The sequence below is a fragment of the Parafannyhessea umbonata genome, assembly GCF_012844235.1.
Classification (GTDB): domain Bacteria; phylum Actinomycetota; class Coriobacteriia; order Coriobacteriales; family Atopobiaceae; genus Parafannyhessea.
On sequence record NZ_JABAGR010000006.1, the window covers coordinates 112,995 to 202,832 of the forward strand.

Below are 89,838 nucleotides of genomic sequence, written 5' to 3' on the forward strand. Positions count from 1 at the left end.
CGAAATTGTGAACCTAGGGCAACTGTGCGTTCTGCGGGCGAATGGGAGGATGAGTTCCTCTCTGCGCAGCTTCGCTTTCCCCGGGGCGTCTTTTCCGATGGCACGGCGCTTTATCTCCACGGACACACCGACTGAACGCCATTCCACTTGACGATGACCTTTTCGCGCTCATATCGTGCCACCGTTGCCCGTGGGGTTGGCATCGAAGTTAGGACATGTTCGAGCGACGTGCTCGGATTGGGACTAGCCAGACTACGGACCCCCTATGGGAACGAGGTTGAGTGCTATGACCTCGAACGAACCCTTTGCGACATGCTGAGGGGCCATCGAGTGGTCGACGTCTAGGTGGTAAGCCCAGCCATCAGGTGGTATGTGCGGAGCGGAGAGCGTGATTTGCGCAAGTTGCTTGAATATGCTCGGTTGCTTGGGGTGGAGGCGAAAATCCGCAACTATTTGGAGGTGCTGCTGTGAGAACTACTGCTGTGAGAACTAAGAATGCAATGTAGTTGAAAGCACTAATCCGAAACGGGGCGAAAGAGGGGGGTACCACCGCAACTCGTAATGCAGAACTATCTGCTCGAGCGTCTGCTAGAGCGCATCTCGCTCTGTTCATGGTGGGAGAACGTTGTTGTGAAAGGCGGCACGCTTATCAGTTCGCTCGTTGGGGTCGACAAGCGAGGGACGAAGGATTTGGCGGTCGTTGCGATTATGGAGGCCATGGGCTGGCATACCGTGGCGGAACAATAAGAGCTGGATAGATGGGGGCGCCAGGCTCCTACGCCACGAGCTCGTAGGCCAGACGCGGGGAGTGGTCACGCACGTAGATGATGCCGCGGTATTGGAATCCCGCGCGAAGGATGGCGGCCTGCATCACCTTGTTGTCCGCGTGCGTGTCCACCCTCAGGTGTCCGCGGCTGCACAGGGAGAATCTTACGGCCCGTTGGAACACGCCGCGTATGTTCCCGTCGCTCGCGACCTGATGCAGCGTGCCGTACGGAGAGTCCGATTCCCAGCTGCCGCCCTCGATGCGCGCATACGTTGGGTCTGGTCCCAGGACGAGCGCGAACGCGGCGTGTATGGCGCCTTCCTGCGCCAGGACGTACAGCTCGCCACGGCGGATTCGCCCGTCTATCAGCTCTCTTGGCGGAAAGTCGTCGCCCCACTGGGTGGGGTTGCCCGTCTCCTTCATGAACCTGCGCGCGGAGGCGTACACCTCCATCACGGGGTCGAGGTCTGCCCGCACGGCCTTCCTGATTACGACGTCCTGCATGCTGCCTCCGACGCTCGCCTAAACGTTCCCGAGCCATTGTTACACGAAGCGCCCAACGGCGCATTCGCAAGGCGAGAAGGGCCCGCGCTCTTGGCCCGGGCCCTTCCGTGCGTTCCGTCTTCCGACGCTCCCGCGTTGCGGCCGTACATGTCACCAGCGTCGTTGCGGGGAGCCTCCTGTGCCCGTCCATGGGCTCGCATCCGTTGGTCCCAAAGTTGCGGTCGCTCGTCCGTTTCGTCCGCGTGACCATTCGAACGCGCCCGATGTGCCCTCCGTATAATGCAACCCAATGTCGGACGCACGGTGGGAGGCGGACCATGGGCTACACGGAGCGCGCCCACCGCGGCGGAGCGAGGCATGGTCACGTACGTGTTCGACTTCTGCGGCGGGGGCAACTACAGCCAAAGCGACTGGCAGGACAACATGTCGTTCTTCACGGAGCAGCACGACCTCGAGTCCGCGGCGTGGGAGCTCTCTCGCGAGCCCTTCGTGGACGAGCGCAACCTCTTCCTGTGCGGGGCGAGCCTCGGCGCGACGGTGACCCTGACGGTGGCCCGCGCCAACGCGCAGATTGTCAAGGGCTGCGCCCTTCTGTACCCCGCGTTCAACCCGCACGATGCCGTGCGCGCCGCATGTCCCAACCGCGACGACATCCCGGATTCCTTCCCGGTCATGGGGATGAACGTGAGCGGTGACTTCCTGCGTTCTTGCTACGACTACGACTTCTACGAGCACATCCCGGCGTTCCCGCGCGACGTCGCTACCGCCTGAAGAGCCTGCTCATGAGGTCGGCGTTCTGCGCAAGGCGGCGGTTCTTCTCGTCCTCGTTCAGGACCCACGACCCCGGCTCGCCGTCCAGAACGTCTCCCTCGCGGACACCTGGGGGCAGCTCTGCCAGCGGAGCGTCCACGTAACGGTCTCCGTCTACCTCGAGCACGGCGACGTCGCCCTCGAGCCTGTCCACTATTGCACGCATTTTCGGGGCTCCCTTCCGTATCAGACAGCTGCAAGCGCCACGCAGCCGCAAGTGCCGTCCGCGCGCTATCCTCCGCAGACCTTGCAGGCAGTGTAGCCCTGGGCCTCGGCCTGCGAGCGCGGCATGGCCGTGACCACCTTGCTGCGCGAGAGCGTGCGACAGCCCTTGGAGTGGCACTTCGTTCCCGAGGGTGCCACGTAGACCACTTCCTCCTGCGCGCCGGGGGAGGAGGGCTGTGGTTGTGACGCCTCCGTCTGGGCCGGTGCCGCCTGACCTCCGCCTGCGCCGGCCTCGTCGAGGGACGACGAGGCCGCCCCCGCGTCCGTGCTTTGAGCCTGGACCGTGCCCTGGCTCTCGGTCGACGCGCTCAGGTCATGCCCGTCGGACGTGACCGTCACCGTTCCCTGCGCGCCCGTGCCGTATACGGTGGTTCCCGTGGCGGCCAGCGCGTCCAGGACGGTCTGGGCGGGGTGTCCGTACGAGTTGCCCAGACCATAGCTCAGCACGGCGGCCTTTGGCGTGAGCCTCTGGGCGAGGGCGGCGTCGGTGCCGGACGCGGATCCGTGGTGGGACGCCTTCAGCACGTCAACGTGACCCGCGACGCACTGCTCAAGAGCCTCGACCGGCGCATCCCCCGTGAACAGGAACGTGTTCTGCCCATACGTCACGAGTATCACGACGCTGTAGTCGTTCGAGTCATCGTAGGAGGCGCCCTGCCTTGGCCACAGCACGTCGATTGCGTAGCCGTCCCCAGATGCGATCCGCCGTCCGGCGTACGCCTCGTCTATCCGCAGGTTCTTGGCGGCAACTGCCTCGAGGAAGCGCGTGTAGGCGTGCGTGGAGTGATTGCACCGCGGAGCCCACACGGTTCCTACGTCGTTTGCGCGGATCACGTCGGGAAGGCCGCCGATGTGGTCCGCGTCGGGATGCGTCTCGACCAGCCAGTCGATGCGCGCCCGTCCGTCCCCGGCGAGCGCGGAGGTCACCGTCTGCCCGCCCTCGCGGCCCGCGTCGATGACCATGGTCCTGCCATCGGGAAACTCGACCACGGTGGCGTCGCCTTGGCCCACGTCCAGGTAGCGAACGACGAGCCGTCGCCCGGAGTCGTCGTCGCCCTTCTCGCCCGCGGACCCGCCCGACTCCGTGCCCGCGGCCTCGGCCGTCCGCCTGCCGGGCTTGCTCTTCTGCCCGCTGTCCTCGCGTCGCGCGGCGTGTCGCTTGCCCGGCCTCGCGTCCGCCTTCGAGGAGGCCTTGCCTGCCGCGGTGGCCTTTGCGCTCGCGCCCACCCTTGCCGAGGTGGCTGTGGGCGTGCCGAGGACGCTTGCGCTGGCAAGAAGGACGGCCAGGATGCCATAGGCCAGCGCCGCCATGGCCCTTCTCGCTCCCGGCGAGATGCGAAGGAGACCCTGCACCGCCGGTGCGTCCTGGTGGGCGCCTGCTACGCGTCGCCATGCCCAGCGCGTGAGGAACCACATCCCCGCGCAGAGCGCGACCATGCCGACGACGGGCACGACCGATATGAGGACCGATATGGCGGCAACGGCGAGAAATGCCGTGAGGCATCCCTTGAGGCAACCCCTCGACCCACGCCCTGACATGTGCATCGCCTTTCGGTCTGACTCCTCGAGCCCCGTCCCTAGAGAAGGCAGGAGAGCAGCGCGAGGATTGCGAGGCCTCCCTGCATCAGGATGATCTTCGGGTTGCTGGTGACGCTGCCGTATGCGGCGACTGCCAAGATGTAGAGCATCAGGGCCACGACGGCGGCCTTGCTCGCGAAGCCAAAGACGGCGACGAGGATGAGCACGGCGATGAGCCCGTTGTAGACGCCCTGGTTCTTGAAGAGCGTGCTGACGGAGGGCCGGCTGAGCTCTGCCGTGGTCATGCCGAAGACCTTTGCTGTACGGTCCGACGTCGTGGCGATGGTCTCGAGGTAGCAGATGAAGAAGAACTCCGCCGCGACAAGGGTTGCGAGTATGGTTGTGACGATGCTCATGAGGTTCCTTCCTCTTGTCTGGATTGTCGTGAAAGAGTGTAACCGAACGGTAGTCAGGCGCATCCCGAAAGGCTCGCGTCAGATATGCCGGCCGAGCGACCGGTTTACCGGCTATGCGGCGATGCGGATACAAGAGGCCCCCGCGCATGGTGCGCGAGGGCCAGGCGGAAGATGGCTGCAAGCTGGTGGCCGCGCGCAGCGGTCTTGGCTACAGCGAGCGGAGGGCGTCCACCAGCGCCGTCTTGCCTGCGGTTTTCTCGTCCTTCATCTTGATCACGCGGGCGGGGCAACCGGCGACGACCGCGCCGGCGGGCACGTCCTCGGTCACGACGGCGCCGGCTGCGACGACTGCGCCCCTGCCCACGCGGCAGCCCTCGATCACGACGGCGTTCGCGCCGAGCATCACGTCGTCCTCGATCACGACGGGCGTGGCACTTGCGGGCTCGACGACGCCGGCGAGCACCGTGCCGGCACCCACGTGGCAGTGCTTGCCGACGATGGCGCGTCCTCCGAGGACCGCGCCCATGTCGATCATGGTGCCCTCGCCTACGACGGCGCCGATGTTGATGATAGCGCCCATCATGATGACGGAATTGTCACCGATGGAGACCTTCTCGCGGATGATGGCACCCGGCTCGATGCGCGCGTTCACCCCGCGTACGTCGAGCATAGGAACTCCGGAGTTGCGCCGGTCGCACTCCACGACTACGTCCTCGATGTCGTCCGCGTTATCGCTGAGGGCGGGACCCACCTGCGACCAGTCGCCAAAGACGACCTTGCTCCCCGTTCCGAAGACGTGGGAGTCTGAACCGTAGTCTATCTGCGCGCCTTCGCGCTCGCGGACGAAGACGCGTACGGGTGTCTTCTTGGGGGCGTTGGCGATGTAGTCGATGATTTCCTGGGCGTCCACTGGACCTCCTTGGTAGTTTTGGGGCGCGAGCCCGAAGGGAATCGAGGCGTCAGTCCTCGAACATGAGCTGGTCAAACGTATAGAATCCGGGGTCCTTCGTCACGAGGCGCCTTGCGGCGGCAACGGCGCCGTTCACGAAGATCTGGCGGCTCGTCGCCCTGTGGGTAAGGCAGAGCTCCTCGTCCGTGCCGAAGAAGTGCACCTCGTGCGTTCCCGCGACGGTGCCGCCGCGCAGGCTGTGCATGCCGATCTGTCCGTGTGGGCGTGCGCCGACCATGCCCTCGCGCCCGTAGGCGACGTCGGCCTCGTGCGCGGGGTCGACGGCATCGAGCAGCATGTTCGCGGTGCCCGACGGGGCATCCGCCTTCTGGTTGTGGTGCGTCTCGACTATCTCGACGTCCCATCCGGCGAGGGCGCGTGCCGCCTCCTGCGTCACGCGCCTGAGGACGGCGACGCCCAGGGAATAGTTCGCGGAGTGAATGACCGCGCTCTTCTCACCGAGCGAGCGAATCTGGGCAAGCTCCGCCTCGTCGTAGCCGGTGGTCCCGCTGAGAAGCGCGCATCCACAGCGACGCACGTATGCAAGGGTATGGGGGAGGGCGGCGCGGTTGCTGAAGTCGATGGCGAGGTCAGTCGCCGGCGCCTGGACATCCAGCTGGTCGGCGCTGTCGACGTCGTACGTGCCGACGACCTCGAAGCCGCCGTCGGCCTCCAGCGACCGCGCGATGAGCGTGCCCATGCGACCGGCGCCGATGAGTGTGACGGTGTACGTGCGGTTCGGCGTGCTGCTAGTCAATCAGATCGACCTCCCTCATGGCCGCGTAGAGGCGCTCGCGACCGGCGTCGGAGATGGTGTACAGGGGGCTGCGGTAGGTCTCGCCGATCATGCCCATCTTTGCGAGCGCGGCCTTCACGGGAATGGGATTGACCTCGCAGAACAGCGAGTGGATGAGCTCGAGGTTCTCCAGCTGGGTCGCGAGGGCGGCCTGGGTGTTGCCCGCGAACCAGTTCGCGCACATGTCGTGAACCACCTGCGGGCGGATGTCAGCCCAGACGCTGATGACGCCGGATCCGCCGAGCGAGAGGATGGGCACGACCATGTCGTCGTTGCCGGAGAGCATGCGGAAGTCGTCGCTCAAGTAGCGTGCCACCGTCGTGGCATACGAGATGTTGCCGGACGCCTCCTTGATGCCCCACGCGTTGGGGTGCTTGCTCAGACGCGCGACGTTGCGCTCGGAGATGGAGCAGCCGGTGCGGCCGGGGATGTTGTAGGGGATGCACGGGACGTCCACCGCGTCGAGCACCGTGGTGAAGTGGTGGTAGATGCCCTCCTCGTTCGACTTGTTGTAGTACGGGGTGATGAGCAGAAGTCCGTCGATTCCCAGCTTCTGCAGGCCAAGGCTCTTGTTGAGGCTCTCCGCCGTCGCGTTCGACCCTGAGCCGCCGATGACGGGGACGCGGCCGGCGACGCGGTCGATGACGCACTTCGCGACCGCGAAGTCCTCCTCGTCCGTCATGGTGGAGGACTCGCCCGTGGTGCCCAGGACGAGGATGCCGTCCGTCCCGTTGGCGAGGTGGAAGTCGACGAGGCGCTCGAGCGCGTCGAAGTCAACGCTCTGGTCCTCCTTGAAGGGGGTGACGAGTGCGACGATGGAACCGCGAAGGTTGGACATGTCCATTGTTAGCTCCTTTGCGATGCCGACGGCCGTCATGGCCGTCGCCTCTGGTGTTAGAGAAGATCTTGGGCCAGCCAGTCGCAGGTGCGACCGCGTCGGCTCGGCGCCCCTTAAGGACGCGCGGGCTTGGCCCTGCCCGCCGACTCCGCGGCGGGCGCTCCCCATCCCTCCAGCACGTCGAGGGTCGCGAAGTAGTCATCCGGGGTCTCCGCGCGGCGAATCATCTCCACCGTGCCGTCCTCGTGCAGCAGGAGCTCCGCGTGGCGGAGCCTGCCGTTGTAGTTGTAGCCCATGCAGTGCCCGTGCGCACCCGTGTCGTGAATGAAGAGCAGGTCACCGGGATGGCACTCGGGAAGGGGCCTTGCGTTCGCGAGCCTGTCGGAGTTCTCGCACAGCGCGCCCGTGACGTCGTACACGTGGTCCGCCGGCTCGCCCTCGCGGCCAACGACCGTGATGTGGTGATAGGCGCCGTAGAGCATAGGGCGCATGAGGTCGGAGGCACAGGCGTCCACTCCCAGGTAGTCGTGGTAGATGTGCTTCTCGTGGATGACGCGCGTGACGAGCGCGCCGTGCGGCCCCGTGATGAACCGACCCATCTCCGTGTACACGGAGACGTCGCCCATTCCCGCGGGTGCAAGGACGTCCTCGTATGCCCGGCGTACGCCCTCCGCGATGGCGAATATGTCGTTCGGGCGCTCCTCCGGGCGATAGTCGATGCCGACGCCGCCCGAGAGGTTGACGAACGCCACGTGGGCACCCAGCTCCTGGTGGAGCCTGGCGGCGACATCGAAAAGCGTGCGTGCGAGGGTGGGGTAGTACTCGTCCGTCACCGTGTTCGAGGCGAGGAGCGCGTGGATGCCGAAGTCGCGCACGCCCAACCCCATGAGACGACGCACGGCATCGAACAGCTGCTCTTCCGTCATGCCGAACTTTGCCTCCGCCGGCTTGCCGAAGATGCCGTTCGCGAAGGGGAACTCGCCCGGGTTAAGCCTGAGGCTCACGGTCCGGGGGACCTCCTCGACCGCATTCAGGAGGGTGTCGATGTGAGTGACGTCGTCCAGGTTGATGGTGGCCCCTAGGCGCGCGGCGTGGGCGAACTCCTGGGAGGGGGTGTCGTTCGAGGAGAACATGATCTTCTCGCCCCGGACACCGAGCCGTTCCGCCATCTGGAGCTCGCACTCCGACGAGACGTCGAGGCCAAAGCCCATGTCGAGGAGCATCTGGAGAATCCTGGGGTTGGGGCACGCCTTCACGGCATAGAACTCGCGGTAGCCGGGGTTCCAGCCGAACGCGTCCAGCACCGACTGTGCGGTAGAGCGTATGCCCGCCTCGTCGTAAAGGTAGAACGGCGTGGGGTACGCGGAGGCGATGTCCTCCAGCTGGCGTGCCGTTGCAAAGGGACTCTTGCGGCCCATGTATCCTCCTACGCGGCCATCCTTTGCGACGGCCCCTTGGCCGCGGTCGCGTGGGGATAGCGCACCTGACTTCTTGCCAGACAGTCCCCGGGGTGTTTCCCCGGGTCCCACCCCGCGTCCGTGCCCGTTCGCGGGGTTCGGCGGATTTGGCCTCCCCTGGGGATCGATGCCTGCCGGCTAGCCCCAAGCTCTTCGTGTCCGCGCCTCTATCGTTGGGGGAAAGTGTAGCGGGTGCCCCGCGAAAGTGCGCTTATGGCCATGGCTTTGCCACACGCCGTTAACATTTGCGCGTCGCGTGTGCTGGGAGGGCCGGCGCTGCCTGCTTCCGGTTCGTTACCCTTGCGGTGCGGCGCGACCTTCGTGCGATAGAATGCGCGTTGCCACTGAAGTTGGGCTCTGACGCTCGGACGGGAGGAAGAATGGCTGGCATCGAGACGCTTAGGAAGTGGCGCAGGGACCTGCACGAGATTCCGGAGTGCGACTTCGACCTGCCCCAGACGATAGCCTACGTCAGGGAGCAGCTCGAGCCCATGGCTGCGCGCTGCGACTGCATGTCGGTCTTCTCTCCCGCTCGCTCCACGGTGTGCGCCTACTTCGATTGCGGGAGCTCTGCCGCCACGGCGCTGCGAAGCGACATGGACGCCCTTCCCGTTCGCGAGGAGACGGGGGCACCCTATGCGTCTCGTCACGACGGACGCATGCACGCGTGCGGACACGACGGTCATATGGCCATGGCCTTGGGAGCATGCGACTGGATGGCAAGCAATCCAGACCGGCTTGCTCGCAGCGTCCTGGTGGTGTTCCAGCCGGCGGAGGAGACCACCGGGGGCGCCCGGCAGGTCTGCGAGAGCGGCGTGTTCGGGCGTCTGGGCATCGATCGCATCTTTGGGTTCCATCTTTGGCCGGACCTCCCGTCTGCTTGTGTGGCCACCCGCTCTGGTGCGCTGCTTGCGGCCAGCAACGAGACGACTGTGGAGTTTAAGGGGCGCGCGTCTCACATTGCCAAGTCTCGGCAGGGAAGGGATGCGCTCCTCGCGGCGTGCATGTTCGTGCCCGAGGCATACCGCTTCATGGAAGAGCGGTCCCAGGAGGAGCCGTGCCTGCTGAAGTTCGGGCACATGGAAGCCGGTGAGGTTCGCAACCAGATAGCTGCGTCCGCCCGTGTTGAGGGAAGCCTTCGGACGTTCTCGACCGAGATGGGCAGGCGCTGCCGAGACGAGCTTCCCCACATTGCGCAGGGGGTCGCGGCGAAGGTGGGCTGCACGGCGAAGACGACCTTCAGCGAGGGGTATCCTCCCGTCGTGAACGACGAGGGCGTGACCTCATGGGCGCGTGGGGTTCTTTCCGCAGCGTACATCGACGTGCGTGACGTGCCGGAGCCCCTGCTGATTGCGGAGGACTTCTCGTGGTACCAGCAGTGGCTGCCCGGTACCTTCTTCCTGCTTGGGACGGGCACGGGTACGCCGCTGCACGCGAGCACGTTCGACTTCGACGAGTCGATACTGATGCGTGGCGTCGAAGTCTATCGTCGGCTCGTGACGGCTCCCCTCTAGCGGCGAAGGTCTGCGACGAACCCCTCCAACCGGGAGAGCCCCTCCGTAAGCGTCCTGTCGTCGGTGGCGTAGCTCAGGCGAACGTGGCCGGGGCAGCCGAAGACCGACCCCGGGACGAGTGCCACCCCAGCCTCGCGGATGGCCCGCTCACAGAACTCCTCGTCGCTTTCGCAGAGAACAGCGACGCTTGGGAATGCGTAGAACGCGCCCTCCGGAACGACGCAGGAGAGGCCCATCCTTTCGAGGGCGTCGAGCGTGACTTTGCGGCGGGCACGGTATCGCTCGCGCATGGGCGTCGTATCGGTCTGCAACGCCTGCACCGCCGCGTCCTGGGTAAACGAGACGACGCAGGAGACGGCGTACTGATGGACCTTCGCGACCTGTGACGCGACCTCGGGGGCAGCGGTGAGCCAGCCCAGTCGCCAACCGGTCATGGCCCAGGGCTTCGAGAGACTGTTCACCACGATGGTCCTGTCGGCAAGTTCCGGGTGGAGCCTTGCGAACCCATGCCCACGTAGGTCTTCCTCGTATATCAGCTCCTCGTACACATCGTCACAGACCACGTAGAAGTCGCTCTTGGAGGCGAGGTCCGCCACCGCATCGAGGCTCTTCTCATCCAGAATGCAGCCTGTCGGGTTGTTTGGCGATGTGAGCACTATGGCCTTCGTCTTGGGGGTCACTGCCGAAGCCAGCTTCTTGGCATCGATCTGGAAGCCGTCCTCAGAGGTGTCGAGCGGCACGACGTGCGCGCGGGCGAGAAGGGCGATGGACTCGTAGAGCACGAACGCCGGCATTGGGACGATGACCTCGTCTTCGGGGTTGAGGAGTGCGGTCAGGGTGCTAAAGAGCGCCTCGGTTGCCCCGTTGGTCACGATGACCTGTTCGGGGTTCACCGGAAGACCCGTGCGGGAGCACCTGTCGGCGATTGCCTGACGCAGGACTGCCGTGCCGTTGTTTGGCGGGTAGTGCGTCTTGCCCGCGGTAAGGCTCTGACCGACACGCTCGCGTATGGCGGCGGGCGTTACCTCGCCAGGCTCCCCGAGCGTGAGCGATATGCACCCCGGCGTCGCTGCTGCAAGCGCCGAGAAACGCCTGATGGCCGAGGGGCGAAGTCCCTCCAGCGCGTGGTTGAGATCGAGTGACATGCTCCCACCTTCCATCGTCGGCGTAGTCTGGAACCATCGTGAGGCGGCACCCGTGCCAGCGGGGCTGGACGCTCCTTTCCTCATCTAGAACAGATGTTCTGTACAGAGCATTATGCCACGCGGAAACGGGTTGTCCAGTGACATTTTCGAAGGATGCCAACTTTCTTGAAATCGCAGGTCGGAGCTGTTGTCTGTTGCAGATATCCGCAAGGTAAGCGAAAGACATCTGCAAGCGTTCGGACCTGGGCGCATCGTTTGCGACGTTTGTGCTAAGCCCACTGCACGGGCGCGGCGCCGTGGGACGCGAGGAAGTCGTTCGCCTGCGAGAAGGGCCTCGAGCCCATGAACGGAACGAGCCCCCCGCCCGCGCGGTTGGCGGAGAGCGGGGAGGGGTGCGTGGACGAGAGCACGCACTTCTCGCCCGCGAGCGTGCCCGCGGAGCGAGCCTCCTCGACCGCAGACGTCACGAGGGTGGCGGCATGGCGTCCCCACGCAAGGTAGCAGATGGGCTGCGGAAGCTCTGTCGTGCGCCTGACCAGGTAGTTTGTGAGGCTTTGCCACCCAAGCCGCACGTGGGAGTTCGCGGCGTGCTCGCGCACGGTGAGCGTCGTGTTGAGCAGCAGGACCCCCTGGCGCGCCCACGGGGTGAGGTCACCCGTCGCGGGCGGCTCGCAGCCAAGGTCCCGCGAGAGCTCCTTGTAGACGTTGCGCAGGCTGGGCGGGAGCCGCTGGCCCGCGGGCACCGAGAACGAGAGTCCCATCGCCTGTCCCGGCTCGTGGTACGGGTCCTGCCCCAGTATCACCACGCGCACGTCGCTTGGCGCCGTGAGCTCGAGCGCGCGCAGGATCTGGTCCTGCGCGGGGTAGATGACCTGGCTCTGGCGCAGGCGCCTGACCTCGTCCAGCAGGCGCTCTGTGTCGCTGCGCACCCGCTCCGGCGCGCCGTCAAGCCAGAGTCCCACGTTGTCCTTGGTCGCGTCCATCGCACTCCCTCCCTCGTGTGTTTGTCGCAGGCGACGGTAGCATCAATGGGGCTTTGGGTAAAGACAAGTGGTAGCAACTAGCCAGGAAGAGACGCCCGCGGCCTTGGCCGGTCCGTGGCGCAGGGGAGGACGCATGACGAGATACCAGCTGGAGCACGAGGGCGCCCGCCTGCCGGAGGGCGTGGTGGACCTTGAGGCGGAGCGCGAGCGCAGGGAGGACCACATCGTGCGCGGCACGGCGGCCGACGGCATGGTGCGCGCGTTTGCGATCACGGCGCGCGCGACGGTAGAGGAGGCACGCGCCCGGCATGACACGACGCCGGTGGCGACGGCGGCCCTGGGCAGGCTGATCATGGGCGCGCAGATGATGGGCGCCATGTCCAAGAACGACGACGAGCTCGTCACCATCACGGTCATGGGCGACGGCGACCTTGGCAGGATAACCGTGACGGCCGACAACCGCGGCCACGCGAAGGGATTCGTGCAGAACCCGCGGGTGTGGCTGCCGCTCAACGGCCGCGGCCACCTAGACGTGGGGCAGGCCGTCGGGGCGGGCACGCTGTCCGTCGTGCACGACGTCGCGGGAATGGACCCGTACTCGAGCGAGGTCGAGCTCGTCTCGGGGGAGATAGGGGATGACCTCACCTACTACTTCGCGGCGAGCGACCAGATTCCCACCTCGCTTGGGGTGGGCGTGCTCGTGGACCGCGACATGAGTGTGCGCCGCGCCGGCGGCTTCGTGATCCAGCTGTTGCCCGGCTGCGACGAGGACGTCGTGGCGGCGCTGGAGGCGAATCTCGCGCCCGTGCATTCCGTCACGGACCTGCTGGAGGCGGGCATGACCCCCACGGAGATGCTGCAGCATCTGCTGCAAGGGCTGGACTACCAGGAGCTCGACCGCATGCCTGCAAGCTTCCGCTGCGGCTGCGACCGCTCGCGCGCCATGCGCGCCGTGCTGGCCCTGGGCCGCGCGGAGCTTGGCGACATGGTCGAGAAGGGCGAGCCCGCCCAGGTGCACTGCCACTTCTGCGGCGCCGACTACCGCTTCGAGCCCACGGAGCTTGCGAAGATGCTTTGCGACGCGGGTGCGCCCGCGCCAGAGGCCGATATCTAGCGCGCTCGCGCGGGCGACACTGGACCTTGATACAGAAAGCGCCTATCGTGGAACTGAGCGCTGTTTGCGAGCGCGGTCGTATCGGTCACACAGCTTGATTGGAGCCGCGATGTGCACAGGTGTTAGGTTTACCGATGGCAAGGGCAACATGTACTTTGGCCGAAACCTCGACTGGAGCTGCTCGTACGGCGAGCGCGTGGTCATCACCCCGCGCGGCTACAAGCCAAAGTCTCCGTTTGGCGCCGTTCCCCAGGTGGGCATGGCCATCATAGGCATGGGCATCGTGGAGGACGACACGCCCCTCTACTTTGACTGCGGAAACGAGAAGGGCCTCGCCGTGGCCGGGCTCAACTTCCCGGGCTACGCGGTGTACGCGGACGCTCCGCGCGAGGGCGCCACGAACGTCGCCGCCTTCGAGTTCCCGCTCTGGGTGGTCGCGAACCACGCCACGGTGGACGAGGTCGAGGCGGCGCTCGCGAACGTGACGATCGTGGACGAGCCCGTCAGCCCCAGGTTCCCGTCTTCGATGCTGCACTGGATCATCGGCGACTCCACCCGCTCGATCGTGGTCGAGCAGACCGAGGCTGGCCTACAGGTGTTCCACGACGACGTGGACGTCCTCACGAACCAGCCCGGCTTCGCGTGGCACACGGAGAACCTGCGCAACTACATCAACCTCACGAGCGACGTGCCCGGACCGCTGTCCTGGCGCACGCAGGAGCTCTCCGCGTTTGGCTCCGGCGCCGGCATGCGCGGCCTCCCCGGCGACTACTACTCGCCGTCGCGCTTCGTGCGCGAGGCCTACCTCAACGCGAACTACCCCACCCAGGAGGGCGAGAAGGCAAACGTCAGCAAGATCTTCCACATCCTGGGCGGCGTGAGCATGATCGACGGCGCCGCGAAGATGACGAACGGCGAGTTCGAGACCACGATCTTCACGGGCGCGTTCTCCTCCGCGACCTGCACGTACTACTGGTCCACCTACGACGACCCGGCCATCCACTCCGTCGCGCTGTTCGACCACAACGTGGATTCCGACGTCCTCATACAGGAGTAGACTCTCTGCACAACCTATAGAGCGGCGGCTGCGGGCCTTGGGTCCGCGGCCGCTCTCACACTACCCCCAGATGGGAGCAGCGCATGAGCAGGAAGTTCGGTTTTGGCAAGCCCTCGCCGGGGGACGACGAGGCGACGGACGCCAAGGGCGAGAAGAACGAGGCCTCGCGGGACGCAGACGCGACGCAGGCGGTGACGCCGCCCCTGCCCGCAAACCCGCTCCGGAACGCGTCGGACGGCGCGCCGGCAGACCCGACGAAGGGTCCCGCCGCCATCGACGCGGCGGACGAGGACGAAAGCGGCATGCTCGCGTACCAGAACCTCGAGCGCCATCGCAAGGAGAAGAGGCGCCGCCGCAACGTGAAGATCGCGGTGGGGGCGTGCGCCGCCGTCGTGATAGCCGCGGCCATCATCGTGCCCCGGGTGCTCACGCCCGCGGACGCCGGCAAGCAGATGCCCGCAACGGCGGAGGTCACGCGCGGCGACCTCACCTCCAGCGTGAGCGTCACGGGCGCGGCCCAGCCCGCGTCGAGCGTCTACGTCACGCCCGAGGTGAGCGGCATCGTCCAGGACCTGCGCGTGTCCGAGGGCGACACCGTGGGCAAGGGCGACGTGCTCTTCTCGCTCAAGAACGACTCGCTCGACCGCGCGGTCGCGGACGCCCAGCGGCAGGTGTCTGACGCGCAGGCGCAGGTCAACACCGCCCAGCGCGGCGTCGACAGCGCAAACGCCGCCTACAAGAAGGCGCTGGACGCCTGGAACTCCGCGCCGGACGCAGAGACGCAGGCGGGCCTCGCGGACCCCGACAGCCTCTATGGCGACGTGCAGACGGCAAACGACGGCCTGAACAGCGCAAGGTCCGCGCTCGACTCTGCAAGCCAGGCGCTTGCGGACGCGAAGGCCCAGGCGGCGAAGCGCACGGTCACGGCTCCCGCCTCGGGAAGCGTCGTCGCGGTGAACGCGCGGAACGGCGCCGCGTACGGCGACGCCACGGGCGGCTCCACCACAAGCGACGGCACGGGCCAGGGCGGCCAGGGCACGGGCGCCGGCTGGGCCGTGCAGATCGCGGACCTCTCGAGGATGAGGGTTGCCACGCAGGTGAACGAGGTGGACATCTCGGGTGTGGCCGTGGGGCAGGCCGCGAGCGTGACCTTCTCGGCGATTCCCGGCCTCGAGTGCGACGCGAAGGTCGAGAAGATCGCGACGGTCGCGAGCAGCGACGGCTCCATGGGCGGCGACGGCGTCGTGACGTACGAGGTCGACCTCGTGATCGACCAGCCGGACGAGCGCATCAAGCCGGGCATGACCGCGAACGCGACCATCCAGACGCAGAGCGTGTCCGACGTGCTCATGGTGCCGATAGCGGCGCTGAACGACTACGACGAGTCCGCCGGAACCGCCAGCGTGACCGTCGTCACGCTCGATGGGGAGGGCAACGTCAAGACCTCCCGCGACGTCGACGTGAAGGTGGGCGAGAAGAACGGGTCCGACGCCGCCGTGACGGGCGTGAAGGAGGGCGAGACCGTCAAGCTCGCGGACGAGGGCGACTCCGCGGACGGCGGCGCGGCCGGGGGCGACGCCTCCGCCGCCACGGCAGACGGGCGCTAGCCATGCTGCCCGTGATAGACGTGCGGGACGTGCATCGCATCTACGACTCCGGCGGCGTGCCGACGCATGCGCTACGGGGCGTGTCGCTCACGGTGCGGAAGGGCGAGTTCCTGTGCATCATGGGGCCGTCAGGCTCCGGCAAGTCCACGCTCATGAACATACTGGGATGCCTGGACACACCCACGTCCGGCTCGTACCTGCTCGAGGGGGTCGACGTAGCGAAGCTCGGCGACGATGAGCTCGCGCAGGTGCGCGCGACGCGGATCGGCTTCGTGTTCCAGTCGTTCAACCTGCTGCCGCGCTCGACGGTCATCAGGAACGTCATGCTGCCGCTCTTGTACACGGACGTTGCCCCGCGCGACCGCGAGCGGCGCGCGTGCGAGGCGCTCGCCTCGGTAGGGCTGCCGGCGGAGTACTTCGACCACAGGTCGAACGAGCTCTCCGGCGGCCAGATGCAGCGCGTCGCCATCGCGCGCGCCCTGGTGAACGATCCGGCCCTGGTGCTGGCGGACGAGCCGACGGGAAACCTGGACTCCGCGACGAGCGAGGTCGTGCTGAACACCTTCGTCAGGATGCGGGACGCCGGCAAGACCGTCGTCCTCATCACGCACGACCCAGAGGTGGCGACGTGGGCGGACCGCTGCGTGCACATCCGCGACGGCAGGCTCCTCACCGACGAGCAGGAGCGCGCGCACGTTATGAGGTCCGAGTCCCGCGGAAGGGGGAGCACATGAGGCTGAGGGACCTTTGGGCCGAGACCTGGGAGGCCCTCGACGCAAACCGCGGCAGGTCGCTCCTCACGGTGCTGGGCATCGTGATCGGCATCAGCGCGGTCATCGCGATGACCGCGCTCATCGGCGGCGTGCGGCAGGGCCTCATGGGCGAGCTCGGCCTCGACCGCGCCCGCGTCATAACCATGGGCGTCTACAACGGCTCGCAGGTGCGCACCGAGGACATCGCGAAGATTGAGGAGGGGCTGCCGGAGTACGAGTACATAACGGGCAGCTCCTACGGTGGCGGCAAGGTCGCGAGCGACGCCAAGAGCGTTGACGGGCAGGTGCTGGGCATTGCGCCCCACTACTTCGACGTGACGGGCCAGAAGCTCGTGGAAGGCCGCACGTTCACGAGCGGCGAGAACGACTCTGCCTCGACGGTGGCGATACTGGACAAGACGAGCGCGCACAACCTGTTTGGCGACGAGGACGCCCTTGGCCAGAAGGTGCGCATCAAGGGGATCGAGTACCGCGTGGTCGGCTTGCTTGAGAACAGCCAGCAGACCGACCCGAAGGGCGTGACGGCCTACGTTCCGCTCAAGGCGTGCGTCCAGAGGGTCACGGGCTACGACAACGTGGACATGCTTTCCGGCATGGCGCGGGAGGGCGAGGACATCGACTCCCTCGTTACGAAGACGAAGGACTTCCTGGCGACGTACTACCACCTGAGCGACGAGGACGTCGAGAACGGCCTGTACGTATCGTCCATGAAGTCCATGATTGACAGCTTCAACTCCGTCATGTTCACGTTCCAGCTGCTCATGACGTCCGTCGCGTCCATCTCGCTCGTGGTTGGCGGCATCGGCATCATGAACATGATGCTCACGAACGTGACGGAGCGCATCCGCGAGATCGGGCTTCGCAAGGCCCTGGGGGCCCGCAGATCAGACATCACGCGGCAGTTCCTGCTGGAGTCCGTGTGCCTGACGCTGGCGGGAGGGGCGATCGGCATCGTGCTTGGCTACCTGGGGGCGTTCGCCCTCGGCGGCGTCGCGACGGGCCTTCTGGCCTCTGGCGACAGCGGCATGTCCCTTACCGTGACGCCCGTGATAGAGCCCATGGCCGTGCTTGGCGCGACGGGAATCTGCGTGCTCATAGGCGTGGTGTTTGGCTACTACCCGGCACGGCGCGCCGCGAAGCTCGACCCGGTGGAGTCCCTTCACTACCAGTGAAAGCAGGATGCCCGGGACCACCTTGGCAAGGCGGCGCCCCTCACCTTGTGGCCGTGCGTCGGCTACGATAGACCATACGCAGACAAGGACGTCTGCCTGCGACCGTCTGGCCACAGGCCCCGGGGGAGAAGAGCGCGCATGACGGGCAAGACGCACATAGCCATAGGCGTGGCATCCGCGCTGGCCGTGGCCCCGCTGGCCGGGGCACGGCTTGGCGTGCCGACCGGCGTGGCGCCGCAGGCGATTGCGCTCGCGCTTGGCGGGATGGTGGGCGGCATGCTGCCCGATACCGACACGCCGTCCAGCATGGGCGCGCGCGGGACGCGCCGCGTGTGGGCGGCGCTTGCCGTCATGGTGGCGTCGCTTCTGGCGGTTGACCACGCGCGGGGGAGCGACCTCGCCCTTGGCCTGGCGTCGGGCTTCTCGTACGAGCGGTTGGCGGGGCTGGCGATCGTGGTCGCCACCTGCGCGGTGGGCAGGGCGTCCGGGCACAGGGGCTTCTCGCACTCGCTCGTGGCGCTTGCGCTGGTGGGGTATGGCTCATGGATGCTCTGCCATCCGATTGCGGCTGCCGTCGCCGTGGGCTATGCGTCGCACCTGGCGCTCGACCTCACCAACAAGAGGGGCGTCAGGCTCCTGTGGCCATGGGGCAGGACGCTCTGCCTTGGCCTCTTCGAGTCCGGTCGCCTTGCGGACTGGACGCTCTTCGTGCTGGGTATTGCCGCCGCGGCCCTCATGGTGGCGACGCGCCTGCAGCTGATGGGCCCCATGCCGGCGGCCTTGCCGCCCGTTGGGATGTAGACGGCCGTCGCGGCCATGCCGTGGTGAGGCACATCGTGCGCGGTCGCTATCTGCGGAAGCGCCTGAGCGGGTGCCGCGCACGGTCCGCCATCTGGCGCTGGCGCTCCTCCTGGGCGTCGCGCCAGGACCGCGTCGCCTCCGGGTGCTCCGAGGTCGCCTTCGCGCACAGCGCATAGAGTGCAATCCCCAGCCCAAAGCTCAGGACGGACGCAAGCATTTCTCCGACAGGCTCCCTTGCGCCGATCGTGCTTCCCGGGACCATCATCAGCACTACGTCCACAAAGGAGAAGAGCGTGGGGACCGCGGCCCAGCCACGCACGACCTGCGGGAGCTGCGTCGTGTCGATGGCCGCACGGATGGTGAACGCCGCGGCGACGACCATCGCCGCCAGGCGGAGCACGGCCATGAGGATGTCGGTCTGGTAGAGGCCAAGCATGTCGATGGCGCCGGTGCACGCCTCGAAGTAGATTACGGCCCAGACTGCGACGGCAGCGGCGCATGCGATGAGGGCGTTCTGTGCGGCGGACCTTGGCAGCCTTGCAAGGTCAGCAAGCCTGCCTCTTCCCTCCCGAAGCGATGTGTGGCCCGACGCGCGCATGTCCTGGGAGAGCTCCCTCGCAACGCGTCCGGCCGCGGTCGATGCGTCCGCGGCCTTCTCGCCCGCGGGCCTCTGCGCCACGCGCTCGCGCTCGTAGGCCAGGTGCTGGCGGCGACGTGCTTTCTGGTTGGACCTCTTGGACATGCTTGAACCCCTGTTTGACTGGTAGTTACAAAGACCTTTGCGCCGCGCACCTCGTGCCGCCGGCGCCCGCCCTGGGAGGCGCTAGATGCGGGCGACGGAATCTCGTATCACGAAATCGGATGATATGTGGGTGACGCAGGTGTATCCGCGCGGGTTCCGCACCTGTCCCAGGAGCTTCTGCACGGCCATGCTGCCGATGTCGTGCTTGTGGATGTGGATGGTCGTGAGGGAGGGGAGCGTGAGCCTCGCAAGTGGAAGGTCGTCGAAGCCGATGAACGAGACCTCCTCCGGCACGCGTATCCCCCGCTCGATGAATGCGCGCATCGCGCCGCTCGCGAGGATGTCGTTGTCGGCGAAGAAGGCGGTGGGGAGCTCGGGGTCGTGGCTGAGCCATTCCTTGGCGCCCGAGTATGCGGTCGAGAGCTTCGTGCCCACGTGCATGACGTACTTCTCGTCGAGCGTCAGGCCGGCCTCGCGCAGCGCGTGCTCGCAGCCACGTCTTCTGAGCGGGAAGTTCTGGATGATGTCTCCCGCGGGGATGTACCCGATCCTGGTGTGGCCCATGGATATGAGGTAGTGGACCGCCATGTACGAGGAGCTCTCGTTCGAGATGACTATCGACTCTATGGGCTTGTGGAAGCAGTAGCCGTCCACGATGACCAGGGGGGCGGCACAGTCGTAGAACGGCTTGTAGTCCTCCTCTTTCAGCTCCGTGCCCAGAAGGATCAGGCCGCTCGTCTTGTCGTTACAGAGCTCCTCGATCTGGTCGCGTGCCATGTATGACTTCAGGTCGACCGTGACGTAGCGCGTCGGCATGCCCTCGCGCCTGGCCTCGCGCTCTATTCCGTCCATCACGGCTGGGTGGAACTCGCCCTCGTCGAGGATCGAGCCCGTCTTCCGGGCGACAACGAAGTTGATGCGCTCGATGCGGTTCTGGGGCTTGTAGCCCATCTCTCCCGCGACGCGGATGATCTGCGCGGCAGTCTTCTGCGAGACTCCCGGCTTGTGGTTGAGGGCATTCGATACCGTTGCGGGAGAGTACCCCGTGACCTTGCTTATGGTGCGGATGCTTACCTTCATGGTGAATTCGCCTGCGGCTCTTTATGACGATGTCTCGAACTCAGATGAAAGAGTGTCTTCTGGGCGTGGATTCGCACGTTTCGTTCAGCCCTAAACAGATTGCCTTTCTTTCAGAAGTATAGCTAAACAAAATAGAAGATGTTAGGTAACTACCGAGCACTTGTTCATTTATGACGTTAGATGCAAATCCGGAAACGTTTTCAAATGTCACTATTGCTTGCAAATTCAAACTTAGATACATCTTAAAATTATATATAAACATTAAAGAAGTAAATAAGAGAATAATATACGTATAATATACAAATATAAGATGAAATAACGGAAAATCGCAAATCTTTAATGATAAGGGTCTTTCAAGCAAATCTCAATAAGAAGTTAAGAAACTTCGCTCAGGTATAAAAGTGCTACCGTCCGCGCTTCTTTTCTTCTGTTTAGTAAACTTCATCAGTACAGTGGTCTACAGAGGCTTATATAAGGCATATTTGGCCGTGTGTATGTCAGAACTAAACAAATAACAAAACACAATTTCCAATCGGAGCAGAGCGGTGCCCCAAATTGTGGCCTCGAGTTGTCTGACGAGGAAGGACTTGAAATGGGAGACGGTTACAAGCAGATAAAGCTCGGCGTAGCCCCTACGAGGCGCAGCATCTTCAGCGCGCCCGACGCGGTCAAGTACGCAAACCTCACGCGCGCCAAGCTCGACGAGCTGGGCGTCAACTACGTCGACATCACGGACATCAACGAGGAGGGCCTCCTCTACGACGACGAGGACCGCAAGAAGATAGCCGCTAAGTTCAAGGCCGAGAAGATCGATGGACTCTTCCTTCCGCACGGAAACTTCGGAACGGAGTACGAGTGCGCCCGCCTCGCAAAGGAGCTCGACGTTCCCGTGCTGCTCTGGGGCCCGCGCGACGAGGCGCCCCTCGAGAACGGCATCCGCCTGCGCGACACCCAGTGCGGGCTCTTCGCAACCGGCAAGGTCCTGCGCCGATTCGACGTCCCGTTCACGTACATGACGAACTGCCGCCTCGACGACCCCGAGTTCAAGCGCGGCCTCTTCGACTTCCTCGCCGTCTGCAACGTGGTGAAGAAGTTCCGTAACATGCGAATCCTCCAGATCGGGCCCCGTCCCTTCGACTTCTGGTCGACCATGTGCAACGAGGGCGAACTTCTCGAGAAGTTCAACATCCAGCTCGCGCCCATCCCGCTTCCCGAGCTGACCGACGCGATGAAGGACGCCGAGAAGAACGAGCCCGACGTGGTCGACGGCGTAGTCGCGTACTGCCACGAGAACATGACGTGCGACATCTCCGAGGATCTGCTGCGCAACGTCGCGTCGCTGAAGGTCGCCATGCGCAACCTGGCGACGAAGTACGGGGCGTCCGCAATCGTCATCCAGTGCTGGAACGCCCTGCAGGGCCAGATCGGCATCATGCCCTGTGCGGCGAATTCGCTCCTCAACGAGGAGGGACTGCCCGTAGTCTGCGAGACCGACGTCCACGGCGCCATCTCCCAGGTCCTTGCCGAGGCGGCGACGCTCGGGGACACCCGCGCGATGTTCGCCGACTGGACGGTTCGCCACCCGACCAACGACAACGGCGAGCTGCTTCAGCACTGCGGTCCGTGGCCGATCTCGGTGGCGAGGGAGAAGCCCACGATCTGCGTGCCGGTGGCCTTCGACCACAACGGCGCCGTCTCGGCGGAGGCGAAGCCGGGCAAGCTCACGATCATGCGCGTCGACGGCGACCACGGCGAGTACTCCATGCTGCTCGGACATGCCAAGGGATGCGACGGCCCGTTCACCAAGGGCACCTACCTCTGGATCGAGGTCAACAACCTCAAGCGCCTGGAGGCAAAGGTGGTCGAGGGCCCCTACATCCACCACTGCGTCGCCATCCACGCGGACATCGTTCCCATCCTGTACGAGGCCTGCAAGTACATAGGCATCAAGCCCGATCTCTACGACCCGATCGAGGACAAGGTCAAGGCCTACCTCCATGGAGAGGACGTCACGTTCGACGAGGTCTAGGCACGAGTTTCGGCCGTCAGAAAAACCCGAAGGGAGCTGTGGCAATGAACTACAAGTCTCTTGCATACGATCTGCGCAAGGACACGCTCGACATCATCATGTCCGGTGGCGGCGGACACATCGGCGGGGACATGAGCGAGATGGAGGTGCTCGTCGCCCTCTATCTTGCGGGAGGCATGAACGTCTCCCCGCAGAACATGGACGATCCCAACCGCGACCGTTTCGTGCTCTCGAAGGGCCATTCCGTCGAGGCGTACTATGCGGTCCTCGCCAAGGCGGGCTTCCTCGACATCGACGAGGTGAAGGAGAAGTTCTCGAAGTTCGGCTCGCCGTACATCGGGCATCCCAACAACCACCTCCCCGGCATCGAGATGAACTCCGGCTCGCTCGGGCATGGCCTTCCCGTCAGCGTGGGCATGGCGCTCGCCGGCAAGATGGACGGCCGCGGCTACCGCGTGTACACCCTGCTTGGAGACGGTGAGTTTGCCGAGGGCTCCAACTGGGAGGCGCTCGAGTCCGGGGCGATGTACGGCCTTGACAACCTCTGCGCAATCATCGACCGCAACCACCTGCAGATCTCGGGCAACACCGAGGACGTCATGGCGCACGAGAAGCTCGCCGCGAAGGTCGCCGCGTTCAACTGGAACGTCATCGACGTGAAGGACGCGAACGACCTCGACCAGGTCATGGCGGCGCTCGAGGAGGCGAGGCGCTGCAAGGGCAAGCCCTCGTTCATCATCGCCAACACCGTCAAGGGCTGCGGGTCGCCCGTCATGGAGAACAAGGCGTCGTGGCACCACCACGTACCCACCCCCGAGGAGTACGACCAGATCGTGAAGGACCTCGAGTCCAGGAAGGAGGCGCTCCAGGATGCCTAACAAGATCGCCAACAGGAAGGTCATCTGCGACGTGCTGATGGAGCACGCAAAGACCGACAAGGACGTCGTCGTCCTCTGCAGCGACTCTCGCGGGTCCGCGTCCCTCACTCCGTTCTTCAACGAGTATCCGGAGCAGTCCGTCGAGGTGGGCATCGCCGAGCAGGACCTCGTGGGAATCGCGGCGGGACTCGCGGCCTGCGGAAAGAAGCCGTTTGCGGCCTCGCCGGCGTCGTTCCTCTCCACCCGCTCCTACGAGCAGTGCAAGATCGACTGCGCCTATTCGGACACCAACGTGAAGCTCATCGGCATCTCCGGCGGAATCTCGTACGGCGCCCTCGGCATGAGCCACCACAGCGCGCAGGACATAGCGGCGATGAGCGCCATCCCCAACATGAGGGTGTACCTGCCGAGCGATCGCTTCCAGACGAGGAAGCTGTTCGAGGCGCTGCTCCAGGACCAGAAGTGCGCCTACATCCGCGTCGGCCGCAATCCCGTGGAGGACGTCTACACGGAAGATGACTGCCCGTTCCAGATGGACAAGGCGACGCTCGTCCGCGATGGCGAGGACGTGCTGCTCGTCGCGTGCGGAGAGATGGTCAGGCCCGCCGTCGATGCGGCTGAGATCCTCGAGAAGAGCGGCATCTCCGCCTCCGTGCTCGACATGTACTGCGTCAAGCCTCTGGACCGCGAGGCCATCGTCCGTCAGGCGAGCAAGGCAAGGGCGGTCGTCTCCGTCGAGGAGCACTCGCCGTTCGGCGGACTCGGCTCGATGGTCGCGCAGGTCGTGGGCCAGGAGTGCCCGAAGACGTGCGTCACGATGGCCCTCCCGGACTCGCCGGTCATCACCGGCACCTCCAAGGAGGTCTTCGACTACTACGGCCTCAACGGAGAGGGAATCGCGAAGCGCGCCATCGAGGCGCTCGGGAAGTAGGGCAGTTGACGGGCACGGCCCGCTGCAATAGGAAGAAAGCTTCGGGGAAAGGGAAAAGACTATGGCAATCTCTAGGCGTTCGTTCGTGGAAATGTCCGCTCTCGCTGGCACGACCATCGCTCTGACCGCTTGTGGTGGAAGCAAGGGCTCCGACAAGACGTCGAGTGCGGATAAGAGCAAGTCTGGCTCCAAGAAGGAGGCCAAGGTCCTCAAGGGCGGCGGCTCCAACATCATCTACGTCATCACCCCCTCCGTCTCCAACCCCGCGTTCAAGGCCGAGGCCGACGGCGCCACTGACGAGGCCAAGAAGATGGGCTACGAGGTCAAGGCCAACTCCCACGACGACGACGCGAACAAGCAGTCCGAGCTGTTCGACTCCGCCATTGCCGACAAGGCCGCGGCAATCATCTGCGACAACGCCGGCGCGGACGCAACCGTTGAGGCCGTGAAGAAGGCCGCGAAGGCAGGCATCCCGACGTTCCTGATCGACCGCGAGATCACCACCACCGGTGACGCGATCGCGCAGATCATCGCGGACAACAACCAGGGCGCGTCCGACGTCGCGCAGACGTTCGTCGACGCCATGGGCGAGAAGGGCAACTACGTCGAGCTCCTCGGAAAGGAGTCCGACACCAACGCCAAGGTCCGCTCCGACGCCTTCCGCTCGGTCATCGACCAGTACAAGGACATGAAGATGCTCGAGCAGCAGACCGCGAACTGGGAGCAGACCCAGGCGTACGACAAGATGGAGACCCTGATCCAGACCTACGGCGACAAGATTCAGGGCGTCGTCTCCGGCAACGACACCATGCTCCAGGGCGCCTGCGCAGCCCTCGAGGCACACAACATGAACGTCCCCGTCATCGGCGTCGACGGCTCTGACGAGGCGCGCGACCTCATCAAGCAGGGCAAGGCGACCGCGACCGCGCTCCAGCAGTTCGACGTCATCGCCCGCACCGCAGTCCAGGAGGCCGACAAGTACCTGAAGGACGGCTCCACCGGCGAGGACGAGAAGCAGCTCATCCCGTGCATCGTCATCACCAAGGACAACGCGGACAAGCTGAACGGCTTCGTCTACACCGAGTAGTCGCAAATCGATCTCATCATCGCGGGGGCATGGGTGCCACCCATGCCCCCGCGATGCATTGGATGTTACGTGGCAGTACGCGTGGTCGGGCGCGTTGCCAGATTGGAGGAGAAAGATGAGGAAGGGGTTTCTCCCGGTAGTGGCAAGCGCACTTGTGGCGGGGGCCGTCGCGCTCTCTGGCTGCACCGTCGTGCCCATCGGTCAGGAGGCCAAGTACACGGGTGAGGTCACGTTCGACGCAAAGTCCCAGTCCAAGGACCTCTGGAAGAAGGTCAAGGACGAGATTCCCTCTAAGGCGGCGGACCTCGGCGAGCTGCTGGCGGCCGGCGACGCCGGAAGCCTCACGAAGGACGATGTCATCCAGAAGTTCGACGGCAAGAGCCTCAGCACCTCCAAGGTCGCAGCGGGCAGTGGCGTCGTCTATGCCGTCAAGGGGACGGGAACCGTCACCGAGGTCAACGCGAAGGCCGTTGACAAGAGCGCCTCGTCCAAGGGCACGATGACCGTCGCCGTCGACGGCTACGCGGGGAGCAAGAAGGTCGTCATCAACGTCGGGCCCGTCATCTCCGACACGTCGCTGCGCGACTACCTCACGAGCATCAACCTGAACGACTACAAGGACACCACGCAGTGGAGCCAGGTCTCCCAGGCAATCAACGACACCGCCCAGAAGGACGTGATCGACAAGGCCGACATCGGGAGCCTGAAGGGCAAGAAGATCAGCTTTACCGGCGCGTTCACCGCCAAGACCGGAATGACCATGGTCAGCATCACCCCGGTCGAGCTGAGCGCCGAGTAGGACGTCCTCGACATTAGGAAGGAGATGCATGCACATGGCAGGATACAGCTGCCCCGATAACGTCTTCCTGCATGCCGAGAAGATCTCGAAGATCTACCCGGGCACCAAGGCCCTGGACGAGGTTTCCTTCGATCTTCTGAAGGGCAAGGTCAACGTCCTCATCGGCGAGAACGGTGCGGGCAAGTCAACGCTCATGAAGATGATCGCCGGCATAGAGCAGCCGTCCTCCGGAACGATGTACATCGGCGACCAGGAGGTCCACTTCAAGGACACCACGGAGGCGAGGAAGCACGGGATCGGCATCATCCACCAGGAGCTGAGCCTGTTCCCGAACCTCAACATCTACCAGAACATCTTCATGAACAAGGAGCTGAAGAAGGGCGCGTCGCTCGACAACGCAAGGCACGTCGAGCGGGCGAACAAGGTTCTCGCAAAACTCGAGCACCCGATGGACCCCAACACCATCGTCGGCACGCTTCGAGTCGGCCAGCAGCAGATGGTCGAGATCGCGCGCAATCTCGTCGACGACGACCTCAAGGTCCTCATCATGGACGAGCCCACCTCGTCGCTCTCCCAGCAGGAGGTCCAGGTCCTCTTCAAGATCATGCGCGAGCTCACGAGCGAGGGTCTCTCGATCGTCTACATCTCGCACCGCCTCGAGGAGATCATGGAGATCGGCGACCACGTCACCATCCTGCGAGACGGCAAGTACGTGGACGACGCGGACGTCAAGGACATCAGCGTGTCCTGGATTGTCTCCAAGATGACGGGCGGCGAGAAGAACTACCCCAAGCGCGACCGTACCGTCGACTGGTCCAAGCAGCCCAAGGTGCTCGAGGTCAAGGACCTGTGCCTGCCGAAGCCTGGCGGAGGCTACCTCGTCGACCACGTGAGCTTCGACCTCAAGAGGGGTGAGGTCCTCGGCATCTACGGTCTTCTCGGCGCCGGACGCTCCGAGGTCTTCGAGTGCATTATGGGCTTGCATCCCGAGCACACGGGCGAGGTCGACATCGAGGGGAAGCCGGTGCAGATCAAGAGCGTCTCCCAGATGATCGACATGGGAGTCTCGCTCATTCCCGAGGACCGTCAGGGCAGCGGTCTCGTCCAGACGCTCGACATCGAGAAGAACGCCTCCCTTGCCGCACTGAAGCGCTATAAGCGAGGTCCGTTCATCGACTCGGCGCTCGAGGACAAGAAGGTGGACGAGGAGATCGAGGACATCCACATCAAGGTCGCGGACAAGCACCTGCCGATTCTCTCGCTCTCCGGCGGAAACCAGCAGAAGGTCGTCATCGCGAAGGGTCTGCTCACCGAGCCGAAGATCTTCCTGATGGACGAGCCGAGCAGGGGTATCGACGTCGGCGCGAAGACGGAGGTCTTCGAGATCATCAACAAGTACGCCCAGCAAGGCCTGTCCATCATCGTCATCTCCTCGGAGCTCGAGGAGATCATGGCGATCTCCGACCGGATCATCGTCCTGTCCAACGGCAAGAAGACGGGCGAGTTCGTCGGGGACGACATCACAAAGGACGCGCTCGTGATGGCCTCGTACAAGGGTCACCACACGGAAACGAAACAGCAGGAGGGTAAGTAACCATGGCAGCGGATACTAAGAAGGGCTCGGGCGGCAACAACCAGCTGTTGATGACGCTGCTCAAGGGTCGTACGCTCATCGTTCTCGCAATTCTCTTCGTGTTCTTCAGCTTTGCGGCGCCGAACTTCTTCAACGTGGACTCGCTCCTCTCCGTCGCGAAGCACGTGGCCCTGTATGGCATCCTCGCCATCGGCATGACCTACGTCATCATCACGGGAGGCATCGACCTCTCCGTCGGCGCCGTCGTGGGATTCTGCGGCATGCTCGCGGGCGGGTTCTTGCAGGAGGGCCTGACGCTGCCCATGTTCGGCGTCACGATCTACATGTCAGTTCCCGTCGTCGCCCTCGTCACGCTGGTCATCGGCGTGCTCCTGGGAGTCGTGAACGGCCTCATCATCACGAAGCTCGGGGTGACGCCCTTCATCGCGACCCTGGGCACCATGTACGTGTGGCGCGGCTTCGCGAACATCCGCTCGAACGGCGCGACCTTCAACGACATCGCGGGCAAGGCCGGCCTGGGCAACATGGGCTTCTCGTTCTTCAGCTCCAGCGTCTTCGGAATCATCCCCATGGGCGTCGTCATCCTCGTGATCTTCGCGGTGATCGCCGGCCTCGTCCTGAACAAGACGGCGTTCGGCTGGCACGTGCTCGCCATCGGCGGCAACACCAACGCGGCAAGGCTCTCCGGCATCAAGGTCGACAAGAGCCTCATCATCGTCTATGCGATCTCTGGCCTGTGCTCGGCCATGGTCGGCATCATCACCACCTCGCAGCTGATGGCCGCGCACCCCGCTACGGGCAACTCCTGGGAGATGAACGCCATTGCGGCATCCGTCCTGGGCGGCACCTCGATGGCAGGCGGCGTCGGCACCATCATCGGCACCATAGAGGGCGCGTTCGTCATCGGCGTCATCAACGACGGCATGACCATGATGGGCGTCACGGAGTTCTGGCAGCAGGTCATCCGCGGCCTCGTGATCATCATCGCCGTCGTGATCGACCAGGTGCAGCGCAACATCCAGGCACGCATGGCGCTCCAGGCGAGAAACGAGTCCAAGAACGAGGAGAAGGCCGCGGCTACGGCCTAGCGGCCCGCCCCGAGAGGGCGCTTGACAAACGTTTTGCAGTGAGTGGGGGCGCCGCCATCCGCCGCATGGCGGGGCGACGCCCCCAGGTCGAAGGGATACGCCATGAAGAAGAGCGGCATCATCAACGCGCAGCTTGCCGGCCTCCTTGCGGGGCTGGGACACAAGGACACCTACATGATCGCGGACGCGGGCATGCCCATACCGAAGGGCGTGGAGGTCGTGGACTTGGCCGTTGTGGGCGGGGTCCCGACGTTTAGGCAGGTCATGGACGCAATTGCGGACGAGTGCGTCTTCGAGCACTACACGCTTGCCGAGGAGATCAAGGAGGCGAACCCAGAGCTGCACGCGTACGTGCAGGAGAGGCTCGGGGGAGTCGAGCACGACTACGTGCCGCACGTCGAGCTGAAGCGCATGGAGGCGGACTGCAAGTTCGTGATAAGGACGGGCGAGTTCTCGCCGTATCCCAACGTGCTGCTCACGGCGGCGTGCGCGTTTTAGGGGCGGACATGGCGAAGTACGTATTGGGCATCGATCAGAGCACGCAGGGGACCAAGGCCATCCTCTTCGACGGAGAGGGGGCCCTTCTCGCCCGCGCGGACCGTCCTCACAGGCAGATCGTGAACGACCGCGGATGGGTCGAGCACGACCCGGAGGAGATATATCGCAACGTGGTCGCGACCGTGGCGGACGTGGTCGCGAAGGCGGGCGTGGACAGGGGCGACATCGCATGCGTGGGCATCTCGAACCAGCGCGAGACGTCGCTCGTGTGGGATGCCGACGGCACGCCGTGCCACAACGCCATCGTATGGCAGGACGCGCGCGCGACGGACGTGTGCGAGCGCGTCGCGGCCGCGGGCATGGAAGACGCGGTGAGGGAGCGGACGGGGATCAGGCTGTCGCCGTACTTTCCCGCGGCTAAGCTCGCGTGGATCTGCGAGAACGTGGACGGCGTGGCAGAGGGCCTGCGTCGGGGGAGGCTGCGCCTGGGGACGGTCGACGCGTACCTGGTGTACAGGCTGACGCATGGGGAGTCGTACAAGACGGACTACTCGAACGCGTCGAGGACGGAGCTCTTCGACATCCGAGGGCTCGCGTGGGACGAGGGGCTGTGTGACGCGTTCGGCATCCCCGTGGCGGCGCTTCCCGAGGTGTGCGACTCCGACGCGCCGTTTGGCATGACCGACTTCGAGGGCTACCTGGACGCGCCCATCCCCATACACGCCGTGATGGGCGACTCCCACGGTGCGCTGTTTGGGCAGGGCTGCCTGCGGCCCGGCATGGTGAAGGCGACGTACGGCACCGGATCCTCCGTCATGATGAACGTGGGGGAGAGGCCCGTGACGTCGGAAAGCGGCCTGGTGTCGTCGCTCGCCTGGAAGCTGGGCGGAAAGGTGAACTACGTCCTGGAGGGCAACGTCAACTACACCGGCGCCGTCGTGACGTGGCTGAAGGACGACGTGGGGCTCGTCGAGTCCGCGGGACAGACCGAGGAGCTTGCGCGTGCCGCGAGCGAGTGCGACCGCAGCTACCTGGTGCCGGCGTTTTCCGGCCTGGGCGCGCCGTACTGGGACCCTGGTGCCGTGGGCGTGCTGTACGGGATGACGCGGACGACGCACAGGGCCGAGATCGTGCGCGCGGCGCTGGACAGCATTGGCTACCAGATAACCGACGTGCTGAGGGCGATGGAGAGCGACTCCGGCGTCGCGATCGGGGAGCTGCGCGTGGACGGAGGCCCCACGCACAACGGCTACCTCATGCAGTTCCAGAGCGACATCGCCCGCGTGCCGGTGGCGGTGTCCCCGACGGAGGAGCTGTCGGGCATGGGGGCCGCGTACGCCGCGGGGTGCGCCACGGGGATCTACGACGCGGGAGCGCTGTTTGACGGCGTGGAGCGCAGGGTCTTCAGGCCCGAGCGCGACGAGGCGTGGTCGCGTCGCAAGTATGATGGCTGGAGGCACGCCGTTTCGAAGGCGCTCTCTGGGACGGAGGAACGCTCATGAGGATTCTAGACTTCGGATCTTTGAACATCGACTACGTGTACCAGGTCGACCACATGGTCAGGCCCGGCGAGACCCTCGCCGCGGGGCGGCGCGACGTGTATCCCGGCGGCAAGGGCCTGAACCAGGCCGTCGCGTGCGCGCGTGCCGGCGCAAAGGTGTGGCAGGCGGGCATGGTGGGCCCGGAGGGAGGCCTGCTTCTGGACGTGTGCCGCGAGGCCGGCGTGAACACGGACTACGTGCGGACCGTCGACGTCGCGAGCGGCCACACCGTCATCCAGGTGGACGGGGGAGGCCAGAACTGTATCCTCCTGTACGGCGGAGCGAACCAGCGCGTCGACGAGGCGTATGCGGACGAGGTCCTCTCGCACTTCTCGGCGGGGGACTACGTGATCCTGCAGAACGAGATATCGTGCCTGCCGCACATAGTGGACGCGGCCGCGGCGCGCGGGATGAGGGTCGCGCTGAACCCCTCGCCGTACAACGACGCCCTGGAGGCCGTCGACATGTCGAAGGTGTCGCTCTTCCTGCTGAACGAGGTCGAGGGCGCGCAGGTGGCCGGCGGCTCCGAGGACCCGGACGAGGTCCTGGCGCGCCTGGGCGAGAAGTACCCGGACGCCGCGGTCGTGCTCACGCTTGGGTCCGAGGGCTCTCGCTACCAGCGGGGCGACGAGCGCTACGCGCAGGGCATCTACCACGTGGACGCGAAGGACACCACCGCCGCCGGCGACACGTTCACCGGCTACTTCGTGTGGGCAGTGAGCGAGGGCAGGCCCGTGCCCGAGGCGCTCGACATCGCCGCGAAGGCATCCGCCATCGCAGTCTCGCGCGCGGGCGCCGTGCCGTCCATCCCCACGATCGAAGAGGTCATGGCAGCGGAGCTCTGACGCCCGCCCGCCGAATGCCAACGACCCTCCTAGCGCTCGCCCGGCTCCTCCCCCAACACGAGCCGGGCGAGCGTCCTTGTGACGCCGGACTCGAGGTTGGACCACTCGCACACGTGAGCGGCGGCCTTGCGCACAGACGGCTCGCCGTTGGGCATGGCGTAGGACTCGTCCACGGCAAGCAGCATGTCGAGGTCGTTCGGGCCGTCGCCAAACGCGACGGCCTCGCCGCGGCTGGCGTCGAAGTGGCGGCACAGCACGTCGACCGCATGGCTCTTGCTCACGCCCGCGACCATGACCTCGCACAGGACGTCGTTGCTGCGCACCACCGTAAGCTCGGGGTAGCGTGCGCCAAGGGTGCTCTCGGCGGAAAGGATCGCCTTGGGCTCTCCCATCAGCAGGAACTTGTGGATGCCGCGCCTGCCGAACGTGCCCTTGAGGTCGCGGCTCTGGGTCGCGCGCGTCTGGACGAAGTACTCCTCCTGCAGCACGCGGGAGTCGCGCGCGTCGTCCACGATCCACTTGTGAAACCCGTACGTGCCCGCCACCACGTCGGGCAGGTCGCTCTCCAGGTACGCCTTCACCTCGAGCGCGAGGTCGAGCGGGATGGTCTTGCTGTAGAGCTCGTCGCCCTTCTCGTCCAGCACGTACGCGCCGGAAAACGCCGCGACCGGGCCGGTGATGCCCAGCGCCCGTTGAACGGAGTAGATGCCCTCCGGCGAGCGGCCGGACACCAGGCACAGCGGGATGCGCTGCGTGACGCGCCTGAGGGTGGGGCCGTCCGCGGGCAGCGCGTGGTGGTTCGTGTCCACGATGGTTCCGTCTACGTCGCTGAACGCGATGCGAATGCTCATGGGTGCTCCTTCTGCCGGTGGTGTGTGGTCCCAGCGTCGCACGTTGCCGCCACCTGGCGGGCGAGCTTTCGCATTTGGTCCAAATGTATGGTAGCTATGGTACATTATGGGCATGAACGCACTGGACGCCATATGCGCGACGCCGCTTGACAAGACGTCGGACGTGCCCCTGTACCTGCAGCTCAAGCTCAGGCTCATGGGGCTCATCGCCACGCACGCCTTCGACGGGCAGACGCCGCTTCCCGCGGAGGCAGAAATCTGCCGCGCGCTCGGGCTGTCGCGCTCCACGGTCCGTCGCTGCTTCAAGGACCTCGTGGACGAGGGCCGCGTCGTCCGCCGGCGCGGCAAGGGCACGTTCGTCGCGCGCTACCAGCGGGGCCGCACCACCGACGTCGCGCTGAACTTCTCCGCGCGCATGGAGGCGCTGGGGAAGGTGCCGTCGTCGCGCATCCTCTCGCTTCGGCAGGTGCCGGGCACGGACGTCCTCAGGCGCCGGCTTCGCCTGGGCGAGAGGGACGGGGCGCTCTGGGAGGTGCGGCGCCTGCGCATGGCGGACGGCGTGCCGATGGAGACGAACACGGCGTACGTGCCGACCGCCGTGTGCCCGGCGCTCACGCGCGAGCGGGTGGAGCGGTCGCTGTACGCGTGCGTCGCGGAGGACGCGGGGCTTCTGCCCACGTACGAGGACGCGTACATCGAGGCCGTGGTGCTGGACGCCGCGGAGGCGGACGCGCTCCAGCAGGTGCGCGGCGCGCCCGGCATCCGCGTGGTGAGGACGACGTACGACGCGGACATGGTCCCGTTCGAGGTGGGCGTGCTCGTGCGTCGCGCGGACAAGAACCGCCTGCACCTGCGGCTGGGCCCGTCGGGCTCGGAGGTCATGCTGGACGTGACGTGAGGTGCCGCCAGGCGAGGGGCGCGTGCGGGACCGGCCGCGGGCCGGGCGGGCGGCGGGCCGAAGAAGGCGCCGCGCCGGGCGAGAAACGCATGAAACGGAGCTGGGAGCGAATAATGAAGAACGAGAGGACCCGCGACGCGTGGGAGCGGATCAAGGGCTCGAAGCCACGGCGCCAGGAGATGCGCGGCATGCGCTTTGGCCAGAAGGGCATCGGGCCGAACAAGGCCTCCGGCCACAAGGGCGGCATGGGCAGGCAGGGGTCGAGGCGCGGGTAGCCTGCGCGCGGCATCGCACGGCCGGCCTTGGGGCCTCGCCCCATCGCCTTTGGGGGCTCGCGGCCCCACGTGCCACGAAGGGGGCCTCCCGACACCACCAGGTGCGGAAGGCCCCCTTGCGCCTCAGGATGCGCCGGCACTTGGCGCCGGCCGCGTTGCGCCCTGCGCTACATGCGGTCGTGGCAGGTGCGCGCGATGACGTCGAGCTGCTGCTCGCGGGTGAGGTCGATGAACTTGACCGCGTAGCCGGAGACGCGGATCGTGAAGTTGGCGTACTCGGGCTTCTCGGGGTGCTCCATCGCGTCCTTTAGCTTGTCGACGCCGAAAACGTTCACGTTCAGGTGGTGGGCACCGGCGGCGAAGTAGCCGTCCATCACGTTGACGAGGTTGGCCTTGCGCTGCTCCAGGTCGTTGCCGAGCGCGCTGGGGTTGATGGTCTGCGTGTTGCTGATGCCGTCGAGCGCATACTCGTACGGGAGCTTGGCCACGGAGTTGAGGCTGGCGAGGAGGCCGTTCTTCTCTGCGCCGTACGCGGGGTTGGCGCCGGGCGCGAACGGCCTGAAGGCCTCGCGGCCGTCGGGCAGGGCGCCCGTGGCCTTGCCGTAGACCACGTTCGACGTGATGGTCAGGATCGAGGTGGTGGGCTCGGAGTTGCGGTAGGTGTGGTGCTTCCTGATCTTGGCCATGAAGGTCTTGAGCAGCCACACCGCGATGTCGTCCGCGCGGTCGTCGTCGTTGCCGTAGCGGGGGAAGTCGCCCTCGACCACGTAGTCGGTCACGAGACCGTCCTCGTTGCGGACGCACCTGACCTTCGCGTACTTGATGGCGGACAGCGAGTCGACCACGTGGCTGAAGCCCGCGATGCCCGTGGCGAACGTGCGGCGGACGTCGGTGTCGATGAGGGCCATCTCGGCGGCCTCGTAGTAGTACTTGTCGTGCATGTACTGGATGAGGTTCAGGATGTTGACGTACAGGCCGGAGAGCCAGTCCATCATGAGGTCGAACTTGTGCATGACCTCGTCGTAGTCGAGGTACTCGCTCGTGATCGGAGCGAGCTCGGGGCCGACCTGCATGTTCTTGCCGGTCTTCTTGTCCAGGAACTTCTCGTCCTTGCCGCCGTTGATGGCGTAGAGCAGGCACTTCGCCAGGTTGGCGCGCGCTCCGAAGAACTGCATCTCCTTGCCGGTCTGGGTCGCGGAGACGCAGCAGCAGATGCTGTAGTCGTCACCCCAGACGGGACGCATCACGTCGTCGTTTTCGTACTGGACGGAGGAGGTGTTGATGGAGACCTTCGCGGCGTAGCGGCGGAAGTTGAGGGGAAGGCGCTTGCTGTAGAGCACGGTGAGATTGGGCTCCGGCGCGGGTCCCATGTTCTCGAGCGTGTGCAGGAAGCGGTAGTCGTTCTTCGTGACCATGTGACGGCCATCCTGGCCGAGACCGGCCATCTCGAGCGTCGCCCAGACGGGGTCGCCGGAGAAGAGCTCGTTGTAGCTGGGGATGCGCGCGAACTTGACCATGCGGAACTTGAGGACCATGTGGTCGACGAGCTCCTGGGCCTCGGACTCCGTCAGGGTTCCCGCAGCGAGGTCGCGCTCGATGTATATGTCCAGGAAGGTCGCGATGCGACCGACGGACATGGCCGCGCCGTTCTGGGTCTTGATGGCTGCGAGGTAGCCGAAGTACAGCCACTGGAACGCCTCGTGTGCGTTGGTGGCGGGCTTCGAGATGTCGAAGCCGTAGGTGGCGGCCATGTCCTTGATGCCCCTGAGGGAGCGAATCTGCTCGGCAATCTCCTCGCGCAGGCGGATGACGTCGTCGGTCATGGTGCCGTCGCCGCAGTTCAGGAGGTCCTCCTGCTTCTTGGCGATCAGGTAGTCGATGCCGTACAGGGCGACGCGGCGGTAGTCGCCGACGATGCGGCCGCGGCCATAGGTGTCGGGCAGGCCGGTCACGATGTGGGAGTGGCGGGCGTCGCGCATCTCGGGGGTGTACGCGTCGAACACGGCCTGGTTGTGGGTCTTGTGGTACTCGTTGAAGATCTTGTCGTACTTCGGGTCGATCTTGTAGCCGTAGCTCTCGGCGGCCTGCTGCGCCATCTTGATGCCGCCGTACGGCATGAACGCGCGCTTGAGGGGCTTGTCGGTCTGAAGGCCCACGACCTTCTCGAGGTCCTTCAGCTCGGGGTCGATGTAGCCCGGACCATATGCGGTGAGGCCGCTCACGACCTCGGTCTCGCAGTCGAGGACGCCGCCGTTCGCGCGCTCCTGCGCCTGAAGCTCCTGGACCTTGCCCCAGAGCCTGTCCGTGGCCTCGGTGGGGCCGGCGAGGAAAGACTCGTCCCCGTCGTAGGGCGTGTAGTTCTGCTGGATGAAGTCGCGGACGTTCACGTCGGACGTCCAATGGCCTGCGGCGAAGCCGTTCCACTCTTCCCTAAGCTGCATCGTGCTCCTCTCTTTCTGGCGGCCGCGCCGCCGCCTTGGCTGCTGGTTGCTCTGCTGCGCGTCGCGCAGGTGGTTCGCGGTGTGGCTAGGAGGGGGCGCCCTCCGCCCCGAGGATGCGCCTTGCGTTCTGCACGCGCTCCGGGCTTGGCGGCTCGACGCCGTCTAGGGTGTACGGGATGCCGAGCTCCTTCCACTTGTAGGCACCGAGGGTGTGGTAGGGGAGGACCTCGACGCGCTCCACGTTCGAGAGTGTCCCGATGAACTCTGCGGTGCGCCTAAGGTACGCGTCATCGTCCGTGATGCCGGGAACGAGCACGTGGCGTATCCAGACGGGCTTCGCGATGTCGCTCAGGTAGGTGAGGGCGTCGAGGATGTTGGCGTTGTCGTGGCCGGTCAGGCCCTTGTGGCCTGCCGGGTCGATGTGCTTGAGGTCCGCGAGCACGAGGTCGCACGACCCCATGAGGCGCTCGAACTTGCCGAAGAAGGGCTCGCTCCGGGTGAACGGCTGCAGGGCCGTGTCGAGGCAGGTGCCGATGCCCCGCTGCCTGGCCTTCTGGAAGAGCTCCGTCACGAAGTCGATCTGCAGAAGGGCCTCGCCGCCGCTCACGGTGATGCCACCGTCCTCGCCCCAGTAGCCGCGGTAGCGCTCCGCCTTGTCGAGGACCTCGTCCGCCGACATCTGCGTGCCCCCGTCCATGGCCCAGGTGTCGACGTTGTGGCAGTAGCGGCAGCGCATGGCGCAGCCCTGCAGGAAGACGAGGTAGCGCACGCCGGGGCCGTCGGCCGACCCAAACGACTCCAGTGAGTGGACCCTTCCGAGCATCCCCGTCGCCTCCTCCAGAAAATGTTTGTCGTTAGACAACATATATGGGGGCGACGGAAAGTTCCTTGATTACAGTCAAGTAACGGAAAAATGTTTTTGCCTGAGATGGCGTGTGGAAAGTGATATGCAGAGCGGACTCGACTTTATGCAAATGGGAGCGCGCACGTCGGGGACATCCGCAGCAATGCCTGCGGCTATGCGTCGTCGCAGAGCCGGCGAAGCGCGACGTGGTCAAGCACGCGGATCTTGCCGCGACCGATGCGCTGCACCATGCCGTCGCGCTCGAACGAGCCGAGGGCGCGGCTGACGGTCTCCGGCCTGAGCCCCACGGAGTTCGCGATGTCGCCCAGGGTGAGGTGGATCTCCGGGCCGATGCAGCGCTCGTCGCGCCACAGCAGAAACTTCGCCAGGCGGCGCCGAGGGTCCCTCGTGCTGAGGACCTTGATCTTCTCCTCCGCCTCCACGAGCTCCGTACCGAGGGTCTGGATAAGGCTCGTCGCGACCTCGCGGTTGTCGCCGATCAGCCGCATGAAGTCGGTGCGGCGGATGCGGCAGAGGTCGACGCGGGTGAGGCAGCCGACGCTGTAGCGGTAGACGCTCTCCTTCAGGAACATGCCGTGCCAGATGGCCTGGCCGTCGTGCAGGATGTCCAGGAGGTACTCCTCGCCGTCCGCGTCCGCGTGGAACGTCTTGATGCGCCCATGGCGCACCACCAGGATCGACTCGATGGGGTCGCCCTCGCGAACCAGCAGGCTTCCCGCGGGGTGGGTGGAACGCAGCGCGTGCGCCATCAGGTCGTTGCGCGCGGACTCCGGTAGCCCCGCGAACAGGCGGATGCTCCCCATGCAGCTGCCGCCGCCCTCGCGAAAGGGACAGTCCATCGTCTCCTTGCACCGAGTCGGATCCTTGGCCACCGTTCCTCCTCACGTCGTCCTCGTACCCATGATACCCAAGCGCGGCCGCGCGAGCCTGCGCCCGGCGACCGCTTGGGGGGTCGGGGGCACCCTCTGCGACAGGTGTGGTAGCCTTTTAAGCTGCAGCGTCAAAGCTGGGCCCTCCCGCGAGGCAGGGTCACGTCTCGTGTGTTGCGAGGGGATGCACATGGCACTCAATCAGGACAGCGCGACCGCGAGGGCGGCCGAGGCACCGGCCCAGGGCCCGGCGGAGGGCGGGACCACCACGCCGGCGGGAGCGGCGGGCGCAGCGCCGTCGCCGCTAGAGCAGGAGCTCGCCAAGAGGGAGGCCCTCTGCGAGCAGGCGGAGCGCGTCGCAGGCGAGAAGGACTGGCACCACGGGCCGGCGGACCTCCGTAGGCTCGCGGACGAGTGGCGCTCGCTGCGCCGCTGGCACGACCCGCGCGAGGATGCGCTCTGGAGGCGCTTCGACGCGGCGCGCGAGGCGTTCTACCAGGCCCGGGACGAGGCCCGCGACGATGCGCGCAAGAAGAAGGAGGCCCTTGCGGCCGAGGCGGAGCGCCTGGCCGGCTCCACGAGCTGGAAGCAGACCGCCGCGCGCATGCGCGAGATGATGGACGAGTGGAAGGCTGCCGGCACGTGCGGCCACGAGGCCGACGAGGAGCTCTGGCAGCGCTTCGACAAGGCCCGCAAGGCGTTCAACGCGGCGCGCGAGGAGGACTACGCCCGCCTGGAGCAGGCGCGCGCGAAGGCGAAGGCCGTAAAGGAGCAGCTCGTGGAGGAGGCCCGCAAGGCGGCGGTGACCTCGCCCGACTGGAAGGGCCAGGAGTGGCGTGCCGCCTCGCAGCGGATGAAGGACCTCATGGCGCGCTGGAAGGCCGCCGGCGTCGCGGACCGCGCGGACAACGACCGCCTGTGGGAGGAGTTCACGGCCGCGCGCCAGCCGTTCTTCGACGCGCAGCACGCCCACTACGAGGCGCTCGAGGCCGCGCAGAGGAAGGCCGCGGACGCGAAGCGGGCCCTGGTGGAGGAGGCGCGCGCCCTCGCGGCCGCGGACGACTTCTCGCGCGAGGCGACGGAGCGCGCCAAGGACCTCGACCGCAGGTGGAAGCAGCTGGGATTTGCCGGCCGCGAGCTGAACGACACGCTGTGGGAGGAGTTCAACAAGGCGAAGGAGGGCTTCTGGGACAAGAAGCGCGCCTATGGCGAGGCTCGCCACGAGGAGTGGCGCCAGCGCACGCAGGACGCGATCGACCGCAGGCAGAAGCGGATATCAGACCTGCAGCAGCAGGCGGACCGCCTGCAGGAGCGCCTGAACAACGCCTACGCCACCGACCACGTGGAGGAGATGCAGGACAGGCTCGAGCAGAAGCTCGACCTGATAGACAAGATCAAGGCGGAGGTCGAGGACATCAAGTCCAGGCTCGACTAGCCGCGCGAACGACGGAGGGATGCATGGCAGGGGACGTCAAGGACAGCACGGACAACAACGGCGCCGCGGGCGAGAAGGTCGTGACGTACGAGAGCAGGGACCAGGTGCCCGAGCGCTACCGCTGGGACCTGAGCGACCTGTTCGCAAGCGACGAGGACTTCGAGCGCGCCCTCGGCGAGGCCGAGTCGCTCGTGGCCGAGTACGCCGGCTGGCGCGAGAGGGCCACGGCGACGGGGGCGGACCTTCTCGCCTACCTGCGCTTCGACGACGACGCGACCATTCGCGTGCAGCGCCTGTGGAACTACGCGTCGCGCCGCGCGGACGAGGACACCCGCATCAGTCGCTACCAGGACCTCAACTCGCGCGTGACGAGCCTCGCGACGCGCGTCTCGGCCGCGTCGTCGTGGTTCGAGCCTGCGGTGCAGGCGCTCGACGCCAAGCTGCTGGAGGAGTGGTACGCGGCCACGCCCGGGCTCGACCTGTATCGCCTGGCGCTCGACCGCATCCGCGCGCTGGCCGCCCACACGCTCGCGCCGGAGCAGGAGGCGATTCTGGCGCAGGCGCAGGAGCTGATGGAGCAGCCGGGCAAGGCGTTCACGATGCTGAACGACGCGGACCTCAGCTTCCCGGAGGCCACGGACGCGAACGGCCGGCAGCACGCCGTCACGCACGGCAGCTACGTCCCGCTCGAGATGTCGTCGGACCGGGCGCTCCGCGAGTCCGCGTACCACAGCGTCTACGGCACGTACCGCTCCGTCAGGAACACGTGCGCCGCGCTTCTGGCGTCGCAGATGAGGCACCTCGCGTTCTTCTCGAACGCGCGCCACTACGCGAGCTCGCTCGAGGCGTCGCTTGCGCCCACGGAGGTCCCGGTCGAGGTGTACGCGAGCCTCATCGACTCCGTCCACCGCAACATCGAGTCCCTCCACCGCTACATGGAGGTCCGCCGCCGCGCGCTCGGCCTGGACGCGCTGCGCTACTGGGACCTGTACGTGCCCATCGTGAGGGCCCCGGAGCGGCGCTACACGTTCGAGGAGGCGTGCGACCTCATGCTGAAGGCCCTCGCCCCGCTGGGCGAGAAGTACGTGTCCGTCGTGCGCCGCGCGCTCTCGGAGCGCTGGATCGACGTGTACGAGACGCCCGGCAAGATGAGCGGCGCATACTCCGCCGACGGCCACGGCATGCGTCCCGTGATTCTGCTCAACTTCCAGGGGACGCTCGACGACGTGTTCACCCTCGTGCACGAGATGGGCCACTCCATGCAGACGTGGCTCTCGAACGAGGCCCAGCCGCCGCGCTACCAGGAGTACCCCATGTTCGTGGCGGAGGTCGCCTCGACCACGAACGAGTGCCTGCTCATCCGCTACCTGCTCGACCACACGACCGATGACGCGGAGCGCCTGTTCCTCGTGAACCACTTCTGCGAGATGTTCCGCGGCACCCTGTTCAGGCAGACCATGTTCGCGGAGTTCGAGCGCGACGCCAACGCCGCGTGCGCCGCGGGCGAGGGCGTGGGCGCAGACGCCCTCTGCGCCCGCTACCGAGCGCTGAACGACCTGTACTACGGCGACGCGGTGCGGTCGGACGACGAGATAGCGCACGAGTGGGCGCGCATCCCGCACTTCTACTACGACTACTACGTCTACGTGTACGCCACGAGCTTCGCCGCGGCCGTCGCCCTGTCCGAGCGCATGCTGCGCGAGGGCGAGCCCGCCGTGGAGGACTACCTTGGCTTCCTGTCCGGCGGCTGCTCCAAGACCCCCATCGAGCTCCTGCGCGGCGCCGGCGTGGACATGGCATCCGGCGAGGCCGTGGACGCCGCCCTCGCGCGCTTCGCCGAGCTCGTGGACGAGCTCGACCGGGGGATCTAGCCGCCATGCGGCGCGACTCCCTGGTGCACGTGGCCGCGACCGGCGGCTACGGCAGCGTGTTCGAGGTGCATGACGGCGTGTGCGAGGTGGGCCTCATCGACCCCACCGCGGACGAGTACTCCATCACGGTTCCGCAGTCCGCCGTGCAGGAGATGGACCCCGTGGGCGACTCGGCGCGCGCGGGGCTTCTCGGGCACCTCGTCCTGTTCCACCTTCGCGTCAACTGGCGTCTCAGGCTCGCGTTGAGCTTCGAGGCGTTCGCGGGGAGGGAGGAGGACGGCGCCCTCGAGCTGTGGGCCGCCTGCGGCACGTCGCGCCCCCGCAGGGTCGCGACGCTCTCCGCGCGCGAGGAGTCGCTCCTGACCACCTCGCTCGCGGCGCTCTCGCTCGACGCGTGGGCGCCCGGCCAGGCCGGCGCCGCGCCGAGCCTCGACGGCTGGAGCTGGTCTACGGAGCTCGTCGGCGCGGGCGTGGGGCAGTCCGCCTGCGGCAGCTGCCCTTCGGGCGAGAAGGACGGGCAACCGTTGTCGCCGGGCGCCGTTCCAGAGGGGCTGCCCGCCGTGGTGGAGGCGCTTGCCGGGCTCGGCCTTCCCGTCGCATGGACGGAGCGCGGCCCACGCGCGACGGGCGCGCCGCTTCCGCAGGCGCCTCAGCCAGAGGACGACGCCGGCGAGTCGGAGGGCCCCGCGCTGCCGTTCGACCTTGGCGCGCTTGGCCTATAGAGACCTGCGGCCTTAAGGCACAGCGCACGACCGGCAAAGCGCATGCCGCCGCACAAGAGGGGGCCGGACGGCTCGATGCCGCCCGGCCCCTGTGCGTGCCGCTTGGATGCCCCCGCGCCCGCGGGCGACCCTCGGTCGTGCGCTATGCGCTCTTCTCGAAGCTTATCTGCGCGTAGTTGCTGTCGTAGTCCGCCAGGGCCTGGTAGATGTCGCCACCCTCGGACGTGCTCTGCTCAAACGGCGTCTGCAGCGTCTCGGGGTAGTACGAGGGGTAGTTGAACCCCAGGTCGATCGCCCAGGCGTTGTCCACCCTCCGCGCGGCCGTCAGCAGGTCGTTGTAGCAGTTGCCCGTCGCGACCCACGCGTGATAGAACGGGGCGGTCTCCTGGTAGGCGAGGGCGTTGTTTGCGTCCTGGTCCGCCTGGAGCTGCGAGATGAGCCCCTGCACCTCCTCGCGCTTCGCCGTGCGCTGCGCGCGGTCCGCCGTATACAGCGTCTTGTAGTCCGATACCGCGGCGTCCACCTTCGAGCGGTAGTCCGCAAGCTTGTCGGAGTACTGCTTGATGGCCTTCTTCTCGGTCTTCTCCTCGTCGGTCAATCCGGCGTCGGGATCTTTCTTCTTGCTCTTCTCGGACGACTTCTTCGAGCTCTTCTTCGACGAGCTCTCCTTCGAGGAGCTCTTATCGTCCTTTGCGGAGGAGGAGCCGTCCTTGTTAGAGGAGCCCTCGGACGTCTGCTCGCTGCCCGCGCGCGGCGTGACCTTGCTCGCCTGCGGGTCGCTGAAGCCGGTTCCGCAGGATGATGCCAGGAAGATCAGCAGCACCAGCACGGCCGTCGCCGCGATGATGGCGATGGGGACCCTCTTGTCGGACGTCCAGAAGCTGTCCGACCTCTCGAAGCGCGACTCGGTCGGGTTCGTGCCCACCGGCGCCCTCATGGGGGAGCTCGAAGCGTCGATCACCTCGAAGCCCTGGGGCTTTCCGTAGCTTGGGAGGTCGGGCAGGTACGACGCCCCGTCCTGCGGGGCGACGTGCTCGGCGGCATCTCCCTGGCGCAGGTGGTGCGCCGGTGCGGGCGCGTCCTGTGCGGGCTCCGTCGCCTCCGCCTCGGCGTCTGCGGCCTCGCCCCCTTCGGGCTCGGGCACGACCAGCGTCGGGTCGTCCTCCGCTACGGCCTCCTCGACGCCCTCGGGCTCGGGCTCGACGGTGTCGTCGCCCTGCCAGGCGTCCAGGTAGGTTCCGCACTCCATGCAGAACTCTTGGCCGGGTTTTAGTGGTGCGCCGCATTTCGGGCAGAACTTCGGGAACATGGCTCTCCAAGGTCTCGGTAAGGATTCTTAAAGAGTATACAGGTCGGGGGGCGCTCGTACCGCCCCTCAATAATGCCACACGTTCTGCATCCGCGCGCGTTTGGGCTGGCAGGCGGCAGGTGGCGCCCCTACTCGTCCGACTTCGCGACGTACACGGTCACGGTAGATCCCACCTCGACCTCGTCGCCAACGGCGGGCGACACGCTCGATACCATGCCCGCGGGGATGCCGTAGTCCAGCACGTCCTTTCCGCGCGTGCTCTTCAGGCCCATGCCCCTCAGCAGCGTGACGGCGTTCTGGTAGGTCATGCCCACCACGTCCGGGATGGTCACGGTGCCCTTGTCGCTCTCGCTCGCGTGGTCGCCGTCGGACCCGGCCGGGTTCGGCCCGTCCGAGACTATCAGGTCGATGGCGGTGCCGCGGATCCTCTCGCTGCCCGCCTGCGGCGCCTGGCTTATAACCGTCCCGGCAGGCACGGTGCTCGAGTACGCGTACATCACGTCGTCCTGCACGAAGAAGTTCGTCTGCATGATGGCGTTCGCGGCGTCGGCCTTGGAAAGCCCCACGAGGTTCGGCGCGTCCTGCGTCTCCTGCGTCACGGTGCCCACCACGATCGTCACGGTGCCGTTGGGGCCCACGGCCTCGTCGGCCGACGGCTCCGTGGAAAGCACGCGCCCCTTGTCAGAGACGCGCTCCGTCTCCTGGTCCTCGACCTTGACCTTGAGGCCCTTGCGCTCCAGGGTCGCCCGCGCCCGCTCCTCGTTGTATCCAACGACGCTCGGCACCGTCGTGCCGCTCAGCAGGCCAAAGCACCTCGTGACTATGAGCGTCGACCCAAGGACGGCGGCAAGTACGACGAGAAGGACCGCCCTGATCGTCACGGACCGCTTCCTGGCGTCCAGCTCGCTTGGGGTCTTGGCCGGCGCGGTGTACTCCGTCTTCGGCACGTAGATCTTTCCCGTGTCCGCAAGCTCCCGCCCCGGCTCGGGCTCCGGCTCGGTCTCGTGCCCTGGCTCGGGCGCGGGCGCGGGCGCGGGCTCCGGCTCGGCCCCGCGGTCCGGCTCGGCCCCGGACGCCTTTTCGGCCGCGCCCTCCTCGCTCTTCTCGGCCTTGGGCTCCGCCTTCGGCGCGGCCGCATGCTTCGGCCTCCTGGCCTCCGCCTCCTCCGGCACCCGAGGCGCTCGCGCGTCGTCTGCGGTCGTGTCTGGCTTGGCGGAGTCGCCCCTTGCGTCGTCGGCTGCCACTGCATCACCCCATGTCCGGTCCAAACTAGCTATCTGACCAATGATAATGCATGGCGGACCACATTCAAAACGCCTCCGTGCAAGCGTATCTGCTCGCGCGGAGGCGTCGTCCCGTTCCCGGGGCCCTGCCGTCGTCCCGCCGCCGGACCTAGTCTCCCAGCATCAGCCGCAGCACCACCTCGAGGCCCTCCTTCAAGCTCTCCTTCTCGATCCACTCCCCGCGGGTGTGGAGCTTCGCGCCGCGCACGGTGCCTATCGTGTTCGCGGGGATCCCCAGGGACAGCGGGATGTTCGCGTCCGTGGAGGCCGGCCTCAGGTCCGCCTCCCTGCCCGTCACGCGCCTCACGATGGCGGCGCTCCTCTCCGTCATCCTCTGCAGGGCCGCCTCGTCCACGCCGTTCGCGTACGGGCGCACGCCCAGCGTCGTCAGCTCGATCTTGCCGGCGTCGTCTCGCCTCATGAGCTCGTGGCGGTGCCTCTCGATCACGCTCTCGAAGAACGCGCGCATTACCTCGATGTTCTCGCGCGAGGACGACCTGAACTCGAACTTCGCCATCGCGTGCGACGGGATCGAGTTGATGGTGGTGCCGCCCTCGATCTTGCCCACGTTCATGGTGGTGTGCGCGCCGTCCATCACGTCGGTCGGCGGGTTTATGCGGTACAGGTCCTCTATGATCGAGCAGAGCTCCTCTATGGCGTTCGCGTTGCCATAGTCGTGGTACGAGTGGCCGCCCGTGCACTCCACGTCTATCTGGTAGCGCTCCGACCCCACGCACACGGATATGCACTGCGGAAGGTACAGGTCGAACGAGAAGTACCGGTCCACGCAGTCGCCCACCTCGTCAAACAGGTTGCGCGTTCCCGCGAGGTTGCCCAGGCCCTCCTCGCAGGTGTTCGCGACCACCAGGATGTTGCCCTTGCGCGTGGCCCTGTCCAGCGCCAGCGGGTTCTGCAGCAAAAACTTCGTCGCCATCAGCAGGTTCACGAGGTTCGCGGTGTCGTCGCCCACGCCCGGCGCCCACATGCGCACGTCGTCCTCGCGAATCGGCAGCTCCGTCGTGTCGGGAAACACGACGTCGGTGTGGGCGGCGTACATCGTGAGCGTGTGGTTCTTCACACTCTCGGCAAGCGTCTGCGCGTCGTGGTGCGCCTCGCGCCTCGCGCGGGGGTTCATCAGCAGGCACAGCACGTTCTTCTCGTCGTCCACGCGCACGTTGCGCGCGCCGTGCGCGTGGAGCCATCCAGCGATGAAGCTCGCGCGCTGCTCCTCGTGGTGAGACGGCGCGGGAATCCTCGCCAGCGTGCGCAGGAGCTCCAGCTCCTCCGCGTGCGAGTCCCTCACGTAGCGCCTGATTGCCTGGCTGACGAAGAGGTCCATCTACATCGATCTCCTAATCGCGTCCTTCCAACCGGCCAGGAGGCCGGCCGCATCGTCTGCGTCCATGGTAGGACGGAACACGTCGTCAGAGGAGCGCAGGGCGAGAAGATCCTGCGTTCCCGACCAGAAGCCGCTTGCGAGGCCCGCGAGGTACGCGGCCCCAAGGGACGTGGTCTCGATGTTCTGGGGGCGCCTGATGCTCGCGCGCAGGACGTCCGCCTGGAACTGCATGAGGAAGTCGTTTCGGGACGCGCCGCCGTCCACGTTCAGGTCGCGCAGGGTCACCCCGGCGTCGGCCTCCATGGCGCGCGCGAGGTCGTACGTCTGGTACGCCAGCGCCTCGAGCGCCGCCCGCGCCACGTGCGCCGGCGTGGTGCCGCGGGTGATGCCGCAGATGAGCCCGCGCGCGTCTGGCTTCCAGTACGGGGCGCCCAGCCCGGTGAACGCGGGCACTATGTACACGCCGCCCGTGTTGGGGACGCTGCGCGCCAGGAACTCCGTCTCCTCGGCGGTGCGGACGAGGTGCATCTCGTCGCGCAGCCACTGGATGAGGGCGCCGGCCACGAACACGCTGCCCTCGAGCGCGTACTGCACGTGCGGCGCGCCCGGCGGCGTGGCCGCTATGGTCGTGACCAGGTTGTTCTGCGATACCGGCGCCTGCTCGCCCGTGTTCATGAGCAGGAAGCAGCCCGTGCCGTACGTGTTCTTCGCCTGGCCGGGCTCGAAGCAGCACTGGCCAAACAGCGCGGACTGCTGGTCGCCGGCGACGCCGCGGATGGGAATGCCCGCCGGGATGCCCGGGTAGCTCGTCTCGCCAAAGAACGAGGCGGACGGCCGCACCTCAGGCATCATGGAGGCGGGAATGCCAAACAGGTCCAGGAGCTCCTGGTCCCAGCAGCCCTCGTGGATGTTGTACAGCATGGTGCGGCTGGCGTTCGTGGGGTCCGTCGCGTGCACGAGCCCGCCCGTGAGCACCCACACGAGCCATGTGTCCACGGTGCCGAACACGAGCTCGCCGGCCTCGGCGCGCTCCCGCGCCCCGTCCACGTTGTCCAGCAGCCACTTGATCTTGCTGGCCGAGAAGTACGCGTCAGGTAAAAGCCCGGTCTTCTGCTGGACCATGCGCCTTGCGTCCTTTGTGCCGCACAGCTCGTCGATGATGGGCGCGGTGCGGCGGCACTGCCACACGATGGCGTTGTGGATGGGCTCGCCCGTGGTGGGATCCCACACGATCGTGGTCTCGCGCTGGTTGTCGATGCCGATGGCGTCGACGTTGTCCACGGTGAGGGAGTGGCGGCTCGCGAGCTCCGTCAGGCTCCCGAGCTGCGAGTACAGGATCTCCTGCGGGTTGTGCTCCACCCAGCCCGGCTTGGGGTAGATCTGCGGGTACGTGCGCTGCACGCAGTCGACCATGCGTCCCGCGTGGTCGACCAGGACGGCGCGCGAGGACGTGGTGCCTTGGTCGAGCGCGACTATGTACTTCTCGCTCATGCTATGCCTCCGTCTTGGGTTCTGGGTTCGGGGCGGGTGCGTGGCGGTCGAGCCAGCCGCGTACGCACTCGAACACGGCGGCATGGCCGTCCTCCTGCAGGACCTCGTGCCGCATGCCGTCGAATATCCTGTACGTGACGTCCGTGGAGCCGGCGCGGCGCGCGAGCTCGGCCGAGCGCACGACCCCGCGGCCAAACTCGCCCACGGGGTCCTCCGCGCCGGCGACGTAGAGCAGCGGGAGGTCGTGCGGGACGCGCTGGGCGCACTCCAGCGTGCAGACCTCGGCCGTGAGCTCCGTGAGCGTGGCGTAGCCTCCCGCGGAGAACATGAAGCCGCACGCGTCGTCCGCGATGTACGCGTCCACGTTCTCTTGGTTGTGGGACAGCCAGTCGAAGTCCGTGCGGCGGTTTGGGATGGCCTTCGCGTACGCGCCGTCCGCCATGGCGTGGAGAAGGGCGCTCCTGTGGTCCTGGCCGCGCATGCGCGCTATCGCGAGGGCCATGGCGTGGCCTGCACGCGACGTGCGGGGCTCGACGAAGCCGGTGCCGCAGATGACGGCGCCGGAGATCCTGTCGCCGTACGTGGCGGCGTAGTACCTGGCGACGAAGCTTCCCATGGAGTGGCCGAACACGAAGCACGGCGTGCCGGGCGCGCAGTACGCGGCGGCAAGCGTGCGCAGGCGCTCGACGTCTTCCACCAGGGCGTCGCTCCCGCCCTGGGCGGGAAGGCACCCCCAGCGCCCTGGCTCGGCGCTCGACCCGTGGCCGATCTGGTTGTGCCCGCAGACGAGGTAGCCGGCGCCTGCGAGGTAGCGGGCGAACTCGTCGTAGCGCTCGATGTGCTCGGCCATGCCGTGCACGAGCACGACGACGCCCCTGGGGCGCGACTCGCGCGCGGCATCGGGGTCGCCTGTGCGCCAGGCGTATCCGCGAATGGTAGATACCCCGTCTGCCGACGCAAACGAGATGGGCGTGCGTGCGACATCGCCCTGTGACATGCGTTCTCCCTCCGCTCGAAAAAAAGACGAGACAGAGTATATGCGCGCCCCGGCACGCCGCCCGCGGCTCTTACGCCAGACGTCGCGTGCGCTCGACGTGCGGGCGGCGGGTGCGGCGGCGGGTCAGTCGCGGAGCACGGCCCCCGCGGGTTCGGGGGAGGGCTCGAGGGCGCCCTCGAGCTCGAGCGGGGCGTCTGACGCGACGACGACGTTGTTGTCCTCCACGTCCGGCTCGTCCGTGGAGCACGGGATGACGTACACGTGGGAGAAGACCTCCCCGAGCGTGCGCGTGACGTCGCGCAGGAGCCGCGACCTTTCGCCCTCCAGCGCGGACACGACGTTCGCCAGGTAGATCCCGTCCCGCGCGAGGCGGCCCCTCGCGGCGCGGGCGCCCTCGAGCGTGGCGAGGGAGCGCGTGGGCAGGAGCGCCCCGAAGCAGTCGTTTGCGACCACGTCGTAGCGCGGGAGTCCGGCGTCGCCGTCCAGGAACGCGCGGCCGTCCATGTTGAAGGTCCTTATGCGCGAGGAGCTGCCGGGGCTCATCTGGTCGAGGCGTCCCAGCAGGAAGTAGTCGCGCGCGAGCCGCGAGACCGCGGGGTCGACCTCGACCACGTCCACGCGGGCGTCCGGGTCGTGCGCCACGAGGTACTTGGGAAACGCGTAGCCGCCCCCGCCGAGCATGAGCACGCGCTGGGGCCGCCGGCCCATGGCCCCCATGGCGCGCGCGAACAACCGGTGGTATGGGAAGACGAGCTCGCACCAGGAGTCGTCCAGGTAGGTGGCGCTCTGCCACGTGCCGTCCACCTCGAGCACGCGGACGGGCGCGCCGGAGGCGTCGTGCACGTCCACGACCTGCGTGGGCCCGAACATGGTGTCGGCGGACGCCACGACGACGCGGTCGTGCAGCAGCCGTGCGCCGGCGTTTCCCAGCCAGTCCACGAGTGCCCTTGCGATCCTGGCGCGCATGCTCTTCTCCATTCCCCTGTGGTGGACGTTCGTGCGATGATGCGTGATGCGACGCTACCACGATAGCGCTTGCGGCATGGCGCGTGGGCGCCGTCTGGCGAGCAAGGTGAATCAAAGCCGGCGAGCCGGGAAGACTGTGTAGGTGGCGATGCATTGGAAAGGACGACCGATGGCGACAGGACTGCACTGCTCGGATTGCATATTCAGCAGCTTTTCGTACAACGAGGAGTGGGGAAGGTACCAGGGATCGTGCAGCAGGGGCTACACGCTGGCCGACCCGCACGAGACCCGCGAGCCCGACATGTACTTCGCAAAGAGCCCGCGCGACCTGGTGCCGCTGACGGACCCTTGGGGGAAGGAGTACCTGCGCACGGATAACATTTGCAAGCAGTTCCTGCGGCCGACCGACCCCGATGCCGCCCGCTACCTGCGCAAGAAGGACTAGCCTTGCTCTGCGTGGTGCAAGGGTCCGTTGTGGACCAGAAGGCGGACGCCATCGTGAACGCCGCGAACCACACGCTGCTGGGCGGCGGGGGCGTAGACGGCGCCATCCACCGCGCCGCCGGCCCGGGCCTGCTTAGGGAGTGCCGCACGCTTGGCGGATGCCGCACGGGCGAGGCGAAGGCGACAGGCGCGTATGGCATACGCCAGGCGCGCCACGTGATCCACACCGTCGGCCCGGTGTACAGCGCGAGAAGGGCGGACGAGTGCCGGCGGGAGCTTGAGTCCTGCTACCGCAGCTCGTGTGAGCTGGCGCTGGGGCTGGGTGACGCGTCCATCGCGTTTCCGGCGATATCGTGCGGCGTGTACGGATACCCGCTGGAGGAGGGGCTGGCCGTGGCGCTCGAGGTGCTGGCGTCGTACGCGCCGCGCTTCCAGCGGGTGGTGCTCGCGCTGTTCAGATCGGGGGAGTATGCCGTGGCGCGCGAGGTGGCGACCGGGCTGTATCCCGTGCGGGAGGGTCCGGAGGGGCTCGTCGTCATGGCGTAGCGCCGCGCCCACGGGGCTTGCGCGCCTGCACGCGAAACGGGCTCCCGACGATTGCCGGGAGCCCGTTGCATGACGTGCTTGCGCGCCCGCGTCGCGCGTGCCTACGCCTTTGCGCGTGCGCCGCCGGGAATCTCGCCGCCGCAGTGCGGGCAGCGGGTGGCGCCGGCCTTGACCTCCTCCAGGCAGTGCGGGCACACGGGGGCCGCGGCCTCCTCCTTCTGCTCCTGGGCGTGCGTGAGCTTCGCCGTGGCCTCGCTCAGCCTGTTGACGCTCTTTACCAGGATGAACACGATGAGCGCCACGATGAGGAAGTTGATGACGGAGCTGATGAACGCGCCGAAGTCGATCTTGGTGCCGGGGACCACGAGGCCGGAGATCTCCGTTCCGCCGCCGGTCAGGAACGTGATGAGCGGGTTGATGATGTTGTCCGTGAGCGACGTGACGATGCCGGTGAACGCGCCGCCGATGATGACGCCGACCGCCATGTCCATCACGTTGCCGCGACTGACGAACTCCTTGAACTCCGTGAAGAACTTGCTCATGGGGCTACCTCCTGGGTCTTGACAGCTCGTCCGTGTCGAGCCATATGGTGATGGGGCCGTCGTTTACGAGCGACACCTGCATGTCCGCGCCAAAGACGCCGTGGCCCACGTGACGGACGTCTTTGGCGGCGAGCTCGAGGAAGCGGCGGTACAGGCGCTCCCCGAGCTCTGGGGGAGCGGCGTCCGTGAACGACGGCCGGTTGCCGCGCCTGCAGTCCGCATAGAGCGTGAACTGGCTCACCACGAGCACCTCGCCGTCCACCTGCGCCAGCGAGAGGTTCATCTTGCCGTCGCGGTCGTCGAACACCCTGAGGCGGAAGATCTTCTCCCACAGGCGCCGCGCGGTCTGTTCGTCGTCGCCTGGGCCGACGCCCAGAAGGACGAGAAACCCGCGGCCGCAGCTGCCCGTGACGCCTCCGTCCACGGAGACGCTGGCCGAGCTGACGCGCTGGACGCACGCCCTCACGCCTGGTCGCCTTCCTCGGGCTCCGGCATCCTGATGCCGTAGATGGCGCAGAACTTCTGGAGCAGGTAGTCGGTGTAGTAGGTGGCGTTGAACGGCTCGCCGCACGCGTTCTGGATGAGCTCGGCGGAGTCCTTGGAGCGGCCGTACTGCCAGATGCGCGTGCGCAGCCACTCGCGCACGGGGGCGAGGTTGCCCTTGGAGAGCCGGCCCTCCCAGTCCATGCCCTCGGCGATCATCTGGTGGCGCAGCTGCGCGCCGATGGCGCCACCGAGCGCGTAGGTGGGGAAGTAGCCGAAGAGGCCGTCGGCCCAGTGGGAATCCTGCAGGCAGCCGTGGGTGTCGTCCGGAACGTCGACGCCGAGGTAGTCCTTGTACTTCTGGTTCCAGACCGCGGGCACGTCCTTGGCGGTGATCTGGCCCGAGAAGAGCATCTGCTCTATCTCGTAGCGCACGAGCACGTGCAGCGGGTAGGTGAGCTCGTCGGCCTCGGTGCGGACGAGGCTGCCCTCGGCCCTGTTGACCGCGAGGTAGAACTGGTTTGGCGTGACGCGGCCGAGCTGGCCGCGGAAGTGGCTCGCCATGGTCTTGAGCAGCGGCGCGGCGAACGCGCGGCTGCGGCCGACGTAGTTCTCGAAGAAGCGGGACTGCGCCTCGTGCATGCCGGCGGAGGTGCCGCCCTTGAGCGATGTGTAGTTGAAGTCCGGGTTCACGCCGCATTCGTACAGCGTGTGGCCGCCCTCGTGCAGCATCGTGAACACGTTCGAGACGACGTCGTTCTCGTACACGTGCGCGGCGATGATGGCGTAGTTGGTGGTGAGGGCGTCGGAGTAGGGGTGCTCCGTCGTGGTGACGAACAGGGCGTCGCGGTCGAGCCCCTCGAGGTCGACGAGGTCGCTTGCGAGCGCCCACTGGCGACGCTCGTCGAAGCGGCCCTCGATCACGGAGCGGTCGGGCTGCCAGCCGCGGCGGCGGATCTCTGCGAACAGCGGCACGACGATGCCTCTGACCTGGCCGAAGAACTCGTCGTAGAACGTGCGGTCGCAGCCGTGCTCGAAGTTGTCGAGCCAGACGTCGTACGGGTCGGCGTCCGCGTTGCGGTAGCGGGCGATCTTGACCATGGCCTGGACGATCCTGTCGAGGTAGGGCTCGAACGACGCGAAGTCGTTCGTGGCCTTCGCCCTCTGCCAGACGCTGTCGGACTTGGCCAGGAGGCGCGTGAAGTCCATCTGGACGTCGTCTGGAACGTCGACCATCTGCGCGCGGTCGCGGCGCAGGATCTTGACCTGGGCCTTCTGGGTGTCGGTCAGGATGTCCGGCATGGAGTTGAGACGCTCGAGCATGGCGCCGGTCTCCGGGTTGCAGACGAGCTCCTTGTCTTCCTGCTCGAGGATGGCCTGGGCCTCGCCGCGGTCGGTCACGGCCTTCGCGGGGTCGATGGACGGGCCGTAGCACGAGATGCCGATGCGCGCGTAGCGGTGCGCGTACAGGTGACGCTCGAGGTCGTTGAGGGAGGCGATGTCCTCCTTGGGGTTGCTGATGGCGGCGGGCGCCGGCTTGCGCGGCACGCCCATGGCCTCGCGTCCGTCAGCCGGCCTTGGCCGGTTGGGCGCGGCCGCGTGGGGCGCCTCCTCGCTGGCGGCAGGCTCCGGCGCCGCCTTCGCGACCTCCTGGCGGTACATCTGCTCCACGGCGTCCGCCGGCTCGACCGACTCCGGGGCGGGTGCCGGGGCGTGCTCCGGAGCCTCTGCCGCGGGCGCGTGCCTTGCCTCGTCCAGGTTGGGGCCGCGCTCTATCGTGAGGTCGCCGTCGCCGACGGGCTCGCCCTCCACAACCGGTGCGGGATCCTCGAACCTGTCGGCCGCGTGGGCGAAGATGCTCAGGAACGAGGGCACTGCGCCGGTGGACGCGGCTTTTCTCGCCTCTGGCCTGCGCTTGGAATCATCTGAGGGCATGTTCTTCTCCTTGCCTGCCCTGCCATGGCCGGCGTGTAGGCCGACGGTGGGCGGGGCTGCGGAATTCGTGCTACTGATGCACAAGTCTAGCGTGATTGGGAGGTTTGCGGGGGCGTGGCCACGCGCGATTTGGTGCGTTGACGCGTGCGGGGCGCCGTGCGGCGCGGGAGGTCTGCTCGCCCGTCGACCGTGTGCGCTCCCGGGCGGACACGTTGCGGGGTTCTGGGCTTTCGGGCGGCCGACTTGAACGATACTCTTAGGTATTTGGAACACGTTGTCCGTCCCGGCGCGTGCCGGGGAGAGGAGCCCTTATGAGTTGCGTGCTGGGTATCGACATTGGCGGAACGAGCATCAAGGCGGGGCTGTTTACGCCGGAGGGCAAGCTCGTGGAGGTGAAGAAGATCCCGACCGGTGCCATCGACGACGAGAAGGCGTTCGCGGAGGTGTGCGAGGGGCTGAGCTCGCTCGTGGTTGGCGCGGGGTTTCTTCCGGACGACGTGACGGCCGTGGGGCTGGACATCCCGGGACCCGTGGACGACAGCGGCCGCGTGGGCATGCTGCCGAACATCAGGCTCGACCCCGACGGGCTGAAGACCGCGATCAAGCACGAGTTTGGCAACGCCACCCTCGCCTTCGTGAACGACGCGAACGCCGCGGCGCTGGGCGAGCTGTGGCAGGGGTCGGCGCGCGACCTTTCGAGCTTTGTGATGGTGACGCTGGGCACCGGCGTGGGCGGCGGCGTCGTGACCGGTGGAAAGCTGGTGTCTGGCGCGTTTGGCGCCGGCGGCGAGATCGGCCACATCACCGTGAACGCGGGGGAGACCCGCGTGTGCGGCTGCGGGCGCAGGGGCTGCCTGGAGCAGTACGCGTCCGCGACGGGCATCGTCTGGCTGTACCAGCAGGCATGCAAGGCAGACGGCGGCGAGCACCCGAAGCCGGAGCACGCGACGGACACGATCACGGTCTTCAACGCGTGCCGCGACGGCGACGCGTGCGCCGAACGCGCCATCGACCAGATGTGCGACACGCTGGGCCTTGCGCTTGCGCAGATAAGCTGCGTGATCGATCCGGCGGCGTACCTGATTGGCGGCGGCGTGGCCGGTGGCTTCGACCTGTTTGCGGAGAGGCTCGCGGCCTCGTTCAGGTCGCACTGCCTTTCGACCAGCGCGAGCGCGCGCATCCTGCCGTGCAGCCTCGGCAACGAGGCCGGCATGTACGGCGTCGCGTACGCGGCACTGCAGGAGGCCGCGAAGGGCGAGTAGCGCCAGGGCAAGGAGGCTGGGCGGGAAGCGCGGGGCCGCGTCCTTCTCGCCCGCGGCGGTGGCGGCGGACGGAAATGTCCACGAATACATGAGCAGCAAACTTTTGCTTCTTTTATGACGTTCGCCACCGTTTACGCGGATACAATTGGATTTAAGAGTGTTGGTAACCGGCTTTGCCAAAGGAGACTGTCATGGCAGATTACGTTAAGTCGTCCCACGTGTTTCTTGACAACCCTGCGAAGAACGTAGACGAGGCTCTTGAGTTCCTCTCGAAGAAGATGGTCGAGCTTGGCTACGCCGACGACGAGAAGACAGTGCTGGACGCCTTCAAGGCTCGCGAGTCCGAGGGCACCACGGGCATGATGGACGGCTTTGCCATTCCGCATGCGACGAGCGATGCCATCAAGCAGACGGCCGTCCTGCTGGTGAAGTTTGCCGGCGACATCGAGTGGGAGTCGATGGACAAGAAGCCCATCAAGGTCGCCATTGCGATTTGCACCCCGCGTGAGGAGAAGGGCACGACGCACCTGCAGCTACTGAGCGAGGTTGCCATCATGCTGACGAAGGAGTCGTTCCGCAGCGACCTTCTGAACTGCGACGATTCTGAGAAGCTCGCCGCGATTGTCGAGGGCTGCTTCAAGTAGGGGCGTGCTGGGCGCCGGTGGCGTGCGCTGCGGGCGACCTGGGGTTGCGCGAATGTGATGCGGGGCTCGGCTTTGTTGGCCGGTCCCCGTTTGCGTGGCGGGCGCGGGCGGCGTGCGGGTGCGATGGCGCGTGGCGCTGCGGGCGGTGGCGCCGGTGCGTGGCGCTGGCGGCGCTGGTGCGTGGTGCCGGCGCCGCCAGCCGCCGGTACACGTGAGCCCCGAGTTGACACGCCCCGTACACGTCGCGGCCGAGTTTCGCGGGTCCGTGCAAGCTCGCGGCAGACGTGTACCGGGCCGGGTACACTTCGAAGCCCAGTTTGCAGGGGCCCTGCAAACTGGGCGCCCATGTGTACGGGGTGGGTACACATGGGCGCGCTTTTGGCAAGAAGTTGTAAACTCGGGCCAGACGAGTAGCATCGAAAGTCGAGCCATGTCAGGAACTGTCAGACGTGTACCGGGTCGTTCGTTAAGACTTTGATTGTGCAGCTAATCTACCTCATGTTATGTGGAATTAGACTAATTCCACATGGTACACGTCTGACCCGAGTTTGCATTTTCCGGTACACATGCGCGAGTTCCTGCCATGGTTTGATTTCTTATGGCACACGTCGGCCGCGAGTTTGCGGGATCCCGTGCGTTTCTGCCACACGTGTACCGGCGGGGGACACCCTCGGCACACATGAGGGCCGAGTTTGCAGGCCGCCCGCGAACTGGGGGCAGGTGTGTACCGCCAGGGTGCCCCCCGGTACCCGTCTGGCCCGAGTTTCGTGCAACCGTGCAAACTCGCCGCAGGAGTGTACCGGCACGCAACGCTTCCCCGTACTCGTGAGGGCCGAGTTTACGCCGGCCCTGCAAACTCGCGGCAGAAGTGTACCGGCGTGTTGGACGCCGCCAAACGTGGCAGCTCCAATCACGGGGGCTTCACGGCTGGGCCGGGCGAGCGCGGCGGAGTTGGCCCAGGCTATCGATTCAATGGGGCAAAGCCCCGGCGAGTCGGCCCCGGTGCCGCAGGTGCCGTATCATATGCTGCGATGTTTGATGCCCCAACCACGCGAAAGAGGACGAAATGGCACGTCAGAACATGGCGAGTAAGAATATCAGGCTCATCCTTGCGGACATCGACCGAACGCTGCTCCCCTGGGGGCTCGACGCCGTGCCACCCCGGACGCGCGCGGCGATGCACCATGCCATGGAGGCCGGCATCCGCGTGGGGCCGGCCACCGGACGCGGCTTCGACTGGCTGTCCCCGCTCTTCTCGGGCGACTCCGCGTGCTTCCGGACGTGCGTCGCGACGAACGGAAACCAGGTGTTCCTGGATGGTCGCAAGATTCGCGAGGCAAACTTCAGCGGCGATGCACTCGCGAGGGTCGCGGAGGTGGCGGCCGGCTTTCCGCACGCGGGGGTCATCGCGTTCGACGGCGCCACGCCCTCGCTCGTGAGCGGCCGCATCGAGGACCTTAGGGCGACGTTCCCATCGTATGCCGCGGCATGCCGCACGCGGGCAGACGGCTCGGCGCTGGGGCTCCCGGACTTTGCGGCGACAAAGGTGAACGTGTTCCTGGCCCGGGAGTCCGCGGACGGCACGCTTGCGCCCGCGGGCGAGAAGGACTCGCGCGCCATGGTCGATGCCCTGAACCAGCAGGTGGACGGCCTTGACTTCGACTATCCGCAGCCGGGCTTCACGAACGTCATGCGCGCGGGGTGGAACAAGGCCACGGGCATACTGGCGCTAGCGCGCGAGCTGGGAATCGGCGTGGACGAGGTCGTGGTCTTTGGCGACGCCGGGAACGACCTGTCAATGTTCGAGGCCATTCCCAACTCCGTGGCGGTGGCGAACGCCACGCCGGAGGCGGCCGCGGCGGCCCGCTGGCACATCGGCCCGAGCACGAAGGAAGCCGTGGCGGACGCGATCGAGGCGCTGGCCGCGGGGGAGTGGCCGTTTTCCGAGTAGCGCCGATCGGCTTGCCGCCTTGCCACGCGCGCCGTCCCGCCACGCGCGCGGCCGCTGTGCCGTCACGCGCCGCGAGTTGTGAATGTCCGCGTTCTTCTCGCCCGTTGGCGCGTTGTGTGCTATCCTCAGCCACTAGGCAATGACGGAGAGGTTCGGCCGTCGCGTCGCTGGAGGACAGAGAGGGAGCTCACCGGCTGAGAGGCTCTCACGAAGGCTGACGGACGAAGTTCACTCCACCAGCCGCGACCTGAACGCCGTCGGGCAGCCGCCGGCAAGTAGGGAAGCCGTCCGCCCCACGGAACGGGGCTCAACGAGTGGGTGCTCGCGAGAGACAACGTGAACGCCAATCAAGGTGGTACCGCGGATAACTCCGTCCTTGAGCCATGTGCTCGGGACGGTTTTTGTTTAAAGGGGGATTTTCATGGCAATGTCGGACGACCTGAACGCGATTCAGGAGCGGGTGCAGGAGGCGCTTGCGGGCGCGCACAGCCTGGAGGACCTTGAGAAGATCCGCGTGGCGGCGCTGGGCAAGAAGGGCTCGCTCACCGCGATCATGCACATGATGGGCAAGGTGCCGCCCGAGGAGCGCCCCGCGATGGGCAAGCTCGCCAACACGGTGCGCGCCAACGTGGACAGCGCCATCAAGCAGGCGCGCCTTCAGATCGCGAAGCGCGCGCTGGACGAGAAGATCATGGCGGAGGCGGCCGACGTCACCCTGCCGGGACGCAGGCTGAGCCCGGGCACGGAGCACCTTATCAGCCAGATCCGCGAGGAGATCGAGGACATCTTCTGCGGCCTGGGCTACACGGTCGAGGACGGCCCGTACGTCGAGACCACCTACTACAACTTCACGGCCCTGAACGCCCCTGAGGACCACCCCAGCCGCTCGGCGAAGGACACGTTCTACGTGGTGGACAACGCGCCCGAGGGCAAGGAGAAGCACGTCCTGGGCGAGTCGGACGTCCTGCTCCGCACGCAGACCTCCGGCGTGCAGGTGCACACGATGGAGGAGAAGAAGCCGCCCATCTACATGATCTGCCCGGGCACGGTGTTCCGCCCCGACACGGCCGACGCAAACCACCTGCCGCAGTTCACGCAGGTCGAGGGTCTCGTCGTGGACGAGGGCATCACGTTTGGCGACCTGAAGGGCACGTTGGACTACTTCTGCCGCGAGATCTTCGGCAAGGACCGCGCCACGCGCTACCGCCCGCACTTCTTCCCGTTCACGGAGCCCAGCTGCGAGGTCGACGTCAGCTGCGGCGTGTGCCACGGCAAGGGCTGCCGCTTCTGCAAGAACACCGGGTGGCTCGAGATCCTGGGCTGCGGCATGGTGGACCCAAACGTGTTCCACTACTGCGGCATCGACCCCGAGAAGTACTCCGGCTTCGCCTTCGGCATCGGCGTGGAGCGCGTCGCGGCCCTGCGCTACGACCTGCCGGACCTGCGCATGCTCATGACGGGCGACATGCGCTTCCTCAGGCAGTTCTAGCTGCCGCGCACCCCGCGCACGCGGGGGCGCACCCCAGAAACAGGCGACGTGCGGGCGGCCGGCCAGGCTCCCGCAAAGAAAGGCAACAAGATGCGTGTCTCTTATGAGTGGCTCAAGACCATGGTGGACGTGCCCGAGGACCCCCAGGACCTCGTGAGGGAGTTCGTCCGCACCGGCACGGAGGTCGAGGCGGTCGAGCGCGTCGGCGCGGACATCACCCGCGTCGTCACGTCCCAGGTGCTCGAGAAGGTGCCCCACCCGGACTCCGACCACATGTACGTCTGCAAGATGGACGTGGGCAAGTACAACGTGGACGAGAAGGGCGAGCCCTGCCCGCTGCAGGTGGTGTGCGGCGCCCAGAACTTCGAGGTGGGCGACAAGACCGTCACCGCGCTCGTGGGCGCGACGCTGCCCGGCGACGTGAAGATCAAGAAGGGCAAGCTCCGTGGCGTCGACTCGTTCGGCATGAACTGCTCGAGCCGCGAGCTCGGGCTCGACGCGGACCACTCCGGCATCATGATCCTGCCGAAGGACGCGCCCGTGGGCGTCGACTTCGTGGAGTGGAAGGGCATGAGCGACACGGTGATCGACTGCGAGATCACGCCGAACCGCCCGGACTGCCTGTCCATGTGCGGCATGGCGACCGAGGTCTCGGCCATGCTCGACGAAGACACCCACATCGAGCTCCCCGCCATCAAGAACGAGTCCGCCGAGTTCGGCCGCACGGCCGACATGGTCGACGTCACGATCGACGACGCGGAGCTGTGCGGCCGCTACACCGCGCGCGTCGTGCGCAACGTGAAGATCGGCCCCAGCCCCGAGTGGCTCGCGAGGCGCGTCATCGCCGCGGGCGCGCGTCCCATCAACAACGTGGTCGACGTCACCAACTACGTCATGTTCCTCACCGGCCAGCCGCTGCACGCGTTCGACCTGGGCAAGGTCTCGACGCGTGACGGCAAGCGCCACATCGTCGTGCGTGCGGCGCATGAGGGCGAGAAGCTCGTGACCCTCGACGGCCAGGAGCGCACGCTCACGCCGGACATGGCCGTCATCACGGACGACGGCAACGCGCCCGTGGCGCTCGCCGGTGTCATGGGCGGCCTGAACTCCGACATCGACGAAGACACCGTGGACGTCCTCCTGGAGAGCGCCGTGTTCGACAAGGGCCACGTCAGCCGCACGAGCCGCAACCTCGACCTCATGAGCGAGGCGTCCATCCGCTACGAGCGCCAGGTCGACGGAGCGCGCTGCGCCCTGGTGAGCGACGTCGCGGCCGCGCTGTTCGAGCAGTGCTGCGGCGCGGACGTGTGCGAGGGCATGGTCGACGTGTACCCCGCGCCGGTCGACGCGCCCCAGATGGACCTGCGCCCCGACCGCGTGCGTGCGCTCACCGGAGCCCCCATAGAGGCCGAGTTCATGGCGAGCCGCCTGGAGCGCCTGGGCTGCACCGTCACGCGCGGCGCGGACGAGCATGCCCCCATGCACGTCGTCGCGCCCACGAACCGCCCGGACCTCACGCGCGAGATCGACCTCGTCGAGGAGGTGCTGCGCCTCTGGGGCGAGGGCGACGTCGAGCCCACGCTCCCCGCTGCCCGCAACCACGCCGGCGGGCTCACCGTCGAGCAGCAGCGCGTGCGCAAGATCGGCCAGGTCCTGCGCGCGAGCGGCCTGTGCGAGACGTCCACGTACAACTTCGCCGACCCCAGGGACCTCGAGCGCCTCGGCATGAGCGAGGAGGGTCGCGGCGTCCCCGTGAAGATCATGCGCCCGCTCGTGGCCGACCAGTCCCAGATGCGCCGCGACATCATCCCGGGCCTGCTGCGCTCCGTCGCGTACAACCTTGACCACGGCGTCCAGAACGTCCAGCTCTACGAGGTCGGGCGCGTGTTCTTCGGGCACGAGCACAAGAGCCAGCCGGACGAGCCCAGCTACGTCGCCGGCGTCATGTGCGGCGCGTGGAACGACGACCAGTGGAACAAGAAGTACGTCAAGCTCGACTTCTTCGACGCCAAGGGCGTCGTCGAGAACCTGCTGGACGCCCTGCGCATCACGAAGGTCCGCTTCAAGGCCGCGGACCCCGAGCGCTACGGCTGGCTCCAGCCCGGCCGCGCGGCCGAGGTCATCGCGCAGGGCGAGCTGCTCGGCTGGGTCGGCAACATCCACCCCTCGAGCCTCAAGAACTTCGACCTGGACGTTCCCGTCGTCGCGTTTGAGCTCTCCGTCAAGGCGCTGCTGCGTCTGGCCCAGCGCGAGCTTCCGTACAAGGAGGTCCCGACGCTGCCCGGCGTCTCCATCGACCTCGCGCTCGTCGTGGACGAGGACATGACGTGCGAGCAGGTCGTCCAGCGCATCCAGAGCGCGGGCGGCAAGCTCCTCGCGGACGTCCGCCTCTTCGACGTGTACCGTGACAAGATCCGCGTGGGCGAGGGCAAGAAGTCCATGGCCTTCTCGCTCACCTATCGCGCGGCCGACCACACCCTCACCTCCGAGGAGGTCGAGAAGGCCCACAACAAGCTCGTGACGAAGGTCATGAAGTCCACCGGCGGCGAGGTCCGTAGCTAGCGTCTTGGCCTTGGGCCAAAGGTCCCCCGGGCACGGGCCCGGGGGGACCGATCTTTCGGCACTGGGTGCGAACTTGGTGTCTTTGGTGGCCGACGCGCCCCGTTTCGTGCACACCCGCGGCGTTTATGCCTAGAATGGACCCTATGCCAAGCTGGAACATACATATAGCCCACGTGCAGCGCCTGCTCCACGAGCAGGACGCGCGGGCGCTGGGCATTCGCGACGCGAACGCGTTCCTGTTCGGCAACCTCGTGCCGGACATCTACGTGGGCTACCTGGTGCAGCCCATCTCGCGTAAGGTGCCGTACAGGGTGACGCACTTCGCGGACCCGGCCTTCGTGCCGCAGCCGGCGTACTGGGACTTCTGGACTCGCTACGCGCGCGCCTCCGCGGACGAGCGGGGCCGCGTTTCCGACGTGGTGCTGGGCGCGTGGATGCACCTTCTGGCGGACAACGTGTACAACGCCGCGAACAACCGCTTCATAGCGGAGCACGGCATCGAGCCGGGGGAGGAGACCCGCAAGCGCAAGCAGGCGGACTTCGACCTCTTCGGCCGCACGCTCGAGCTTGACATCGCGCCGCAGGTGAGCAGGTCCGTCCTGCAGCAGGCCGCGGCATTTCCGCAGTATCCCATAGGCGAGGAGGACGCGATCCGCGCCATAGCCGTCGCGGACGACGTGGTGGAGCAGAACAGCGAGCGCCACGTCGCGGGCACGCCGCGCTACTGCATGCTCGACGCGTCGTTCTTCTCGCAAACGTACGAAAATGTCTATCATCTAATGGTCAGGAATCTGAGGGCCTATGCCGAGCACGGCGCACTTGGGTGTGGCGAGCGCGGCAGCGACGGCAACGCGTAGGGGCTGTCGTTGGGCGTACGAGTCACAAAGCGGCGGGCCGCGGGCCGCCTGCGGAAGGGTTGATGCATGCCCAAGTTCGACAAGTCTGATGGCGAGCTGCTGTACGTCCAGGTATCGGACTACGTGCGCGAGAAGATCTACTCCAAGGACTGGGGGGTGGACGAGCCCATCCCGTCCGAGCACGAGCTGATGGACATGCTGCACCTGTCGCGCGGCACGGTGCAGAAGGGCATTCGCCAGCTTGTGGACGAGGGGCTGCTCGTTCAGCAGCGCGGCCGCGGCACGTTCGTGGTGCAGCCCGTCATGGCCAGGCCCAGCTCCAACCGCCTGCTGTCGTTTGGCGAGTCCATGAGCGCCCAGGGCGTGAAGTACATCACGAGGGTCGTGAAGTCCGAGGTGAGGCAGGCCGGCCCCCTCTGCGCGGAGAACCTGCAGATGGACGTGGGGGACGACTACCTGTACCTGTGCCGCGTGCGCTACGTGAGCCACCGCGCCGTCATGTTCATCGAGAGCCACCTGAACCTGAGCGTGTGCCCGGGGATCGAGGACGCGAACTTCGAGCACGAGGCGCTGTTCGCGGCCGTGGAGCGCACGAGCGGCCACGAGATCGGCCGCTCCGAGATGGTCTACACTGCCCGCACGGCCGGCAAGGTGAGGGGCGGCTACCTGGAGTGCGACGAGCACGCGCCGGTGCTGGAGCTGGACCAGCTGGTGAGGCTCGACAACGGCGTGCCGTTCGAGTGGGGCAGCGTCTGGCTGCCCGCAAACAGGTGCGTCATCAGCAACGAGACGCACCGCGCCTAGCACGGCCGCGCACCTTGGCCGCAAGCCCGGGCGAAACACATATCCCACGATGGGGGAGGCTGCATGAGCTGGTACGAGGAATCGGTTGTCTATCAGGTCTATCCGCTGGGACTCACGGGTGCGCCCTACCTGAACGACAGGACGAGCGAGCCCGTGCACAGGCTGCGCAAGCTCGTGGACGACGGCTGGGTGGAGCACATGCACAGGCTCGGCGCGACGTGCCTGCTTCTGAACCCCGTGTTCGAGAGCGAGTCCCACGGCTATGACACCATCGACTACACGAGGGTCGACCGTCGCCTTGGCACGAACGAAGACCTGCGCCACGTGGTGGACGCGTGTCACGAGGCGGGCATCAAGGTGCTCCTGGACGGCGTCTTCAACCACGTGGGCCGCGACTTCTGGGCGTTCGAGGACGTCCGCAGGAACCGCCAGGCAAGCCCGTACGCCGGTTGGTTCAACATTGACTGGGGTTCGAACGACGAATTTGACGACGGCTTCAACTACGACTGCTGGGAGGGCGTCAGGCAGCTCGTGAAGCTCAACCACGGCAACTTCGAGCTGAACGACTACCTCGCGAAGGTCATCCGCGACTGGGAGTCCGAGTTCGACATCGACGGGCTGCGCCTGGACGTCGCGTACTGCCTGGACCGGGGCTTCCTCGGCTACCTGCGCCGCATCGCGAACGAGCTCACGCAGGAGCGCTCTTCTCGCCTGGGCGAGAAGGACGGGAAGTTCCTGCTGCTGGGCGAGACCATGTTCGGGGACTACAACCAGTGGATGGGCGACGACCTCTGCGACTCCGTCACGAACTACGAGGCGTACAAGGGGCTGTGGTCGTCCGCGAACTCCGCGAACATGCACGAGATCGCGTACTCGCTCGAGCGCCAGAGCGGCTCGCACCCGTGGGACCTCTACACCGGCCGTCACCTGCTGAACTTCCTCGACAACCACGACGTGCCGCGCATCGCGACGAAGCTGGACGACAGGCGGCAGCTCCGTCCGCTGTACGGGCTGCTCTTTGGCATGGCCGGCGTCCCGAACGTGTACTACGGAAGCGAGTGGGGCATCGAGGGCGAGCAGCTCCCCGGTGACCACGACCTGAGGCCCGCGCTCGACGCGCCGGAGTGGAACGAGCTGACGGAGTGGGTCTCTGCCCTCGCACAGTGCCGCAAGCCCGGTCATCCCGGCGCCGAGGCGCTGGCGTGGGGCGACTACGCGCAGGTTGCCGTCCAGCCCAGGCAGCTGCTGTTCCAGCGCCAGAGCGAGCACGAGCGCCTGTTCGTGGCCATCAACATCGCGGACGAGCCGTACACGTTCCACTTCGACGCCGGCTGCGGCAGGGCGCAGGACGTGATTGACGGGTCGGACCACGACTTTGGCGGCGGCAGCGAGGTCGAGCCCTTCTCGGCGCACTTCTGGCTCTGCGAGCGGTAGCGCGCGTCCTTGGCACATGCCACGCGAACGCCGTCGGGGCGTCGGGCCTTAAGATGCCCGGCGCCCCGATCTTCGCGTTCGATGCGCGCCCGCTAGCCCAGGAGCCGCTGCTCCCACTCAGCCTCGCGAAAGCCTGCGAGCACGAAGTCCGAGCCCACAAGAAGCGGGCGCTTCACGAGCATCCCGTCCGTGGAAAGCAGCTGGTAGCATTCCTCGTTTGACATGCCGGGCAGCTTGTCCTTCAGTCCCATCTGGCGGTACAGCATGCCGGACGTGTTGAACAGCCTCCTGATGGGGAGCCCGCTCCTTGCGTGCCAGGCGGCGAGTTCCTCGGGCGTGGGGTTCTGGCGCACGATGTCGCGGTACTCGTAGGCTATGCCGTGCTCGTCCAGCCACTTGACGGCCCTTTTGCACGTCGAGCACTTGGGATAGCACAGTGCCGTAAGCCTCTCTGTGGGCATGTCTCCTCCTGTCTTCCTCATGCGGGCACGCCGCCTTCGGGCGGCCGTGCCATGTGGCATCCATTCTACAATCCGTCGCACGAAAAGGGGCCGCCCCAGCGGGACGGCCCCAAGGTGCGTCTGCGAAGACGAGCTCCTACTGAATCTGGGAGACCATCGCCATGTTGGTGGACGTGATGTAGTCGCCCTGAGAGGGGGACGTCTGCGGGTCGCCGGCGGTGACGACAACCAGGTCGCCGGTCTCCACGACGCCGTGCTCCTTGGCGACGGTCAGCGCGTTGTAGCACGTCGCTGACAGAGAGCCCTGCTCGGTGGTCTTGTACGCGTCGACGCCCCACTGGAAGCACGTCTTGCGGATGGCGTGGTTGGACGGGGACATCGCGACGATGGGGATGCGGGGACGGAAGTTGGAGATCAGGCGAGAAGTGCGGCCACTGTGGGTCGGGCAGATGATGCACTTCGCGTTCACGCGGTCCGCGACCTCCGCGGCCGCGAGGCCGATGGCGGAGTTGACGTTGCGCATGCCGCCACGGTCGTGGTACTCGCGACGCTCGGGGAGGTACTTCTCGGTCTCCCTGCAGATGGAGGCCATCATCTTCACGGCCTCGACGGGGTACTTGCCCGCCGCGGTCTCGCCGGAGAGCATGACGCAGTCGGTGCCGTCGTAGATGGCGTTCGCGACGTCGTTGACCTCGGCGCGGGTCGGGCGCGGGTTGCGGATCATGGAGTCGAGCATCTGGGTGGCCGTGATGACGGGCTTGTAGCTCTGGGCGCACTTCTTGATGATGATCTTCTGGATGTGCGGGACCTCCTGCGCGGGAATCTCGACGCCCAGGTCGCCACGGGCGACCATGCAGCCGTCAGAGGCGGCAAGAATCTCGTCGAAGTTCTTCACGCCCAGGGCGCTCTCGATCTTGGGGAAGATGTACACGTTGCGAAGGCCGTTGTCCGCGCAGATCTTGCGGATGTCGTCGACCGCCTGGGCGTTGCGGATGAAGGAGGCGGCGATGGCGTCGATGCCGAGCTCGCAGCCGAACATGATGTCCGCGATGTCCTGCTCGGTGACGGAGGGCAGGCCGATCTCGACGTTCGGGACGTTCACGCCCTTCTTCTCGCCGATCTCGCCGCCGTTGGTGACGACGCAGTGCATGTCGTTGCCCTCGACGTGGTCGACCTCGAGGCCCACGAGGCCGTCGTCGATCAGGATGATGGAGCCCTTCTCGACCTCGTTCGGGAGGTTGAGGTAGTCAAGGGAGATGTGACTCGCGTTGCCGTGCCAGTCCTCGGTGGTGGGCTGAGCCGTGACGACGATCTTGTCGCCGGTATTGACGGTGACCTTCTGACCACCCTCGAGCAGGCCCGTGCGGACCTCGGGGCCCTTGGTGTCGAGCATAATGGCGACGGGAATGCCTAGCTCCTCGGAGATGCGGCGGACGCGATCGATGTTCTGACGGTGATATGCGTGGGATCCGTGGCTGAAGTTGAAGCGGGCCACGTTCATGCCGTTCTTGATGAGCTCGCGAAGAACCTCATCGCTCTCGGTCGCGGGTCCCATCGTGCAGACGATCTTGGTCCTCTTGGTAGACATGCTGTTCCTTTCTGACCATAAGAGAAAGGCGAGCCACGGTGCGCGGCTCGCCTGGAAACGCTTTCAAACCGCTTGGGCCTATTGTAAACCGCTGACGGCCACTGTTGATTCGTGACAACAAAGGAAATGGTAATGACCGTGATTCCTAGTCATCTAGCAGACGACGCTGCGGTCGCTGAACTCCTCGCCCTTCGCGTAGCGCTCCGCGTTGTCCAGCGTGACCTGGGCAATCTGCTGCAGGGCCTCGTAGGTGAAGAACGCCTGGTGAGAGGTGAGGACGACGTTGGGGAAGGAGCAGAGGCGGGCGGTGATGGAGTGGCCGAGGATCTGGTCCTCGCGGTTCTGGTACACGTTGGCGTTCTCGCCCTCGTACACGTCGAGGCCGGCGGCGCCGATCTTGCCGGAGCGGATGCCGCGGATGAGCGCCTCGATGTCGACGAGGCCGCCGCGCGCGGTGTTGATGAGGATGACGCCGTCCTTCATCTTGGCGATGGTGTCGTCGTTCACGAGGTGATAGCTCTCCTCGTTCAGGAAGGCGTGGAGGCTGATGAGGTCGGACTGCTCGTAGATGGTTTCGTAGTCGACGTACTTGTCGATCACGCCGTCGTCAACGAGCTTCTGGTTGGGATAGAGGTCGGCTCCCAGGACGGTCATGCCGAAGCCCTTGCAGATGCGTGCGAGCGCGGCGCCGATGCGGCCGGTGCCGATGATGCCCGCGGTCTTGCCGTGCAGCGTGTGGCCGACGAGGCCGTCGAGCGAGAAGTCGTTCTCGCGGACGCGGATGTACGCCTTGTGGATGTGGCGGTCGGCGCAGAGGGCGAGCGCGATGGCGTGCTCGGCGATTGCCTCGGGGGAGTAGGCGGGGACGCGGGTGACCTTCATGCCGATGGACTTCGCGAAGTCGACGTTCACGGCGTCGAAGCCGGCGCAGCGCATGAGGACGAGGCCGACGCCGAGGCCACGGAGGATCTCTAGGGTCATAGCGGAGACATCGGCGTTGACGAAGGCGCAGACGGCGTCATAGCCCTTGGCGAGGGCCGCGGTCGTGGGTGTGAGGTTCACCTCGGTGAAATCGACCTGAACGTCGGGATAGTTGGGGAGCTCCGCCGAGAAAGACTTCTTATCGTAGCCACGCGTGCCAAAGAAAAGAACCTTCATGCCTGATCCTTTCGTCGTGGCGGCACACTGCCGCCTTGCCTAGGCTGTGCTTGCCAGCCGCCAGCCAATCGATACATCAAATTATAGCGACGGTACGGCCCGTTGGAGCTTGCCGGACCAAGTATGTGGTGGTCAGCGCCGATTTGTCTACGTTCGTGCGGTCAACCGTTGCCCGAGACGGGCTGAAGGCGAGGGATGGGCTCTGATGGGGGCGTGCCCTTGTTTCTGGGGAGTTTTTGTCCAAGACCCCGCATGCCAAGCACTTCTCGCCCGCGCGATGACCCTTGGGTAGAATGGGTTGTGTCATGTTGGGCGTCCGGCATGGCAACCTTGGTGAGCCCTTGCCCCTCCTGGGGAATTATGATCGGGCATCAATCTGCCGGACGAATCATCCAGGAGGGAAAATTGAAGGAATACCTGCAAGACTCCTCGGCAGTCCTCGAGGCCGTCGGCTCCGACGGCGAGCGCGGGCTGACCGCGGGGGAGGCGGCCGCGCGCCTCGAGCGCGACGGCCTGAACAAGCTCAAGGAGGCCGAGAAGGACCCGCTGTGGAAGCGGTTCCTCGCGCAGATGGCCGACCCCATGATCATCATGCTGATCGTGGCCGCGGTCATCTCGGCGCTCACGGGCATCGCCCAAGGCGAGGCGGACTTCGCCGACGTCATCATCATCTGCTTCGTGGTCGTGGTGAATGCCGTTCTGGGCGTGGTGCAGGAGTCCAAGGCCGAGGAGGCCCTGGCGGCGCTGCAGGAGATGTCCGCCGCGCAGAGCAAGGCCGTCCGCGACGGCAAGGTCGTGGCGGTGCCGTCGTCCGAGCTCGTGGTGGGCGACGTCGTCGTGCTCGAGGCCGGCGACTCCGTGCCGGCAGACTGCCGCATCCTCGAGAGCGCCTCGATGAAGATCGAGGAGGCGGCGCTCACGGGCGAGTCCGTGCCCGCGAACAAGGTCGCCGACGCCCTTGACGCCCCCGAGAGCGGGGACGTGCCCCTGGGCGACCGCAAGAACATGTGCTACATGGGGTCGACCGTGGTGTACGGCCGCGGTCGCGCCGTCGTTGTCGCAACCGGCATGGGCACGGAGATGGGCAAGATCGCCGACGCCCTGTCCCGCGCGACCGACGAGGAGACCCCGCTCCAGAAGAAGCTCGACGAGCTCTCCAAGGTGCTCTCGATCATCTGCATCGTCATCTGCGCCCTCGTGTTCGGCGTCACGTGGCTGAAGCACGGCATGGGCTTCTTCAACAACATGCCGCTCGTGCTCAACACCTTCATGGTCGCGGTGTCGCTTGCCGTCGCCGCCATCCCCGAGGGGCTCGCGGCGGTCGTGACCATCGTGCTGTCCATCGGCGTCACGAAGATGAGCCAGCACAACGCGATCATCCGCAAGCTCTCGGCCGTCGAGACCCTTGGCTGCACGCAGGTCATCTGCTCGGACAAGACGGGCACCCTCACGCAGAACAAGATGACGGTCGTCCGCCACTTCACTGAGGACCAGGACAGGCTCGTGCGCTGCATGGCGCTCTGCTCCGACGCGAAGTGGGACGAGCAGAAGGGGGAGGCCGTCGGCGAGCCGACCGAGGCTGCGCTCGTTGCCGACGCGGCGAAGCTCGGATTTTCGTCAGGCGACCTCGACGCCGCCAACCCCCGCGTCGGCGAGGCCCCGTTCGACTCCGGCCGCAAGATGATGTCCGTCGTGAACCTCGCGCCGGACGGCAACTACGTCCAGCACACCAAGGGCGGCCCGGACGTCGTGCTCGCGCGCTGCACCATGGTCCGCACCGCCGAGGGCGACGTGCCCCTCACCGACGAGCGTCGCGCGCGAATCATGGAGGCCAACAAGGCCATGGCGGACGACGCCCTGCGCGTGATGGCTGCGGCCAGGGTGAACTACGGCAAGGAGGCGCCGGAGTCCTTCTCGCCCGAGGCGCTTGAGCACGACATGACCTTCCTCGGGCTCTGCGGCATGATCGACCCGGTCAGGCCCGAGGTCGGACAGGCCGTCGCCGAGGCCCACGCCGCGGGCATGAACGTCGTGATGATCACCGGCGACCACATCGACACCGCCGTCGCGATCGCGAAGGAGCTCGGCATCGTCACCGACCGCTCGCAGGCCATCACCGGCGCCGAGCTCGACCGCATGTCCGACGAGGAGTTCTCGAGGAGCATCGCCAACTACGGCGTGTACGCCCGCGTCCAGCCGGAGCACAAGACCCGCATCGTCGACACGTGGAAGAAGCTCGGCAAGGTCGTCGCCATGACCGGCGACGGCGTGAACGACGCCCCGTCCATCAAGCGCGCCGACATCGGCATCGGCATGGGCATCACAGGCACCGACGTCACCAAGAACGTTGCCGACATGGTGCTCGCGGACGACAACTTCGCGACGATCATCAACGCCTGCGAGGAGGGTCGCCGCATCTACGACAACATCAGAAAGTCCATCGCCTTCCTGCTCTCCTCCAACCTCGCCGAGGTCATCTCCGTCTTCGTGGCGTCGCTCGTCGGCTTCACGATCCTCGAGCCCACGCACCTGCTCTGGCTGAACCTCATCACGGACTGCTTCCCCGCGCTCGCGATGGCCATGGAGGAGGCTGAGCCCGACATCATGGAGCGCGAGCCCCGCAGCTCCACCGACGGCATCTTCGCCGGCGGCATGGGCCTCGACTGTCTCGTCCAGGGCGCGATGATCGGCGCGCTGACGCTCGTCTCGTACTTCGTCGGCCTCCGCTTCGAGGGCGTGCCCCTCGCCGACGTGCTCTCCGGTGCCAACAAGGGCCTCGACGGCATGACCATGGCGTTCCTGACCCTCTCGATGGTCGAGATGTTCCACTCGTTCAACATGCGCAGCCGCCGGAAGTCGGTCTTCTCGCTCCCCACGCAGAACAAGTGGCTCTGGGGTTCCTTCGCGCTCTCCCTCGTCCTGACGTTCGTGGTCATTGAGACCCCGCTCGCCCGCGCGTTCGACTTCGCCGAGATCAGCGCCGCGGAATACGGCATCGCGATGGCGCTCGCGTTCCTGATCATCCCGCTCGTGGAGGCCTACAAGGCCATCATGCGCGCCGTCGAGAAGAACAGGGCGTAGCGCCTCATGGCAAGGCGCGCTCACAAGTCCAGCAGGTCTGACAAGCGCAGAGCGGTCGCCGGCGGGGTCCACGAGGCCCTGCCGGCGCTCTCTTCCCTGTCCGAGCTGCCGGCATACACGGAGCTTTCCGCAAGCGACCGCCAGAGGTCCGCCTTCGAGCGGGAGGCGGACCGGGCCGTCGCCGCGGGCGAGGCCAGGCGAGAAGAGCTCGACCTCGGCTGCGTCGCCCGCCTTGACCGCGGCTTTCCCGCGGTCATCACCCCGCGGGGCGTCTATCGCACCGAGTTCGCCGCGTCGCTCACCAAGGGGGACGACAACTCGCGCGCCGCGGTGGGCGACTGGGTCTGCGCCCGGAGGCCCGCTGGGCACGACATGGGCATCCTCTGCAAGATCCTTCCGCGCGAGAGCGACATCGCAAGGTGGAAGGGCGGCTCGCGCGGAGAGCGGCAGACGCTCGCGGCAAACGTCGACGTCGTGCTCGTGACGCAGGCGCTCGGGCCCGGCCCCATATCGACCGACAGGCTCGTGCGGTCCGCGGTCATCGCGCGCGATTGCGGCGCCGACATCGCCGTGGTCCTCACGAAGGCGGACCGCGCCGGCGCATCGATGCTCCAGACGGACGTCGAGCTCATCCAAGAGGTTCTTGGCTGGGGCGTCCGCATCGTCGCGACCTCCGCGGGCGCCACGGGGCGCAGGGCCATGGCGGACCTCATGGATGCCGCCGGTCGCTGCGGGTCGGGATGGGGCGAGGACGACGTCCGGCATCTCGTGCCAGCGGGAACGGTCGCAATCGTGCTGGGGGAGTCCGGCGCCGGCAAGTCGACGCTGCTGAACGCGCTGCTGGGCCGGGAGGCGCTCGAGACCGGCGCGGTCCGCACGTCTGACGACATGGGGCGCCACACCACCGTCGCCAGGCGCATGGTCTCCCTCCCCGGGGCCGGCGTGATCATCGACGAGCCCGGACTCAGGAGCCTTCCGCTCGTGGGCCACGAGCGTGGCCTCGCGAAGGTGTTTCCAGAGATCTCCGAGGCGGCGCGGACGTGCAGGTTCCGCGACTGCACGCACACCCACGAGCCTGGCTGCGGGGTCCGGTCCGCCTTCGCCGCGGGAGAGTTCTCGAAAGAACGGCTCGATGCATACGTCTCGCTCGCCGCCGAGATGCGTGCCAGCGCAAAGACGCTCGACCCGGACGTAGTGTTGTAGCCGAGGACGACATATCCGTTTCACACCACAGCCTAGCTGCGCTTTTCCTAGTGCAGCTAGGCTGAATTTATGCGCAAGAGAACTGAGAGGCCAATTTGGAGACTCGCCGCCCCGCGGCCGGCGATGGCGCAGACTCATGTCTACAAGACGTGTCCCAAAGCGTGACAGGGGATGGGGGTCGCCATGTCTCTAAGATTCAGGCTGGTATTCGCCAGCGCCTGCGCTGTCCTCGTTCTTCTCGCCTTCACCGCCTACGGCAACCATGTGCGCGCCCAGGCCGAGCAGGTCAGGAACGCGGCAATCGCCCGTTATGGCGGCGAGGTCGTGAGCCTCGTGGTGTCGAACTCGGCCCTCGAGCCCGGGCAGGTGGTGGGCGAGAAGGACGTGTCCGTGCGGGACTGGGTGGCTGACCTTGCGCCGCAGGGGGCGCTCACGAGCCTGGACGACGTCATTGGTCGCGAGGTGACCGTGCCCGTGAGCAAGAACGCCCCCGTCACGAAGCTCGCCTTCAGGGACTCTTCGGAGCTCGCGGACATTCCGTCGGGTCACGTGGCCATGAGCGTGCCCGTCAACGAGAAGCTCGGCGTGACGAAGGGCGTCCCGCAGGGGACGAGGCTGCTTGCCTACGAGGTGACGGACGAGGGGTCGAAGCCGCTGAGCGAGGACGTGACGGTGCTGTCGGCCCCAAGCTCCTCGAGCTCGATGGGCATGACGGCGCAGATCTCCCTGGCCGTGCCCGCCGACGACGTCTCCTCGCTTCTGGACGCAAGCGGGAGGGGGGACCTGAGGCTCGTGATGCCCGCGGACGACGTCAAGCGGCCGGAGGAGGTTGCGTCGGCGCCAGAGTCCCGGGCCGAGAAGCCCGAGGAGGACTCCGAGGAGGACTCTGGGGGCGTTGGCGAGGGGAGTCCCCGAAGCCTGGCCGAAGAATCGAGGTAGGGAGGCGCATGGGATGGCGGACAGATGGCTGGGATGGACTTCGGAAGGAAGTCGGACCGACATTCGAAGGGCCTTGGCGTCACTTCGCCCGAAGGCGACGCTTGCGTTCGCATCGAGTGCGGAGGACCTCCGGGAGCGGGTGATGGATTCGGTCGGAGCTCCTTGGGGAGTGATCGTCGGACTGAGCGACTCGGGCGTTTCGGACATGAACCTTGCGGCTGCGGTGGCGCATGACGGCATGGCGGGAAGCGTGGTTCTCGTTACGCGCAACGCCTCGGGGTCGCTGCGCTCGAGGGCGTCACAGGCCGGCATCGACACCGTGATCGATATGGGGGAGGTTGATGCTGCGGTCGCGGTGGCCCGCGCCAAGGGGAGCGCGGGGGGCGTTCGGGCAGACGGTGCCGCCGCGCCCGCGGCGGAAGGGGGAGGGCCGCCGCGCGACTTGGATGACGTTCCGTTTGCTCTGGACGAGCCCGATGGCCTTTCCTGGAGCGAGAAGACGATGACGCCCACCGGCCCTGCGGAAGGAGGACGTGGGTCGATGCTCGTGTTCGTCTCTGGGAGGGGCGGTGTGGGCAAGACCACCATCGCATCGGAGTGCGCCGTCGTGGCGAGCCTGTGGGGGCTGAGCGTGGCGGTGGTCGACCTCGACCTTTCCTGCGGAAACGTGTATGCGGGATTTGGCGTGGGGGCTCCCGTCGACCTTGCGAAGCTTGCGGCCAACGGGGTTCCGTCAATCGAGACCATGGGCAGGAGCTGCGTCCGGCTCGCGAACGATGCGTGCCTCTGGGGGCCTTGCGAGAGGCCGGAGATGGCGGAGCAGGTCATGCCGCACGTAGGTCGGCTGCTCGAGTACCTGGCGCAGAGGTACGAGCTCGTCCTTGTGGACACGTCGACGACGTTTACCGACGCGGTCGCCGAGGCCGTGCAGAAGGCGGACCGCGTGTTCGTGGTGCACGACGGCGCGCCCGGTTCAATCGGCTCCGCGGGAAGGACGAGCTCGCTCGTGGTGCGCCTTGGCGTCGCAAGGACCCGAATGGTGCGCGTGGAGAACGTCGCCAACCCGAGGGCGAAGAACGACCTCGGGCCCGGCATCGGCCAGAGGGGCCTTGAGGGCGCCCCGTTCTTCCGGGTGATCGACGGTGGGCCCGAGGTGCAGGAGGTTGCGGCCGCAGGAGGAATACGGGAGCTCGTGAGAGAGGGTGGTCCGATGGTGCAGAGCGTCAAAGTCATGCTCGCGAGGACCCTTGCCGAGCTTGGGGCCCTGCCGCCTGACGAGGACGCGCAGCTTGCCGCCCACGTCGAGACCAGGAGGCCGAGATTCAAGTTCTTCTCGCGAAGGGAGGAGGTGGTCTGATGTCTGTCCTCGAGAGGGTGAAGACGCACGAGGCCGTCGCGCTCGGCGTTGTCGGCGAGGGAACGACAAGCAGGTCAGATTATCGGAGGCTTCGGGAGGACCTGCGGCACGAGCTGGTGGGGCGGCTTGGCCTTTCGGCGATCGCCTCGATGCTCCAGTCCGTGAAGGCAAGCGAGGTCAGGGAGGAGCTCGCGGTCACCTGCCAGGCGATATTGAACGAGGCGCACTTCTCTTCGCTCCTGCAGAGCGAGCAGGACCAGGTGACGAGGGAGGTACTGGACGACATCTGCGGCCTGGGCCCCATACAGAGCCTCCTGGACGACGACGGTGTGAGCGAGATCATGATCAACGGAACAGGCGCCCTGTTCTTCGAGCGAGATGGGCGCATCCACTCTGCGGAGTCGGTGTTCGAGTCCAAGGAGCAGATCATGATGGTGATCGACAGGATCCTTGCTCCCCTGGGACGCCGGCTCGACAGGACGAACCCGCTTGTCGATGCTCGCCTTGCCAACGGCGACCGAGTGAACGCGGTGTCGGACACCATTGCCATAAACGGCCCGGCGGTCACCATTCGAAAGTTCTCCGATCGCATCACGACGCTCGACAGGCTCGTTGAGCTTGGTTCGATCCCGAGGTGGTATGCGACGCTCCTTTCCTGGGCGGTGCACGCGAGGCAGGACATCGCCGTCGCGGGCGGGACCGGTTCGGGAAAGACGACCCTGCTTAACGCCCTGAGCACTCAGATCGGCCTGCAGGAACGCATCGTGACCATAGAGGACTCCGCAGAGCTGAAGTTTGACTCTCATCCCGATGTGGTGCGGCTGGAGGCGCGGTCGGCCTCCATCGAGGGGACCGGAGAGGTGACCATTCGCGACCTCGTCAAGAACGCGCTGCGGATGCGACCCGACAGAATCGTTGTGGGAGAATGCCGCGGCGAGGAGACGATCGACATGCTGCAGGCCATGAATACCGGGCATGACGGATCGCTGACGACGCTTCATGCGGGGTCGGCGCAGGAGGCGATCCTGAGGCTCGTGCTCATGGCGAGGTTCGGCATGGACCTTCCCACCGACATCATCGAGGAGCAGATCGCCTCGGCCCTTGACCTGCTCGTGATGTCTTCGCGATTTCCGGACGGCATGCGTCGGATCACGTCGCTGAGCGAGGTGTCGAGAGGGGATGCGGGGGGAGTTGCGCTTCGAGAGTGCGTCCGCTACGACCAGGCGAGAGGGACGTGGGAACTCGTCTCGGAGCCCAGCTTCATAGGAGAGGCGGTTCGGATTGGTGCACTTGGGTCTGAGGAGGTGGAGAGATGGAGGCGATGTATGCCGTCCTTGGCAGCCTGACGACGTTTCTTGCGGTGCTCGTGCTCCACGGGGGCCGTTTGGGGACGAGCCCCAAGAGCCTGCTGCGCCGGAAGGCGACAAGGTATGCGAGGGCCCTCCTTGGCACTCTTGGGGCCTCTCGCCTGGTCGGCGCCCTTGATTCCACGGATTCGTGGCACGCCTTGGGCGAGGAGGTCGTCGTGTCCGCGCGGAATGGCCAGGGAGGTCCAGGCTCATGGGCCCTCCCGGAGGGCTTGGCAAGGACGTCGGGGCAGGGGGTGGCGGCCGTTGTCGTTGGGGACGCATTGCTTGCTGTCGTCCTCTGTCTTGTCGCCCTGTCTCCCATTGGCGTGCCCATAGCAATGGCAGTGGCGCTCGCCGGCGTGCCCATATGGCACCAGGCGCAACTCCGACGCATCGAACGAGAGCTGACCCAGGAGATGCCGGGCGTGTTCCGAACCCTTGCCATGGCCATTGGCTCAGGCGAGACGCTTGCCCAGGCGATCGAGTACCTTGGGGCGCACGAGGGGGGTCATGCCGCGAAGCCCTTTGCAAGGGCGTCGCTCCGAATGAGGTGCGGCGAGTCTGCCGAAGAGGCGCTCGCGGAGCTATCGAAGGAGCTTGAGGCGCCGGGGGTCGGCCTGCTCACGACCGCGCTCCTCATATCCCAGAGGACGGGAAGCCCCCTCAAGTCGCTCTTCGGGCACGCGGCGAAGATGGTGGAGAGACAGGGCGAGTTCGAGAGGATGCTCGAGGTCAAGACGGCACAGGTGAGGCTCTCTGTCAGGATCGTCTGCGGACTTCCGGTAATCATGATTGCCGCGCTCTCGATTCTGTCCCCGGACTTTCGGGCCGGACTCGCGACGCTTCCCGGCATGGCGAGCGTAATGACCGCGGTCGTGATGGACGCCTTCGCGCTGATCATCATCAGGCGGCTTATGAGGGGGGTCGTGTGATGGACTTGGCGTACGTGGGTGGGTGCCTGTCGGCGTCGACGGCTGCGTTTGCGATGGCTTTTGGCCTTTTGGGGAGGCGCCCTTCTCGCGAGCTCGACGGCACGGGCGGGTTAGGAGAGCGTATCGAGCTCATCGCAAGCAGGATGGCATCGCTGCCTGCCTTCAGGGAGCTCAATCGCAGGGGTAGGGAAAGCGCGGCCAGACGAGCCTGCCTCCGGTCTCTGCCGACGTTTCTGGATGTGGTGACCCTGGGACTTTCGTCCGGGCTCTCGTTCGATGCGGCGCTCTCGCTTTACTGCGAACGCTACGAGGACGACCTTTCCTCGGCATTTGGAGAGGCACTGCTCTCGTGGCAGATCGGGGCGGAGAGTCGGTCGTCCGCGCTCGATAGGCTTGCCGAGGAGTTGGATGTGGGTGCGCTGAGGAGCTTCTCGTCGACGGTGTCCCAAGCCCTCGAGTTCGGGTCACCCCTTGCATCCGCCCTCGAGTCCCAGGCGCAGGCAATAAGGGAGGAACAGAGGTCTCAATTGGAGGAGGAGATTGAGAAGGTCCCGGTGAAGATGCTCATTCCCCTGGGCACCCTGATCGTGCCGGCGATGCTTTTGTCAATCCTGGGACCGCTCATCGGATCGAGCCTGGCAACGACATGAGGCCATGTGGTCGTACGAAGGGGCGTTTGCCCAGAGGGGAGGAACGGCACACCACTCGTATCTATCCAAATCAGAGGAGGGCAGTGAGATGGAACAGCTGAGGATGGGAATGGAAGACGTGGCCTGGGGCGTTTGGGAGACCCTGCGTGACGAAGACGGACAAGGAACAACGGAGTACGCCATTCTCGTTGGAGTCCTGGTAGTAATTGCGATTCTCTCAATCATCACCTTCAAGGGGAAGGTCCAGCAGCTCTGGGACGCGATATCGAGTGGAATAGGGGCCCTCTAGGTCATGGCTGTCAGGCGAGGGGGTTCCAGACTCGTTCCCTTGGCCCTGCTCGCGCTCTTGGTCGGCTTCATGGCGACGGCAGTGTGCTGCCGTCGCCAGGTGGAAGTCAGCGCGGGCCAGGAAGCGGACGTTGAGGCGCACGTGCGCGGACGAGGGGGAAACTCCCCCTTTGGGGGAATCTCTGGCAAAGGCGTGAGCCCGAAGGACGAGGGCGACAAAGACGGCGGCTCGTCACGGCATGTCACGCGGCGATCCCCCTCGCCTTCGAAAAAGGACGGCGTGAGGGGCTATACGTCGAAAGCAAGCTTGCAGGATACGGCCACGCGGCTCTTGGAGGAGTACGCGCGGGCAGGGAAGTGCGTGCTTGTGCGTGCGGGCTACCTCGACCTGCTTGGGAACAACTGGTCCTGCACCGTCGTCGGGGACGGATGGGTGGATACGGTCGTCGTGAGGGGGACGAGGGACTCGAGAGAGTCGGAGGTAAAGGTTGTCCGGATGGATGCGAAGGAATGGGAGGAGGGAGTTCCCAGGTGAGCCATATGGAGGTCGAGGATGATGGAGGCCATTTTGCCAAAATCAAGTGCGGTGTCTTGTCTGATGCGAAGGGGCAGTCCACCGTCGAATACGCGCTGGTACTGTTTGCCTTCCTGGCAATCGTCGTTGCGCTGTCAAGGGTTGTCGGCTATGCCGGCAGCGGAAGGCTGTATGCGACGATCGCCGGGTCAGGGTCGCATTCGCTGGAGGGTGACGTCCTCTCGGTCTTTCAGGACGTTCTTCTCTATTGAGCTTGCGAAATCAACGTCTGGCCAGGCAACGATCGAGGCGGCCGTCCTGTTACCCACCCTCATGCTCGTCATTGCGTTGCTCGTGCAGCCGGTCTGCATCATCTACACGCGTACGGCCATGAGGTCTGCCGCTGCGGAGGCGGCAAGGGCGATTGCGACTGACTATGACGGAGACCTGTCGGACTGCAGGTCGTATGTGCTCAGGCGCCTTGAGGCTGTTCCCGACGTCCCCCTCTTTCACTCTGGCGGCACGTCAGACTGGTCGATTTCGCTGAGCAGGAGCGGAAGGGGCGTAAGCGTCGAGGTCGTCGGGCATGTTCGTCCACTTCCCCTTCTCGGGGTCGCTTTGGCTGCGTTCTCCGAGAGCGACGGCAAGGGGATAGTCCTGAGGGAGTCCCTAAGGGAAGAGGTGCGCCCGAGTTGGATAAGGGGGACCTATGGAGACTGGCAGCGGTTGTGGGCGTAGAGGAGCTGATCGTGGAGCCTGCATCCTTGACGTGTTCATCGACGACGAGGGTGGCTACACCACCGTAGCCGTTGCCGTCGCGCTCCTCATGAGCATCGCTCTCACGTTTGGCGTGGCTGCGTCCCAGTGGAGCCACGCCAGGGCGGCTGACGTGCAGGAGGTGGCAGATGCGGCTGCAATGTCTGGCGAAAACTGCGTCGCGGCCTTTTCGACCATCGCACAGGTGCTGGATGCATGCGTCTTGAGCATGGGCCTCCTGGGGGCGATCGTGTACGGCGCGGGAATGATCGTGGCGGCGATTCCGGTTCTCCAGCAGGGAGCACCGAGGATTCTCGAGGCGGGCAGGCAGATTCTCGAGTGTCGGAAAAAGTTCGCCAAGTCGGCCTCGCAAGGCCTCGAGAGACTTGAGAAGGCCCTTCCCGCTCTCATCGTGGCGAATTCGGCCTCAACGGTATCGGCGAACTCGTCTGGAGGCCTGAGCTACGCCGGGATTGCGGTGCCGTACCCGCAGGAGTCGAAGTCCGACTTCAGCCATCTGCTAGACGAGGTCGACGGGAAGGAGATGGAAAAGGCGGCCGAAGACCTTAGGGAGGCGTCAGCCAGGAAGAAGGAGGCGATTGACAGGGCGAATGATGCCAAGGAGAGGGGTTGGAATGCGGACAACGTTGGTACGTGCATGAGGGAGCGAGCGCAGTCCCTCGCGAAGCTAACGGAGGGGCAGAACCCGATGTATCCAAGCCCGAGTACCTGGAAGTTCGACTTTGCGCGCAGAAGAGCCGTGAACTATTACACCGCCCGGGCAGCGTCCAACGTAATCGACCTGGGCTCTGCCGACGAACTCCAGCGCTCATGCGCGCGTGCGGTTTTCTACCGGTATGCCGCAAAGGAGCTCTCTAAGGCGCGGTGCGAGGAGGGCGAGGTCGTTGACATTCAGCTGCCCGAGCTGCCCCACACGACACGGATGGTCATGGAGACCGAGCTCTACTCGACGGCCGTCTGGCCATGTACGAGTGAGGAGGCGGGTGTGACGTTGCATTGCTCGCTCGACTGTCCCGGTGCAACCGGTCCGTTTGCCGGCAACGCCTCGCTTGCAGACATAGAGTCGGGGTCGGTTGCCTATTGCGAAACGTGCCGCATGAATGCGGCGGCCATGGGGAACGTCGCGGATGCATCGACGAACATCAACAACGGCTTCGAGCACTACTGGAGGATCGTAGTAGAGGCGTCAAGGGATTACCAGAGGGCGAAGGAAGACGAGAGGAAAGCGGAGGAGGACATGAAGAGAGCGGCGGAGAAAAGTGGGTCAGCGTTCGAGAAGGCGATGAACATGCTCGCGGTCGAACGACCGCGCCTGTGCCCGCCCGGCGCGTACGGATGCATCGGTTTCGTTATGAGAGACGCAACCAAGCTTCCTCGTGGGCTGTCAAGCGCCTTTCTCAAGTCGGGGACGCTTCCGGCGGGTGTCGCGATCTCAGGCGCCGCACTGGCTCCCGATGATGACACGGATGGCCACAACGTCCTCGCAAGCGTTTTCGACGGTCTCGAAAGGTCGGACAGGACGCTCTTCTCCGGACTGCTTGATGGCATCGGAGACCTGTGGGGGTCGCTTCTGGTTGGCTATGGATCTGCATACGGAAGCGTCAGCCAGGCTGCAAACAAGTTCTTCGACGACATAGGCGGCGTGTTTGGGGAGAAGGTTGCAAGCTGGATGCGGGGGAAGGTCAAGGATGTCGTATCGAAGGCGGGATTCGAACCCTCTGACATGAGGCTCAGGAAGCCTGTGCTGACGAACAGCCAGCATATTTTGGATAAGGCAGGAGCGACGAAGACGGCGGAAGTGAGGTCGTTCATACAGTCCCTGCCACACGATCAGCGTGGAATCATAAAGACGTGCCGTTCCAAACTGGTGTCGATGATGGGGGACGGCGGCAAGGTCACCATCGCGGAGATTCCGATTCCCGGAATGGAGGGGGCATCAATCCCCCTGACGATAGACCTCTCCACTCTCTCGGAGGCGATTCCATGAGGGGGTGCGGAGAGGCTCGTGAGTCTGGCCAGATGACTGTCGAGCTTGCGGCAATGCTGCCTGTCATCATCGTCGTAGCCCTCATCGTGTATAACCTCGCGAAGTATGCCGAGGTGTGCTCCACGTTTGACAGGGTCTCCCTCGATGCGGCGGTATCGCATGGAGTCTCGCCGTCTGGATCACAGAGCAGGGGCGCGGCCGTCTCCGAGATCGAGGGAGTAATACGGAAGGCCCTGAACTCGAGGGCATGTGACGTGACGGTCTCTGCGAGCGATGCCGCCTCCGCGGTCGAGAAGGACGGCCTGACCTTTCCCCTTACGCCCCTGCTCACCACATATAGGTGCACCCTCACGTTTCATCCTTGGCCTACGACCGTGTCCGTGGCGGGGGTCGGCTATTCCGCGCCGCTTTCGTTAAGGCACGAGAGAACCATTACCGTTGACCGTTTCAGACCTGGGGTGGTGATCTGATTGCAGCTCGTACGCATTCGGACGAGACACTTCGACTTTGGAAGCTTCGAAGTCCTTGACTCTCTCTTTCGTAAGGCGAAGGGTCTTCTTCGCGATTCGGAGGGGCGGCAGGTCATGCTCCGGAGGTGCTCATCCATTCACACCTTCTGCATGCGCTATCCCATAGACGTCGCATTCGTCAAGAGGGACGGCGGCGTCGTCCTATCGGAAAGGATGGTCCGGCCAGGGAGGATAGTGCGCGCTCGTGGAGCGTCATTCGTCTTGGAGCGCCCCGGCAGCGACTCGCCTTGGCCTGCGGCGAACGAAACGCTCACCATGGAAGAGACCTGTGACCGAGAAGGGACGTGTCGTCGATGAAAACTCTGGGCGAAATGGAGAGTTCCGCCGGGCGCGAGACCCCGGCCGGCTTCGCGGACAAGGTGGGGAGGGCACGGACGAAGATATGTCCGAACTGCGGCGAAGAGCTGTTTGCGGATATGGACATCTGCTATGGGTGCCTCTACGACTTCTCCAGGCCGCCCGGCCCCATGTCAACGATGGGACTTGGCCAGCTGGTGGGCGAGGGGAGGGATGGTGGTGGGACCCGCGCCCAAAACGCTGGCGATAATGGCAAGAGTCACGAATGCTCGTCCGACTCAGACGCGACGGTGCCCCTGGATATTCCCTCCTCCAGCCTTCCCCACTGGAAGAGGAAGATGCTTTGGGTAAGGTCGCCCGACATGGAGGTAAAGGTTCCGATTCCCGAATCCGAGTTGACGGTCGGTCGTGACCAGTGTTGCGACGTGGTTCTCCACTCGATGGCCGTTTCACGTAGACACGTAGGGTTCAAATGCGTTTCGGAAGGGCTTAGGGTTAGGAACCTTGGGGCCAAGAACCTGGCGACGGTGGGGGGAAGAGAGGTGCAGGACTTCTGCATCCTCGGGCATGGGCAGACGGTCAACGTCTGCGGCACTCTCTTTACCTTTGTCACGCCTGATGAGTAGAGACCCGCCTGGACATGAGAAGGGGGTGGTCCACTTCTGGATCCACCCCCCCAGCGGCAGGCAAACGAAGCGAATGCCTAATAGGGCTGAGCTACATCGGCATCGCAGTGGTCTGGACGTAAGTACGTGTGAGGTACTTCTGGTCGAGGCTGAACAGGCCCTGAGGCGTGCTGCCAAATAGCTTGTAGTCGGTAATCATGTCCGAGGCGTTCGACTCCTCCTCGCCCTGCTCGTTCACGAACCAGTCGAGCATCTTCATGGTGCGGAAGTCATGGGCGTCGTAGGCCGCCTGGTAGCACTTGTTGATGAGGCTCGTCACATACTGCTCGTGCTCGTAGCCAGCCTCGAGGGGCTCGAGGTCGTTTGCGAACGTCTTGTCGGGCTTGTCGATTGCTTCCATCGTCGGCTTGAAGTCGTTGTCCAACAGATAGCGACGGAGGATCTTCGCGTGGTCGACCTCCTCCTGGACTTGAATCATGTACCAGTTCGCATAGCCCTTGAGCCCGCGGTCCTCGTAATAGTCCGCGAACGTAAGATAGAGATATGCGCTATAAAGCTCCTTGTTGATTTGCTCGTTGAGCACGCTCGATACGCTCTTGTCCAGTGCCATGCAAATCCACTCCTTGTCGTATGGATACCACTATCCGCTGGCCTGACATATACATTGCAGTCTATACCCATGTCTCTGGTATATTTTCGAGCAACGACGTGGGAACCAGAAAGAATGGGAGACTCGATGGTCGCTCGAATCGCGCAGTTCCGACGCGACAGGCTGTCCTTGGCGGCAGTCCTCGCAGCAATGGCTCTTGCAGCCGCCTTCCTCGCAACCATGCTGGCAACGGCGGGTGTCGCACGTGCAGATGAGTATTCGATTGACAAGGTCGATATAGATGCGACCGTGAGGACCGATGGGTCGGTCGTTGTCAGCGAGGTGCGAGAGTTCAGTTTTGACGGAGACTTCCATGGGGTCTATTGGAAGATTCCGAAAGGGGAGTACGAGGGAACCTCGATCAGCTCCGAGGTGAACAAAGTCGGTGAGCTTGGATCGGGAGGGGAGTTCCAGGAATTCAAGCGCGTGCAGGAGGGCGATGCCGACTACGGGCAGGATGGCACGTACCTCGTGACGGACGAAGGTGCGTACGTGAAGGTTAAGATCTATTCCGCGCACAGTGACGACACGGCTGACTTTGCCATCACGTACACGGACCAGAACTTGGCGCGTAGGTACGAGGACACTTCCGAGCTCTATTGGAAGTTCGTGAGCGACGGCTGGGACGTGGAGAGCGAGAACGTGACCTGTACGGTTCACCTCCCCGTTCCCGATGGAGAGGCGGTCGCGGCGGGCAAGACCGTCAGGGCCTGGGGACATGGTCCCCTTGACGCCTCGCTTAGTTTCAAGGGCAGCGACATCATCTACACGGTTCCGGGAGTCGGTAGCGACGAGTTCGCCGAGGCGAGGATAGTTTTTCCCGCTTCGTGGCTATCGGATGCGCCCACGTCGAACAAGAAGGTCCTGAGCACGGTCCTCGACGAGGAGCAGAAGTGGGCTGACGAGGCGAACGAACGCCGCGCTCAGGCTCGCATGGTGAGCTATGCGGCCCTTGGCATAGGAGTGCTCGTGGCGCTCCTTGCGGGAGCGGTGTCTCTTGGCAGGCTTTCCTCGTATAGGAAACGGCACACGCCCCAGTTTGACGACAAGTACTTCCGCGACGTGCCCACGGATGACCATCCCGCCGTTCTAGGTGCCCTGCTGAACGACGGCGAGCCAACGGACGATGACATGTCTGCCGCGCTCGTGCGGCTGACCGACATCGGTGCGCTGAAACTTGAAAAGGTTGCGATCGAGAGCAGAGGGGTGTTCGGCCGCAAGAAGTCGGAGGATGACTACGCCCTGACGAAGGTCGACAACGCGGGGGGTGTGCCGGCGAGCAGGAGCGCGACCGCAATCGATCGATCGACCCTCAAGTTCTTCGACAAGGTGCTCTCCAAGTGCAAGGGCCGCGAGAACGGCGTACTGTACTTCTCGGACTTCGAGAAGGTGGCGAAAGACAAGCCAGAGGCATACAACGACGCATACGAGAACTGGAAGACCGACGTCAAGGCCCAGGCCGAGCAGCGGGGATTCTTCGTCGACAGGAACTCGAACGGACAGGGACTTGTCGTCGGTGCGATGACGCTTGACATTCTTGCGGCGGCAGCCCTGCTGTTCATGACGATAGCCGAGGTTCTGCCGGTGGGCTGGGGACTGGGAGTGGTTCTGCTGCTCGCGATGTCCGCGGCACTGGGGTTCGTGGTTCTGAAGCGCATGGACAACCTGTCGGAGGAGGCGGTCGAGGTCATCGCGAAGCTGAAGGCCCTGAGGCGGTGGCTCAAGGACTTCACCCGACTGGAGGAGGCCGTCCCCCAGGACGTGATCCTTTGGAACAGGCTGCTTGTGATGGCCGTCTCGCTTGGCGTGGCGGAGGAGGTAATCGAGCAGCTGAAGGTTGCCGCGCCACAGGTTCTGGAGGACCCGGTCGTCGCTCCGGTTTACGGGTGGTACATGTATCCCCACACCGCGCTGGGAAGCCCCGCATCACGCCTTGGATCCTCGGTCACCTCGTCTCACAAGGTTAGCTCTGCCGCGATGGCCGCGTCTTCGATGAGCTCCGGCGGGGGCGGCGGTGGCGGCTTCTCCGGCGGCGGCGGTGGCGGCTTCGGAGGGGGAGGAGGCGGAGGCGCCTTCTGACCATCGCGACCACACGCGTGGAGAGTGCTTGCTAATGCCCATCTACCTGCGGACTTCAAATTCTCTCCATCTGGTTTGAAAAAGTTCGTTGACGCGCGCGGAATCTTTGATATATTAAACAGGCTTGCAAGCGAGCAAGTAACGGCTGGGTAGCTCAGTTGGTAGAGCAGGGGACTGAAAATCCCCGTGTCAGGGGTTCGATTCCCTTCCCCGCCACCATGAAGAAAAGGCCCCGTACCTGCGGAAACGCAGTGCGGGGCTTCTTCGTAGGCATCGGCCATGGGCCGAGTTGCCATGGGGCGTGCAGCTGCCGCTTGCTACTGCTTGGCGTTCTGTCGAAATGCCCAAGTTTCTTGTCGGCATTTCCAAGCTTGCTGTCCGCGCGGGAGCTTTCCCCCTTCTAGTACCTGACCCTGAAGTCGGGCTCGCCTTCGACGGGAGGGATGTCGTCCTTCTCGTCGATCACGTACTCGATGGGGTAGCGCGCATAGGCGTGCGCGAACGCGCCGAAGAACGCGGATATCTGCTCTTGCGTGCCCTGGAGCTCCATGGTGACGGTTTGCCAGTCGGGTTCGTTGCGGACCCATCCGGTGCAGCCGACGGAGTTGGCGCAGCGCGAGGAGGTCCAGCGGAAGCCGACGCCCTGCACTTCTCCCCTGAAGACGAGGTGGAGCCTGCGGACGCTGCCGGTGGTACCCGCGTCGACGGCGTCTTGCACCGCGTTTTTGGGGGACGCGCCCCTTGCGGGGGCGTTGCTGGAGGAGCCGCGGCCGTCCGTAGTGTCGGTGTGGAGCATGTGGACCTCCATGTCTTGGCGATTTGCCCATTAGCCGTACAATATCACCATCCGAATCGATCTTAGCGAGGACAGGTTCATATGAAGGCCAAGTTCAACCTGATGACAGACTCGACGTGCGACTTCTCGATCCAGGACATCGAGAGGTCGGGGCTCACGTTCCTTCCCTTTACCTACACGGAGGCCGGAAAGCCCGACGGCGGCCTTTCTGGGCTGGACGACCTGTTCCAGTCCATGAGCGCCCACGACTTCTACGAGCGCATTCGCTGGGGCGCGACCCCCAAGACGTCCCAGCCGTCGCAGCTGGTGTACGAGGAGGCGTTCCGCAAGGCGGCGGAGCTTGACGTCCCCACCGTGCTGATGACGATCTCGAGCGGGATCTCTGGCGGTTACAACGGCGCCTGCACGGCGCTCGACCGCGTGCAGGAGGAGCTGGGCCGCGAGCTGCCCATCTACATCGTGGACACGCTGCTGGCGTCCACGTCCTTCTACCTGCTGCTTGAGGAGGGCGTGCGCCAGCGCGACCGCGGCGTCACCGCGGAGGAGTTCGTGCGCTGGGCGGAGGACGCGCGTTACCACGTGTGGACCATCTTCATGGTGGACAACCTTGACACGCTGCACCGCGGCGGCCGCATTCCCAAGTCCGTCGCGCTCGTATCGTCCGCGCTGGACGCGAAGCCGCTGCTGTCCTGGAAGCTGAACGGCGAGCTCACGATCCTGGGAGTGACGCGCGGTCGCAAGAAGGGCATGCGCAAGATGAAGGAGTACTACGAGAAGCACCGCTCGCAGCTGCAGTACCCGGCCGTGGCGGCCATCGGCAACGCGGACTGCGAGAACGACGGCCTGCGCTTGGGCGCCATGGTGGCGGACATCGACGACTCCGCGCGCATCCTCACGTCGACCATCGGGCCCACGATCGGCTGCCACGTTGGCCCCGGCATGCTCTCGTGCTGCTTCTGGGGTGAGGACCGTCGCGAGAAGCAGAACGCAATCGCCAGCAAGGTCAAGGGCGTACGTCAGGGATAGCCCACGGGGAGCTGAGTTGCGAATGGACATGAGCAGGAGGGGCTTCCTCGCGCTTGCGGGGGCGGCATCGGCCATGGGGCTTGCCGCCTGCAGGGGCGACGGGAAGTCTGACAAGCCGGAGGACGTGAAGGTCAACCTGGGCGAGTACAAGAAGCTCGAGATCGACGACTCTGCCTGGAACTACGACGAGACGAACGACTGCTACTACCAGCTGGGCCTTCCGTACTGCACGGACCCGGCGGCCGGCAGCTACGAGTCACTTGCCATTTACGTCCCGGGTGCCTACTTCAAGGGCGAGAAGAGCGGGGACACCTACCGCTGCAAGATAGCGCCGGACGGGAGGGTGGGCTCGTTCACGCCGAAGACCGCCCCGGTGGTCATGCCCATAAACTCCGCGCGCCTCTCCGCGCAGGGCTGCCCGACGGCGTACTCGTACGACGGGCTGGGGACATACCTTAAGAAGGGCCTCGTGTACGTGTACGCGGGGTTTCGCGGGCGCTCCGGCGGCTATGTGAGCGACTCGAGCGAGCAGTACTCCGGCGGCGCGCCGTGGCCGGTGGTGGACCTGAAGGCGGCGGTGCGCTACCTGCGCTACAACGGCAAGAGCCTGCCGTGCGACGCGAAGCGCATCTTCGTGTTTGGCTACGGCGCGGGAGGGGGCGTGTCCGCGTGCCTGGGCGCCCTGGGGGACTGCGGCATCTTCACGCCGTACCTTTCCAAGATCGGCGCGGCCATGCACGACGCGGACGGCAAGTCCATATCCGACCGCGTGTTTGGCTCGGCGTCGTGGTGCCCCATCACGTCGTACGACGCGGCGGACAGCGGCTACGAGTGGATGATGGGGCAGTTCGCTAACGACGGCGCCCGCGCGGACGGCCAGTGGACGAAGGCGCTTTCCTGCGACCTCGCGACCGCGTACGGCAAGCTCGTGAACGAGCTCGGCCTCACCGGCGCGGACGACAAGGCCCTGAAGCTGGAGCCCGTGCAGGACGGCAGCTACCTTTCCGGCACGTACTACGACTACATGCTCCAGACGATCGAGGGCTCCGCGGAGAAGTTCTTCTCGACCACGAGCTTTCCGTACACGTACACGCCGGGGCATCTGGTGGACCCGGCGTTTCCCGGCGACCCCAACATAAACTCCGACAGCGCGGTCGAGATAGACGTCATGACCGGCGCGGTTGAGGACGCGTCCGGCGCGGGTGAGAAGGACGCGGCGGACGGCGGCGCGGCCGCGGCCTCGGGCGCGTCTTCCTCGCAGGAGGGCTCCGCCGCGACCGACGGCGACGCGACCGAGACGGCGGGCGGCTCCGCCGCGGCGAAGTCGGGCGGCGCCGCCGGCGCGGTGACGTCCTCCGCCGCGAGCGGCGTCACCAAGGTGCAGTCCACGGTGTACAACGACGCGGAGAGCTACGTGAGCGCGCTGAACGGGGACGACCGCTGGATCACGTACAGCCCAAGCGCCGGCGGCGTGACCATCACGAGCATGTGGGACTTCGTGAAGCACTGCCGCCCCGCGCAGAAGGGCGTGTGCGCCTATGACGCGCTGGACCGCTCCACCACGTCCAACCAGCTGTTTGGCGTGGACGACGAGTCGAGCCTGCACTTTGACGAGACGGTGGCGACCCTTCTGGGCGACAACGCGGACAGGTACAAGGACCTGAAGGGCTGGAAGGACGACCTGGTGAGCGACTGGGCGCAGGACATCGTGAAGCTGGACTCGCTGAAGACGGACATGCAGAGCCGCGTGAACGCGATGAACCCGCTGTACGCCCTGAGCGGCCACTACGCCGGCTTTGGCTCGTGCGAGGTCGCTCCGCACTGGCGCATCAACACGGGGCTGTTCCAATCCGCGACGGCGCTGACCGCGGACGCGAACCTGGCGGCTGCGCTTGGCGCATACGACGGGGTGAAGGACGTGGCGTTCACGCCGGTGTGGGGCAGGGGCTTCGAGCTTGCGGAGACGTCCGGCGACGCGCAGGAGAACTTCGTGAGCTGGGTGACAGACTGCTGCAAGTAGGCGCCATACATAGAGAAACGCACTAAACTACACTACTTGTAGGGCATGTGCAAGACATATCGCCGGTTTGGTGGCATTTTTTTCGCTAATGTGCTAAGGTAAGTAGCATATTGCGCGAAAGGAGCATGCCACATGTACAAGGTTGGCCAGTACGTAGTTCATCCGGGACAAGGCGTCTGCAAGGTAGAGGCCATCGAGGACGATCCACAGGCCACGTACATGCTCATGCCCGTGGGCGGTCGCCATCCCATGCGCATCAGCTTCCCGGTGGCAAGCGAGGGGCGGCTTCGCCCTGTCATCGGTCGCAAGCAGGCGGAGCAGATCATAGGCGAGTACACGGAGCTCCCGCTGGAGGAGCTCTCCTCACGCAGCAACGCGCTGGAGGAGGAGCGCTTCAAGACGGAGCTGCGCCGCGGCAGCTGCCGGGACGCCGTGCGCATCGCGAAGACGTTCCGCACCAGGATCGAGCAGGTGCGGGCCTCCAACAAGCGTCCGCCCGTCGCCTACGAGCGCATCTTCAAGCAGGCGAGCGAGCGCTCCCTGCAGGAGCTTGCCGTCGCCATGGGCGTCTCGGAGGACGACGTGGCGCAGCTGCTGAGGGCAAGCGAGGAGGACGCCCGCAACAACTAGGGCGCCCGGCACTTCTCGCCCGGCGCCTGCGCGGGGGGGCGATGGCGCGTGCCACCGGGTCCCGCGCGGCGCGCCCACGTTTCGAAATGGGCTCAATGCCGGGGCGGCAGGTATGGCCGCCGCGTCCCTTGGATACAATGGTTGCAACTATCGCCACGCGGCCGGACGCCGGCCGTGACACACCGATTGGGGACGAATGGCAACCACGAAGGAAGACTCCAAGAACCGCGCGATCATAACCGTCCTGGGCAGCGACCGCTCGGGCATCGTCGCCGCTGTGGCGACGGCCCTGTCGCAGCACGACGCGAACATTCTGGACATATCGCAGACCATCCTGCAGGGCACGTTCACGATGACCATGCTCGTGGACCTGGGCCCGTCTGACGTCGAGTTCTCGAAGCTGCAGCAGCAGCTTGAGTCGCTGTCGAAGGAGATCGGCGTCCAGATCACCATGCAGCGCGAAGAGGTCTTCAACTTCATGTACCGCCTGTAGGCAGGGGAGAAGCGCAGCGGCCTTTGCCGGCGCCCGCCCACGACGGCACGTTCTAAGGAGACGCAATGTCCTATGCGTACGATCCGCTGGCCGAGAGGCCGCGGCACTACCTCACGCCCGAAAACACCTCCGCGTTCGAGCACATCGTCGACCGGTACCCCATGCCGTCCGTAGGGCTTGGCAGGCCGGAGGTGTCCGACCTGCTGTAGGAGGGCGGCCGCAACGTGGACGTGGTGCCGGCGGAGCTGTACTCCCGCTACGACGTGAAGCGCGGCCTGCGCAACGC

The 89,838-nt window shown here is 65.8% G+C and carries 83 protein-coding genes and 1 tRNA gene; 54 read left to right on the forward strand and 30 right to left on the reverse strand.

The genetic code is table 11. The features are described 5' to 3' along the window. Nucleotides 1–775: 775 nt before the first annotated feature. On the reverse strand, nucleotides 776–1,270 hold the full coding sequence (locus tag HF885_RS07230; RefSeq protein WP_170104269.1) for an N-acetyltransferase: 495 nt from the start codon (nucleotides 1,268–1,270) through the stop codon (nucleotides 776–778). Between the two features lie 279 nt (nucleotides 1,271–1,549). Here HF885_RS07230 and HF885_RS07235 point away from each other — a divergent pair, with 279 nt between their 5' ends. Next, complete coding sequence (locus HF885_RS07235; protein ID WP_170104270.1) at nucleotides 1,550–2,041, forward strand: alpha/beta hydrolase family protein; 492 nt, start codon at nucleotides 1,550–1,552, stop codon at nucleotides 2,039–2,041. Here the strand turns inward: HF885_RS07235 and HF885_RS07240 are convergent. The 7 genes from HF885_RS07240 to HF885_RS07270 form a co-directional block, all read right to left on the reverse strand. Further along, nucleotides 2,031–2,246, reverse strand: coding sequence for a DUF3006 domain-containing protein (locus tag HF885_RS07240; RefSeq protein WP_170104271.1), 216 nt, complete (start codon nucleotides 2,244–2,246; stop codon nucleotides 2,031–2,033). The genes HF885_RS07235 and HF885_RS07240 overlap by 11 nt on opposite strands. Before the next feature lie 65 nt (nucleotides 2,247–2,311). Next, entirely contained in the window at nucleotides 2,312–3,844 is a 1,533-nt protein-coding gene (locus HF885_RS07245) for a ComEC/Rec2 family competence protein (protein ID WP_170104272.1), read from the reverse strand. Between the two features lie 38 nt (nucleotides 3,845–3,882). Continuing rightward, nucleotides 3,883–4,239, reverse strand: coding sequence for a DUF1304 domain-containing protein (locus HF885_RS07250; protein WP_170104273.1), 357 nt, complete (start codon nucleotides 4,237–4,239; stop codon nucleotides 3,883–3,885). A gap of 208 nt (nucleotides 4,240–4,447) precedes the next feature. Then, nucleotides 4,448–5,149: a 2,3,4,5-tetrahydropyridine-2,6-dicarboxylate N-acetyltransferase gene (gene dapD, locus HF885_RS07255; protein WP_170104274.1), complete on the reverse strand. Its 702-nt coding sequence runs from the start codon at nucleotides 5,147–5,149 to the stop codon at nucleotides 4,448–4,450. A gap of 49 nt (nucleotides 5,150–5,198) precedes the next feature. Continuing rightward, nucleotides 5,199–5,945 (reverse strand): 4-hydroxy-tetrahydrodipicolinate reductase, encoded by a 747-nt coding sequence (dapB, locus tag HF885_RS07260; protein ID WP_235927359.1) that lies wholly within the window; start codon nucleotides 5,943–5,945, stop codon nucleotides 5,199–5,201. Next, nucleotides 5,938–6,828: a 4-hydroxy-tetrahydrodipicolinate synthase gene (gene dapA, locus HF885_RS07265; protein WP_206109843.1), complete on the reverse strand. Its 891-nt coding sequence runs from the start codon at nucleotides 6,826–6,828 to the stop codon at nucleotides 5,938–5,940. The genes dapB and dapA overlap by 8 nt, the downstream gene beginning before the upstream one ends. Before the next feature lie 107 nt (nucleotides 6,829–6,935). After that, nucleotides 6,936–8,240 (reverse strand): diaminopimelate decarboxylase, encoded by a 1,305-nt coding sequence (locus tag HF885_RS07270; RefSeq protein ID WP_170104275.1) that lies wholly within the window; start codon nucleotides 8,238–8,240, stop codon nucleotides 6,936–6,938. A 419-nt stretch (nucleotides 8,241–8,659) separates the two neighbouring features. Here HF885_RS07270 and HF885_RS07275 point away from each other — a divergent pair, with 419 nt between their 5' ends. Further along, nucleotides 8,660–9,793: an amidohydrolase gene (locus tag HF885_RS07275; RefSeq protein ID WP_170104276.1), complete on the forward strand. Its 1,134-nt coding sequence runs from the start codon at nucleotides 8,660–8,662 to the stop codon at nucleotides 9,791–9,793. On the opposite strand, the gene HF885_RS07280 is transcribed toward HF885_RS07275, so the two are convergent. Beyond that, nucleotides 9,790–10,938 (reverse strand): pyridoxal phosphate-dependent aminotransferase, encoded by a 1,149-nt coding sequence (locus HF885_RS07280; protein WP_170104277.1) that lies wholly within the window; start codon nucleotides 10,936–10,938, stop codon nucleotides 9,790–9,792. The genes HF885_RS07275 and HF885_RS07280 overlap by 4 nt on opposite strands. Before the next feature lie 269 nt (nucleotides 10,939–11,207). Next, complete coding sequence (locus tag HF885_RS07285; RefSeq protein ID WP_170104278.1) at nucleotides 11,208–11,921, reverse strand: uracil-DNA glycosylase; 714 nt, start codon at nucleotides 11,919–11,921, stop codon at nucleotides 11,208–11,210. Nucleotides 11,922–12,054: 133 nt separating this feature from the next. Here HF885_RS07285 and hslO point away from each other — a divergent pair, with 133 nt between their 5' ends. The 6 genes from hslO (at nucleotide 12,055) to HF885_RS07315 (ending at nucleotide 18,445) form a co-directional block, all read left to right on the forward strand. Continuing rightward, a complete protein-coding gene (gene hslO, locus HF885_RS07290) occupies nucleotides 12,055–13,035 on the forward strand; it encodes an Hsp33 family molecular chaperone HslO (RefSeq protein ID WP_170104279.1) in 981 nt (326 codons plus the stop codon). 109 nt (nucleotides 13,036–13,144) lie between these two features. Beyond that, nucleotides 13,145–14,092 (forward strand): choloylglycine hydrolase, encoded by a 948-nt coding sequence (gene bsh / locus HF885_RS07295; protein ID WP_170104280.1) that lies wholly within the window; start codon nucleotides 13,145–13,147, stop codon nucleotides 14,090–14,092. 83 nt (nucleotides 14,093–14,175) lie between these two features. Continuing rightward, nucleotides 14,176–15,699 carry an efflux RND transporter periplasmic adaptor subunit gene (locus HF885_RS07300; protein WP_170104281.1) on the forward strand — a complete coding sequence of 508 codons (1,524 nt, stop codon included), beginning with the start codon at nucleotides 14,176–14,178 and terminating at the stop codon, nucleotides 15,697–15,699. Nucleotides 15,700–15,701: 2 nt separating this feature from the next. After that, entirely contained in the window at nucleotides 15,702–16,433 is a 732-nt protein-coding gene (locus HF885_RS07305; protein WP_170104282.1) for an ABC transporter ATP-binding protein, read from the forward strand. Beyond that, nucleotides 16,430–17,644 (forward strand): ABC transporter permease, encoded by a 1,215-nt coding sequence (locus tag HF885_RS07310; RefSeq protein WP_170104283.1) that lies wholly within the window; start codon nucleotides 16,430–16,432, stop codon nucleotides 17,642–17,644. The genes HF885_RS07305 and HF885_RS07310 overlap by 4 nt, the downstream gene beginning before the upstream one ends. 138 nt (nucleotides 17,645–17,782) lie before the next feature. Continuing rightward, nucleotides 17,783–18,445 carry a metal-dependent hydrolase gene (locus HF885_RS07315; protein WP_170104284.1) on the forward strand — a complete coding sequence of 221 codons (663 nt, stop codon included), beginning with the start codon at nucleotides 17,783–17,785 and terminating at the stop codon, nucleotides 18,443–18,445. Between the two features lie 46 nt (nucleotides 18,446–18,491). Here the strand turns inward: HF885_RS07315 and HF885_RS07320 are convergent, their stop codons facing one another. Both HF885_RS07320 and HF885_RS07325 read right to left on the reverse strand, forming a co-directional pair. Further along, entirely contained in the window at nucleotides 18,492–19,187 is a 696-nt protein-coding gene (locus HF885_RS07320; protein WP_170104285.1) for a hypothetical protein, read from the reverse strand. An 81-nt stretch (nucleotides 19,188–19,268) separates the two neighbouring features. Further along, nucleotides 19,269–20,267 carry a LacI family DNA-binding transcriptional regulator gene (locus HF885_RS07325; RefSeq protein ID WP_170104286.1) on the reverse strand — a complete coding sequence of 333 codons (999 nt, stop codon included), beginning with the start codon at nucleotides 20,265–20,267 and terminating at the stop codon, nucleotides 19,269–19,271. 592 nt (nucleotides 20,268–20,859) lie between these two features. Between HF885_RS07325 and HF885_RS07330 the strand changes: the two genes are divergently transcribed. The 10 genes from HF885_RS07330 (at nucleotide 20,860) to HF885_RS07375 (ending at nucleotide 31,557) form a co-directional block, all read left to right on the forward strand. After that, nucleotides 20,860–22,296 carry an L-fucose/L-arabinose isomerase family protein gene (locus tag HF885_RS07330; RefSeq protein WP_170104287.1) on the forward strand — a complete coding sequence of 479 codons (1,437 nt, stop codon included), beginning with the start codon at nucleotides 20,860–20,862 and terminating at the stop codon, nucleotides 22,294–22,296. Between the two features lie 44 nt (nucleotides 22,297–22,340). After that, nucleotides 22,341–23,174 carry a transketolase gene (locus HF885_RS07335; RefSeq protein ID WP_170104288.1) on the forward strand — a complete coding sequence of 278 codons (834 nt, stop codon included), beginning with the start codon at nucleotides 22,341–22,343 and terminating at the stop codon, nucleotides 23,172–23,174. Next, a complete protein-coding gene (locus tag HF885_RS07340) occupies nucleotides 23,167–24,105 on the forward strand; it encodes a transketolase family protein (RefSeq protein ID WP_170104289.1) in 939 nt (312 codons plus the stop codon). The genes HF885_RS07335 and HF885_RS07340 overlap by 8 nt, the downstream gene beginning before the upstream one ends. Before the next feature lie 61 nt (nucleotides 24,106–24,166). Beyond that, on the forward strand, nucleotides 24,167–25,192 hold the full coding sequence (locus HF885_RS07345; protein ID WP_206109844.1) for a D-ribose ABC transporter substrate-binding protein: 1,026 nt from the start codon (nucleotides 24,167–24,169) through the stop codon (nucleotides 25,190–25,192). 115 nt (nucleotides 25,193–25,307) lie between these two features. Then, nucleotides 25,308–25,991, forward strand: a complete 684-nt coding sequence (locus tag HF885_RS07350; RefSeq protein WP_170104290.1) for a DUF2291 family protein — start codon at nucleotides 25,308–25,310, stop codon at nucleotides 25,989–25,991. A gap of 34 nt (nucleotides 25,992–26,025) precedes the next feature. Continuing rightward, complete coding sequence (locus tag HF885_RS07355; RefSeq protein ID WP_170104291.1) at nucleotides 26,026–27,585, forward strand: sugar ABC transporter ATP-binding protein; 1,560 nt, start codon at nucleotides 26,026–26,028, stop codon at nucleotides 27,583–27,585. Nucleotides 27,586–27,587: 2 nt separating this feature from the next. After that, on the forward strand, nucleotides 27,588–28,673 hold the full coding sequence (locus tag HF885_RS07360; protein ID WP_170104292.1) for an ABC transporter permease: 1,086 nt from the start codon (nucleotides 27,588–27,590) through the stop codon (nucleotides 28,671–28,673). Between the two features lie 102 nt (nucleotides 28,674–28,775). Continuing rightward, nucleotides 28,776–29,171, forward strand: coding sequence for a D-ribose pyranase (rbsD, locus tag HF885_RS07365; RefSeq protein WP_170104293.1), 396 nt, complete (start codon nucleotides 28,776–28,778; stop codon nucleotides 29,169–29,171). An 8-nt stretch (nucleotides 29,172–29,179) separates the two neighbouring features. Then, complete coding sequence (locus tag HF885_RS07370) at nucleotides 29,180–30,673, forward strand: FGGY-family carbohydrate kinase (protein WP_170104294.1); 1,494 nt, start codon at nucleotides 29,180–29,182, stop codon at nucleotides 30,671–30,673. Continuing rightward, nucleotides 30,670–31,557: a ribokinase gene (locus HF885_RS07375; RefSeq protein WP_170104295.1), complete on the forward strand. Its 888-nt coding sequence runs from the start codon at nucleotides 30,670–30,672 to the stop codon at nucleotides 31,555–31,557. Before HF885_RS07370 ends, HF885_RS07375 begins: the two co-directional genes overlap by 4 nt. A 29-nt stretch (nucleotides 31,558–31,586) precedes the next feature. Here HF885_RS07375 and HF885_RS07380 read toward each other — a convergent pair whose 3' ends face one another. Beyond that, a complete protein-coding gene (locus HF885_RS07380) occupies nucleotides 31,587–32,408 on the reverse strand; it encodes an HAD-IIB family hydrolase (RefSeq protein ID WP_170104296.1) in 822 nt (273 codons plus the stop codon). Nucleotides 32,409–32,520: 112 nt separating this feature from the next. On the opposite strand from HF885_RS07380, the gene HF885_RS07385 reads away from it, so the two are divergent. Continuing rightward, the gene (locus tag HF885_RS07385; protein ID WP_170104297.1) at nucleotides 32,521–33,306 is read left to right on the forward strand and encodes a GntR family transcriptional regulator; all 786 of its coding nucleotides are present in this window, start codon (nucleotides 32,521–32,523) and stop codon (nucleotides 33,304–33,306) included. A gap of 113 nt (nucleotides 33,307–33,419) precedes the next feature. Further along, the gene (locus HF885_RS07390; protein ID WP_170104298.1) at nucleotides 33,420–33,581 is read left to right on the forward strand and encodes a hypothetical protein; all 162 of its coding nucleotides are present in this window, start codon (nucleotides 33,420–33,422) and stop codon (nucleotides 33,579–33,581) included. 167 nt (nucleotides 33,582–33,748) lie between these two features. On the opposite strand, the gene pflB is transcribed toward HF885_RS07390, so the two are convergent. From pflB to HF885_RS07405, 3 genes are all read right to left on the reverse strand, one after another. Further along, a complete protein-coding gene (gene pflB, locus HF885_RS07395) occupies nucleotides 33,749–36,022 on the reverse strand; it encodes a formate C-acetyltransferase (protein WP_170104299.1) in 2,274 nt (757 codons plus the stop codon). 85 nt (nucleotides 36,023–36,107) lie between these two features. Then, nucleotides 36,108–36,845, reverse strand: coding sequence for a pyruvate formate-lyase-activating protein (pflA, locus tag HF885_RS07400; RefSeq protein ID WP_170104300.1), 738 nt, complete (start codon nucleotides 36,843–36,845; stop codon nucleotides 36,108–36,110). A 194-nt stretch (nucleotides 36,846–37,039) separates the two neighbouring features. Further along, nucleotides 37,040–37,759 (reverse strand): Crp/Fnr family transcriptional regulator, encoded by a 720-nt coding sequence (locus HF885_RS07405; protein ID WP_328804351.1) that lies wholly within the window; start codon nucleotides 37,757–37,759, stop codon nucleotides 37,040–37,042. Nucleotides 37,760–37,946: 187 nt separating this feature from the next. Here HF885_RS07405 and HF885_RS07410 point away from each other — a divergent pair, with 187 nt between their 5' ends. The 3 genes from HF885_RS07410 to HF885_RS07420 are packed head-to-tail and all read left to right on the forward strand — an operon-like array spanning nucleotide 37,947 to nucleotide 41,784. Next, complete coding sequence (locus HF885_RS07410; protein ID WP_170104301.1) at nucleotides 37,947–39,191, forward strand: DUF349 domain-containing protein; 1,245 nt, start codon at nucleotides 37,947–37,949, stop codon at nucleotides 39,189–39,191. A gap of 23 nt (nucleotides 39,192–39,214) precedes the next feature. Then, nucleotides 39,215–41,062, forward strand: a complete 1,848-nt coding sequence (pepF, locus tag HF885_RS07415) for an oligoendopeptidase F (protein ID WP_206109845.1) — start codon at nucleotides 39,215–39,217, stop codon at nucleotides 41,060–41,062. Nucleotides 41,063–41,067: 5 nt separating this feature from the next. Next, nucleotides 41,068–41,784, forward strand: coding sequence for a hypothetical protein (locus HF885_RS07420; protein ID WP_170104302.1), 717 nt, complete (start codon nucleotides 41,068–41,070; stop codon nucleotides 41,782–41,784). 142 nt (nucleotides 41,785–41,926) lie between these two features. On the opposite strand, the gene HF885_RS07425 is transcribed toward HF885_RS07420, so the two are convergent. The 6 genes from HF885_RS07425 to HF885_RS07450 all read right to left on the reverse strand — a co-directional run bounded on the left by HF885_RS07425 (nucleotide 41,927) and on the right by HF885_RS07450 (nucleotide 49,169). Next, a complete protein-coding gene (locus HF885_RS07425) occupies nucleotides 41,927–43,093 on the reverse strand; it encodes a zinc ribbon domain-containing protein (protein ID WP_170104303.1) in 1,167 nt (388 codons plus the stop codon). Between the two features lie 128 nt (nucleotides 43,094–43,221). Beyond that, the gene (locus HF885_RS07430) at nucleotides 43,222–44,337 is read right to left on the reverse strand and encodes a PASTA domain-containing protein (protein WP_170104304.1); all 1,116 of its coding nucleotides are present in this window, start codon (nucleotides 44,335–44,337) and stop codon (nucleotides 43,222–43,224) included. Between the two features lie 148 nt (nucleotides 44,338–44,485). Then, nucleotides 44,486–45,715, reverse strand: a complete 1,230-nt coding sequence (locus HF885_RS07435; RefSeq protein WP_170104305.1) for a M20/M25/M40 family metallo-hydrolase — start codon at nucleotides 45,713–45,715, stop codon at nucleotides 44,486–44,488. Beyond that, the gene (gene glpK / locus HF885_RS07440) at nucleotides 45,716–47,206 is read right to left on the reverse strand and encodes a glycerol kinase GlpK (protein WP_170104306.1); all 1,491 of its coding nucleotides are present in this window, start codon (nucleotides 47,204–47,206) and stop codon (nucleotides 45,716–45,718) included. Nucleotide 47,207: 1 nt separating this feature from the next. Beyond that, nucleotides 47,208–48,203 carry an alpha/beta fold hydrolase gene (locus HF885_RS07445; RefSeq protein ID WP_170104307.1) on the reverse strand — a complete coding sequence of 332 codons (996 nt, stop codon included), beginning with the start codon at nucleotides 48,201–48,203 and terminating at the stop codon, nucleotides 47,208–47,210. A 123-nt stretch (nucleotides 48,204–48,326) separates the two neighbouring features. Next, nucleotides 48,327–49,169, reverse strand: a complete 843-nt coding sequence (locus HF885_RS07450; protein WP_170104308.1) for a spermidine synthase — start codon at nucleotides 49,167–49,169, stop codon at nucleotides 48,327–48,329. A 169-nt stretch (nucleotides 49,170–49,338) separates the two neighbouring features. On the opposite strand from HF885_RS07450, the gene HF885_RS07455 reads away from it, so the two are divergent. Together HF885_RS07455 and HF885_RS07460 are read left to right on the forward strand one after the other, a co-directional pair. Then, nucleotides 49,339–49,614, forward strand: coding sequence for a hypothetical protein (locus HF885_RS07455; RefSeq protein ID WP_170104309.1), 276 nt, complete (start codon nucleotides 49,339–49,341; stop codon nucleotides 49,612–49,614). A gap of 11 nt (nucleotides 49,615–49,625) precedes the next feature. Next, nucleotides 49,626–50,159: a macro domain-containing protein gene (locus tag HF885_RS07460; protein WP_328804356.1), complete on the forward strand. Its 534-nt coding sequence runs from the start codon at nucleotides 49,626–49,628 to the stop codon at nucleotides 50,157–50,159. Nucleotides 50,160–50,260: 101 nt separating this feature from the next. On the opposite strand, the gene mscL is transcribed toward HF885_RS07460, so the two are convergent. From mscL to HF885_RS07475, 3 genes are read right to left on the reverse strand one after another with little or no spacing between them, the layout of a single operon-like run. Then, entirely contained in the window at nucleotides 50,261–50,701 is a 441-nt protein-coding gene (gene mscL / locus HF885_RS07465) for a large conductance mechanosensitive channel protein MscL (protein ID WP_090845012.1), read from the reverse strand. A 4-nt stretch (nucleotides 50,702–50,705) separates the two neighbouring features. Continuing rightward, nucleotides 50,706–51,167 (reverse strand): D-aminoacyl-tRNA deacylase, encoded by a 462-nt coding sequence (gene dtd, locus HF885_RS07470; RefSeq protein WP_170104311.1) that lies wholly within the window; start codon nucleotides 51,165–51,167, stop codon nucleotides 50,706–50,708. Next, nucleotides 51,164–53,119: a carboxypeptidase M32 gene (locus HF885_RS07475; protein WP_235927362.1), complete on the reverse strand. Its 1,956-nt coding sequence runs from the start codon at nucleotides 53,117–53,119 to the stop codon at nucleotides 51,164–51,166. The genes dtd and HF885_RS07475 overlap by 4 nt, the downstream gene beginning before the upstream one ends. A 311-nt stretch (nucleotides 53,120–53,430) precedes the next feature. Between HF885_RS07475 and HF885_RS07480 the strand changes: the two genes are divergently transcribed. From HF885_RS07480 to HF885_RS07515, 8 genes are all read left to right on the forward strand, one after another. Further along, nucleotides 53,431–54,381, forward strand: a complete 951-nt coding sequence (locus HF885_RS07480; RefSeq protein ID WP_170104312.1) for an ROK family protein — start codon at nucleotides 53,431–53,433, stop codon at nucleotides 54,379–54,381. 191 nt (nucleotides 54,382–54,572) lie between these two features. Continuing rightward, nucleotides 54,573–55,025, forward strand: a complete 453-nt coding sequence (locus HF885_RS07485; protein WP_170104313.1) for a PTS sugar transporter subunit IIA — start codon at nucleotides 54,573–54,575, stop codon at nucleotides 55,023–55,025. Nucleotides 55,026–56,091: 1,066 nt separating this feature from the next. Further along, nucleotides 56,092–56,976 carry an HAD family hydrolase gene (locus HF885_RS07490; RefSeq protein WP_235927363.1) on the forward strand — a complete coding sequence of 295 codons (885 nt, stop codon included), beginning with the start codon at nucleotides 56,092–56,094 and terminating at the stop codon, nucleotides 56,974–56,976. 421 nt (nucleotides 56,977–57,397) lie between these two features. Next, entirely contained in the window at nucleotides 57,398–58,465 is a 1,068-nt protein-coding gene (pheS, locus tag HF885_RS07495) for a phenylalanine--tRNA ligase subunit alpha (RefSeq protein ID WP_170104314.1), read from the forward strand. A gap of 90 nt (nucleotides 58,466–58,555) precedes the next feature. Then, nucleotides 58,556–61,027: a phenylalanine--tRNA ligase subunit beta gene (gene pheT, locus HF885_RS07500; protein WP_170104315.1), complete on the forward strand. Its 2,472-nt coding sequence runs from the start codon at nucleotides 58,556–58,558 to the stop codon at nucleotides 61,025–61,027. Nucleotides 61,028–61,170: 143 nt separating this feature from the next. After that, nucleotides 61,171–61,884 (forward strand): hypothetical protein, encoded by a 714-nt coding sequence (locus HF885_RS07505; protein WP_170104316.1) that lies wholly within the window; start codon nucleotides 61,171–61,173, stop codon nucleotides 61,882–61,884. A 66-nt stretch (nucleotides 61,885–61,950) separates the two neighbouring features. Continuing rightward, nucleotides 61,951–62,688 carry a GntR family transcriptional regulator gene (locus HF885_RS07510; RefSeq protein WP_170104317.1) on the forward strand — a complete coding sequence of 246 codons (738 nt, stop codon included), beginning with the start codon at nucleotides 61,951–61,953 and terminating at the stop codon, nucleotides 62,686–62,688. Nucleotides 62,689–62,751: 63 nt separating this feature from the next. Next, the gene (locus tag HF885_RS07515) at nucleotides 62,752–64,122 is read left to right on the forward strand and encodes an alpha-amylase family glycosyl hydrolase (protein WP_170104318.1); all 1,371 of its coding nucleotides are present in this window, start codon (nucleotides 62,752–62,754) and stop codon (nucleotides 64,120–64,122) included. A gap of 92 nt (nucleotides 64,123–64,214) precedes the next feature. On the opposite strand, the gene HF885_RS07520 is transcribed toward HF885_RS07515, so the two are convergent. The 3 genes from HF885_RS07520 to HF885_RS07530 form a co-directional block, all read right to left on the reverse strand. Beyond that, nucleotides 64,215–64,583 (reverse strand): arsenate reductase family protein, encoded by a 369-nt coding sequence (locus tag HF885_RS07520; protein ID WP_170104319.1) that lies wholly within the window; start codon nucleotides 64,581–64,583, stop codon nucleotides 64,215–64,217. A gap of 136 nt (nucleotides 64,584–64,719) precedes the next feature. Next, nucleotides 64,720–66,171, reverse strand: coding sequence for a pyruvate kinase (gene pyk / locus HF885_RS07525; protein WP_170104320.1), 1,452 nt, complete (start codon nucleotides 66,169–66,171; stop codon nucleotides 64,720–64,722). Nucleotides 66,172–66,324: 153 nt separating this feature from the next. After that, nucleotides 66,325–67,329 carry a 2-hydroxyacid dehydrogenase gene (locus HF885_RS07530; protein WP_170104321.1) on the reverse strand — a complete coding sequence of 335 codons (1,005 nt, stop codon included), beginning with the start codon at nucleotides 67,327–67,329 and terminating at the stop codon, nucleotides 66,325–66,327. Nucleotides 67,330–67,734: 405 nt separating this feature from the next. Here HF885_RS07530 and HF885_RS07535 point away from each other — a divergent pair, with 405 nt between their 5' ends. The 14 genes from HF885_RS07535 to HF885_RS07605 all read left to right on the forward strand — a co-directional run bounded on the left by HF885_RS07535 (nucleotide 67,735) and on the right by HF885_RS07605 (nucleotide 81,859). Next, nucleotides 67,735–70,410: a cation-translocating P-type ATPase gene (locus tag HF885_RS07535; protein WP_170104322.1), complete on the forward strand. Its 2,676-nt coding sequence runs from the start codon at nucleotides 67,735–67,737 to the stop codon at nucleotides 70,408–70,410. A gap of 6 nt (nucleotides 70,411–70,416) precedes the next feature. Further along, nucleotides 70,417–71,613, forward strand: a complete 1,197-nt coding sequence (gene rsgA, locus HF885_RS07540; protein WP_170104323.1) for a ribosome small subunit-dependent GTPase A — start codon at nucleotides 70,417–70,419, stop codon at nucleotides 71,611–71,613. Between the two features lie 183 nt (nucleotides 71,614–71,796). Next, nucleotides 71,797–72,552 carry an SAF domain-containing protein gene (locus HF885_RS07545; protein WP_170104324.1) on the forward strand — a complete coding sequence of 252 codons (756 nt, stop codon included), beginning with the start codon at nucleotides 71,797–71,799 and terminating at the stop codon, nucleotides 72,550–72,552. A 73-nt stretch (nucleotides 72,553–72,625) separates the two neighbouring features. Further along, on the forward strand, nucleotides 72,626–73,909 hold the full coding sequence (locus HF885_RS07550) for an AAA family ATPase (protein WP_170104325.1): 1,284 nt from the start codon (nucleotides 72,626–72,628) through the stop codon (nucleotides 73,907–73,909). Continuing rightward, on the forward strand, nucleotides 73,909–75,255 hold the full coding sequence (locus HF885_RS07555) for a CpaF family protein (RefSeq protein WP_170104326.1): 1,347 nt from the start codon (nucleotides 73,909–73,911) through the stop codon (nucleotides 75,253–75,255). Before HF885_RS07550 ends, HF885_RS07555 begins: the two co-directional genes overlap by 1 nt. Further along, on the forward strand, nucleotides 75,222–76,190 hold the full coding sequence (locus HF885_RS07560) for a type II secretion system F family protein (RefSeq protein WP_170104327.1): 969 nt from the start codon (nucleotides 75,222–75,224) through the stop codon (nucleotides 76,188–76,190). The genes HF885_RS07555 and HF885_RS07560 overlap by 34 nt, the downstream gene beginning before the upstream one ends. Further along, nucleotides 76,190–76,840, forward strand: coding sequence for a type II secretion system F family protein (locus tag HF885_RS07565; RefSeq protein WP_235927364.1), 651 nt, complete (start codon nucleotides 76,190–76,192; stop codon nucleotides 76,838–76,840). The genes HF885_RS07560 and HF885_RS07565 overlap by 1 nt, the downstream gene beginning before the upstream one ends. A gap of 103 nt (nucleotides 76,841–76,943) precedes the next feature. Beyond that, the gene (locus HF885_RS07570) at nucleotides 76,944–77,129 is read left to right on the forward strand and encodes a Flp family type IVb pilin (protein WP_090864095.1); all 186 of its coding nucleotides are present in this window, start codon (nucleotides 76,944–76,946) and stop codon (nucleotides 77,127–77,129) included. Between the two features lie 279 nt (nucleotides 77,130–77,408). Then, on the forward strand, nucleotides 77,409–77,663 hold the full coding sequence (locus tag HF885_RS10325; RefSeq protein ID WP_206109846.1) for a hypothetical protein: 255 nt from the start codon (nucleotides 77,409–77,411) through the stop codon (nucleotides 77,661–77,663). 5 nt (nucleotides 77,664–77,668) lie between these two features. After that, nucleotides 77,669–77,914: a hypothetical protein gene (locus tag HF885_RS07580; RefSeq protein ID WP_170104329.1), complete on the forward strand. Its 246-nt coding sequence runs from the start codon at nucleotides 77,669–77,671 to the stop codon at nucleotides 77,912–77,914. Continuing rightward, complete coding sequence (locus HF885_RS07585) at nucleotides 77,835–78,380, forward strand: TadE/TadG family type IV pilus assembly protein (RefSeq protein ID WP_170104330.1); 546 nt, start codon at nucleotides 77,835–77,837, stop codon at nucleotides 78,378–78,380. Before HF885_RS07580 ends, HF885_RS07585 begins: the two co-directional genes overlap by 80 nt. A 31-nt stretch (nucleotides 78,381–78,411) precedes the next feature. After that, the gene (locus HF885_RS07590; protein WP_328804354.1) at nucleotides 78,412–80,406 is read left to right on the forward strand and encodes a hypothetical protein; all 1,995 of its coding nucleotides are present in this window, start codon (nucleotides 78,412–78,414) and stop codon (nucleotides 80,404–80,406) included. Continuing rightward, nucleotides 80,403–80,876: a hypothetical protein gene (locus HF885_RS07595; RefSeq protein WP_170104332.1), complete on the forward strand. Its 474-nt coding sequence runs from the start codon at nucleotides 80,403–80,405 to the stop codon at nucleotides 80,874–80,876. The genes HF885_RS07590 and HF885_RS07595 overlap by 4 nt, the downstream gene beginning before the upstream one ends. Nucleotides 80,877–81,229: 353 nt before the next feature. After that, complete coding sequence (locus HF885_RS07605; RefSeq protein WP_170104334.1) at nucleotides 81,230–81,859, forward strand: FHA domain-containing protein; 630 nt, start codon at nucleotides 81,230–81,232, stop codon at nucleotides 81,857–81,859. A 91-nt stretch (nucleotides 81,860–81,950) separates the two neighbouring features. Here the strand turns inward: HF885_RS07605 and HF885_RS07610 are convergent, their stop codons facing one another. After that, a complete protein-coding gene (locus HF885_RS07610; RefSeq protein WP_170104335.1) occupies nucleotides 81,951–82,469 on the reverse strand; it encodes a ferritin in 519 nt (172 codons plus the stop codon). A gap of 126 nt (nucleotides 82,470–82,595) precedes the next feature. Here HF885_RS07610 and HF885_RS07615 point away from each other — a divergent pair, with 126 nt between their 5' ends. Together HF885_RS07615 and HF885_RS07620 are read left to right on the forward strand one after the other, a co-directional pair. After that, entirely contained in the window at nucleotides 82,596–84,587 is a 1,992-nt protein-coding gene (locus tag HF885_RS07615; RefSeq protein WP_206109847.1) for a DUF2207 domain-containing protein, read from the forward strand. Between the two features lie 143 nt (nucleotides 84,588–84,730). Then, nucleotides 84,731–84,806: transfer RNA gene (locus tag HF885_RS07620), tRNA-Phe, on the forward strand. A gap of 181 nt (nucleotides 84,807–84,987) precedes the next feature. Here the strand turns inward: HF885_RS07620 and HF885_RS07625 are convergent. After that, nucleotides 84,988–85,383, reverse strand: a complete 396-nt coding sequence (locus HF885_RS07625; protein WP_170104337.1) for an acylphosphatase — start codon at nucleotides 85,381–85,383, stop codon at nucleotides 84,988–84,990. Between the two features lie 81 nt (nucleotides 85,384–85,464). Here HF885_RS07625 and HF885_RS07630 point away from each other — a divergent pair, with 81 nt between their 5' ends. From HF885_RS07630 to HF885_RS07650, 5 genes are all read left to right on the forward strand, one after another. Continuing rightward, nucleotides 85,465–86,409, forward strand: a complete 945-nt coding sequence (locus tag HF885_RS07630) for a DegV family protein (RefSeq protein ID WP_170104338.1) — start codon at nucleotides 85,465–85,467, stop codon at nucleotides 86,407–86,409. 22 nt (nucleotides 86,410–86,431) lie between these two features. Continuing rightward, the gene (locus HF885_RS07635) at nucleotides 86,432–88,429 is read left to right on the forward strand and encodes a subtype A tannase (RefSeq protein ID WP_170104339.1); all 1,998 of its coding nucleotides are present in this window, start codon (nucleotides 86,432–86,434) and stop codon (nucleotides 88,427–88,429) included. A 132-nt stretch (nucleotides 88,430–88,561) separates the two neighbouring features. Beyond that, complete coding sequence (locus HF885_RS07640; protein ID WP_170104340.1) at nucleotides 88,562–89,059, forward strand: CarD family transcriptional regulator; 498 nt, start codon at nucleotides 88,562–88,564, stop codon at nucleotides 89,057–89,059. 196 nt (nucleotides 89,060–89,255) lie between these two features. Further along, the gene (locus tag HF885_RS07645; protein WP_170104341.1) at nucleotides 89,256–89,552 is read left to right on the forward strand and encodes an ACT domain-containing protein; all 297 of its coding nucleotides are present in this window, start codon (nucleotides 89,256–89,258) and stop codon (nucleotides 89,550–89,552) included. A 65-nt stretch (nucleotides 89,553–89,617) separates the two neighbouring features. Next, a complete protein-coding gene (locus tag HF885_RS07650; RefSeq protein WP_206109848.1) occupies nucleotides 89,618–89,761 on the forward strand; it encodes a hypothetical protein in 144 nt (47 codons plus the stop codon). The last annotated feature ends 77 nt before the right edge of the window (nucleotides 89,762–89,838 follow it).

What these genes read in the sequence shown, in the direction of transcription:
- HF885_RS07230 (WP_170104269.1), bottom strand. Translation starts at nt 1,270, where the DNA reads ATGCAGGACGTCGTAATCAGGAAGGCCGTGCGGGCAGACCTCGACCCC.
- HF885_RS07235 (WP_170104270.1), top strand. Translation starts at nt 1,550, where the DNA reads ATGCAACCCAATGTCGGACGCACGGTGGGAGGCGGACCATGGGCTACA.
- HF885_RS07240 (WP_170104271.1), bottom strand. Translation starts at nt 2,246, where the DNA reads ATGCGTGCAATAGTGGACAGGCTCGAGGGCGACGTCGCCGTGCTCGAG.
- HF885_RS07245 (WP_170104272.1), bottom strand. Translation starts at nt 3,844, where the DNA reads ATGTCAGGGCGTGGGTCGAGGGGTTGCCTCAAGGGATGCCTCACGGCA.
- HF885_RS07250 (WP_170104273.1), bottom strand. Translation starts at nt 4,239, where the DNA reads ATGAGCATCGTCACAACCATACTCGCAACCCTTGTCGCGGCGGAGTTC.
- dapA (WP_206109843.1), bottom strand. Translation starts at nt 6,828, where the DNA reads ATGGACATGTCCAACCTTCGCGGTTCCATCGTCGCACTCGTCACCCCC.
- HF885_RS07270 (WP_170104275.1), bottom strand. Translation starts at nt 8,240, where the DNA reads ATGGGCCGCAAGAGTCCCTTTGCAACGGCACGCCAGCTGGAGGACATC.
- HF885_RS07275 (WP_170104276.1), top strand. Translation starts at nt 8,660, where the DNA reads ATGGCTGGCATCGAGACGCTTAGGAAGTGGCGCAGGGACCTGCACGAG.
- HF885_RS07280 (WP_170104277.1), bottom strand. Translation starts at nt 10,938, where the DNA reads ATGTCACTCGATCTCAACCACGCGCTGGAGGGACTTCGCCCCTCGGCC.
- HF885_RS07285 (WP_170104278.1), bottom strand. Translation starts at nt 11,921, where the DNA reads ATGGACGCGACCAAGGACAACGTGGGACTCTGGCTTGACGGCGCGCCG.
- hslO (WP_170104279.1), top strand. Translation starts at nt 12,055, where the DNA reads ATGACGAGATACCAGCTGGAGCACGAGGGCGCCCGCCTGCCGGAGGGC.
- bsh (WP_170104280.1), top strand. Translation starts at nt 13,145, where the DNA reads ATGTGCACAGGTGTTAGGTTTACCGATGGCAAGGGCAACATGTACTTT.
- HF885_RS07300 (WP_170104281.1), top strand. Translation starts at nt 14,176, where the DNA reads ATGAGCAGGAAGTTCGGTTTTGGCAAGCCCTCGCCGGGGGACGACGAG.
- HF885_RS07305 (WP_170104282.1), top strand. Translation starts at nt 15,702, where the DNA reads ATGCTGCCCGTGATAGACGTGCGGGACGTGCATCGCATCTACGACTCC.
- HF885_RS07310 (WP_170104283.1), top strand. Translation starts at nt 16,430, where the DNA reads ATGAGGCTGAGGGACCTTTGGGCCGAGACCTGGGAGGCCCTCGACGCA.
- HF885_RS07315 (WP_170104284.1), top strand. Translation starts at nt 17,783, where the DNA reads ATGACGGGCAAGACGCACATAGCCATAGGCGTGGCATCCGCGCTGGCC.
- HF885_RS07320 (WP_170104285.1), bottom strand. Translation starts at nt 19,187, where the DNA reads ATGTCCAAGAGGTCCAACCAGAAAGCACGTCGCCGCCAGCACCTGGCC.
- HF885_RS07325 (WP_170104286.1), bottom strand. Translation starts at nt 20,267, where the DNA reads ATGAAGGTAAGCATCCGCACCATAAGCAAGGTCACGGGGTACTCTCCC.
- HF885_RS07330 (WP_170104287.1), top strand. Translation starts at nt 20,860, where the DNA reads ATGGGAGACGGTTACAAGCAGATAAAGCTCGGCGTAGCCCCTACGAGG.
- HF885_RS07335 (WP_170104288.1), top strand. Translation starts at nt 22,341, where the DNA reads ATGAACTACAAGTCTCTTGCATACGATCTGCGCAAGGACACGCTCGAC.
- HF885_RS07340 (WP_170104289.1), top strand. Translation starts at nt 23,167, where the DNA reads ATGCCTAACAAGATCGCCAACAGGAAGGTCATCTGCGACGTGCTGATG.
- HF885_RS07345 (WP_206109844.1), top strand. Translation starts at nt 24,167, where the DNA reads ATGGCAATCTCTAGGCGTTCGTTCGTGGAAATGTCCGCTCTCGCTGGC.
- HF885_RS07350 (WP_170104290.1), top strand. Translation starts at nt 25,308, where the DNA reads ATGAGGAAGGGGTTTCTCCCGGTAGTGGCAAGCGCACTTGTGGCGGGG.
- HF885_RS07355 (WP_170104291.1), top strand. Translation starts at nt 26,026, where the DNA reads ATGGCAGGATACAGCTGCCCCGATAACGTCTTCCTGCATGCCGAGAAG.
- HF885_RS07360 (WP_170104292.1), top strand. Translation starts at nt 27,588, where the DNA reads ATGGCAGCGGATACTAAGAAGGGCTCGGGCGGCAACAACCAGCTGTTG.
- rbsD (WP_170104293.1), top strand. Translation starts at nt 28,776, where the DNA reads ATGAAGAAGAGCGGCATCATCAACGCGCAGCTTGCCGGCCTCCTTGCG.
- HF885_RS07370 (WP_170104294.1), top strand. Translation starts at nt 29,180, where the DNA reads ATGGCGAAGTACGTATTGGGCATCGATCAGAGCACGCAGGGGACCAAG.
- HF885_RS07375 (WP_170104295.1), top strand. Translation starts at nt 30,670, where the DNA reads ATGAGGATTCTAGACTTCGGATCTTTGAACATCGACTACGTGTACCAG.
- HF885_RS07380 (WP_170104296.1), bottom strand. Translation starts at nt 32,408, where the DNA reads ATGAGCATTCGCATCGCGTTCAGCGACGTAGACGGAACCATCGTGGAC.
- HF885_RS07385 (WP_170104297.1), top strand. Translation starts at nt 32,521, where the DNA reads ATGAACGCACTGGACGCCATATGCGCGACGCCGCTTGACAAGACGTCG.
- HF885_RS07390 (WP_170104298.1), top strand. Translation starts at nt 33,420, where the DNA reads ATGAAGAACGAGAGGACCCGCGACGCGTGGGAGCGGATCAAGGGCTCG.
- pflB (WP_170104299.1), bottom strand. Translation starts at nt 36,022, where the DNA reads ATGCAGCTTAGGGAAGAGTGGAACGGCTTCGCCGCAGGCCATTGGACG.
- pflA (WP_170104300.1), bottom strand. Translation starts at nt 36,845, where the DNA reads ATGCTCGGAAGGGTCCACTCACTGGAGTCGTTTGGGTCGGCCGACGGC.
- HF885_RS07410 (WP_170104301.1), top strand. Translation starts at nt 37,947, where the DNA reads ATGGCACTCAATCAGGACAGCGCGACCGCGAGGGCGGCCGAGGCACCG.
- pepF (WP_206109845.1), top strand. Translation starts at nt 39,215, where the DNA reads ATGGCAGGGGACGTCAAGGACAGCACGGACAACAACGGCGCCGCGGGC.
- HF885_RS07420 (WP_170104302.1), top strand. Translation starts at nt 41,068, where the DNA reads ATGCGGCGCGACTCCCTGGTGCACGTGGCCGCGACCGGCGGCTACGGC.
- HF885_RS07425 (WP_170104303.1), bottom strand. Translation starts at nt 43,093, where the DNA reads ATGTTCCCGAAGTTCTGCCCGAAATGCGGCGCACCACTAAAACCCGGC.
- HF885_RS07435 (WP_170104305.1), bottom strand. Translation starts at nt 45,715, where the DNA reads ATGGACCTCTTCGTCAGCCAGGCAATCAGGCGCTACGTGAGGGACTCG.
- glpK (WP_170104306.1), bottom strand. Translation starts at nt 47,206, where the DNA reads ATGAGCGAGAAGTACATAGTCGCGCTCGACCAAGGCACCACGTCCTCG.
- HF885_RS07445 (WP_170104307.1), bottom strand. Translation starts at nt 48,203, where the DNA reads ATGTCACAGGGCGATGTCGCACGCACGCCCATCTCGTTTGCGTCGGCA.
- HF885_RS07450 (WP_170104308.1), bottom strand. Translation starts at nt 49,169, where the DNA reads ATGCGCGCCAGGATCGCAAGGGCACTCGTGGACTGGCTGGGAAACGCC.
- HF885_RS07455 (WP_170104309.1), top strand. Translation starts at nt 49,339, where the DNA reads ATGGCGACAGGACTGCACTGCTCGGATTGCATATTCAGCAGCTTTTCG.
- mscL (WP_090845012.1), bottom strand. Translation starts at nt 50,701, where the DNA reads ATGAGCAAGTTCTTCACGGAGTTCAAGGAGTTCGTCAGTCGCGGCAAC.
- HF885_RS07475 (WP_235927362.1), bottom strand. Translation starts at nt 53,119, where the DNA reads ATGCCCTCAGATGATTCCAAGCGCAGGCCAGAGGCGAGAAAAGCCGCG.
- HF885_RS07480 (WP_170104312.1), top strand. Translation starts at nt 53,431, where the DNA reads ATGAGTTGCGTGCTGGGTATCGACATTGGCGGAACGAGCATCAAGGCG.
- HF885_RS07485 (WP_170104313.1), top strand. Translation starts at nt 54,573, where the DNA reads ATGGCAGATTACGTTAAGTCGTCCCACGTGTTTCTTGACAACCCTGCG.
- HF885_RS07490 (WP_235927363.1), top strand. Translation starts at nt 56,092, where the DNA reads ATGGCACGTCAGAACATGGCGAGTAAGAATATCAGGCTCATCCTTGCG.
- pheS (WP_170104314.1), top strand. Translation starts at nt 57,398, where the DNA reads ATGGCAATGTCGGACGACCTGAACGCGATTCAGGAGCGGGTGCAGGAG.
- pheT (WP_170104315.1), top strand. Translation starts at nt 58,556, where the DNA reads ATGCGTGTCTCTTATGAGTGGCTCAAGACCATGGTGGACGTGCCCGAG.
- HF885_RS07505 (WP_170104316.1), top strand. Translation starts at nt 61,171, where the DNA reads ATGCCAAGCTGGAACATACATATAGCCCACGTGCAGCGCCTGCTCCAC.
- HF885_RS07510 (WP_170104317.1), top strand. Translation starts at nt 61,951, where the DNA reads ATGCCCAAGTTCGACAAGTCTGATGGCGAGCTGCTGTACGTCCAGGTA.
- HF885_RS07515 (WP_170104318.1), top strand. Translation starts at nt 62,752, where the DNA reads ATGAGCTGGTACGAGGAATCGGTTGTCTATCAGGTCTATCCGCTGGGA.
- HF885_RS07520 (WP_170104319.1), bottom strand. Translation starts at nt 64,583, where the DNA reads ATGCCCACAGAGAGGCTTACGGCACTGTGCTATCCCAAGTGCTCGACG.
- pyk (WP_170104320.1), bottom strand. Translation starts at nt 66,171, where the DNA reads ATGTCTACCAAGAGGACCAAGATCGTCTGCACGATGGGACCCGCGACC.
- HF885_RS07530 (WP_170104321.1), bottom strand. Translation starts at nt 67,329, where the DNA reads ATGAAGGTTCTTTTCTTTGGCACGCGTGGCTACGATAAGAAGTCTTTC.
- rsgA (WP_170104323.1), top strand. Translation starts at nt 70,417, where the DNA reads ATGGCAAGGCGCGCTCACAAGTCCAGCAGGTCTGACAAGCGCAGAGCG.
- HF885_RS07545 (WP_170104324.1), top strand. Translation starts at nt 71,797, where the DNA reads ATGTCTCTAAGATTCAGGCTGGTATTCGCCAGCGCCTGCGCTGTCCTC.
- HF885_RS07555 (WP_170104326.1), top strand. Translation starts at nt 73,909, where the DNA reads ATGTCTGTCCTCGAGAGGGTGAAGACGCACGAGGCCGTCGCGCTCGGC.
- HF885_RS07560 (WP_170104327.1), top strand. Translation starts at nt 75,222, where the DNA reads ATGGAGGCGATGTATGCCGTCCTTGGCAGCCTGACGACGTTTCTTGCG.
- HF885_RS07565 (WP_235927364.1), top strand. Translation starts at nt 76,190, where the DNA reads ATGGACTTGGCGTACGTGGGTGGGTGCCTGTCGGCGTCGACGGCTGCG.
- HF885_RS07570 (WP_090864095.1), top strand. Translation starts at nt 76,944, where the DNA reads ATGGGAATGGAAGACGTGGCCTGGGGCGTTTGGGAGACCCTGCGTGAC.
- HF885_RS07580 (WP_170104329.1), top strand. Translation starts at nt 77,669, where the DNA reads ATGGAGGTCGAGGATGATGGAGGCCATTTTGCCAAAATCAAGTGCGGT.
- HF885_RS07585 (WP_170104330.1), top strand. Translation starts at nt 77,835, where the DNA reads ATGCGACGATCGCCGGGTCAGGGTCGCATTCGCTGGAGGGTGACGTCC.
- HF885_RS07595 (WP_170104332.1), top strand. Translation starts at nt 80,403, where the DNA reads ATGAGGGGGTGCGGAGAGGCTCGTGAGTCTGGCCAGATGACTGTCGAG.
- HF885_RS07605 (WP_170104334.1), top strand. Translation starts at nt 81,230, where the DNA reads ATGAAAACTCTGGGCGAAATGGAGAGTTCCGCCGGGCGCGAGACCCCG.
- HF885_RS07610 (WP_170104335.1), bottom strand. Translation starts at nt 82,469, where the DNA reads ATGGCACTGGACAAGAGCGTATCGAGCGTGCTCAACGAGCAAATCAAC.
- HF885_RS07615 (WP_206109847.1), top strand. Translation starts at nt 82,596, where the DNA reads ATGGTCGCTCGAATCGCGCAGTTCCGACGCGACAGGCTGTCCTTGGCG.
- HF885_RS07625 (WP_170104337.1), bottom strand. Translation starts at nt 85,383, where the DNA reads ATGCTCCACACCGACACTACGGACGGCCGCGGCTCCTCCAGCAACGCC.
- HF885_RS07630 (WP_170104338.1), top strand. Translation starts at nt 85,465, where the DNA reads ATGAAGGCCAAGTTCAACCTGATGACAGACTCGACGTGCGACTTCTCG.
- HF885_RS07635 (WP_170104339.1), top strand. Translation starts at nt 86,432, where the DNA reads ATGGACATGAGCAGGAGGGGCTTCCTCGCGCTTGCGGGGGCGGCATCG.
- HF885_RS07640 (WP_170104340.1), top strand. Translation starts at nt 88,562, where the DNA reads ATGTACAAGGTTGGCCAGTACGTAGTTCATCCGGGACAAGGCGTCTGC.
- HF885_RS07645 (WP_170104341.1), top strand. Translation starts at nt 89,256, where the DNA reads ATGGCAACCACGAAGGAAGACTCCAAGAACCGCGCGATCATAACCGTC.
- HF885_RS07650 (WP_206109848.1), top strand. Translation starts at nt 89,618, where the DNA reads ATGTCCTATGCGTACGATCCGCTGGCCGAGAGGCCGCGGCACTACCTC.